General features: G+C 71.0%; 94 protein-coding genes. 50 read left to right on the top strand and 44 right to left on the bottom strand.

The genetic code is table 11. From position 1 onward, the window contains the following. The first annotated feature begins 499 nt into the window (after positions 1-499). A complete protein-coding gene (locus tag ACUKCB_RS10635) occupies positions 500-1,555 on the top strand; it encodes a hypothetical protein (RefSeq protein ID WP_473040353.1) in 1,056 nt (351 codons plus the stop codon). A 97-nt stretch (positions 1,556-1,652) separates the two neighbouring features. On the opposite strand, the gene ACUKCB_RS10630 is transcribed toward ACUKCB_RS10635, so the two are convergent. Next, a complete protein-coding gene (locus tag ACUKCB_RS10630) occupies positions 1,653-2,951 on the bottom strand; it encodes a D-arabinono-1,4-lactone oxidase (RefSeq protein ID WP_473040352.1) in 1,299 nt (432 codons plus the stop codon). A gap of 132 nt (positions 2,952-3,083) precedes the next feature. On the opposite strand from ACUKCB_RS10630, the gene ACUKCB_RS10625 reads away from it, so the two are divergent. From ACUKCB_RS10625 to ACUKCB_RS10615, 3 genes are all read left to right on the top strand, one after another. Then, positions 3,084-4,115: a ferrochelatase gene (locus ACUKCB_RS10625; protein ID WP_473040351.1), complete on the top strand. Its 1,032-nt coding sequence runs from the start codon at positions 3,084-3,086 to the stop codon at positions 4,113-4,115. A 249-nt stretch (positions 4,116-4,364) separates the two neighbouring features. Further along, positions 4,365-6,407 carry a S9 family peptidase gene (locus tag ACUKCB_RS10620; RefSeq protein WP_473040350.1) on the top strand — a complete coding sequence of 681 codons (2,043 nt, stop codon included), beginning with the start codon at positions 4,365-4,367 and terminating at the stop codon, positions 6,405-6,407. 157 nt (positions 6,408-6,564) lie between these two features. Next, on the top strand, positions 6,565-7,377 hold the full coding sequence (locus tag ACUKCB_RS10615; protein ID WP_473040349.1) for an inositol monophosphatase family protein: 813 nt from the start codon (positions 6,565-6,567) through the stop codon (positions 7,375-7,377). A 163-nt stretch (positions 7,378-7,540) separates the two neighbouring features. Here ACUKCB_RS10615 and ACUKCB_RS10610 read toward each other — a convergent pair whose 3' ends face one another. Beyond that, a complete protein-coding gene (locus ACUKCB_RS10610; RefSeq protein WP_191271198.1) occupies positions 7,541-7,705 on the bottom strand; it encodes a hypothetical protein in 165 nt (54 codons plus the stop codon). Positions 7,706-8,407: 702 nt separating this feature from the next. On the opposite strand from ACUKCB_RS10610, the gene ACUKCB_RS10605 reads away from it, so the two are divergent. The 3 genes from ACUKCB_RS10605 (at position 8,408) to ACUKCB_RS10595 (ending at position 11,066) form a co-directional block, all read left to right on the top strand. Further along, a complete protein-coding gene (locus tag ACUKCB_RS10605) occupies positions 8,408-9,061 on the top strand; it encodes a response regulator transcription factor (RefSeq protein ID WP_473040348.1) in 654 nt (217 codons plus the stop codon). Beyond that, a complete protein-coding gene (locus ACUKCB_RS10600; protein WP_473040347.1) occupies positions 9,058-10,317 on the top strand; it encodes a sensor histidine kinase in 1,260 nt (419 codons plus the stop codon). The genes ACUKCB_RS10605 and ACUKCB_RS10600 overlap by 4 nt, the downstream gene beginning before the upstream one ends. 452 nt (positions 10,318-10,769) lie before the next feature. After that, positions 10,770-11,066: a DUF4193 domain-containing protein gene (locus tag ACUKCB_RS10595; RefSeq protein ID WP_013153901.1), complete on the top strand. Its 297-nt coding sequence runs from the start codon at positions 10,770-10,772 to the stop codon at positions 11,064-11,066. A gap of 279 nt (positions 11,067-11,345) precedes the next feature. On the opposite strand, the gene ACUKCB_RS10590 is transcribed toward ACUKCB_RS10595, so the two are convergent. Then, complete coding sequence (locus tag ACUKCB_RS10590) at positions 11,346-11,621, bottom strand: DUF4235 domain-containing protein (protein ID WP_473040346.1); 276 nt, start codon at positions 11,619-11,621, stop codon at positions 11,346-11,348. Between the two features lie 183 nt (positions 11,622-11,804). Between ACUKCB_RS10590 and valS the strand changes: the two genes are divergently transcribed. The 5 genes from valS to ACUKCB_RS10565 all read left to right on the top strand — a co-directional run bounded on the left by valS (position 11,805) and on the right by ACUKCB_RS10565 (position 17,509). Further along, positions 11,805-14,387: a valine--tRNA ligase gene (valS, locus tag ACUKCB_RS10585; RefSeq protein ID WP_473040345.1), complete on the top strand. Its 2,583-nt coding sequence runs from the start codon at positions 11,805-11,807 to the stop codon at positions 14,385-14,387. Between the two features lie 115 nt (positions 14,388-14,502). After that, positions 14,503-14,979 (top strand): dUTP diphosphatase, encoded by a 477-nt coding sequence (dut, locus tag ACUKCB_RS10580; RefSeq protein ID WP_473040344.1) that lies wholly within the window; start codon positions 14,503-14,505, stop codon positions 14,977-14,979. A 60-nt stretch (positions 14,980-15,039) separates the two neighbouring features. After that, complete coding sequence (locus tag ACUKCB_RS10575) at positions 15,040-15,864, top strand: DUF3710 domain-containing protein (protein ID WP_473040343.1); 825 nt, start codon at positions 15,040-15,042, stop codon at positions 15,862-15,864. An 89-nt stretch (positions 15,865-15,953) separates the two neighbouring features. Continuing rightward, on the top strand, positions 15,954-16,694 hold the full coding sequence (locus ACUKCB_RS10570; RefSeq protein ID WP_473040342.1) for a PIG-L deacetylase family protein: 741 nt from the start codon (positions 15,954-15,956) through the stop codon (positions 16,692-16,694). Positions 16,695-16,735: 41 nt separating this feature from the next. Then, positions 16,736-17,509, top strand: coding sequence for an alpha/beta hydrolase (locus ACUKCB_RS10565; protein ID WP_473040341.1), 774 nt, complete (start codon positions 16,736-16,738; stop codon positions 17,507-17,509). Positions 17,510-17,548: 39 nt separating this feature from the next. Here ACUKCB_RS10565 and ACUKCB_RS10560 read toward each other — a convergent pair whose 3' ends face one another. After that, positions 17,549-18,694 carry a serpin family protein gene (locus ACUKCB_RS10560; protein ID WP_473040340.1) on the bottom strand — a complete coding sequence of 382 codons (1,146 nt, stop codon included), beginning with the start codon at positions 18,692-18,694 and terminating at the stop codon, positions 17,549-17,551. A gap of 628 nt (positions 18,695-19,322) precedes the next feature. Here ACUKCB_RS10560 and ACUKCB_RS10555 point away from each other — a divergent pair. The 9 genes from ACUKCB_RS10555 to ACUKCB_RS10515 all read left to right on the top strand — a co-directional run bounded on the left by ACUKCB_RS10555 (position 19,323) and on the right by ACUKCB_RS10515 (position 32,372). Next, positions 19,323-20,126, top strand: a complete 804-nt coding sequence (locus tag ACUKCB_RS10555; protein ID WP_473040339.1) for a helix-turn-helix transcriptional regulator — start codon at positions 19,323-19,325, stop codon at positions 20,124-20,126. Positions 20,127-20,238: 112 nt separating this feature from the next. Then, on the top strand, positions 20,239-21,222 hold the full coding sequence (locus tag ACUKCB_RS10550; protein ID WP_473040338.1) for a DUF1702 family protein: 984 nt from the start codon (positions 20,239-20,241) through the stop codon (positions 21,220-21,222). 272 nt (positions 21,223-21,494) lie between these two features. Next, positions 21,495-23,396 (top strand): hypothetical protein, encoded by a 1,902-nt coding sequence (locus tag ACUKCB_RS10545; protein WP_473040337.1) that lies wholly within the window; start codon positions 21,495-21,497, stop codon positions 23,394-23,396. Then, positions 23,393-24,436: an enediyne biosynthesis protein UnbU gene (locus ACUKCB_RS10540; protein ID WP_473040336.1), complete on the top strand. Its 1,044-nt coding sequence runs from the start codon at positions 23,393-23,395 to the stop codon at positions 24,434-24,436. Before ACUKCB_RS10545 ends, ACUKCB_RS10540 begins: the two co-directional genes overlap by 4 nt. Continuing rightward, entirely contained in the window at positions 24,433-25,029 is a 597-nt protein-coding gene (locus tag ACUKCB_RS10535; protein ID WP_473040335.1) for a hypothetical protein, read from the top strand. The genes ACUKCB_RS10540 and ACUKCB_RS10535 overlap by 4 nt, the downstream gene beginning before the upstream one ends. Further along, a complete protein-coding gene (locus ACUKCB_RS10530; RefSeq protein ID WP_473040334.1) occupies positions 25,026-25,484 on the top strand; it encodes a hypothetical protein in 459 nt (152 codons plus the stop codon). Before ACUKCB_RS10535 ends, ACUKCB_RS10530 begins: the two co-directional genes overlap by 4 nt. 107 nt (positions 25,485-25,591) lie before the next feature. Beyond that, a complete protein-coding gene (locus ACUKCB_RS10525; protein ID WP_473040970.1) occupies positions 25,592-31,417 on the top strand; it encodes a type I polyketide synthase in 5,826 nt (1,941 codons plus the stop codon). Next, positions 31,417-31,869: an acyl-CoA thioesterase gene (locus ACUKCB_RS10520; protein WP_473040333.1), complete on the top strand. Its 453-nt coding sequence runs from the start codon at positions 31,417-31,419 to the stop codon at positions 31,867-31,869. The genes ACUKCB_RS10525 and ACUKCB_RS10520 overlap by 1 nt, the downstream gene beginning before the upstream one ends. Positions 31,870-31,871: 2 nt before the next feature. Then, positions 31,872-32,372 carry a flavin reductase family protein gene (locus tag ACUKCB_RS10515; RefSeq protein ID WP_473040332.1) on the top strand — a complete coding sequence of 167 codons (501 nt, stop codon included), beginning with the start codon at positions 31,872-31,874 and terminating at the stop codon, positions 32,370-32,372. 341 nt (positions 32,373-32,713) lie between these two features. On the opposite strand, the gene ACUKCB_RS10510 is transcribed toward ACUKCB_RS10515, so the two are convergent. From ACUKCB_RS10510 to ACUKCB_RS10500, 3 genes are all read right to left on the bottom strand, one after another. After that, a complete protein-coding gene (locus ACUKCB_RS10510) occupies positions 32,714-33,832 on the bottom strand; it encodes a ScyD/ScyE family protein (RefSeq protein WP_473040331.1) in 1,119 nt (372 codons plus the stop codon). A gap of 77 nt (positions 33,833-33,909) precedes the next feature. Further along, positions 33,910-34,665 carry an SDR family NAD(P)-dependent oxidoreductase gene (locus ACUKCB_RS10505; protein ID WP_473040330.1) on the bottom strand — a complete coding sequence of 252 codons (756 nt, stop codon included), beginning with the start codon at positions 34,663-34,665 and terminating at the stop codon, positions 33,910-33,912. Between the two features lie 70 nt (positions 34,666-34,735). Then, positions 34,736-36,025 (bottom strand): SRPBCC domain-containing protein, encoded by a 1,290-nt coding sequence (locus tag ACUKCB_RS10500; RefSeq protein WP_473040329.1) that lies wholly within the window; start codon positions 36,023-36,025, stop codon positions 34,736-34,738. Between the two features lie 99 nt (positions 36,026-36,124). Between ACUKCB_RS10500 and ACUKCB_RS10495 the strand changes: the two genes are divergently transcribed. Then, a complete protein-coding gene (locus ACUKCB_RS10495; protein WP_473040328.1) occupies positions 36,125-36,577 on the top strand; it encodes a DUF1428 family protein in 453 nt (150 codons plus the stop codon). Further along, the gene (locus tag ACUKCB_RS10490; RefSeq protein WP_473040327.1) at positions 36,561-37,817 is read left to right on the top strand and encodes an MFS transporter; all 1,257 of its coding nucleotides are present in this window, start codon (positions 36,561-36,563) and stop codon (positions 37,815-37,817) included. Before ACUKCB_RS10495 ends, ACUKCB_RS10490 begins: the two co-directional genes overlap by 17 nt. Positions 37,818-37,877: 60 nt before the next feature. Here the strand turns inward: ACUKCB_RS10490 and ACUKCB_RS10485 are convergent, their stop codons facing one another. Together ACUKCB_RS10485 and ACUKCB_RS10480 are read right to left on the bottom strand one after the other, a co-directional pair. After that, positions 37,878-38,645 carry a class I SAM-dependent DNA methyltransferase gene (locus ACUKCB_RS10485; RefSeq protein ID WP_473040326.1) on the bottom strand — a complete coding sequence of 256 codons (768 nt, stop codon included), beginning with the start codon at positions 38,643-38,645 and terminating at the stop codon, positions 37,878-37,880. A 94-nt stretch (positions 38,646-38,739) separates the two neighbouring features. Further along, positions 38,740-39,933, bottom strand: coding sequence for a PBS lyase (locus ACUKCB_RS10480; RefSeq protein ID WP_473040325.1), 1,194 nt, complete (start codon positions 39,931-39,933; stop codon positions 38,740-38,742). 457 nt (positions 39,934-40,390) lie between these two features. On the opposite strand from ACUKCB_RS10480, the gene ACUKCB_RS10475 reads away from it, so the two are divergent. Next, on the top strand, positions 40,391-41,161 hold the full coding sequence (locus tag ACUKCB_RS10475) for a DUF3159 domain-containing protein (RefSeq protein ID WP_473040324.1): 771 nt from the start codon (positions 40,391-40,393) through the stop codon (positions 41,159-41,161). A 4-nt stretch (positions 41,162-41,165) separates the two neighbouring features. On the opposite strand, the gene ACUKCB_RS10470 is transcribed toward ACUKCB_RS10475, so the two are convergent. After that, on the bottom strand, positions 41,166-41,870 hold the full coding sequence (locus ACUKCB_RS10470) for a potassium channel family protein (protein WP_473040323.1): 705 nt from the start codon (positions 41,868-41,870) through the stop codon (positions 41,166-41,168). Beyond that, a complete protein-coding gene (locus tag ACUKCB_RS10465; protein ID WP_473040322.1) occupies positions 41,863-42,549 on the bottom strand; it encodes a potassium channel family protein in 687 nt (228 codons plus the stop codon). The genes ACUKCB_RS10470 and ACUKCB_RS10465 overlap by 8 nt, the downstream gene beginning before the upstream one ends. 228 nt (positions 42,550-42,777) lie before the next feature. On the opposite strand from ACUKCB_RS10465, the gene ACUKCB_RS10460 reads away from it, so the two are divergent. Then, positions 42,778-44,076 carry a class I SAM-dependent RNA methyltransferase gene (locus ACUKCB_RS10460; protein WP_473040321.1) on the top strand — a complete coding sequence of 433 codons (1,299 nt, stop codon included), beginning with the start codon at positions 42,778-42,780 and terminating at the stop codon, positions 44,074-44,076. A 104-nt stretch (positions 44,077-44,180) separates the two neighbouring features. Here the strand turns inward: ACUKCB_RS10460 and ACUKCB_RS10455 are convergent, their stop codons facing one another. The 5 genes from ACUKCB_RS10455 to ACUKCB_RS10435 form a co-directional block, all read right to left on the bottom strand. Continuing rightward, positions 44,181-45,128, bottom strand: a complete 948-nt coding sequence (locus tag ACUKCB_RS10455; RefSeq protein WP_473040320.1) for a DMT family transporter — start codon at positions 45,126-45,128, stop codon at positions 44,181-44,183. Positions 45,129-45,340: 212 nt separating this feature from the next. Continuing rightward, positions 45,341-46,849 (bottom strand): hypothetical protein, encoded by a 1,509-nt coding sequence (locus ACUKCB_RS10450; protein ID WP_473040319.1) that lies wholly within the window; start codon positions 46,847-46,849, stop codon positions 45,341-45,343. Further along, positions 46,846-47,733: an ATP-binding cassette domain-containing protein gene (locus ACUKCB_RS10445; RefSeq protein ID WP_473040318.1), complete on the bottom strand. Its 888-nt coding sequence runs from the start codon at positions 47,731-47,733 to the stop codon at positions 46,846-46,848. Before ACUKCB_RS10445 ends, ACUKCB_RS10450 begins: the two co-directional genes overlap by 4 nt. Then, complete coding sequence (locus ACUKCB_RS10440; protein ID WP_473040317.1) at positions 47,730-48,530, bottom strand: zf-HC2 domain-containing protein; 801 nt, start codon at positions 48,528-48,530, stop codon at positions 47,730-47,732. Before ACUKCB_RS10440 ends, ACUKCB_RS10445 begins: the two co-directional genes overlap by 4 nt. Then, positions 48,527-49,117 (bottom strand): RNA polymerase sigma factor, encoded by a 591-nt coding sequence (locus tag ACUKCB_RS10435; protein ID WP_473040316.1) that lies wholly within the window; start codon positions 49,115-49,117, stop codon positions 48,527-48,529. Before ACUKCB_RS10435 ends, ACUKCB_RS10440 begins: the two co-directional genes overlap by 4 nt. A 138-nt stretch (positions 49,118-49,255) precedes the next feature. Here ACUKCB_RS10435 and ACUKCB_RS10430 point away from each other — a divergent pair, with 138 nt between their 5' ends. The 8 genes from ACUKCB_RS10430 (at position 49,256) to ACUKCB_RS10395 (ending at position 62,743) form a co-directional block, all read left to right on the top strand. Then, positions 49,256-50,191, top strand: a complete 936-nt coding sequence (locus ACUKCB_RS10430) for an LLM class F420-dependent oxidoreductase (protein ID WP_473040315.1) — start codon at positions 49,256-49,258, stop codon at positions 50,189-50,191. 383 nt (positions 50,192-50,574) lie between these two features. After that, positions 50,575-53,301 carry an aconitate hydratase AcnA gene (gene acnA / locus ACUKCB_RS10425; RefSeq protein WP_473040314.1) on the top strand — a complete coding sequence of 909 codons (2,727 nt, stop codon included), beginning with the start codon at positions 50,575-50,577 and terminating at the stop codon, positions 53,299-53,301. Positions 53,302-53,724: 423 nt separating this feature from the next. Then, positions 53,725-54,150: an SRPBCC family protein gene (locus tag ACUKCB_RS10420; protein ID WP_473040313.1), complete on the top strand. Its 426-nt coding sequence runs from the start codon at positions 53,725-53,727 to the stop codon at positions 54,148-54,150. A 338-nt stretch (positions 54,151-54,488) separates the two neighbouring features. Continuing rightward, the gene (locus ACUKCB_RS10415) at positions 54,489-54,755 is read left to right on the top strand and encodes a hypothetical protein (protein ID WP_473040312.1); all 267 of its coding nucleotides are present in this window, start codon (positions 54,489-54,491) and stop codon (positions 54,753-54,755) included. 9 nt (positions 54,756-54,764) lie between these two features. Beyond that, positions 54,765-56,780 carry a hypothetical protein gene (locus tag ACUKCB_RS10410; protein ID WP_473040311.1) on the top strand — a complete coding sequence of 672 codons (2,016 nt, stop codon included), beginning with the start codon at positions 54,765-54,767 and terminating at the stop codon, positions 56,778-56,780. Continuing rightward, positions 56,770-58,086 (top strand): hypothetical protein, encoded by a 1,317-nt coding sequence (locus tag ACUKCB_RS10405; protein ID WP_473040310.1) that lies wholly within the window; start codon positions 56,770-56,772, stop codon positions 58,084-58,086. Before ACUKCB_RS10410 ends, ACUKCB_RS10405 begins: the two co-directional genes overlap by 11 nt. Positions 58,087-58,217: 131 nt before the next feature. Continuing rightward, entirely contained in the window at positions 58,218-60,542 is a 2,325-nt protein-coding gene (locus ACUKCB_RS10400; RefSeq protein ID WP_473040309.1) for a serine/threonine protein kinase, read from the top strand. Positions 60,543-60,595: 53 nt separating this feature from the next. Beyond that, on the top strand, positions 60,596-62,743 hold the full coding sequence (locus ACUKCB_RS10395) for a serine/threonine protein kinase (protein ID WP_473040308.1): 2,148 nt from the start codon (positions 60,596-60,598) through the stop codon (positions 62,741-62,743). 53 nt (positions 62,744-62,796) lie between these two features. Here the strand turns inward: ACUKCB_RS10395 and ACUKCB_RS10390 are convergent, their stop codons facing one another. Continuing rightward, positions 62,797-63,396 (bottom strand): uridine kinase family protein, encoded by a 600-nt coding sequence (locus ACUKCB_RS10390; protein WP_473040307.1) that lies wholly within the window; start codon positions 63,394-63,396, stop codon positions 62,797-62,799. Positions 63,397-63,508: 112 nt separating this feature from the next. On the opposite strand from ACUKCB_RS10390, the gene ACUKCB_RS10385 reads away from it, so the two are divergent. The 8 genes from ACUKCB_RS10385 (at position 63,509) to ACUKCB_RS10350 (ending at position 74,675) form a co-directional block, all read left to right on the top strand. Further along, positions 63,509-64,684 carry an ROK family transcriptional regulator gene (locus tag ACUKCB_RS10385; protein ID WP_473040306.1) on the top strand — a complete coding sequence of 392 codons (1,176 nt, stop codon included), beginning with the start codon at positions 63,509-63,511 and terminating at the stop codon, positions 64,682-64,684. A gap of 368 nt (positions 64,685-65,052) precedes the next feature. Next, positions 65,053-66,198: an ABC transporter substrate-binding protein gene (locus ACUKCB_RS10380; RefSeq protein WP_473040305.1), complete on the top strand. Its 1,146-nt coding sequence runs from the start codon at positions 65,053-65,055 to the stop codon at positions 66,196-66,198. 113 nt (positions 66,199-66,311) lie between these two features. Next, positions 66,312-67,112 (top strand): ATP-binding cassette domain-containing protein, encoded by an 801-nt coding sequence (locus ACUKCB_RS10375; protein WP_191271141.1) that lies wholly within the window; start codon positions 66,312-66,314, stop codon positions 67,110-67,112. Continuing rightward, positions 67,109-68,386, top strand: coding sequence for a sugar ABC transporter permease (locus ACUKCB_RS10370; protein WP_473040304.1), 1,278 nt, complete (start codon positions 67,109-67,111; stop codon positions 68,384-68,386). The genes ACUKCB_RS10375 and ACUKCB_RS10370 overlap by 4 nt, the downstream gene beginning before the upstream one ends. A gap of 518 nt (positions 68,387-68,904) precedes the next feature. Beyond that, the gene (locus tag ACUKCB_RS10365; protein WP_473040303.1) at positions 68,905-70,167 is read left to right on the top strand and encodes a styrene monooxygenase/indole monooxygenase family protein; all 1,263 of its coding nucleotides are present in this window, start codon (positions 68,905-68,907) and stop codon (positions 70,165-70,167) included. Between the two features lie 39 nt (positions 70,168-70,206). Further along, positions 70,207-70,977 carry a sulfite exporter TauE/SafE family protein gene (locus tag ACUKCB_RS10360; protein WP_473040302.1) on the top strand — a complete coding sequence of 257 codons (771 nt, stop codon included), beginning with the start codon at positions 70,207-70,209 and terminating at the stop codon, positions 70,975-70,977. A gap of 286 nt (positions 70,978-71,263) precedes the next feature. Continuing rightward, on the top strand, positions 71,264-73,192 hold the full coding sequence (gene dxs, locus ACUKCB_RS10355) for a 1-deoxy-D-xylulose-5-phosphate synthase (RefSeq protein WP_473040301.1): 1,929 nt from the start codon (positions 71,264-71,266) through the stop codon (positions 73,190-73,192). Between the two features lie 64 nt (positions 73,193-73,256). Next, entirely contained in the window at positions 73,257-74,675 is a 1,419-nt protein-coding gene (locus ACUKCB_RS10350; protein WP_473040299.1) for an FAD-dependent oxidoreductase, read from the top strand. A 42-nt stretch (positions 74,676-74,717) separates the two neighbouring features. Here ACUKCB_RS10350 and ACUKCB_RS10345 read toward each other — a convergent pair whose 3' ends face one another. Then, on the bottom strand, positions 74,718-75,758 hold the full coding sequence (locus tag ACUKCB_RS10345) for a neutral zinc metallopeptidase (RefSeq protein WP_473040298.1): 1,041 nt from the start codon (positions 75,756-75,758) through the stop codon (positions 74,718-74,720). A 490-nt stretch (positions 75,759-76,248) separates the two neighbouring features. Next, positions 76,249-77,034, bottom strand: a complete 786-nt coding sequence (locus tag ACUKCB_RS10340; RefSeq protein ID WP_473040297.1) for a TetR/AcrR family transcriptional regulator — start codon at positions 77,032-77,034, stop codon at positions 76,249-76,251. A 150-nt stretch (positions 77,035-77,184) separates the two neighbouring features. On the opposite strand from ACUKCB_RS10340, the gene ACUKCB_RS10335 reads away from it, so the two are divergent. Continuing rightward, positions 77,185-79,410, top strand: a complete 2,226-nt coding sequence (locus ACUKCB_RS10335) for an MMPL family transporter (protein ID WP_473040296.1) — start codon at positions 77,185-77,187, stop codon at positions 79,408-79,410. A 123-nt stretch (positions 79,411-79,533) separates the two neighbouring features. Here the strand turns inward: ACUKCB_RS10335 and ACUKCB_RS10330 are convergent, their stop codons facing one another. The 9 genes from ACUKCB_RS10330 to ACUKCB_RS10290 form a co-directional block, all read right to left on the bottom strand. Next, the gene (locus ACUKCB_RS10330) at positions 79,534-79,761 is read right to left on the bottom strand and encodes a hypothetical protein (RefSeq protein ID WP_473040295.1); all 228 of its coding nucleotides are present in this window, start codon (positions 79,759-79,761) and stop codon (positions 79,534-79,536) included. 32 nt (positions 79,762-79,793) lie between these two features. Further along, positions 79,794-81,203, bottom strand: a complete 1,410-nt coding sequence (iscB, locus tag ACUKCB_RS10325) for an RNA-guided endonuclease IscB (RefSeq protein ID WP_473040294.1) — start codon at positions 81,201-81,203, stop codon at positions 79,794-79,796. A gap of 270 nt (positions 81,204-81,473) precedes the next feature. After that, positions 81,474-82,136 carry a hypothetical protein gene (locus ACUKCB_RS10320; RefSeq protein ID WP_473040293.1) on the bottom strand — a complete coding sequence of 221 codons (663 nt, stop codon included), beginning with the start codon at positions 82,134-82,136 and terminating at the stop codon, positions 81,474-81,476. Positions 82,137-82,273: 137 nt separating this feature from the next. After that, positions 82,274-84,367: a 3-hydroxyacyl-CoA dehydrogenase NAD-binding domain-containing protein gene (locus tag ACUKCB_RS10315; protein ID WP_473040292.1), complete on the bottom strand. Its 2,094-nt coding sequence runs from the start codon at positions 84,365-84,367 to the stop codon at positions 82,274-82,276. Continuing rightward, positions 84,364-85,539, bottom strand: coding sequence for a thiolase family protein (locus ACUKCB_RS10310; RefSeq protein ID WP_473040969.1), 1,176 nt, complete (start codon positions 85,537-85,539; stop codon positions 84,364-84,366). Before ACUKCB_RS10310 ends, ACUKCB_RS10315 begins: the two co-directional genes overlap by 4 nt. A gap of 211 nt (positions 85,540-85,750) precedes the next feature. Beyond that, entirely contained in the window at positions 85,751-86,335 is a 585-nt protein-coding gene (locus ACUKCB_RS10305) for an FBP domain-containing protein (protein WP_473040291.1), read from the bottom strand. Between the two features lie 91 nt (positions 86,336-86,426). Beyond that, complete coding sequence (locus ACUKCB_RS10300; RefSeq protein ID WP_473040290.1) at positions 86,427-87,410, bottom strand: tetratricopeptide repeat protein; 984 nt, start codon at positions 87,408-87,410, stop codon at positions 86,427-86,429. 213 nt (positions 87,411-87,623) lie between these two features. Then, entirely contained in the window at positions 87,624-88,874 is a 1,251-nt protein-coding gene (locus ACUKCB_RS10295) for an HRDC domain-containing protein (RefSeq protein ID WP_473040968.1), read from the bottom strand. A 127-nt stretch (positions 88,875-89,001) separates the two neighbouring features. After that, entirely contained in the window at positions 89,002-89,577 is a 576-nt protein-coding gene (locus ACUKCB_RS10290; protein WP_473040289.1) for a DUF3000 domain-containing protein, read from the bottom strand. A gap of 335 nt (positions 89,578-89,912) precedes the next feature. Here ACUKCB_RS10290 and hemE point away from each other — a divergent pair, with 335 nt between their 5' ends. Next, positions 89,913-90,881, top strand: coding sequence for a uroporphyrinogen decarboxylase (gene hemE / locus ACUKCB_RS10285; RefSeq protein WP_473040967.1), 969 nt, complete (start codon positions 89,913-89,915; stop codon positions 90,879-90,881). Positions 90,882-90,947: 66 nt separating this feature from the next. On the opposite strand, the gene ACUKCB_RS10280 is transcribed toward hemE, so the two are convergent. Further along, on the bottom strand, positions 90,948-92,060 hold the full coding sequence (locus tag ACUKCB_RS10280) for a DUF4349 domain-containing protein (RefSeq protein WP_473040288.1): 1,113 nt from the start codon (positions 92,058-92,060) through the stop codon (positions 90,948-90,950). A 182-nt stretch (positions 92,061-92,242) separates the two neighbouring features. Here ACUKCB_RS10280 and hemG point away from each other — a divergent pair, with 182 nt between their 5' ends. After that, positions 92,243-93,712 (top strand): protoporphyrinogen oxidase, encoded by a 1,470-nt coding sequence (gene hemG / locus ACUKCB_RS10275; RefSeq protein ID WP_473040287.1) that lies wholly within the window; start codon positions 92,243-92,245, stop codon positions 93,710-93,712. Continuing rightward, positions 93,709-94,419, top strand: coding sequence for a hydrogen peroxide-dependent heme synthase (gene hemQ, locus ACUKCB_RS10270; RefSeq protein ID WP_473040286.1), 711 nt, complete (start codon positions 93,709-93,711; stop codon positions 94,417-94,419). Before hemG ends, hemQ begins: the two co-directional genes overlap by 4 nt. Before the next feature lie 85 nt (positions 94,420-94,504). On the opposite strand, the gene ACUKCB_RS10265 is transcribed toward hemQ, so the two are convergent. From ACUKCB_RS10265 to msrB, 3 genes are all read right to left on the bottom strand, one after another. Continuing rightward, the gene (locus ACUKCB_RS10265) at positions 94,505-95,317 is read right to left on the bottom strand and encodes a CDP-alcohol phosphatidyltransferase family protein (RefSeq protein ID WP_473040285.1); all 813 of its coding nucleotides are present in this window, start codon (positions 95,315-95,317) and stop codon (positions 94,505-94,507) included. Then, positions 95,304-95,972, bottom strand: a complete 669-nt coding sequence (locus ACUKCB_RS10260; RefSeq protein ID WP_473040284.1) for a phosphatidylserine decarboxylase — start codon at positions 95,970-95,972, stop codon at positions 95,304-95,306. The genes ACUKCB_RS10265 and ACUKCB_RS10260 overlap by 14 nt, the downstream gene beginning before the upstream one ends. A 250-nt stretch (positions 95,973-96,222) precedes the next feature. Beyond that, a complete protein-coding gene (gene msrB, locus ACUKCB_RS10255) occupies positions 96,223-96,669 on the bottom strand; it encodes a peptide-methionine (R)-S-oxide reductase MsrB (protein WP_473040283.1) in 447 nt (148 codons plus the stop codon). A gap of 251 nt (positions 96,670-96,920) precedes the next feature. Here msrB and ACUKCB_RS10250 point away from each other — a divergent pair, with 251 nt between their 5' ends. Beyond that, positions 96,921-97,307 (top strand): hypothetical protein, encoded by a 387-nt coding sequence (locus tag ACUKCB_RS10250; protein ID WP_473040282.1) that lies wholly within the window; start codon positions 96,921-96,923, stop codon positions 97,305-97,307. 97 nt (positions 97,308-97,404) lie between these two features. Here the strand turns inward: ACUKCB_RS10250 and ACUKCB_RS10245 are convergent, their stop codons facing one another. The 6 genes from ACUKCB_RS10245 to ACUKCB_RS10220 form a co-directional block, all read right to left on the bottom strand. Next, positions 97,405-98,193 carry a GntR family transcriptional regulator gene (locus ACUKCB_RS10245; protein ID WP_473040281.1) on the bottom strand — a complete coding sequence of 263 codons (789 nt, stop codon included), beginning with the start codon at positions 98,191-98,193 and terminating at the stop codon, positions 97,405-97,407. A gap of 166 nt (positions 98,194-98,359) precedes the next feature. Next, positions 98,360-99,163, bottom strand: coding sequence for a dihydrofolate reductase family protein (locus tag ACUKCB_RS10240; protein ID WP_473040280.1), 804 nt, complete (start codon positions 99,161-99,163; stop codon positions 98,360-98,362). 91 nt (positions 99,164-99,254) lie between these two features. Beyond that, complete coding sequence (gene glgX, locus ACUKCB_RS10235) at positions 99,255-101,399, bottom strand: glycogen debranching protein GlgX (RefSeq protein WP_473040279.1); 2,145 nt, start codon at positions 101,397-101,399, stop codon at positions 99,255-99,257. 194 nt (positions 101,400-101,593) lie between these two features. Then, positions 101,594-103,225: an acyl-CoA dehydrogenase family protein gene (locus ACUKCB_RS10230; RefSeq protein WP_473040278.1), complete on the bottom strand. Its 1,632-nt coding sequence runs from the start codon at positions 103,223-103,225 to the stop codon at positions 101,594-101,596. Positions 103,226-103,367: 142 nt separating this feature from the next. Further along, positions 103,368-103,793: an Hsp20/alpha crystallin family protein gene (locus tag ACUKCB_RS10225; RefSeq protein WP_473040277.1), complete on the bottom strand. Its 426-nt coding sequence runs from the start codon at positions 103,791-103,793 to the stop codon at positions 103,368-103,370. 181 nt (positions 103,794-103,974) lie between these two features. Continuing rightward, positions 103,975-104,643 (bottom strand): pyridoxine/pyridoxamine 5'-phosphate oxidase, encoded by a 669-nt coding sequence (locus ACUKCB_RS10220; RefSeq protein WP_473040276.1) that lies wholly within the window; start codon positions 104,641-104,643, stop codon positions 103,975-103,977. 225 nt (positions 104,644-104,868) lie between these two features. On the opposite strand from ACUKCB_RS10220, the gene ACUKCB_RS10215 reads away from it, so the two are divergent. Then, a complete protein-coding gene (locus ACUKCB_RS10215; RefSeq protein ID WP_473040275.1) occupies positions 104,869-106,050 on the top strand; it encodes an MFS transporter in 1,182 nt (393 codons plus the stop codon). Between the two features lie 78 nt (positions 106,051-106,128). Here the strand turns inward: ACUKCB_RS10215 and ACUKCB_RS10210 are convergent, their stop codons facing one another. The 5 genes from ACUKCB_RS10210 to ACUKCB_RS10190 form a co-directional block, all read right to left on the bottom strand. Next, positions 106,129-106,866: a sirohydrochlorin chelatase gene (locus ACUKCB_RS10210; RefSeq protein ID WP_473040274.1), complete on the bottom strand. Its 738-nt coding sequence runs from the start codon at positions 106,864-106,866 to the stop codon at positions 106,129-106,131. Between the two features lie 136 nt (positions 106,867-107,002). Then, a complete protein-coding gene (locus ACUKCB_RS10205) occupies positions 107,003-107,704 on the bottom strand; it encodes a phosphoadenylyl-sulfate reductase (protein ID WP_473040273.1) in 702 nt (233 codons plus the stop codon). Then, on the bottom strand, positions 107,701-107,907 hold the full coding sequence (locus tag ACUKCB_RS10200) for a hypothetical protein (RefSeq protein WP_473040272.1): 207 nt from the start codon (positions 107,905-107,907) through the stop codon (positions 107,701-107,703). Before ACUKCB_RS10200 ends, ACUKCB_RS10205 begins: the two co-directional genes overlap by 4 nt. Before the next feature lie 80 nt (positions 107,908-107,987). Next, positions 107,988-109,685, bottom strand: a complete 1,698-nt coding sequence (locus ACUKCB_RS10195; RefSeq protein ID WP_473040271.1) for a nitrite/sulfite reductase — start codon at positions 109,683-109,685, stop codon at positions 107,988-107,990. Positions 109,686-109,873: 188 nt separating this feature from the next. Continuing rightward, positions 109,874-109,942 carry a putative leader peptide gene (locus ACUKCB_RS10190; protein WP_363319952.1) on the bottom strand — a complete coding sequence of 23 codons (69 nt, stop codon included), beginning with the start codon at positions 109,940-109,942 and terminating at the stop codon, positions 109,874-109,876. 138 nt (positions 109,943-110,080) lie between these two features. On the opposite strand from ACUKCB_RS10190, the gene ACUKCB_RS10185 reads away from it, so the two are divergent. The 3 genes from ACUKCB_RS10185 to ACUKCB_RS10175 all read left to right on the top strand — a co-directional run bounded on the left by ACUKCB_RS10185 (position 110,081) and on the right by ACUKCB_RS10175 (position 113,823). Then, positions 110,081-111,082 (top strand): YihY/virulence factor BrkB family protein, encoded by a 1,002-nt coding sequence (locus ACUKCB_RS10185; RefSeq protein ID WP_473040966.1) that lies wholly within the window; start codon positions 110,081-110,083, stop codon positions 111,080-111,082. Between the two features lie 488 nt (positions 111,083-111,570). After that, positions 111,571-113,031: a hypothetical protein gene (locus tag ACUKCB_RS10180; protein WP_473040270.1), complete on the top strand. Its 1,461-nt coding sequence runs from the start codon at positions 111,571-111,573 to the stop codon at positions 113,029-113,031. Between the two features lie 30 nt (positions 113,032-113,061). Next, complete coding sequence (locus ACUKCB_RS10175; protein ID WP_473040269.1) at positions 113,062-113,823, top strand: hypothetical protein; 762 nt, start codon at positions 113,062-113,064, stop codon at positions 113,821-113,823. A gap of 153 nt (positions 113,824-113,976) precedes the next feature. Here ACUKCB_RS10175 and ACUKCB_RS10170 read toward each other — a convergent pair whose 3' ends face one another. After that, positions 113,977-115,176, bottom strand: a complete 1,200-nt coding sequence (locus ACUKCB_RS10170) for an MFS transporter (RefSeq protein WP_473040268.1) — start codon at positions 115,174-115,176, stop codon at positions 113,977-113,979. Between the last annotated feature and the right edge of the window lie 167 nt (positions 115,177-115,343).

The following is a 115,343-nucleotide window of genomic DNA, read 5'->3' as shown; positions in this document are numbered from 1 at the left end:
CCGACAACTGTTCGGCCAGTACCGCGCCCGGCATGTCCGAACTGTGCCCGCCTCCCGGCCCGTGGTGGGCACCACGGTGGGAGCTGCCCCGAGGTTCCGGGGCCCTCACGGTCGCTTCCGGTGCCAATCTTGACACGCTGAACCTTCCGCGACCGGGAGCGATCGTGGGGGAATGTCGCGGATCCCGCGCGAAGGCTCCGCGGTGATGGTATCCCGCGCTTCCCGAATCACCCCAGGGCTGTGGAAAACTCTGATCTCGGACCAGTTCCGAACATGAGTCGTCTTGGCGTGCGCAAATCGACACGCCGATGGATGCCAGACAGTGATCCTTCCAATCTCATGGCGTTATCAGCGATGAGTCCCCGTTATGGTGAAGTTTCAACTCATGGGCGGTTTGTGATGTCTGGGGCCTAAGTGGTCATATGCCCCACCACACGCCCATCCCACGACCAAGTGCCCCGCCGCGCCCGAACGCGGCCGATGAAGGGGGGACAACGCTATGCCAAGATCCGAGCACGGGGACGAACCCGAGGCGGGCGAGGAGGGACCGGAGGAGAGCGCGGGCAGAAGGAAGCGCATCGACCTGAGCGTGGCGCAGGTCGCCGGTGCCGGTGTCGCGACCCTGACCGCGGCCACCGCGGCCTCCTACCTCAACGTCTACGGCACCGTCATCGGTACCGCCGTCATGGCCGTACTCAGCACCAGCGCGGCCCCGGTGATCCAGCACTGGATCACCCGCAGCAGCGAGCAGGCGAAGGAGCTGGCGGAGAAGAAGGCCGTCAGGAACACCGGCGCGCGCTCCCTCGTCCGCCCCGGTGTCGTGGACCCGGAGTTCGACACCAACGCGATCCCCGCCGCGGACGCCGGCCTCCACGGGCCGCTCGGGGACCCGGACGCGGCCCGGACGACGGCCATGCCGATCCTGGGACGGGACCTGCCGGGGCAGACCGTCGCGCACGGTTTCGGCAACCCCGAGGCCCCCGCCGTCGTTGGCGGCCCGGCGGCCCCCGACGCCACCGAGCTCATGCCCGCCGCCCACGACAGATACACCGGCGACCCGGAAGGCCCCGGGGAAGGGACCGGCGGGAAGCGCCCCAAGCGCGGTTGGCGTACCGCGGCCATCTCGGCCGCGGCGGTTTTCGTCCTGGTCATGCTGGTGATCCTGGCCTTTGAGCTGTTCACCGGACGCTCACTGACCGCGTGGACCCAGGGGCAGGACGAACCCACCTCGCCCTCCCTGCTCGGCGGCAGCTCCGTCACGGCGCAGGTCGAGGAGGAAACCCCCGGGGGTCCCGGAGACGAACGGACCTCCACGGAGGACGGCGCCGGAACGGGGCAACCGGAGACCGGGGCGCCGACCGACCCCGAACCCACCCCGCCCCCGGCGGAGATCGACCCGGACACCCCCGAGGACACGACCGGACCCGTCGACCCGCCGGTCGACGAGGGCACCCCGGAGGAACCGGGGGACGCGGAGGTTCCCGACCCCGGGACGGGGGAGGCGCCCGAGGGCGGTGCACAGCCAGAACCCGCTCCGGAGGCACCCGCGGAGTGAGTCCGGCGCGGCGGCCCTCCCGCCCGTGGTGCGGTGCCCGGCCAGCCGGGCCCGCACCGCGGGCCGGGCCTTCCCCGAGGGTCCGGCCGAACGCCCCTCAGCCGAACACCCGGTCCAGGTATGCGTTGCCGAAGCGGCGGTGCGGGTCCACCCGGTCCCGCACCGCCAGGGCATCGCCCAGACGCGGGTAGACGCTCTCCAGGTAGGCGCGGTCGCGGGTGTGCATCTTGCCCCAGTGCGGGCGTCCGCCCACGGAGGTGAAGACCGCCTCCAGGTCGGCGAAGTAGGACTCGTAGGGCGTCCCCTTGTACATGTGCACCGCCACGTAGGCGGTCTCCCGCTCGTGGGCGGTGGACAGCCAGGCGTCGTCGGCCGGGGCGAACCGCACCTCCACGGGGAAGCTCACCCGGTGGTCGCCGCGGTTCACGATCTCCCGGGTCTGGCGCAGGACGTCCGCCACGTGCTCGGCCGGGATCGCGTACTCCATCTCCACGAACCGCACGTCGCGCACCGACGCGAACACCTTGTGCGAGACGTCGGTGTAGGACCGGGCGGACAGCGCCCGGGAACTGATCTGGTTCACGGCCGGGACCACCGAGGGGAAACGGCGGCACACCCGATTGATCCGGTCGAAGAGCGTGTTGGACAGGAAGTCGTCGTCCAGCCAGGACCGGAAGTTCGACAGCGGCTCGGCCGGCCCCCGGGAGACGTTGTTGCGCTTGGTGTTGGTGCTCTCGGTGTGCGGGAACCAGAAGAACTCGAAGTGGTCGTTCTCCGCGCGCAGTTCGGGGAGGCGCTCCAGCACCTCGTCCAGGGGCATCGGCTCCTCCCGGGCGTGCAGGAGGAACGCCGGGCGGACCGCCATCGTCAGCGCCGTCACCACGCCGAAGGCACCCAGACCCACCCGGGCCGCGTGGAACAGGTCCGGGTCCCGGTCGGCCGAGCACTCGACCACGGACCCGTCGGCGAGCACCATCTCCATTCCCACCACCTGGCTCGCCAGGCCCCCCGCGTCCCGACCGGTGCCGTGGGTGCCGGTCTGTACCGCGCCGGACACGGTCTGCACCGCGATGTCCCCCATGTTGGCCAGCGCGACGCCGCGCGCGGCCAGCGCGTCGTTGAAGTCGCACAGGGGCAGACCCGCCTCGACCGTGGCGGTTCCCGCACCGGGGTCGATCGAGCGCACACGGGTCAGGGAGGTGGGCGCCAGGAGCAGGCCGTCGGTGACGGCCACGTCCGTGAAGGAGTGGCCCGAGCCGACCATGCGTACGCGCAGGTCCTCGGCGGCGGCTGAGGAGACCGCGGAGGCGACCTCCCCGGTGCTGTTGGGGGTCGCCGTACGGCGGGGGCGGGCCTGGTGGGTGTCGGCCCAGGTGTGCCACAACACATCAGTCATGCGGTGACATTACCGATCAGTCACTTGTGTGACCAGAGGAAGAGTGTCCCTGGTCACGGAAGACGCGAAAGTTCCACGACGAGGGGCGGGGGCGGATCAGGCTGGTCCCGGAGAGCTGGTTTCATGAGTTCCATGAGGCCTTACGACGCGTTTTTGCTGATCTCCTTCGGTGGCCCGGAGGGCGAGGACGAGGTCATCCCGTTCCTGGAGAACGTCACCCGCGGGCGCAACATCCCCCGCGAAAGGTTGGCGGAGGTCGGTGAGCACTACTTCCTCTTCGGTGGAGTGAGCCCGATCAACCAGCAGTGCCGGGACCTGCTCGCCGCGGTCACCGCCGACTTCGACGCCAACGGCGTCGACCTGCCGGTCTACTGGGGCAACCGGTTCTGGGAACCGATGCTCACCGACACCCTCGCGAGGATGAGGGAGGACGGGGTCCGCCGAGTGCTGGCGCTGCCCACCTCGGCCTACTGCAACTGGTCCAGCCGGACCGCCTATCGCGAGGACATCGAGCGCGCCCGTGCCGCGCTGGGCGAGGACGCTCCCGAGGTCGACCTGATCCGCCCCTTCTACGATCACCCCGGGTTCGTCGGACCCCTGGCGGAGCACGCCCAGGCCTGTCTGGACAGGCTCCCCGAGGAGCAGCGCGAGGGCGTGCGCCTGCTGTTCTCCGCGCACTCCATCCCCACCGCCATGGCCGAGGCCAGCGGTGGTCCGGACCAGGACCTGGGGCCCGAGGGCGCCTACGGGGCCCAGCTCGCGGAGGTGGCCCGCCTGGTGGTCGGGCGCCTCGACCGGGAGTACCCCTACGAGCTCGTCTACCAGAGCCGCAGCGGTCCGCCGAGCCAGCCCTGGCTGGAGCCCGACGTCAACGACCGGATGGAGGAGCTCGCCGGGGAGGGCGTCCCCGCCGTGGTGGTCGTTCCGCACGGGTTCGTCTCCGACCACATGGAGGTCAAGTTCGACCTCGACGTGGAGGCCCGTGAGACCGCCGAGAAGCTCGGTATCGGTTACGAGCGCGCACTCAGCCCGGGCACGCACCCCGCGTTCGTGTCCATGGTGACCGAACTGGTGCACGAGTACACCGGCCGCGCCGCGGAGCAGCGGCTCACCTCCCTGCCGCGCTGTGCCGGGGGGAGCGGTCAGTGCTGCAAGCAGCGCTGACCGGGCCGAACCGCACTGGCGGGGCGCCCTCGTGTCCCACCGGTGCGGGCCCCGTGCGCGGTCGCCGGGGCTGACGGCGGCCCGGTCCCCGCTCCCCGGGGGAGGCCGGTCGGGACACGCTCTTGAGTGCAAGACGTTGTCAACGTTGTTGACGCCCTCTGAGGTGCGAGGAATACAGCGGTGACCCGGGTCACCGCGGCCGATAGGGTCGGGTCAGACCACAAGTCGACGGTTTCAGGAGATTTTGTCTTGGTTCGTTCCTGGTATGAACTGCCGGAGTACGTCCGCCTGCGCCGCGTGAACGGGCTGCGCCTGTCCCCGGACGGCACCCGCCTCGTCGCGCCCGTGAGCGACATCGCCCCCGACTCCAAGTCCTTCCGCAGCGCTCTGTGGGAGATCGACACCGCGACCGAATCCGAGGGCGGGCGCGCTCCCCGGCGGTTGACCCGCTCCACCAAGGGCGAGTCCGGCGCCGAGTTCCTCCCCGACGGTTCGGTGCTCTTCAGCACCGGACGCGTCGATCCCGAGGCCAAGGCCGAGGACAAGCCCAAGGCCGCACTGTGGCTGCTGCCCGCGGACGGCGGCGAGGCCCGCCAGGTCGCCTCCCGTCCCGGAGGCATCGGTGCCTTCGCCGTCGCCCGTGACTCCGGACTGGTCGCCTTCACCGGAAGGGTGCACCCCGGCGCCGAGGACGCCGAGGCCGACACGGAGGCCAGAAAGGCCCGTGAGGAAGCAGGGGTCACCGCGATCCTGCACGAGGCCCTGCCCGTGCGCTCCTGGGACAGCGACATCGGCCCGGACCACCCGCGGATCTTCACGGCCGCCCCGCCCGAGGACGAGGACGCCCGCTTCGGCGAGCCCAAGGACCTCACCGGTGACTCGGGCCTGTCCCTTCTCGGTGCCTCCCCGGAACTGACCCCCGACGGGTCCGCCCTGCTCACCACCTGGTCGGTGCCCACCTCCGGCGGCGCCCGCCGGGACGAGGTCGTCGCCGTGGACACGGCCACCGGCGAGCGCCGCACCATCGCCGGCGGAGCCGACGCCAGGTTCGACTTCGGCAACCCCCTGGTCTCCCCGGACGGCACCAGGGCCCTGGTCTTCGCCGATGACGAGGGCAGCTACGACGGAGAGCCCCGCAACGCCACGCTGTGGCTCACCGACCTCGCCACCGGCCAGGGCCGCGACCTGCTGCCCGACCACGAACTCTGGCCCCGCGGTTACGCCTGGTCGGCCGACTCCGGCACGGTCTTCCTCGTCGCCGACGAGAACGGCCGCCGACCGGTCTTCCGCCTGGACGTGGCCACCGGCTCCCTCACCCGGGTCACCGGGGACCACGGCGCCTACAGCGAGCTGAACCCGTCTCCCGACGGCCGCCACGTCTACGCGCTGCGCGACGCCTGGGACGCCCCGCCCGCCCCCGTGCGTCTGGCCGCCGACGCCACCGACGGCCGGCCCGAGTATCTGCGCACCCCCGGCTCCGAGCTGACCATGCCGGGCACCCTCACCGAGATCGAGACCACCGCCGACGACGGCACCCGGATCCGGTCCTGGCTGGTGCTGCCCGAGGAGGCCTCCGCCGCCTCGCCCGCACCGCTCATGCTCTGGGTCCACGGAGGCCCCTACATGAGTTTCAACGGCTGGTCCTGGCGTTGGAACCCGTGGCTGCTGGCCGCCCGCGGCTACGCCGTCCTGCTTCCGGACCCCGCCCTGTCCACCGGCTACGGCCAGGACATGCTCCGCCGCGCCTGGGGCCGTTGGGGCCCGCGCACGCACGCCGACGTCATGGCGATCACCGACGCCGCCGAGGCCCGCCAGGACATCGACGCCGAGCGCACCGCCATGATGGGCGGCTCCTTCGGCGGCTACATGGCCAACTGGATCGCCGGGCACACCGACCGGTTCAAGGCGATCATCTCGCACGCCTCCCTGTGGCAGCTGGACGGGTTCAGCGGCACCACCGACTACCCGCCGGTGTGGGAGAGCGAGTTCGGCACCCCGCTGGCCCGGCCGGAGCGCTACCAGCTGAACTCGCCGCACCTGCACGCCGACAAGATCCGCACTCCGATGCTGGTCATCCACGGCGACAAGGACTACCGGGTGCCGATCGGGGAGGGCCTGCGCCTGTGGCGCGATCTCCTCCTGCACGAGGTCGACGCCAAGTTCCTGTACTTCCCGGACGAGAACCACTGGATCCTGACGCCCGGCAACGCACAGGTCTGGTACGAGACGATCTTCGCCTTCCTGGACCACCACGTCCACGGCAAGGAGTGGACCAGGCCCGAGCTGCTCTAGGGTCCCGCACCGGAGGAGGGGCCCGGCACCGCGCGTGCCGGGCCCCTCCTCCTCGCGTTCGCCCTGCTTCCGTGGGCGACGGTGGGCTCCACGTAGAGTTCGGTGGCGGAAGCATCCGGGCACACCCGTCCGGAGGGCCACGACCAGGAGGGCAACAGTGACCACCATCCAGTCCCCACACGACCCGGAGAAGCTGCGGGACCTCGCCGTCGCCGTGGCGGCGGAGGCCGGTGAACTCGCGGCCAAGGGGCAGGAGGGCATCACCGTCCTGGACACCAAGTCCAGCCCCACCGACGTCGTCACCGAGATGGACCGGGCCACCGAGGACCTGATCCGGGAGCGTCTGCTCGCGGCCCGCCCCCACGACGCGATCCTCGGTGAGGAGGGCGGCGGGGTCGAGGGCACCAGTGGGGTGCGCTGGATCGTCGACCCCATCGACGGCACCGTCAACTACCTGTACGGGAGCCCCGACTGGGGCGTGGCCATCGGTGCGGAGGTCGACGGGGCGGTCGTGGCCGCCGCGGTCCACCTGCCCGCCCACGGGCAGATGTTCGATGCGGTCCTGGGCGGCGGGTCCCGGCTCGACGGTCGGACCCTGCGCGCACCGGACCGGGTTCCGCTGGACCGGGCCCTGGTCGCCACCGGCTTCGGCTACCTGCCCGAACGCCGGCTTCAGCAGGCCAGGGTCCTCACCGGGGTGGTCCAGCACATCCGTGACATCCGCCGGGGAGGCTCGGCCGCGGTCGACATCACCGGCATGGCCACCGGGCGCTACAACGCCTACTACGAGCGCGGACTCCACATCTGGGACTGGGCCGCGCCGGGGCTGGTGGCCAGTGAGGCCGGTGTCCGGTTGGGCGGCCCCCACGGGGGCCCGCCCAGCAACGACCTGGTGATCGCGGCCCGGCCCGGCCTCTACGAGGAGCTCGACGCCCTCCTGGCACCGCTCGGAGCCGACACCGACGGCTGAGCGTGGTTCGCACGCGGCCCCGGATACACGAAACCCCGGGCACACACGGTGCCCGGGGCGGGGGAGAGGCGGGGTCGGACACCCGAAGGTTGTCCGCCCGCCTCGATGCTGTTGCTGTGCGTCCCCGGCCCCTCGGGGGCGGGAACCGCGTCGGCCGCTCCGGTCAGGAGTGGGCGTCGACGCCGTTGCGAGCCGCGATGCGGTAGAGATCCTCGAGCTCCGACGCATGGGTGTCGGCAAGGAAGTCGTCCCCGGCGGCCTGCGCCGACTGGAGTGACCGGTAGGTCTCGTTGATACGGACCTTGATCTCCGCCATGAACTCGCCCATTGCACCTCTTCCAGGGGTAGGCACCGGGACACGGTCAGTGCCCCGGTGTGCATCCTTGTGCGCACGCTTGCGCGTGGGCACGAACCGAAGTCGTCACGACCCTGTGACATGCATGCTCGTCGCGGTCCGGGACGGTACCCCGGCTTCCACGCGTGCGTCTCCTACCTCTACCGCACTGTGATCCGCGTCAAACCTCGGCCCCCCGCGCGTGATCCTTCCGTGACGGTGGGCGGGCACGAGGACCGCTTCCGCAGGATGGAAAAGGGCCCGTCGGCGGGGGTGGCGCCCCACCGGGCGCCGTCGCCACCGGTGTCCGGCGGGGCGGTTTCGGCAAGCGGCGGAAAAAAGTGTCTCAAGACACATTTTCCGAACGGGGCTTCTGCTTACTCGTTCCTTATTCTTGATGTGTCAGATTTGAGATGTGCGGGGTTGAGCCGTCGCCGACGGTTGGGGGATTCGTCGGCGACGGCCGCCCCGCGCTCAGGGGAGCTGTGAAGCTCCCGGCCCAGCGCCCGTGTCACACGGGGCGAGGAGAGCGGGACTCCCCCCGGAGTCCCCGGCGGGTTTACCGTCTCCTTACCTCCACTGTGAAAGAACGGTTGACGCGGCCGGGACCAAGAACGCCGCTGCCGGTGTGTTGGGGGATGCGCCGGCAGCGGCCCCCTTTTTGTTTCCAGACACCGATGCTCTAGAAGGACAACGTTGCGCGTACTCGTGGTCGAAGACGAACGGGTCCTGGCCGACGCGGTGGCGGTCGGACTGCGACGGGAGTCCATGGCGGTGGACGTCGTCTACGACGGGGACACCGCCCTGGAGCACACCGCGGTCAACGATTACGACGTCGTCGTCCTCGACCGCGACCTCCCCGGAGTCCACGGCGACGACGTCGCCCGCTCCCTGGTCAACGAGAGCTACAACGGCCGCATCCTGATGCTCACCGCCTCCGACGGGGTCCAGGACAAGGTCGAGGGACTCACCATCGGAGCCGACGACTACCTGGCCAAACCCTTCGCCTTCGCCGAACTCATCGCCCGTGTGTACGCCCTGGGCCGTCGTTCGGCGCCCCCGCTGCCACCGGTGCTGGAACGGGGCGGCATCACCCTGGACCCGGCCAACCACCTGGTGCACCGCGACGGCCGCGAGATCTCGCTGACCCCCAAGGAGTTCGCCGTCCTCCAGGTGCTCATGCGCGCCCGGGGGACCGTGGTCAGCGCCGAGGGTCTCCTGGAGAAGGCCTGGGACGAGAACGCCGACCCCTTCACCAACGTCGTCAGGGTCACCGTCATGACCCTGCGCAAGAAGCTCGGTGACCCGCCGGTCATCCAGACCGTTCCGGGGGCGGGGTACCGCTTGTGAGACCGGGGGAGCGCCCAGAACCAGGGCAGGTGGAGCCCACGCGCCCCGGAGACACCGGGACCTGGCGCAGCCTGAACTCCGTCGCCCCCGACGGGGACGGGGCCGAACGCTCCTCCGCCCACGCCACGGTCCACCGCCTCACCGACAACCTCAGCCTGCGGGCCCGCCTCACCCTCATCTACGGGATGTTGTTCTTCGCGGCGGGCTCCCTGCTGGTACTGGTCAACTACCTGGTCATCGCGGTCCTGCTCAACGCGCTCCTGGCCGAGGAGAGCCCGGCGGAGCTGATCGAGAACAGCCACCACATCGAGCAGGTCCTCACCCACGTCACCCGGTTCTCCCTGCTCGCCCTGTTCCTCGTGGGCCTGCTCGCCGTGGGCCTGGGGTATGCCGTGGCGGGTCGCGCCCTGTCGCCCCTGCAGAAGATCACCCGGATCGCCAGGAGGCTCTCCGAACGGTCCCTGCACGAACGCATCGCCCTGTCCGGGCCGGACGACGAGATCCGTGAGCTCGCCGACACCTTTGACGGCATGCTCGAACGCCTGGACCGGGCCTTCGACGGGCAGCGGCGCTTCGTCGCCAACGCCTCCCACGAGCTGCGCACGCCGCTGGCGATCAACCGCACCCTCCTGGAGGTGGCCCTGAGCGCCCCGGACGTCTCACCGGACCTCAAGACCGTCGGGCAGACCCTCCTGGAGACCAACGCCCGCCACGAACGCCTCATCGACGGCCTGCTCTTCCTCGCCAAGAGCGACCGGGATCTGGAGGCCAAGGCCCGGGTCGACCTGGGTGAGGTCGCCGGGACCGTGCTCAGCCAGCTCGCCGGGGACATCGAGAAGTCGGGGCTGTCGTTGCGCCAGGACCTGAGGCCCGGGCCGGTGACCGGGGACCCGGTCCTGCTGGAGCGCCTCGTCGCCAACCTCGTCGAGAACGCCCTCAAGTACAACGTCGAGGAAGGCGAGATCACCGTGCGCAGCGGCATGTACGAGGGCATGCCCGCGGTCCAGGTGGAGAACTCGGGCAAGGTCATTCCGGCCTACGAGATCGAGGGGCTCTTCGAGCCGTTCCGCCGCGGTTCCGGAGACCGGGTGGGTTCGGGTCGCAGCTCGGGCCTGGGCCTGTCCATCGTGCGCTCGGTGGTCCGCGCGCACCGGGGCGTGGTGACCGCCTGGCCCCGTGCCGGCGGCGGCCTGGTCGTCACCGTGTGCCTGCCCGTGCCCCCGGGGCAGCGGGGCGGGGACGCCGAACGCCGTTGACGGCCCAAGCTGCGCAAGGCCGCGCTTCGTGGTATCTATACGTGTCCGAAGACACGCCCACCCCTGTCACGAGCGCAGACCCGGGGTGGGTATGCTTCCCCGGGCGTGGACACGGAGGGAATCCCTCCTGACGTGGGCATGTCTTGATTTTCGCCCGTACCCGGGGGAGTTTTCCACGCTTGCCCGGTATGTGGGAGCAAACGTGTTTTCAGGTCTGCGAGGTACCCGGCGTCGGGTAGTACGGCAGGGAACGATCCGCAGCGGCCGCTGAACCTTGGCCGCCTCCGGTCAAAATCCCGTCAAGATACTGCTGACCTGTGAACAGTGACCCGGGAGGGGGCACAGTTCATCGACACCGGGAAACTCGTCGGCCGAACCGGGCACAACGAAGGTCTCTCAAGCGTTACACCCGCGCGACGAGGCACTAAACGAGGGGGATGGAGTTAGCAGAGATGGCGACCGACTACGACAGCCCGCGCAAAACTGACGAGGACATCAACGAGGACAGCCTCCAGGAGCTGCAGGCGCGGCGCGTGGACAAGGGCACCGGCACCATCGACGTCGACCCCGACGAGGTGGCCGAGGGCATGGAACTGCCCGGTGCCGACCTGTCCGGCGAGGAGCTCGCGGTCCGCGTGCTTCCCCGCCAGGCCGACGAGTTCACCTGCTCGCGCTGCTTCCTGGTACACCACCGCAGTCAGCTCGCCGAACAGCGCGCCGGTCAGCTGGTCTGCAAGGAGTGCGCCTAGAACCGGCGACGACGGGTCCCGACACCGCCCTCCCCACCGTCCCGAGGACACCGGGGTGCCGGACAGGACCTGTTGCACCGTCGGTCATGACCGGTGGGCAGCCGAGCCGCGATCCGATGCGTCCCCACGGGGGCGCATCGCGCGCCTTCCCCCAGGCGGGGTACGGCCGGTCGGGCCGGTCAGCGAGAACGCGACGGTGGACGGCCGACCGCACCCGGGGCGGGACCCCTGTGCGGTGAGCCGCCCACCGTCGTCGTGACACGTCCGTCCCGGGCCGGTTCAGGCCTCCAGGTCGCGCCCGCCGGAACCGACCGTCCGCTTGCGGGTGGCACGCACGGCCAGCACACGGGCCACCTCGACACCCACACCGGCGACCACGGCCCAGCTCAGGGCGCGCCCCAGGCTGACGTCGGGGGACTCCAGGTCCGTCGGTGGCTCCTCACCGGTCGCGCGCGTCCAGGCGAAGGTCAGAGCCTTGCGCGTGACGAACTCCGCTGCGAAACCCGCGACGAGTCCGAGGACGACCGGTACGACCTCACCGTCCTTCTTAGCCATGTGAATCGTTCACCGTTCCCTTGTGCGTACGATGGTGCGCGCGAGGGCGCACCGTCTGCGTGAGAATCCTTTCACGCCGGCCGGGCCCGCGCATCGGTGGCCGCGGTCGGGGCGTCTGCCCACCGCCCCGGGGAAGCCGGAAAGCGGGAGCGACCAGGGTCGCGGGAGCACTAGCATTGCCCCATGACCAACCGCTCTCATTCCTTCCGTATGCCCGACAAGCCTTCGCTGGACGGTATCGAGGCGAAGTGGGTCGACGTATGGGATGAGTCCGGCGTCTACCACTTCGACCGGACCCGCGGCCGCGAGGACGTCTACTCGATCGACACCCCGCCGCCCACGGTCTCGGGTTCGCTGCACATCGGCCACGTGTTCTCCTACACGCACACCGACACCGTCGCGCGCTTCCAGCGGATGAACGGCAAGGCCGTCTTCTACCCCATGGGCTGGGACGACAACGGCCTGCCCACCGAGCGCCGCGTCCAGAACTACTACGGTGTCCGCTGCGACCCCTCGGTCCCCTACGACCCGGACTTCCAGCCGCCGGAGAAGCCCAACCCCAAGCGGCAGATCCCCATCTCCCGGCGCAACTTCATCGAGTTGTGCGACATCCTCACGGTCGAGGACGAGAAGGTCTTCGAGTCCATCTGGCGCCGTCTGGGGCTGAGTGTGGACTGGCGGCACACCTACGCCACCATCGACGACAACTCCCGCGCCGCCGCCCAGCGCGCCTTCCTGCGCAACCTGGCCCGGGGCGAGGCCTACATGTCGGAGGCGCCCACCCTGTGGGACGTCACCTTCCGCACCGCCGTCGCGCAGGCCGAACTGGAGGACCGGGAGCGCCCCAGCGCCTACCACAAGGTCGCCTTCCACAAGGGCGACGGCACCCCGGTCCACATCGAGACCACCCGCCCCGAGCTGCTGGCCGCCTGCGTCGCCCTGGTCGCCCACCCCGACGACGAGCGTTACCAGGACCTGTTCGGCACCACCGTGACCACCCCGGTCTTCGGCGTCGAGGTCCCCGTCAGGGCGCACCGCCTCGCCGACCCCGAGAAGGGGTCCGGCATCGCGATGATCTGCACCTTCGGCGACACCACCGACGTCACCTGGTGGCGTGAGCTCCAGCTGGAGACCCGCCCCATCGTCGGCTGGGACGGCCGCATCATCGCCGACCCGCCCAAGGGCGTGGAGTCCGACGCCGCCCGTGAGGCCTACGCCAGGCTGGCCGGGGCCACCGTCCACACCGCGCGTGAGCGCACCGTCGAACTCCTTCGGGAGAGCGGCGACCTCGTCGGCGACCCCAAGCCCATCACCCACCCGGTGAAGTTCTACGAGAAGGGCGACAAGCCCCTCGAGATCGTCACCACCCGCCAGTGGTACATCCGCAACGGCGGTCGGGACGAGGACGTCCGGGCCCAGCTCATCCAGCGCGGCCGTGAGCTCACCTGGTACCCCGAGCACATGCGCCAGCGCTACGAGAACTGGGTCGAGGGCCTCAACGGTGACTGGCTGATCAGCCGTCAGCGCTTCTTCGGCGTTCCGTTCCCGGTCTGGTATCCGCTGGACGCGGACGGTAACCCCGACTACGACCGGCCGCTGCTGCCCACCGAGGACCAGCTGCCCATCGATCCCAGTTCCCAGGCCCCCGCCGGGTACACCGAGGACCAGCGCGGCCAGGCCGGCGGCTTCATGGGCGACCCCGACGTCATGGACACCTGGGCGACCTCCTCGCTGTCCCCCCAGATCGCCTCCGGGTGGGAACGGGACCAGGACCTGTTCGAGCGGGTCTTCCCGATGGACTTCCGACCGCAGGGCCAGGACATCATCCGCACCTGGCTGTTCTCCACCGTGGTCCGCGCCCACTTCGAGAACGATAGCCTGCCCTGGAGCACCACGGGCATCTCCGGCTGGATCCTGGACCCGGATCGCAAGAAGATGTCCAAGTCCAAGGGCAACGTCGTCACCCCGGTCGCGCTGCTGGAGAAGTACAGCTCCGACGCGGTCCGGTATTGGGCGGCCAGCGGCCGTCTGGGCACCGACACCGCCATGGACGAGGGCCAGATGAAGGTCGGCCGACGGCTGTCCATCAAGATCCTCAACGCCAGCAAGTTCGTCATGTCCGTGGCCGGCGAGAACGCCACCACCGACGCCGCCCGGGTCACCGAGCCCCTGGACCGGGCGATGCTGGCCGCGCTGGCCGACGTGGTCGAGGAGGCCACCGCGGCGTTCGTCGCCTACGACCACACCCGGGCACTGGAGCGCACCGAGCGCTTCTTCTGGGACTTCTGCGACGACTACCTGGAGCTCGTCAAGACCCGTGCCTACGACACCGGGTCCGCCGAGGGCGCCTCCGCCCGTACCGCGCTGCTCATCGCCCTGGGGGCCCTGCACAAGCTGTTCGCCCCCTTCGTCCCCTTCGTCACCGACGAGGTCTGGAGCTGGTGGCAGGACGGTTCGGTGCACGCCCAGAGCTGGCCCGACGCCGCCGAGTACCGTGCCGCCGCCTCCGGCGGGGACCCGGCCGTCCTGACCGCGACCGCGGAGGTCCTGCGCGCGGTCCGCAAGGCCAAGTCCGAGGCCAAGCTGTCCATGCGCGCCGAGGTCGACAACGTCAGGGTCCGCGGCAAGCAGGCCGGGTCCGCCCGTGCCGCCGCCACCGACATCGCCGCGGCCGGCCGCGCCGCCGGGATCGATTTCGAGACCACCGACGACAGTGACCTCACCGTCGAGGTGACGCTGCCGGAGCCGACCGAGGCGAGCGAGTAGCGGCACGCGGCGGCGCCTTCCGGCACCGACACCCGCGGGGCGGGTCCGGGTTCCTTCCGGGCCCGCCCCGCCGTCGCACCCGGGCAGCGTCCGGAGAGCGATAGGCTCGGCGGATGTGAGTACCTCATCCCTGGAAGGCGGGCGGGTGCCGATCACGGTCCGTCGCCTGGACCCCGGCCTGCCCCTCCCCGAGTACGCCCACCCCGGTGACGCGGGCGCGGACCTGTACGCCGCCACCGACGTCAACCTCGACCCCGGAGAAAGGGCCACCGTCCCCACCGGCCTGGCCATCGCCCTGCCCGAGGGCTACGCGGCCTTCGTGCACCCCCGGTCCGGGCTCGCCGCCCGGTGCGGGATCACGGTCGTCAACGCCCCGGGGACCGTGGACGCCGGATACCGGGGTGAGATCAGGGTGACCCTGCTCAACACCGACACCGACACCCCGGTCAAGCTCGCGCGGGGCGACCGGATCGCCCAGATGGTGATCCAGCGCGTGGAGCGGGCGGAGTTCGTCGAGGCGGACACCCTCCCCGACTCGGTACGCGGTGCGGGCGGTTTCGGTTCGACCGGGGGCCACGCCGCACAGCGGTGAACGTTCCCCGACTCCCCGGTGTGATCCCGGGACCTACGGAAGAAGCGGAGAGGTGGAGGCGTGTTCGGACGCCGTCGCAAGAAGCGGGACGAAGAGACAGAGAGAACCGGGCAGACGGAGGCCCGGCCGAAGCGGCAGGGCGCCGCCGGCGCGGTCTCGTTCGACAACGAGGTCGAGCCGGAGCGTGCTGCGGGAGAGCCCGTCAAGGGCGCGGACCAGTACCGGCGGACCGGGCCGTGGGACTCCACCGAGGACGCCCCCGAGGCCAACCGGATGGACCTGGGCAGCATGCTGCTGCCGATGGAACAGGGCACCGAGATCCAGGTGAACGTCGCCCAGGACAAACAGAACAAGCAGAAGATCATCGGGGTCACCCTGGTGCGCGGTAAGACCGCGCTGCAGGTGCAGCCCTTCGCGGCCCCCAAGTCCTCCGGGCTGTGGGAGGAGATGCGTGAGGAACTGCGAGAGCAGGTGACCAAACAGGGCGGCAAGGTCGAGGACCACGACGGAACCTTCGGCCCCGAGCTCCAGGCGCTCATCCCCATCAAGGGGAAGAAGACCGAGGACGGCAAACAGCTGGGCCAGCGCGTGCGCTTCATCGGGGTGGACGGCCCCCGATGGGTGCTGCGCGGGGTGATCCGTGGCGAGGGTGCGAGCAAGCCCGAGATGATGTCCGAGGTCGAGCAGCTCTTCGCCAACATCGTCGTGGTGCGCGGTGAGCAGCCGGTGCCGCCCAGCGAACTGCTGCAGATCACGGTGCCGAAGAAGATCCAGGAGCAGATGGCGGCCGCCGCCAAACAGCGCGCCGCCCAGCAGGCGGCCCAGAGCGGAAACGCGGGCAGCTCGCCCAACGGTTCCGCCGGGGGGCCCGCCGACGGTTCCTGAGCAGGCGCCCGGAGGAAACCGGTGGTTTCCGCGGGGCCGGCCTGTGTACAACCGTGTCCGGGGGTGCGCCGTTCCGTAGTGTGTGTTTCATGGCACAGACGACGCAGAACAGCGCACCCCGGCCGCTTCCCGAGGACTGGGACCGGGCCCTGGCCGTGGTGGCCCACCCCGACGACCTGGAGTTCGGCGCCTCCTCGGCGATCCACCGGTGGACGGCCCAGGGCAAGGACGTGGTCGAGCTCCTGGTCACCAAGGGCGAGGCCGGGATCGACACCTTGGACCCCGGGGCCTGCGGGCCCCTGCGGATGGCCGAACAGCGTGCCTCGGCCGCCGCGGTCGGCGCGGCCGAGGTGGAGTTCCTGGACTTCCCCGACGGCACCGTGGAGTACGGTCTGCCGCTGCGCAGGGCGCTGGCCGGGGCGATCCGGCGGCACAGACCCGACGTGATCCTCTCCATCAACTTCCGTGAGTTCTTCGATGGCGGCAGCGGGTTCAACCACGCCGACCACCGGGTCCTGGGCCCCGCCCTGCTGGACTCGGTCCGCGACGCCGCCAACCGGTGGGTGTTCACCGAACAGCTGGTCGAGGGCGCGGAGCCCTGGCCGGGCGTGCGTTTCGTGGCCTTCGCCGCGGCCCCCGACCCCACCCACTTCGTGGAACTGGGGGAGCCGGACCTCGCGGCGGGCATCGCTTCCCTGGACGCGCACGAGGTGTACCTGGCCAATCTGGATGGTTTCGACCAGAAGACCTTTCTGCGGGAGAATGCCCTGCGTTCGGGGGAGTGGGCGGGCGTACCGTTGGCCACCTCCTTCGAGGTCTTCGACACCTGAGCTCCGGCTTCCGGAGCCGAGCTCGCACGGGAGGGAGCGCCATGGGCGCGAGGAGGAGCAGGGCAGGCCGGGTCCTGCTGTGGACACTGGCCGCGGTGACGGCGCTGCTGCTCGTCGCCGGGGCGGCCTTCGCCGTCTGGGCGCTGAACCCGTACCAGGCGGAGCCGGAGCCGCTGGCCCGTGCCGAGGCCGACCCGGCGGTCCTGGTGGAGCACCGGGAGGACGCCCTGCTGATCGCTCCCGCCGAGGACCCGTCGGGGACCGGGGTGGTCTTCTACTCGGGGGCACGGGTGGAGGCCGACGCCTACGCGGCCGTCTGGGCGCCGGTGGTCGCCGAGACGGGGCTCACGGTGGTCCTGCCCGACCTGCGCCTGAACCTGGCCCTGCTCGACTCCGCCCGGGCCGAGAGCGCCGTGGCCGAGGCCCCCGGTGTGGAGACCTGGTACCTGGGCGGGCACTCCATGGGAGGGGCCTTCGCCGCGCAGCACCTGGGCACCGGGGACGGAGCCACCGACTGGGAGGGTCTGGTGCTGTGGGCCTCCTACGCGGTGGCCGCCGCCGACCTCGCCGATCGCGGGGACCTGCGGGTGCTTTCGGTGGCGGGGGGACGTGACGGCGTGCTCACCTCGGAGAAGATCGCCGAACAGAGACCCAACCTGCCCGAGGACGCCGTCATGGAGGTGATCGAGGGCATGAACCACGCCCAGTTCGGCGCCTACGGGCATCAGGCCGGGGACGGAGAACCGGAACTGACCGACGAACAGGCGCACCAGGCCCTGGCCGAGGTCACCGGTGCCTTCCTCGCCCCTTCCTGAACGGTCTCCTGCTGACCGGTCGGGAACGCGCGGGGCGGTTCAGGCGCTGGGGGACCGGGCCGGCCCGGGGTCCACCGGATCGGTGACCCGTCCGGTGAACAGGACGGTCCCTCTGCGGCGCAGCACGAACCGGAAGGGCTGGTCCACCAGGAACTCCTTGGGCCTGGGCGGGACCGCGGCCGACATCACCATGACGGCGGCGGTGGCGGCGGCGCCCTCCGCCCCCTTCTCGTCCACGCGCAGCACGGCCTGGTGCACGATGGCGTCGACCCTGAGCGTTTCGCTGCTGATCCCACCGAAGTCGGCGTTGTCGGTGGCCAGGGTACGCACCCGGGCGGGGGTGGCGGCCAGGGGATCGAGCAGAGCCGCCTCGCTCTGGACGGCGAAGCGCGGCAGCGCCAGGCTCACCTGCTCGTTCCGACCCGCCTGGTACAGCTCCAGCAGGGTCCCGGGGGTCAACGGCGGAGCCTGAGCCCGCTGTTTCCCCGGCGCGGCGGGGATGATCACGTCCAGCGCCAGCCCTTGGGCGCCCTCCAGGGTCACCATGCGCAGGCCCGCGTGTTCGGCCAGGTGCATGCGGCCGGTGCGCCGCATGGTGGGGATCCGGCGGGTGCCCCCCGGAGCGTGGAAGGCGCGTTTGCGGGTCTGGGACACCTCGAAGGGCTCGCTCCACATCAGCTTCACCCACAGGGCGTTGACCAGGAGCATGCGAAGGCCGGGGTGGACGGTGCCGGGTGAGAGCAGTTCGGGGACCAGGCCCCGGGTGACCTCCTCGACCCGGCCGTTGATCCTGCCGCGCACGCCCTCGCTGTCGCCCCGGAAGTCGACCCGGTCCACCTCTGCGTCGGGCCGGGACCGCACCCGGTTCTCGAAGTCCGGGCGCAGCGGCAGGTCCGCGGGCACGTACAGCCCGTTGAGAGAGGCCATCTCCAGCCCGGCGGGCCCTTCGACCGCCTCGTTCAGGGCGGCCAGGTGTTCCCCGGGGTCACCGTGCACCGGTGCGAACAGGTCCACCAGCTCCTGCCGGGTCCGGCCCCCGGCCCCCGCGGCCAGCAGACCGAGCACGGACCCGACGGAGTAGGGCGACCACACGTGCGAGGCCTCCCCGAGAGCCAACTCCCGGTCCAGGGTGAGGGCGAAGCGGGTGTGCTCTTCCTGCGGTTCGTCCCGTGCGGTGGTGTCCAATGGTGGCTCCTGGCGAAAGGGGTCGGAGCCGCCAGCGTACGGAATCGGGCCGGGGCCGCGCCGGCGCCGGGCCGCGCCGCCGCAGCCCGCCGACCCGGTTCTGGTGCAGGTCGAAGTCTTCCTCCTCGCGATGCGACTTCCCATCGAAAGCCGGTTCGAAATGACCGGACGGTTCTTCCGGCGCGTCCGACTTCCCGTATGTTCGGTGCGTATTCTTGTTCCCACCCTGGTGATCCGTTGAAACATGCAATGGGTGGGCGGTTTGTGGAACCTGGGATGAGCCCGTGTTTCACAACGTCTGCGGTCCCGATTGGTCATCAGGCTTTCCGTTGCCCTTTTATTCGGATGTAGCAATCTGGAAGATGAAGCCCAAGGGGGGCGGTGTGAGCATGGAGCGGTGCCCGGAGCGCCTGCCCTGTAAGGGCTTCTGGATCTGGGTGAGGAGAGTGCTGCTGTTGACGCAGAGCGATGACGGGAGATCGTTTGGAACGGAGTTCCCCAGTGTCCCCTCGCTGTCCCGGGGTTTTCGTTTCCCCTTATTGCTCTTGTTGTTTTGTTTCCCGTGCTGTGCTGAAATATCTATTTCTGTATCTCAAGATGGATCCCCGGGTCCGGCGAGGAGACAACAGTGGAAGAATCTGTCCGTAGGGCTGCGGGGATCATCCGGAGTCGTTATTCAGAGCCTATTACCCTGAACGAGATCGCTGCGGAGGTGTTCGTCAGTCCGTTTCACTTCTCTCGGATCTTCTCGCGGGCCATCGGGCTGACCCCGGGGCGCTATCTCACCGCGGTCCGTCTTTTCGCCGCCAAACGTCTGCTTCTCACGACCGACCTGACGGTCTCCGACATCGTGTGCAGCGTCGGATACAACAGCGTGGGCACCTTCACGAGCAGGTTCACCCGGGTGGTGGGCATGTCACCGACCCAGTACCGGGACCCCGTCGTCTCCAGGCTGCTCATCGCGGCGTCCTCCGACTTCTCCCGGATGCCGGAGCCGGAGGAGCTGGCGGCGGAGGCGAGCAGGAGCCCGTGCCTGCCGGACCGGTACGCGACCACCATCCGGGGAACGATCGAGGTCCCCCGTGCGGCGGGCACGGTGGACGCGATGGTCGGAGTGTTCTCCGGGGCGGCCCCGCAGAGACCGCCCGTGGCCTTCCAGGTCCTCCCGGCGCGGGGCAGGACGGAGTTCGAGGTCAGGGGGATCCCCGGCGGCTCCCACCACGTCTTCGCCGTGGCGGCCCCCCAGGTCAGGGGGATGGACACGCCGGTGCTGACCGCGGCCACCCGAAGACACGTCAGTACCGGCCCCGGGCTCAACACCTACGTGGGCCTGTCCCTGCAGCCCCCCGAGGAGTCGGACCCGCCGGTGGCCGTGACCCTCGCCGACGCGTCGAGGCTGGCCGGGGCCAGGGAGCTGCGCCAGACGGTGTGAGAGGGCTCCGGGACCCGGACCCTCTCGGCAATCCCGGAGTAGATCCCCGCTCCGGGCGCGGAGAGCATGGGTGCCAGAACACGGATATCACTCGGGAGAGCGGGAGGACGGCGTGTCCAGTGCGATGGGTTCGCTTCGGCGCCGGATCATGACCCCGAAGGCGACCGAGGTGAAACTCGGTGTCAGGGGCTTCCACGACCAGGGGCCTCGGGTGCGCGAGGTTCTGGAGACGGTGGGCACCTCCTTCCTCACCGGACTCGGGGACGCCGTGGAGACGGCCTCACCGGAGCGCACGGACCACGGTCTGCGGGTGCTCGACCGCCGCTACCGGGGCTTCGCCTACGAGGGCGCCGCGATGGGCTTCGCCCTCCTGGACGGGTTTCTTCCGGGGAAGGGGAGAACGCGGCGCTTCCTCGACGGGGCGGGCTCGGACCACGTCTACATGGCCTACATCGGTATCGGTTGGGCGATGGCCCGACTGCCGCGGCCGCTGTGGCCGGACACTCGATCCCTGGACCCCGTCCTGCGGTGGCTGGTGCACGACGGCTACGGCTTCCACCAGGCCTACTTCCACACCGAGAAGTACGTTCGTCGGGGGCTGCGCGATCACCGTGCGGCCGACAGGACGGCCGATGGCGCCTACGCGCTCCGTGTCTTCGACCAGGGTGTGGGCAGGGCGCTGTGGTTCGTGGCCGGAGCGGATCCCGACACGGCGGTCTCCCTGGTCGAGGCCCTCCCGCCGGGGCGCAGGGCCGACCTCTACGCGGGGATCGGACTCGCCGCCACCTACGCCGGGGGCGTGGACGAGGCCGGGCTGGTGCGGCTCCGAGAGGGCGCCGGGGCGCACCGGTGGGACCTGGCCCAGGGGAGCGCCTTCGCCGCGGAGTCGCGGGTGCGCGCCGACCTGGTCGTTCCGCACAACGAGACCGCGACGGGTGTGCTCTGCGGAACGGACACCGGGGAGGCCGCCCGCCTGTGCCGCGAGCTGCGTCCCGGAGCCGGGGCCCGGGGGACCGGTCCCGACCGGCCGCGGTACGAATTGTGGCGGGTGCTGTTGGCCGGGGAGTTCGCCCGGCGGGACGGAGCGGCGCGGTGACCCCGGAAACGGGTAACCCCTGTTCTTATTGATCGAAGGATGGCGCCCCACCACGAGTCGCTCCGCGCCCGAGTTTCGTTTTCTTTGTTTTTTCGCCTTCGGTGTTGGTCGGCGTACGTGCTGGTCACTGGGGCTTTCGTGTGCTGAGGGAAGCCTCTTTCGAGCTTTTCGACATAGGGCAAGAATGAATATGGAAATGCCGTGCCGGTCTCCTGGACTCTGGACAGCGTTGCGAACCCTGATGGCCTCGCTACCGTTTTCTAGGAGCCTTTATGCGGCTGATGTACCGTTTGGCGACGCTGGCGCTCGCCCTGGCGTTGGTGGGTGCCCTGGGCGCCCTGACCGTTCGCCCCTCCACGAGTGACACCGTCAGACAGGAGCGGGCGGCCCCCTTCGCCTTCGAGTCCCTCGCGCTCAACTCGGCGCCCGAGGACGCGCGGACCGAACGCGCGACCGCGCCGGGGCTGGCACACCACGTGGGCTGGATCTCCGCGGTCGGGGCGGCCGGAAGCCTCCTGGACCTGCGCGGTCTGGACAAATCCGCGGACGTGTGTCTGGTCGACCCCAGGGACGACAGCGTGACCCTGCGCAACGCGCCCGGGAGCGGTGCCGACGACTACCCCGTGGTGACGCTGACACCACGGGGCCTGCCCTACTACCACACGATGGCGCCGATGGGGTGTGTGCCCGCGGACCTGGACCAGGACGGCGACCTGGACCTCCTCGTCTACTACTGGGGACGCTCACCGGTCCTGTTCGTGAACACGGCCGGGCCCGGGGCGGTTCCCGAGGCGGCGAACTTCACCGCGCACGAGATGGTCCAGCCGATGCAGGTGTGGAACACGACCGCGCTCAACGTCGCCGACCTCGACGGTGACGGCGGACTCGACGTCTTCGTCGGCAACTACTTCCCCGACGACGCCCGTGTGCTCGACCCCGAGGCCGAGGCCGACAGCCGGATGGAGATGCAGCAGAGCATGGGGCTGGCCACCAACGCCGGGCGCAACCGCGTCCTGCTGACGGAGCCCACCGGGGAGAGGGACACACCCCCGGTGTTCACAGACGCCGGCACGGCGCTCCCCGAACACGCGACCACCGCCTGGACCCTGGCCATCGGCTTCCAGGACCTCAGCGGGAACGGCGTCCCCGACGTCTACCTCGCCAATGACTTCGGCAACGACAACCTGCTCGTCAACCACTCCACACCCGGGAACCTCCGTCTGGAGCCGGTGAAGGGCGAACGGGACATGACCACCCCGAAGTCCCAGGTCCTGGGGAACGGCTCCTTCAAGGGCATGGGCGTCACGTTCACCTACGACGACGGCGCGGAGCTTCCCACGATCGTGGTCAGCAACATCACCAGCCCCTACGCGCTCCACGAGAGCAACTTCGCCTTCGTGCCGGACGGGGAGGGGGCCGCGCTCCTCGACGGAACGGTCCCCTACACCGAGAGCAGTGAGGAACTGGGGATAGCACGCAGCGGCTGGGCCTGGGACGTCAAGTCGGGGGACTTCGACAACGACGGGACCGACGAGCTCATCCAGGCCACCGGTTTCCTCCAGGGTGAGAGGAACCGCTGGCCGGAGCTCCAGGAGATTGCCATGGGTAACGACCAGCTCCTCAAGTACCCGCAGGCCTGGCCGAACTTCTCCGAGGGGGACGACCTGTCCGGGCACGAGGCCAACCCCTTCTGGACCCGGGGCGAGGACGGCCGCTACACCGACCTCAGTGAGTCCCTGGGCATCGCCGAACACGACGTCACCCGCTCCTTCGCCCTCGGTGACGTCAACGGCGACGGACTGCTGGACGTGGTGGTCGCCAACCAGTGGCAGGACTCCCGGCTCCTGTTGAACCGGGCTCCGGACCCCGCACCCGCCGCCGTCCTGCGCCTGATGCGTCCGGGGGCCGTCGACGGGGCCTGGGCCCCGGCGATCGGCGCGTCGGTCCATGCGGGCGGCTCCGGCCATCCGGAGCAGCGCCACCAGCTCTACCCGGCCAACGGGCACGTGGGGGTCTCCGACTCCATCGTCCACCTGGCGGCCCCCGAGGGACCCCTGCCGGTCACCGTCTCCTGGCGGGACGCCGACGGTACCGCGCACACCGCGGACCTGGAGGTGCGGCCGGGGAACCACACGATCCTGCTCGACGACGACGGAACGGCGGTTGCCCGATGACCGTGACCAGACCCCTCACCGGTGAGGCCGGCGACACCGGCACAGGAACCGACCCCCTCGGCGCCGGCACGGCCGACGGCAACCCGACCGGGGGCACCGGGCGGGTTGCCGGGCCCGCCCGGGACCGCCGGGTCATGGCCCTTCGCATGTTCGCGACCTCGATCACCGTGTTCACCGTCCTGGGGCACCTGCTCCTGGGGTTCGAACAGTCGCCCGTCACCCCGGTGGCGGCCGTCCTGTTCGGATACGCGCTCGACCTGGCACTGGAGACGCTGGACGCCCGGGCCTCCGGCAGGGAGGTCGGGTATGCGGGCGGCCTCGGCAGGATGATCGACCACCTGCTCCCCACACACATCGCCGGCCTGGCCTGTGCCCTGCTCCTGTGGGGGAACTCCTCCCTCTGGCCCTACCTGTTCGCGGTGTCCATCGCGGTGAGCAGCAAGTACCTGTTCCGCATCCCGGTCAAGGGGCGCAGGAAGCACTTCCTCAACCCGTCCAACTTCGGGATCGTGGTGACGCTGCTGCTCTTCCCGTGGGTGGGCATCGCCCCGCCCTACCACTTCACGAACAACACGGCCGGGACCCTGGACTGGCTGATCCCGTTGGGCATCCTCATGGCCGGGACCATGCTCAACGTCAACCTGACCAAGCGCTGGCCGCTGATCCTCGGCTGGGCGGGCGGCTTCGCCCTCCAGGCCGTGCTCAGGTGGCTGTTCCTGGACCACATGCTCGTGGCGGCGTTGCTGCCGATGACCGGTGTCGCCTTCGTCCTCTTCACCAACTACATGATCACCGACCCCGGCACGACGCCCTCCAGGCCCCGCAACCAGGTGGTCTTCGGGCTGACCACGGCGGCGGTGTACGGCCTCCTGGTCATCAACCAGGTCGTGTTCGGCCTGTTCTTCGCCCTCATCATCACCTGCCTCCTGAGGGGGCTCGTCCTGCTCTGTGCCCCCTTGTTCGCCAGGGCACCGGGGGCCGCGGCCCCCGGTACGGAGACAACCCCCGCCCCCACGTCGGAACGGAGCAGTACACAGTGAGCACCGGAACCGGGCCCCGCACCGGGAACACCAGCGCCATCGGGCCCCGCAACCCCGCGTTGCGCGCCCTCAACACCGACGGGCACCGGTGGTGCCTGCGGATCTACCTCTTCATCGTCATCGCGCACTGGGCCGAACACATCGCCCAGGCCGTCCAGATCTACGTTCTCGACTGGCCGGTCTCCGAGGCCCTGGGCGTCCTCGGCATCCCCTTCCCCTGGCTGGTCACCTCCGAGTGGATGCACTACGGCTACGCGTTCGTCATGCTCGTCGGGCTGCTGCTGCTCCTGCCCGGGTTCCACGGCAGGAGCAGGACGTGGTGGGTCGCCGCCCTGCTGGTCCAGGTCTGGCACCACTTCGAGCACCTGCTCCTGCTGGTCCAGGCGCTCAACGGGGTCAACATCGGCGGTGGTGATGCGCCCACCAGCCTCATCCAGCTGCTGATCCCGCGGGTGGAACTGCACCTGCTCTACAACACCGTCGTCTTCGTTCCGATGGTCGTGGCGATGTACCTGCACACGCGGCCGGAAAGCGCCCGGACCGAGGCGCCGGGCTGCTCGTGCGCCGAGGAGCCGAAAGGGGTGGCCGGATGAGTTCCGGTCGGCGCCGCGACCCGGTGTTCACCGTGGTGTTGCTGCTGGTGGCGGCCCTCACCGTCTACCTGGGGGCCGCGAACGCCGACCGGAGCCTGCGCGCGGCGCGCGCGGAGGGGACCCCCGGGACCTTCACGGGCACCCGGTTGGACTGCGTCCAGCATCCGGGGCACGAGTCCTGCACCTGCTACGGCACCTACACGCCCGACGCCGGCGGTCCCGCACGCGGCGACGTCTACCTCTACGGGCAGGACCGCGAGTCCTGCCCGTTGGAGGAGGGAGTCCCCTCCGTGGACGTGGGAGCGGACACCCGGGTCTACGGGCCGGAGGGCTCCAACGAGTGGATCATGACCGCCGGGATGATCCTGGTCGGCCTGGGCATGGGGGGCTACGCGCTCCGCCCGCGCCGCCGGGGCGGCGCCCCGGCGGCCGAGCCGCCCGAACCGTCCGGGTGAGGCGCCCCTTCCGAGGAGCGGCGAACACGCCTGCCGTCCGGCGGTGATGGGACGGCAGGGAAAAAGAAGACGGTTTTATCCCAGTATCCCATGCTTGGTAATGATTGATGGTTTTAGATCAATTAAGTGTGGGGTGGGTCTTGGAAGCCGTTCGTATCGCTGTTGTCGGCATGGGTCTGTGTTATCCGGACGCGAGCACTCCTTCTGATTTGTGGGATAATGTTCTCGCCGGGCGCAGAGCCTTTCGCCAGATCCCCTCGGAAAGGATGGACCTGGCCGACTACTGGTCCGAGGACCCGGCCGCGGAGGACCGTTTCTACGCGCGCAAGGCCGCGGTTCTGCGCGGTTTCTCCTTCGACCGGGTCCGTTACCGTGTGTCAGGGTCCTCGTTCCGCTCGACGGACATGACCCACTGGCTCGCCCTGGAGACGGTGGACCGCGCGCTCCGGGACGCGGGGTACCCCTCCGGGGAGGGGCTGCCGCGCCGCACCACGGGTGTGGTCATCGGCAACAGCCTCACCGGGGAGTTCTCCCGGGCGAACACCCTGCGGCTGCGTTGGCCCTACGTGCGCAGGACCGTGTCGGCGGCCCTGCTCGGCCACGGCTGGGGCGAGGAGGAAGTCGACGGCTTCCTGACCGAGCTCGAGAAGTCCTACAAGGAACCGTTCCCGCGCGTCGACGAGGACACCCTGGCCGGCGGACTCTCCAACACCATCGCCGGAAGGGTGTGCAACCACTTCGACCTCGCGGGCGGCGGCTACACGGTGGACGGCGCCTGCTCCTCCTCGCTGCTGTCGGTCGCCACCGCGGCCACCGCCCTGGCCCAGGGGGACCTGGACGCCGCGATCGCCGGAGGGGTGGACCTGTCCATCGACCCCTTCGAGATGGTCGGCTTCGCCAGGAACGGAGCCCTGGCCACCGGCGAGATGAGGGTCTACGACAAGGGCTCCAACGGGTTCTGGCCAGGGGAGGGCGCGGGAGCGGTGGTCCTGCTCCGCGAGGAGGACGCGATCGCCCAGGGACGGCGCCCCTACGCCCTGATCACCGGCTGGGGGGTCTCCTCCGACGGCCGGGGCGGCATCACCCGGCCGGAGGAGGAGGGGCACCGCCTGGCCCTGGAACGCGCCTACGCGCGAGCCGGATACGGGATCGGCACGGTCGACTACTTCGAGGGGCACGGCACCGGTACGGCGCTGGGTGACGCCACCGAACTCCTCGCCCTCTCCGGGGTCCGCGGCGCCGCAGCCCCCGACGCCCCACCGGCGGCGCTGGGCTCGCTCAAGGCCAACATCGGCCACACGAAGGCGGCTGCCGGAGTGGCCGGCCTGATCAAGGCGGTCCTGTCGGTGCACCACCGGGTCATCCCGCCGGGGACCGGGCACCACGACCCGCACCCGGTACTGGAGGAGTCGTCGGCGCTGCGTGTGCCCGACCGCGCCCTGCCCTGGCCGCAGGGGCGGCCGGTACGCGCCGGGGTCTCGGCCATGGGGTTCGGCGGCATCAACACCCACGTCACCGTCGAGGCCGCCGCGGACCGGCCGGGTACCGGCCTCACCTCCCGCGCACGAGCCCTGGTGGCCGGGCGCCAGGACGTCGAACTGCTCGTCGTGGACGGCGCCGACCTCGACGAGGTCCGCCAGCACCTGGCGGACCTCGTCGAGGTCCTGCCGCTGCTGTCCTACGCCGAACTCACCGACCTGGCGGCCTCACTCGCGGACCGGACCGGAGGCCGTCCGGCACGCGCCGCGGTGGTCGCCGCCTCGCCCGAGGCCGCGCACCGGGGCGCGCGCACCCTGCTGGAGCGCCTGGACGAGGGGGAGACCGAGATCATCGCCCCCGAGGCAGGCCTGTTCCTGGCGCACCGCGGCACCGCGCCGTCCATCCGCTACCTCTTCCCCGGCCAGGGATCGGGAACCGGCGGGGGCGGCGCGTTCCGCAGGCGTTTCACCGCGGCGGACCGGATCCTCGCCGCGGCCGACCTGCCCGAGGAGGGGGACCAGGTGGCCACCGAGGTGGCCCAGCCCCGCATCGTCTCCGGTTCCCTCGCCGCGCTGAGCGTGCTGGCGGACCTCGGAATCCGAGCCGACGGAGCCACCGGCCACAGCCTCGGGGAACTGACGACCCTGCACTGGGCGGGAGCCCTGAGCGCGGACAGGACCCTGGAACTCGCCGCGGCCCGGGGACGGGCCATGGCGCGGTCGGGACGCCCGGACGGGTCCATGGCCGGACTGGCCTGCGCCCCCGAGATGGCCGCGGCCCTGCTGGAGGACGAACCGGAACTGGTCGTCGCCGGCTACAACGGCCCCCGGCAGACGGTGGTCTCCGGCCCCGCCGCCGCCGTGGACAGGGTCGGGGACCGGGCCCGCGCCGCCGGGATCGGCACCACCAGGCTGCCCGTCTCCCACGCCTTCCACTCACCGCTGGTGGCCGACGCGGCCGAGGAACTGGGCCGCGAACTCGACAGGACCGCCTTCGGACCTCCGGCCCCGGGCGCCGTCTCCACGGTGACCGGTCAGGAACTCGGACCCGACACCGACCTGCGTGCGCTGCTCCGGGACCAGGTCGTCCTGCCGGTCCGCTTCCAGGAGGCGCTCTCGCGCCTGTCCGGCGACGCGGACCTGTTGGTGGAGGTGGGTCCCGGGCAGGTGCTGGCGGGACTGGCCGCGGGGACCGCCCCCGCCGTTCCCACGGTCGCCGTCGACACCGACGCCCCCTCCCTGGAACCCTTCCTGCGCACGGTCGCCGCCGCCTACGTCCTGGGAGCACCGGTGGACGTACGGGTGCTCTTCACCGGCCGGCTGCTCCGTCGCCCGCCGCAGGACTTCAGCTTCCTGGCCAGCCCCTGCGAAGCGGCGCCCGAAACCGTTCTGGGGCGCACCGAGCCCGCAGCGAACGTACCCGTGGACGACACCGGCACGGTGGACGGCGCCGGGGCCGACACCCTGGAGCTGCTGCGCGCACGGATGGCCGCGCGGGTCGAACTCCCCCCGTCCACGGTCGGCGCGGACACCCGGCCGCTCGACGACCTCCACCTGAGTTCCATCACCGTCGGCCAACTGGTCAACGAGGTCACCCGCCACCTCGGTCTGCCGCCGCTGGAGGCCGTCAGCGGATACGCCACCTCCACCCTGGGTGAGCTGGCCGAGATGATCGACCGGCTCGCCGGCACCCCCGCGGACGCCACCGAACCCCCCGAGCCGCCGGGCCTCGCCCCCTGGGTGCGCGCCTTCGAGGTCGCCCACGTCGCCGCGGGGCCGCCCCCCGAGCCCTCGCCCCCGGACGACGCGGCGGGGCAGTGGCGGGTCTACGCCCCGCCCGGCCACCCCCTGGCCGAGCCCCTGCGCAGGTCCCTGTCCGCCCTCGGCTCCGGAACCCTGCTCTGCCTCCCCGCCAGGGGCGGTCCCGCGCTCGTCGGGACCTTCCTCGACGCGGCCCGCGCCGCCGTGGCGGCCGGAGGCAGAACACGGTTCGTGGTGGTCCAGGGCCGCCGCGGCGCCGCCGGTGTGGCCCGGACCCTGCATCAGGAGGTCCCCGGCGCGGTCACCACCGTGGTCACACTGAGCGACCCCGAGCCCCACTCCGCGGCCGACCTCGCGGAAACGGTGCGCCTCGTGGTCGCCGAGACCGCCGCCACGACGGCGTTCACCGAGGTGCGGTACGACGCCGACCGCAGGCGCAGCGTGCCCGTCCTGCGCGTGCTCCCGACCGACCCCGTACCGGGGGAGGCGCCTCTGGGCGCCGAGGACGTCGTCCTGGTGACCGGTGGGGGCAAGGGGATCACCGCGGAGTGCGCCCTGTCCCTGGCCGGGGAGTACGGGGCCGCGCTCGCCCTGCTGGGCCGCGCCCCGCAGGAGGACGCCGAACTCGCCGCCAACCTGGAGCGGATGTCCGCGGCCGGGGTCCGGTTCGCCTACGCCCGTGCCGACGTGACCCGGCCGGACGAGGTCCGTGCGGCGGTCGACGGCCTCCAGGAACGGTTGGGCACGATCACCGCCGTGTTCCACGGGGCGGGCCGCAACGAACCGCAGGCCCTGCACGGCCTCTCCGAAACCGTGTTCCGGGACGCCCTGGCCCCCAAATCCGAAGGGCTGGAGACGGTCCTCGGCGCGGTGGACCCCGAGCGGCTCCGCCTGCTGGTCGCCTTCGGCAGCATCATCGGGCGCGCGGGGATGCGGGGCGAGGCCCACTACTCGACGGCCAACGACTGGCTCACGGAGGCGGTCGTGGAGTACGGCGAGGCGCACCCGCACACCCGTGTCCTGGCCCTGGAGTGGTCGGTGTGGTCCGGGGCCGGCATGGGGGAGCGGATGGGCGTCGTCGAGACGCTGATGCGCGACGGTGTCACCCCGATCTCGGTGGAGGAGGGGACCGGGATCCTGCACCGGGTCCTCACCGACCGGAGCGCGGGACCCGTCCTGGTGGTCGGCGGCAGGACCGGAGCCCTGCCCACCCTCTCCGCGGAGCGGACCGAGATCCCCCTCGGGCGGTTCACCGAGAGGGTGCTCGTCCACTATCCCGGGGTGGAGCTCGTCACCGAAGCCGTGCTCTCCCCGTCCGACGACCCCTACCTGGACGACCACCGGCTCGACGGCGACCTGCTCTTCCCCGCCGTCGTCGGGATGGAGGCGATGGCGCAGGTCGCCGCCGCGGTGAGCGGGCACACCGGGACCCCCGTCCTGGAGTCGGTGCGGTTCCCGCGCCCGGTGGCCGTCCGTCCCGGGGGCACGACCACGATTCGGGTGGCCGCACTCGTGCGGGACGCGCAGAGCGTGGAGGTCGTCATCCGTAGCGAGGAGACGGGTTACGGCGCGGACCACTTCAGTGCGCGCCTGTGCTGGCCCGGCGAGGAGGCCCGGTTCGGGCCGTCCGGGGAAGCGGCATCGGAGCCCGCCCTCCTGCCGCGGGTGCCGGTCGAGCCCTCCGAGCTCTACGGGGACCTGCTCTTCCAGGGGAAGAGGTTCCAGCGCCTGCTCTCCTACCACCGGGTCGGCGCCCGTCACGCGGTCGCGGACCTGTCCGCCGAGGCCCGGGACGACTGGTTCGGGACCTTCATGCCCCAGGACCGGTCCCTCGCCGACCCCGGGGCCCGCGACGCCGCCATGCACGCCCTCCAGGTCTGCGTCCCCGACGGGACCCTGCTGCCCGAGAGCGTGGACCGCATCGTCCCGGTCCCGCGCGGGGAGGGCGGCGCCCGCCTGTCGCTCAGTGCCGAGGAACGCTTCCAGGACGGTGACTCCCACGTCTACGACCTGGAACTGCGCGACCTCTCCGGCATGGTCGTCGAACGCTGGGAGGGGCTGCGGCTGCGTGTGGTCCGAGCGACCGGCGGAGCCGGTCCGTGGATCCCCCCGTTGCTCGGGCCGCACCTGGAACGCTGTCTCGAACACGTACTCGGAGGGACCAGAACGGTGGTCGTGGACCCCGATCCCCCGGGGGCGGGAACGGGGGTCCGGGACCGCAGGGACCGCACCGCGCTCGCCGTCGGCCGCGCGCTGAACCGCCCGGTCCGGGTGCACTACCGGCCGGACGGCCGTCCCGAGGTGGACGGCGCGCGGGTCTCGGCCTCGCACGGGGCCGGGGTGACGCTGGCCGTGGTCGGACCGGAGCGCCTGGCCTGTGACGTGGAAGCCGTGGTGCGGCGCTCCGAAACGGCCTGGGCCGACCTGCTCGGAACGGACCTCCTGCCGCTGCGGGACCTGGTGGCGACCGAGATGGGTGAGGCCCCCGATACGGCCGCCACCCGGGTGTGGAGCGCGCTGGAGTGCCTGCGCAAGGCCGGCGAGCCGGGCCGCTCCCTGCTCCTGGGCACGGTCGGCGAGCACGGGTGGACCGTGTTCACCTGTGCGGGCGCCCGGATCGCCACGTGGACGACGACTCTGCACGGGGACCCCTCACCGGTGGTCTTCGCGGTCCTGCACGGAGAGGAGGGGTGATGGCGGACTACTACGAGCTCCGGCACACGGTCGGTTTCGAGGAGACGAACCTCGTGGGCAACGTCTACTACGTCAACTACCTGAGTTGGCAGGGGCGCTGTCGGGAGATGTTCCTGCGGGACCGGGCCCCGGGCGTCCTGGCGCAGGTGCGGGACGACCTCAAGCTCTTCACGCTCCGGGTGGACTGCGAGTTCCTCGCCGAGATCACCGCCTTCGACGAGATCTCCGTCCGGATGCGCCTGGAGGAGCTGACCCGCACCCAGGTGCAGTTCGCCTTCGACTACGTCCGCCTCGGTACGGACGGGGAGGGGCCGCTCGTGGCGCGGGGACGCCAACGCGTCGCCTGCATGCGCGGCCCGAACAACGGGACCGTTCCCGCCACTGTCCCCCGGGAGCTGCGCGAGGCCCTCGCCCCGTACGCGCTCCCCGAGGCACGGGGGGCTGTGGTTTGACCGTGGTGGACCTTCGCCGGGTCATGTCCGCGTTCGCCACCGGGGTCACCGTGCTCACGGTCGGCGGCGACCGCCCCAACGGCATGACGGCCAACGCCTTCTCCTCGGTTTCCCTCGACCCGCCGCTGGTGCTGTGCTGTGTCTCCCGCACTGCCCGCATGCACGGGACGCTCTCCGGCGGGGGCCGCTTCGCGGTGTCGATCCTGGCAGCGGACCAGGAGGAGGCCGCACGCCGGTTCGCCGATCCCCGGCGTCCGCACGGCTGGAACCAGTTCGCCCGCCTGGGATGGCGTCACGGTCCGTGCACGGGCGCGCCGCTGATCACCGGGGCCCTGGCCTGGCTGGAGTGCGAGGTCGTCCGGGAGGTGGCGGCCGGCGACCACTCCGTCTTCCTCGCGGCCGTGCTCGACGCGGACGCGGGCGCGGACCGGTCGGCCCTGCTGTTCCACGACAGCGCCTTCCACGGTTTGCGCCCGGTACCGGCAGCCGACACCGCGGACTGACGCCGGCGCCCGGGTGATCCCGGGCCAATCCGCGTTCCCGCGTCCACCGGACGGTTGGTGGCGCTTTCCCGCCGAAAGCCAGAATCCATGCGAAATTCCGGGAAAACATCGGGGATCACCGGAGGGGCGGATTCCGTTTCCGCCCCTCCGTTTTCCGGAAAACACGCCTGCTTCCCGGAAAACACGTCCGTGCTCGGGCAGGAGGCGTTTCTTCCCGGGCCGCTGTTTTCCGGGCCGCCGTTCTCCGCTTCGGGTGCGTTCCGGGGAGGGAAAGGTGGCGGCATCGTGGAAAAGGGTTCCGCGGGCCGCTCCGATGGGGAGCGGTCCGCGGAACCCGCCCCTCAGGCGTCGGTGCTGATCCGTACGAGCTGTCCGGGCCCTTCGGCGACCAGGTCCCAGGAGCGGGTGGTGACGTAGAAGTCCCCGTCGGGGGCGAGGGCCACACCACCCGGGTGAGCCAGCCCCTCGGAGGCCAGCACCACGTGTGTACCGTCCGGTTCGACGCGGACGAGGCGGCCCGTGGGGTCGGGTGACTCCAGCCCCTGTGCGGCCATCTCCAGGACGACGAGCCGGCCCTGGTGGTCGAACGCGATGTCGTTCACGGCGGTGAAGCCCTCGGCGTACAGTTCGAGTTCCCCGCCCTCGGGCAGCCGCCAGATCCTGGCGGTCCCGGTCTCCTGCTCGGCACTGAACTCGCTCACGTAGTGGGCGCCGTCGGGGCCCTCCACGACAGCACTCGGCACGGCCTCGACCGTGCCGCCGTCCACCTCGTGGTCCGGGATGAGGGCGAGCATCTCCACGTGGCCGTCCTCGGACACGCGCAGGACGGTGTTGCCCCCAGCGTCGACGACGACGGTCCCCGAGGGGCCCACGGCGAGACCGTAGGGGTTGGAGTTGAGTTCCACCTCGTGGGGGTCGTGTTCCTCCTCGAACGCGGCGAGGTCACCGTAGGGGGCCACGCGTCTGCTCGGACCGACCTTGGCGACCTGGCCCAGGGGGAGCGCCCGGTCGCCGATGCCGTCGCGGGTGGACAGGCTTCCGGCCAGGCCGAACGCCACGTGGATCCGGCCCCGGTACACGTCCACACCGTGGGGCCCCATCACCGAGACCTCGTTGTCGACCGAGGGCAGCCCCACCGCGACGCGGGTGGAGGCGCCCGTGGCCGGCGTGTGGGAGAAGATCGCCCCGGTGGGGCCGTAACAGGCCGGGTAGCCCCCCACACCCGGTGCGCACGGCCCCTCCCCGCCGCTGCCGGCCTCCGCGACCAGCAGGCGTTGGTGCCGGGGGTCCCACACGATCTTGCGGGGGTTGTCGAGGCCTTCGTGGACGACTTCCAGTTCGGCCTGGGAACTGAGGTCACGGACTTCCTCGGCGGCCGTGGCCGGGCCGACGGGGAGCAGGGCCGCGGCGAGGACGGCCACCGCGGCCAGACGGGTCGCGGGTCTTGCTGACAAGGGCATGGCAGACTCCGGTCGGGTTCGGGCGTGGGGGAGGGAGAGCGGGGGCTCGGCTTCGGCCCCGCCACATCGGGGGAAGGTCAGCCGACGTGGTTCTGCGCGGTGAAGCGGCGGCCGGTCACCTCGGCCGGGCGCCGGCCCAGGAGCCAGTTCCAGAAGGGGAGGGTGCTCTCGGGGCTGGGGAGCGCGGACAGATCGGCGCCGGGTTCGGCCTCGGCGTACATCCGGGTGCCCATGTCACCGGGGTCCACCGCCACGACCCCGACGCCGGCCTCGGCCAGCTCCAGGGCCAGGATGCGTCCGGCCTGGTCCATGGCGGCCTTGCTGGCCCCGTAGACCCCGCCGCAGGGGAAGGCCTCCACCGCGGCCTCACTGGAGATGTTGACGATCAGCGAACCGGGGCCCAGGTGCGGGGCCGCCTCCCGGATCAGGGCGAGGGGGGCGACCACGTTGGTCTCCAGCACCCGCCGGTAGACGCCGGCGTCCGCCTCGATCAGCGGGGCGATCGGGCTCATGCCCATGAGGGCGGCGTTGTTCACCAGGAGGTCGAAGCCTGGCCAGGCGGAGGCCTCCGCCACCAGACGGGTGCGGTGGTCGGGGTCGAGGACGTCCCCGACCACCGGTACGGCCCGCCCCGGGCCGTCGGCGTTGAGCTTGTCCGCCAGTGCGGTGAGCTCGTCACCGGAACGGGCGGTCGCCACCACGGTCCATCCGCGGGAGCACAGGAACGCGGTGAGGGTGGCGCCGAGCCCGCGTCCGGCGCCGGTCACCAGGGCGGTCCGTTCCGCCCCGTCGGCCTGGGGCGTACGTGATTCGTCGGTCGTGTCGTCGGGCATGCTTGTCTCTCCTCGCCTGGAAGGGGGGTCAGGGGGGTGGGCCGGGCACTGAGGAAGAGGCGGGCCGGGATCAGCCCTGCGCGGCCCTGGTGTACTCGGGAAGCAGCTCCGAGTAGCGCGCGTCGGAGTCGACCAGCGGCGGGCGGCCGGTGAGGTAGGCGTCGAGCGAGTCGCTGTACATGTGCCAGCCGGCGGCGTAGTCGACGGGGTCGGCCAGCCCCCGGTGTTCGAGGGTGAACTCGGTCTGTCCATCGCCCGCCGGAGACAGGTCCAGGCGCACCCTGGAGTCGTTCTCGCCGGTGTAGCGCCAGGTGAGTTCCAGCTGGTGCGGCGGTTTCCAGGAGAGCACCTGGCAGGTGATGGTGTCGCCGTGCCGGCCGCGCCCCTCCAGCACGAAACGGTTGTCGGGGCCGGGTTCGCCGCTCACCGCGGGGCCGAACCACAGTGCGAGCAGTTCGTTGCGGGTCCACGCGTCCCACACCCGCTCCGGAGGCGCGGGCAACCGCCGGACCAGGCGCATCGAGGTCCGGTCCTGGGCGACTGTCGAGTAGAGCTTCTGATCGGTCATCGCTTGCCTCCGGGGCGGCCCCTGTTTCGGGGTGGGATCGTGCCGTGTTCGGTCGTCAGCGAGATCACTATAATCATCTATAGCAATAGTGTTCAACACTGCGTGCTGGCCGCGTGCCGGGCGGTCCGGCTCCCCCTCGATCAGGCCGAGCATCCGGCTGCACCGTTGGACGGCCTCCGCCGGACCCTCCACGCGCATGTCACCCGTGGCCAGGGCCTCGAACGGGGTCAGCATCCCGGTCCCCACGCGCACGAAGGTCTCCGCCGAGCTGTGGATCGTCAGGTCGGACGGGGGTAGGGGGTCGCGGAGGAACTCCGCCCGGCCCCGGCCCACCCGGACCCCGAACACCTCGTCGTCGATCCGGAACTCGTACTGCTCGCTGACCTGCGGAATCATCTCCGGGATGGTCATCGCCTGGATCGCGAGGAAGCCCCAGCCGGCCCGGACCGCACCGAGGCCCGCTTCCTTTTTCTTGCTGATCTGGCCCAACCCCCACCGGGCCAGGGCGAGGACGGGCTCGCGCAGGCCGAGCCCGTCCTCGGTGAGCTGGTAGACCTTCCCGCGCGAGTCCCCGGGTGCGGGGGAGACGCTGACCAGTTCGTGGGCCCTCATCGTCCGCAGCCGCTCCGACAGCAGGTTCGGCGCCAGCCCCGGCAGATCGTGCAGGAGCTCGTTGAAGCGGGCGGGGCCGATCAGGAGCTGGCGCACGATGAGCAGGGTCCAGCGCTCGCCCACGATGTCCAGACCGGTGGCCAGTCCGCAGAACTGGCCGTAGTCGCGTTTGTTGGTCATGGTGATTCTCGCTGAATGGTGAACATGCTTGCAGGATACTATCTATTATTATAGCTTCATTCCGCAAAGAGCTCACGTGCCCCGAGCGGAGGCGGCTCCATGTACATCATCTGGTTCCTGCACCGAGTTCCCACCCGGCGTGAAAACGACTTCGCCGACCTCGTCCACGAGGCGATCGAGGTCTTCGTCCGACACGGAGCGATCGGCGGGACCGTGTTCGAGCTCGCCGACCCCGAAGCGAAGTACGGCTGTGGCGCGATACCGGACGCGGTCGAGGTCCGACCCGACGAGTCGCTCTACGTCGAGCTCAACTACTTCCACGACCGCGCCCACTTCGACAGGGTCATGCCCCTGGTCGACGCCGACCCCGACCTGGAAAGGCTCTATGACTCCCTCGTCTCCATGACCGACATCCGACGCATCGTCCGGGGCGAGTTCGCCTCGCTGTACCACGTGATGAACTCCGAGGAGTTCCGCCACTACCTCGCCGCGCCCCGCCCCGCGTGGAAGCCTCGGAGCCACAAGGAGCCCAACCATGCAGAACACGCCTGAGCGGCCCACCCGGCCGCCCTCCAGCACCCGTGCCCTGACCTGGGTCTCCGGAGGCCAGTTCCTCGCCTTCGGTCTCGCGATCGGGGTCATGACCGTGATGTGGGCGGAGGTGATCATCGCCCTGGACCTGACCGAGGGCGTGTTCGGCACGGTGCACCTCCTGCTGCCGATCACCGCCCTGGTGACCCTTCTGGGCACCAAGTACCTCTACCGCCGTTACGGCAACCGTGACCTCGCGGTCTGGGGCCAGGTGGCGATGATCGCCATGCTCGTGGTCCTGGTGTGGGCGGACGGAGTCCCCGGCCTGCTGTTGGCCTTCGCCCTGGCGGGTGTGGCCAGCGCGCTGATCGACACCTCCACCAACAGCGTCTTCATGGACCTGGAGAACGGCACCGGTCGCAGCGTCATGAACGTGATGTACGCGGTCAACAGCGGCGGGACCGTCATCAGTGCCCTGGGCTGCGGGGCCATGCTCAGCCTGGGTATGGACTACCGCTGGGTGCTGGCGGTCAGCGCCGCGGTGATGGTGCCCTTCCTCGTGGCCACCTTCCTGGTCCGCTACCCGGTGCAGGCGGAGCCCGCCGAGGAGGGGGCGGACGGGGACGGCGCCCCCGACCTCGGCGTGCGCGCGCTGATGGCCGACAGCCGCCTGTTCCGCGTGATCTTCGCGATCACCGCTCTCGGCATCGCGGTGGAGAGCATCGTCCAGGTGTGGGCGGTGATCTACGTCGACCAGTTGATGGACGTCCCGATCGTCGTCGGCGGTGCCGCGTTCGCGATGTTCAGCTTCACCATGCTCCTCGGCCGTCTGGGCAACGCCTGGCTCGTGGCCAGGGCGGGTGTGCGCATGTCCTTCCTGCTCTCCGGAGTGGGCATGGCGCTCTCCGGGGCGGTGCTCATGCTGGGCGCCGGGGTGTGGGCGTCGGTCCTGGCCTTCACCTTGGCGGGGCTGGCCAACGCCGGGGTCCAGCCCACCGGGATCAGCGCTGCCTCGCGCATCGCGCCCGCCCACACCGGGATGGTCGCCGGTGCCATCATGATGCCCGCCTACGGTGCCTTCATCCTCTCACCGACGGTGTACGGCTGGCTGGCCGAGTGGACCTCCCTGGACATCGCCATGGTCCTGGTCCTGGTCTGCGGTGTGCTCACCGTCGTGCTGGCCTTCGACCGTTCGGTCGCCGAGGTCGACAGGGAGCTGCGTTCGGCCACCGCGGCCGACAGCGGAGCCGACCCCCGCTGACCCCGGCGGGTTCCGGCCCGGTCGTGCCCGACACGGGGCACGGCCGGGCCGCGGGCGTGTTCAGCGGGGGCGCCGTACCGTCCACGTCTGGCGCAGGGTGCCGTCACCGAGCTCTCCCGTCCCGTAGTCGTCGTCGGTGAGCACCGGCTCCAGGCCCGCGGCGGTGACCGCCTCCTCCAGTTCGTGCGGTGAGAACCACCGCTGCCGGTGGGTTTCGTCCGTGCGCGTGTAGCGACCGTCCTCCCCCCGGACGAACACGGTGACCAGGTAGTCGAAGCAGGGGGTTCCCTCCACCGCCCGGGTGTCCCACAGGTAGGTGAAGTCGCCGAAGTCCTCACTCGTACGGCCGAGCGCAGCCATCTCCTGGAAGACCCGTCGGGTGCTCAGGTCGAACACGAACACGCCCCCGGGGCGGAGCAGCTCCCGGACCTGGGCGAGCACGAGTTCCAGTTGGCCGGGCGAGGTGAGGTAGTTGATCCCGTCGTAGCAACACGTGGCGCCGTCGAAGGGGCCCGTACCGGCGATCAGGGGAGAGGGCAGGGTGGCCCGGTGGAGCCGGGTGCCCGGGGCCGCTCGTCGGCGCGCGTGCGCGAGCATCTGGGCAGAGCCGTCGACCCCGGTGACCTCGTAGCCCCGCTCCTGGAGCATCGCCAGTGTCACCCCGGTGCCGCAGCACAGGTCCAGTACCCTCCGCACGGGTGCCTCCGCCTCCGCGAAACGGTCGGTGATGTAGGCGGCCCAGGTGCGGTAGGGGACGCGGTCGGCCGCCATCCACCGGTCGTAGACCTCGGCCAGTCCGCTGTAGGGGGCCTCCGCGGTCTCTGTCATCTGTGTTCTCCCGTCCGGGTCCGTATGTCCTTGCGCCAGGGCATGGGAAGGACCCGCGCCGGGCACACGCCCGGCGCGGGTGACTGCGGGAGGGTCAGGCCCGAGCCTGCTCCTCGGTCAGGACGTCGATGCGCCCGTCGGGGGAGCCGTGGCACTTCTCGGTGTTGAGGGTCATCTGCCGGCCGGCGCCGGTGTAGTCACCCGACTTGCCGCGGAAGGTGCCGTAGAGGCGGGCGTTGGTGCGCTCACCCGCGACGGGGTCGGTGGGGTTGCCCAACTGCACGTGGCCCGCCTCGACCCGGCCGGCCTCCATGGTGGCCTCCAGGTTCACCGCGGCCCAGCCGAAGTAACGTCCCCGGACGCTCTCCACGAACGGCATCTCGGCGGCGCGCAGGCGGTCCGCCCGAGCACCGGAGCCCTCGATGTCGAACTCGCCCTGACGGGCGAAGCTGGTCATGGCGACCCGGGACAGGGCGATGGGCACGTCCACCGGCTCGCCCTGGCCCACGATCCCGCTCGGGAAGTACGGGCGCAGGGTCTCGGACAGGTAGGTGTGCTCCAGGTAGCGGTCCCCGTACGGCACGGAGGTGCCGCGGAAGGGGTAGATCTCCAGGTGCGGGGACCCGTCCGCGTTGAAGCCCTCGATGCGCTTCTCGATGGTCAGGTCGGTCCGGATGGTCTGGACGTTGGTCGAGGCCAGGACCCGGCCCAGCAGCGACTCGAACCACTGGGGGGAGAGCACCGCGCGCACGGGACCGGTCTCGGGGAGGTCGACGATGACGCTACCGCTGATCACCAGGGGAACGGTCTGGTCGAAGCCGCCGGTCTCCTCGACCCGCGCCGAGGTGTAGACCCTCGACTCGGCCTGGCCGGTGGCGTCCGTGCGCAGGATGCGTGCCCAGTCGGCGACCTCGGGGTCGTCGTCGTCCCGGTGCGCCTCCAACAGCCCGACCGCCTCGTTGCCCGCGGTCTTCAGGCCGAGCCACAGGGCGCCCTGACGGGCCGCGGAGTCGCTCTCCCGGTCGAGGAACCGTGCGATGGTCGGCAGGGCCTGGACCGAACTCCGGTCGGCCAGCTCCCACAGGGCGCGCTCGCGCTCCAGAGCGGTCTTCTCACCGAAGGCCGCCTCCTCCAGGTCGCCGTTGGAGCGGCTGTCGAAGGGGAGGTAGTTCTCGGCGATCGGCCGGGCGAAGTCGATGTACTCCGCGGGGTCGTTGTAGCGCGCCGGGTTCGGCGGCACGTGGGCGGTGATGCCCGACTTCTCGGTGGGGGTGTGCTGGATCGTCATGCGTTCTCTCCCAAGTTGAGAGGATCAGGACAATCACTATAAGAAAATAAATCTTTATTGCTGTCAAAGGGGCCTGGACGGTCACTCTTCGCAAGGATTCGGAAGAAACGCGACGTCAGGCTGCTTATGGCAGGTGGGGTCGTTGTTCTGCGGGGTGTTGAGTGCGCAGTATTGGAGAAACCGCGGGTCTCGACCTCCGGATCCGGGCGTTCGCATGCCGCAAGAAAGCTATAAAATTTATAGTGAAATCCACTGCTGCGGGTAAGGCGGGGGCCGGTCGGCCGGTCCGTGCGGTCTTCGGGGGTGGCGGTCGCCACCCCGAGGGTCGGAAAAGCGACTCCGTGTCACCGAAGGAAGTCGATGAAACACCGAGCGTGCCCGACCGTGACTCACGTAGGGTGGTGGATCATGGGCGGCGGCCCTCGGGCCCCACAGCGATAACCGGACCGGGAGCGGGATGACTGAGCAGCAGCGGGCCTCCGACGAGGCGGCCCAGGCCGAGGACCGAACGGGCGAGCCCGTCGTCACCGAGGGAACGGTCGAGGCCCTGGTCCGGACCAAGCTCGCCGAGTCCCTGGGTGGCAAGCGCGGCATGGTCGAGGCGGCCGTTCCGACGCTCACCTTCACGCTTTCCTACATCCTCAGCGCCGAACTGCGGACATCGATCCTGCTCGGTGTGGGAGCCGCCCTGCTCCTGGGCGTCATCCGGCTGGTGCAGCGCTCCTCGGTGCAGTACGTGCTCACCAGCCTCTTCGGTATCGGTATCGCCGCCGTCTTCGCGATGCGCAGCGGCAATGCCGAGGACGCCTTCCTGCCCGGCATCATCTACAACGCGGTCTACGCGGTGGTGCTGAGCATCTCGGTGCTGGTGCGTTGGCCCGCCATCGGCCTGATGATCGGCCCGTTCATCGGACACAGGGAGGACTTCACCTCCTGGCGCGGCAACCCCGCAGTGGTCAGGCTGGCCTCCAGGCTGACCTGGCTGCTGGTGTTGCCGTGCATCGTCCGGGTCCTGGTCCAGTATCCGCTCTGGCTCGCCGCCACCAACGACTGGGCCGACACCTTCGCTCTGCTGGGCCTGTCCAAGGTCGCCATGGGATGGCCGCTCCAGGTGGCCGCCTTCGCCGGCATGGTGTGGGTGCTGGCCCGCGGCCGCACCCCACTGGAGCGGGAACAGGACACCGAAGAGCCCCGGACCGGGCCCGCAGAGCAGGCCGAGGACCGCTGAGGGCTCAGTTCCCGGCGTCCGCTCCGGACCCGTCCACCGGCCCCAACAGCTCCTCCAGGGGGCCCAACGCGTCCGGTTCGGCCAGGAACACCACGGTGTTGCCCACCGACAGGGTCCGCCCGGGGTCCGGTGGGCGCACACCGCCCGGGCCGACCACCGCGACCAGCGCCACCCCCTCCGGCAGCGCACCCGTCAGATCGCTCTCCGAGCCACCCACGAACGGGCTCTGCGCGTGCAGGACCGACTCGGCGATCTCCGCGCCCGGCAGCGGGGGCAGAGCGCCCTCCTCCGGGTAGTCCTCCTCCGCGGGGACGCCCTCGACCAGGTCTGCGATCAGCCGGGGTGGGGAGACCGCCAGATCCACTCCCCAGGAGTCGTTGAACAGCCACTCGTTGTCCGGGTCGTTGATCCGGGCGATCACCCGGTCCACCCCGAACTCGGTCTTGGCGAGCAGGGACACGACCAGGTTCACCTTGTCGTCGCTGCTGGCCGCGACGACCACGTCGAAGTCGCCCAACCGGGCGTCCTCCAGGGTGGCCAGTTCACAGGCGTCCGCGAGCAGCCACTCCACCTGGGGCAGGTCGTCGACGCCGATCGCCCGGGTGTCCCGGTCGATCAGCAGGACCTCGTGCCCGCTGCCCGCCAGTTCCGTGGCGATGGAGCGGCCCACGCTCCCGGCACCCGCGATCGCGATCCGCATCTCACCCACGCCCCGTCTCGTCCTCGTGCCGCCCACCCAGCCGTTCGACCAGGCCCTCCATCTCCCGGCTGTGCGCCACCACGTGCAGCACGTCTGCCCGGGCGAGTCTCTCCTGAGGTCGGGCCAGCGTGATGCGGCCCTCCCGGACCAGATACACCACACGCAGCGAGGAGTCCTCCTCCAGGGCGGTGACGGTCTCACCCGCCCAGCGCTCCGGCAGGGTGAGTTCGTTCATGCTCAGGCTGCCCGAGGCGTCCTGCCATTCGGGTGCCGCGGCGAGTCGGTCGTCACCGGGCACGACCCGGCGCAGGATCGCGTCGGCGGTCCAGCGCACGGTTGCCACCGTGGGGATGCCCAGGCGCTGGTAGACCTCCGCGCGGCGGGGGTCGTAGATCCGTGCCACCACGTTCTGGACGCCGAACGCCTCCCGGGCCACCCTGGCCGAGATGATGTTCGAGTTGTCGCCATTGCTGACGGCGGCGAAGGCCGCGGCCCGGTCGATACCGGCGCTGAGCAGCACCTCGCGGTCGTGTCCGACACCGCGTACGGAGTGTTTGGCCACGGCGGTACGGAGCCTGCGGAACGCCTCGGGGTCCTGGTCGATCACCGCCACGGAGTGGCCCAGGTCCACCAACGTGTGCGCCAGGGTGGAACCCACCCGGCCGCACCCCATGATCACGATGTGCACCTCGACCGCACTCCCGTCGACCTCGCCGTCCGACCCGGGGCACGGAGTAGTCGAACATGCCCCGACAGCTACACCTTGGCACACATCACCCGCGCACGTGCGCCCGCCCCGGCTCCGCGGTGTTCGGACCAGCACGTGTGGTGCTCCGGGGCCGGTAGATTGGGGCTGGTTGGTGGCTGTGCGCGCAGGGTCACCCTTCACACGACCCGACCAGCGAAGGACGCCGCCATGAGCCTTGTGGGCAACGAATTCGAACTGACCGTGGACGACGTCGCACACGGGGGGTGGTGTGTGGGCCGCCACGGCGACCAGGTCGTCTTCGTCCGTCACACGCTGCCCGGCGAGCGGGTCCGGGTGCGTGTCACCGAACAGACCACCCGGTTCCTGCGCGGGGAGGCCATCGAGGTCCTCACCGCCTCACCGGACCGGGTCGAGGCGCCCTGCGTGTTCTCCGGCCCCGGGATGTGCGGCGGCTGCGACTGGCAGCACGCCTCCCTGGAGTCGCAGCGCCGGATGAAGGGCAGAGTCGTCACCGACCAGCTCAGCCGCATCGCCGGAATCGACCGGGAGGTCGAGGTGGAGGAGCTGCCCGGCACCCCTGACGGTCTGGGCTGGCGCACCCGGGTGCGTTTCGCCGTGGACGAGGACGGCAACGCCGGTCTGCGCCGCCACCGCTCCCACGACATCGAACCGGTCGACCGCTGCCTGATCGCACACCCCGGCGTCACCGAACTCGGCGTGACCGAGGTCGAGTGGGAGGGCGTCAAGGACGTCGAGGCCGTGGCCTCCGCCACCCGCGCCGACCGCGCCGTCGTGGTCACCCCCACCACCGCCAAGCTCGGGGCCCTGCCCGAACTCAAGGCCTCCAGCGCGGTGCTGCGCCGCTTCAAGGGTGGACGGGTGCAGTCGGTGCGCGGCCGCAAGGGCGTGCGCGAGGACGTGTCCGGCCGCGAGTACCGCGTCGGCGCGGGCGGCTTCTGGCAGGTCCACCCGGCGGCGCCGGAGACCCTGAGCGCGGCCGTCCTGGCGGGCCTGGAGCCCAAGCCCGGCGAGACCGCCCTGGACCTGTACTGCGGAGCGGGCCTGTTCACCGGTGCGCTCGCCGAGGCCGTGGGCGCCGAGGGGCGCGTGATGGGCGTCGAGAACGGCGAGCACGCGGTCCGGGACGCCCAGTACAACCTGAAGGACCTGCCGCAGGTCCGGGTCGAGCGCGCCGACGTGGTCAAGCAGATGCGTGAGTGGGCCGACGTGCGCGCCGACATCGTGGCACTCGACCCGCCGCGTGCGGGCGTCGGCGTCGAGGTCGTCCGCAAGATCGCGGGCATGAAGCCGCGCCGGATCGCCTACGTCTCCTGCGACCCCGCGACCCTGGCCCGCGACCTCGCCGAGTTCGACCGCTCCGGCTACCGGCTGGTGGACCTTCGTGCCTTCGACGCCTTCCCGATGACCCATCACATCGAGTGCCTGGCCGTCCTCGAACCGGTCAAGCTGGCCCGCCGCCACCGCGAGGCCGCCGAGACCGAGTAGGCACTGCGGTCCCAGCACGACGAGAACGCCCGGAAGAGTACGCTCCCGGGCGTTCTCCTCGTCCGTGGCCCGCCACGCGGCCGGGGACCGCGCCCCCCGCGCGGTCAGCCCCTACGGCGGGGGAGCGGGACCCTCAGGACGGCGAGGCCCAGGGCGAGCACGACCAGCCCTGACCAGGAGACCAGCGGTAGCCGTTCGCCGACCAGGGCCACGCCCAGCAGGGCGGCCACGGCCGGTTCGGCCAGGCTGAGGGTGGTCGCCGTCGCGGCCGGTGTGTGCCGCAGGCCGTGACCGAACAGCCAGTAGGCCAGGAACACGGTGAACAGGGCCAGGTGCAGGGCGACCAGTGCCCCGTTGACCGTGGCCAGCCAGGCGGTACCCGCGGCCGGCACGACGGGGAGCACGAGGAGGCCACCACCCGCGAACATGGTGCCCATCACCGCCCCGGAGGTGTGCCCGTGCCGGATCAGCTTCTCGGCGATGACCGCGTACAGGGAGTAGGAGAACCCTGCGGCCAGGGCCAGGAGCACGCCCAGGACGTTCACCGAGCTCTCGGCGCCGGTGAACTCCGGGCCCAGGACGAGTACGGCACAGCCCAGTACGGCCGCGACGGTCGCCACCAGCCACCGCGCGGTGGGCCGGGCCCGGTCCGCGCCCCAGGCCAGCAGGCCGGAGAACACGGGTGCGCTGCCCAGGGTGATGACGGTGCCGACGGCCACCCCGGCGTTGGCGACCGCGGGGTAGAAGGCCAGCGGGTACCCGGCCACCGCCACCGCGCCCAGCAGGAGCATTCGGCGGGTGCCGCGGTCGGAGCCGACCACCAGCGCGGTGGACCCCTTGCCGAACAGGAACAGCAGGACCCCGCCGAGGACGAGTCCCGCCGAGCCGATCGCGGCGGGGTGAGCCTCGGCGGGGGCGAAGGAGCCGGCGGTTCCGGTGGTGCCCCACAGGACGGCGGCGCCGAGGACCGGCAGCGGTCCGGTGCCCAGGCGGGCGATGCGGGAACGGGCGGACGGCCGGTCCGCGGCAGTGGAGGTGGTGTGCTCTGGCACGTGCTTGCTCTCGTCTTCGTGCGTCGGGAACTGGTCCGAGGGCGGGCGCACGAAGGACCCGGCCCAGGCGCGCGCAGGCGGGGCCGCGGGTTCTCCGGTGGTTCAGCCGGTGCGCCCGATCAGGCGCACAGCGGCGGAAGGACCTTGTGCCAGTGGTAGTTCACGTCTCCACGGTAACGCGAGGTGACCGGACGCGGAGCCCGGGGGCGGGCTCAGCCACAGGTGGGGAAGGGGGACTCCGCCCAGCGCAGCACGTCCTCCTCCGCCCAGATGCTCGTCCGCCAGTCCGCTTCGGGGAACTCGGCGGACCCCGGCTCGGGCAGGTTCAGCAGTTCCGTGAGTTCCCTCGGCTCGGTGCCCGGAGCGGTCAGGGTGTCCCAGTGCTCCTCCAGGGCCGTGGCGACGCGCTCCCGGGGCAGGTCGATGAGCGCATGGGCCAGGGCGAAACCGTCCGGGTCGGAGTCGAACCGGGTCAGCAGGCTGTCCGCCACGCTGATCCGCTTCCGCCGGGAGAGCTCCTCGTCCGAGGAGGCCAGCCAGGCACCCACCGCCATCCTGGCCTGACCGGTCGCGGAGCACGGCTCCTCACGGTCCTTGGGCAGGCCGACGAGCAGCACGGCGGCGTCGACGGACACGTCCTCGCGGGAGAACTCCATCTCCGTGTCCCAGTACTCGGTCACGATGATCGAGTGCTCCGGTGGGTCGGAGTGCAGGGAGCTGCGGATGTTGCCCCCGGCCTGCCACACCGTGAGCACGCGGGAGCGTACGCGCTCGGGCGCCGCCGCGACGACGGGCCCCAGGGCGGCGTGCCAGTGTTCCACCCACGACTCGTAGCCGGGCAGAGGGCAGTACGTCACCCCGTCCCGGGCCTGGCACGGGGCGGTCTCCGTGCCGTGCAGCTGGTCGACCGAGAACTCGGCGTCGAAGGGGAAGGCCCGGTTCGCCTGCGCTCCGGTCACCGCGATCACCACCGCCAGCAGCGCGCTCACGGCCGCCGTGACGGGCCGTACGCCCCTGCCGTCGTCCCTACGGGCCATGGCGACCGTCAGGAGGAGCACCGCCAACAGGGCGTTGAGCAACAGGTACAGCACCGCCAGAGCGGTCACTCCGGGGACGGTGACCGACAGGGGCTCCACCACGGAGCGCGCGGCCGTCTCCACCCGGTTGACGATCACGTCCGCCCTCCTGCCCATGGTCGTGGACGTGTACACCAGATAGGCCGGGATCAGCAGAACGAACGTGACCAGGGGCGCGAAGGAGCGCGTCCAGACCACGGCGGCCAGCGCGGCCAGGGGGCCGAACCAGCTCGTCACGATCACACCGGGGACGGCGTACGGGCTCAGCACCCCGGCTATCGGCACCGGGACGCGTACCAGGTACCCGGCTATCTGGAACGCCGTGCACACCGAGGCCAGCGCCACCGCGGCCAGGGCCAACGACAGCAGGCGGGCACGCGGGGACAGAGGCAGCGCCAACCCCGCCGAGTGGCGTACCTCGCGGATCGCGGGGAAGCTCGTGACCACGAACATGACCACGGCCACGCACAACGCCTGGTACACGCAGTACCGGTGGAAGCCGCTCACCGTCGGCAGAGTCATCATCTGCCTCGTCAGTACCGGGGCGAGCAGGGTCAGGGGCATGGTGAGGAGGAAGACGGGGCTCGTCACCAGGTGCCGGAGGTTGAACAGGGTCAACCGCCCGAACGTGGAGCCCGTGCTCAACGGCTCTCCCTTCGCGCGCCGGTGAACAGCAGGTAGGCGTCCTCCAACGACGGCTCCACCGGGACCCCGGCGGTGGAGTACGGGCTCTCGGCGCCCTCCGGTACGAGCACCCGGTAGCGGCCGTCCGCCAACCGCCAGGAGGTCACGCCCTCGGCGGGACGCGAGCCCTGTTCCCAGACCCGCCCCCTGGCCCGGCTGAGCAGCTCGTCCGGGGTGCCGTCGAAGATCACCCGGCCCGCGTCCAGGCACAGGACCCGGCGGCACAGGGCCGCCACGTCCTCGATCTGGTGCGTGGACAGCACCACCGTGCTGCGCGCCGCCAGCTCGGAGACCAGGTCGCGGAACCGGATGCGCTGCTCGGGGTCGAGGCCGATGGTGGGTTCGTCGAGCAGGAGGAGGTCGGGGTCGCCGAGGAGGGCGGAGGCCAGGCCCAGGCGCTGGCGCATCCCCCCGGACAGGCGGCGGACCCTGCTGTGCCTGCGGTCGTACAGGTCGACCCTGCGCATGGCGCGCCGCACCTCGTCGTGGCGCTCCCGGCGCCCGCCCAGCTCCTTGAGGACCGCGACGTAGTCCAGCAGTCCGAACACGGTGAAGTGCGGGTAGAAGGAGGGTGACTGCGGCAGGTAGCCCATGCGGCGGCGGATCTCGGTGCGGTCGGCCGCCTGTTCGGGGTCGCGGCCCAGCACACGCACCTCGCCCCCGGTGGCTTCCAGGTCGGTGGCCAAGCAGCGCAGCAGCGTGGTCTTGCCCGCGCCGTTGCGGCCCAGCAGCCCGGTCACCCCCGGCCCCAGGTCGAGGTCGATCCCGGCCAGGGCCCGGCGGGTCCCGTAGCTGCGGACCAGTCCGCGCACACTCACCCCGGCCGTCGTCGTGTCCGCCGTCATGCGGTCCTCATCCGGAGCAGGATCGCGCCCGCCAGCAGGGTGAGCGCCGCGGCCCAGCCCGACTGGGCGGTGGGGGAGAAGAGCAGCAGCGGGTCGAGTTCCTCGGCGACGCCGAGTGCCCCCACGGTGAGCAGCCATCCGGCCCCGAGGAGACCACCCGCCAGGCTCAGGGGCATCCAGCGGCTCAGTGACAGGCAGCCGGCGACCATGGCCAGCGCGGGGAGCAGCCAGAAGACCGCCTCCCACAGGGTCGAGGTCGAGGGCATCAGGGCCGCCGCGGCGGTGCACAGGGTCAGCGCCGGCACCAGCACGGCACTGGTCCGCAGGAAGAGGAGGCGGTAGCCGGCCAACGGGGTCACCGAGGTCAGGCTGTGGGCCGGATCCACCCACCGGCCGTAGGCGAGGGCCACGCCGAGCAGGGGGACGACCGGTGCGGTGAAGGAGAACAGCAGTGAGCCGCGGGGCAGCTCGTAGGCGACGGTCAGGGCCGTGGCGAGTACGAGCACGGTGGCCGTCAGCCAGGCGCGGTAGAGCTGAGGGGTGGCCGCCAGCAGTTTGGCGGTGTTCTCGCGCAGGCCGAGGACGGACAGCAGGCGTTCGAGGGGGCCGCGGCGGGGCCGGTCGACGATGTCGCGCAGGCTCGCCCAGCTCCGGTCCAGCCAGGCTTCGTCCGCGGGCAGCAGGTCGCGGCAGTGGGCACAGTTCATCAGGTGGGCCTCCGCGGACATGGCGGTGACGTCGTCGGCGGTGTGGGTCGCGTACTGGTGGAGTTGGTCGTGGGTCAGGTGCCAGCTCATGTGGTCAGTGCCTCCCGTAGCCGCGCCTTGGCGCGCATGACCCGTGTCTTCACGGTTCCTTCGGGTATTCGGAGGATCTCCGCCGCCTCCCGCACGGTCAGGCCGTCGAGCACGGTGGCCTGGATCGCCGAGCGCAGTTCGGGGGAGAGCTCGTGCAGGGCGGCGCCCAGCGGCCCGTGCTCGATGTTGAGCAGCACGGTGTCCTCGGCGGACGCGTCGCCGATGGTCTCGTACGGTTCGGGGGCACTGTCGGCGATCCACCGGTTGGCGCGTTTGCGCAGCTGTGAGATGAGCTGGCGGATCGCGATGGTCCACAGCCAGGCCCCGGCGTCGTTGTCGCCCGGGCGCGGGGTGAAGGAACCGGCGTTGCGCCATACCGCCAGGAAGGTCTCCTGGAGGGCGGCGTCGAGTTGGTCGGGGTCGGAACAGCGGTAGCGCAGACGTGTACGCAGCCAGGGGGCGTGCCTCCGGTGCAGGATCTCCAGGGCGTCGGTCTCCCCGGCCGCCACGGCTGACAGCAGCACCGGGTCGGTGCTGTCCGGTCCGTAGGAGGGGGCACGGCGTCGTGCACGGCGGAGAAGCTTCACGTGGGGTGCTATCGCGGCTCGGGGGCGGAACGGTTCAGCCGCGGGGAGACCGGGGGCGCGAGGCCCTGACCACGGCTTTTCCACGCTACCCGCGCGGCGGTTTCTGAATGGTCGGCACCGTGGGAGAAAATGGGGTGTATGCGCCTGAGGATCTTCCTTGAACCCCAGCAGGGGGCCACCTACGAGGACCAGCTCGCTGTTGCCAGGGCCGCCGAGGACCTGGGTTTCGACGCTCTGTTCCGCTCGGACCACTATCTCGCCATGGGGGACCACGTCAGCGGCCTCCCCGGCCCCACCGACGCCTGGATCACCCTCGCCGGTCTGGCCAGGGACACCTCCCGGATCCGCCTCGGCACGCTGATGACGGCGGCGACCTTCCGCCACCCCGGGCCGTTGGCCATCTCCGTCGCCCAGGTCGACCGGATGAGCGGCGGCCGGGTCGAGTTCGGTTTCGGCGCCGGCTGGTTCGAGCAGGAACACGCGGTCTACGGGATCCCCTTCCCGGACTCCGGTCGGGAGCGTTTCGACCGCTACGAGGAACAACTCGACATCATCACGGGATTGTGGGCCACTCCGGCTGGGGAGACCTTCCGTTACGAGGGTAGGCACTACCGGTTGGCGGAGGGCCCGGCCCTGCCCAAACCGCAGCAGGGGCCGCACCCGCCGGTGCTGATCGGCGGTACCGGCCCCAGGCGCACCCCGCGGCTGGCGGCCAGGTTCGCCGACGAGTACAACGTGCCGTTCTCCTCCCTGGAGGAGACCGAAGCGGCCTTCGGCCGCACGGCCGACGCGGTGCGCGCCTCGGGCCGCGGCACGCCGATGGTGTACTCGGCGGCCCAGGTCCTGTGCGCGGGACGGGACGAGGCCGAGGTGGCCAAGCGGGCCGCCCGGATCGGTCGGGAGGTGTCGGAGCTGCGTCAGAACGGTCTCGCCGGGAGCCCCGACGAGATCGTGGACAGGATCGGCCGGTTCGGGGAGGCGGGTGCTGAGAGGATGTACCTGCAGGTCCTGGACATGTCCGACCTGGACCAGCTGGAGCTGGTCGCTTCGCTGGTGGTTCCGCAGCTCGACTGAACCGGGCCCGGACCGGAGGGTGCCCGCAGGCGCCGGGGAGTCACCCGATAACTTGATATCGAGATACAAGTTAGATACCTTGACGTCAAGATAAAAGTGGGGCTTCCCCCCGGCCCGCTCCCGGTTCGGGCGTGTGAGGTCGACCGCTTTTCGACGTCGGACCCAGAACCCGTGGGCGTCCGCGGCCAGTGGGTCGCGCAACCCGTGACGATGTGGCGTCGTCGCAGGTGAAAGCGGCCTTGAAGGTTCACTGAGGCGGCGGGGGCCTGCACGTGTGCCCCCCGCGACCCGGCGAACCGGTTAGGGCGGCCTCAGTAGGTCCCGCATCCACCCCATGGGGCAGGATGCTGGGGACAAAGTGGCGATATCAGGAGGCAGACACCGTGTCCGCGAACAGCTTCGGCGCCCGTGACACGTTGCGCGTTGGCGACGAGTCGTATGAGATCTTCCGGTTGGACGCCGTCAAGGGCTACAACCGTCTTCCCTACAGCCTGAAGGTGCTGCTGGAGAACCTCCTGCGCACCGAGGACGGCAAGAACGTCACCGCCGAGCACATCACGGCCCTGGGCAACTGGGACGCCAAGGCGCAGCCCAGCCAGGAGATCCAGTTCACCCCCGCGCGGGTGATCATGCAGGACTTCACCGGCGTCCCGTGCGTCGTCGACCTCGCCACCATGCGCGAGGCCGTCCGCGACATGGGCGGCGACCCGGACCAGATCAACCCGCTCGCCCCCGCCGAGCTGGTGATCGACCACTCCGTCGTCGTCGACCTCTTCGGGAGCCCCGACGCCTTCGAGCGCAACGTCGAGATCGAGTACGAGCGCAACTACGAGCGCTACAAGTTCCTGCGCTGGGGCCAGACCGCCTTCGACGAGTTCAAGGTCGTCCCGCCCGGCACCGGCATCGTGCACCAGGCCAACATCGAGCACCTCGCGCGGGTCACGATGGACCGCAAGGGCCAGGCCTACCCCGACACCTGCGTCGGTACGGACTCGCACACCACCATGCAGAACGGCCTGGGCATCCTGGGCTGGGGCGTCGGCGGCATCGAGGCCGAGGCGGCCATGCTCGGCCAGCCCATCTCCATGCTCATCCCGCGTGTGGTCGGCTTCAAGCTCACCGGTCAGCTCAAGCCCGGCACCACCGCGACCGACCTCGTGCTCACCATCACCGAGAAGCTGCGCAAGCACGGTGTGGTCGGCAAGTTCGTCGAGTTCTACGGCGAGGGCGTCTCCTCGGTGCCGCTGGCCAACCGCGCCACCATCGGCAACATGAGCCCGGAGTTCGGCTCCACCGCCGCGATCTTCCCGGTCGACGACGAGACCATCCGGTACATGCGTCTGACCGGCCGCTCCGAGCAGCAGGTCGCGCTGACCGAGGCCTACGCCAAGGCCAACGGCTTCTGGCACGACCCGGCCAACGAGCCCGAGTTCTCCGAGTACCTGGAGCTCGACCTCGCCGAGGTCGTCCCGTCCATCGCCGGCCCCAAGCGCCCGCAGGACCGCATCGCGCTGTCCGAGGCCAAGACGACCTGGCGCCACGACGTCAGCAACTACGTCGACGACGAGGTGGACGAGGCGGGCGACGAGTCCTTCCCGGCCTCCGACGCCCCGGCCCAGTCCGCCAACGGCGCGCGCCCGCACAAGTCGGTCAAGGTCACCCTGGCCGACGGCACCGAGACCGAGATCGACCACGGCGCCGTCGTGATCGCCGCGATCACCTCGTGCACCAACACCTCGAACCCCTCGGTCATGCTGGGCGCCGCCCTGCTGGCCAAGAAGGCGGTCGACAAGGGCCTGTCCCGCAAGCCGTGGGTCAAGACCTCCATGGCCCCGGGCTCCAAGGTCGTCACCGACTACTACGAGCGTTCCGGCCTGACCCCGTACCTGGACAAGCTGGGCTTCAACCTGGTCGGCTACGGCTGCACCACCTGCATCGGCAACTCGGGCCCGCTGCCCGAGGAGATCTCGAAGGCGGTCCAGGACAACGACCTCGCGGTCTCCGCGGTCCTGTCCGGCAACCGCAACTTCGAGGGCCGGATCAACCCGGACGTCAAGATGAACTACCTGGCCTCGCCGCCGCTGGTGGTCGCCTACGCGCTGGCCGGGTCGATGGACGTCGACATCACCACCGAGCCCCTGGGCGTCGGCAACGACGGCAAGCCCGTCTACCTGGCCGACATCTGGCCCACCGCCGAGGAGATCCAGGAGGTCATGGACTCCGCGATCGCCTCCGACATGTACGAGTCCGCGTACTCGGACGTGTTCGCCGGTGACGACCGCTGGCGCGAGCTGCCCACGCCGACCGGCAACACCTTCGAGTGGGAGGGCGACTCGACCTACGTCCGCAAGCCCCCGTACTTCGACGGCATGGGCCAGAACCCGGACCCGGTCACCGACATCTCCGGCGCACGCGTCCTGGCCAAGCTGGGCGACTCGGTCACCACCGACCACATCTCCCCGGCCAGCGCCATCAAGCCGGGCACCCCGGCGGCCGACTACCTCAAGGCCAACGGCGTGGAGCGGCGCGACTTCAACTCCTACGGTTCCCGTCGCGGCAACCACGAGGTGATGATCCGCGGTACGTTCGCCAACATCCGCCTGCGCAACCAGATCGCGCCGGGCACCGAGGGCGGCTACACCCGCGACTTCACCCAGCCGGACGCGCCGGTGTCGTTCATCTACGACGCCGCGCAGAACTACGCCGAGCAGGGCACCCCGCTGGTCGTCCTGGGCGGCAAGGAGTACGGCTCCGGTTCCTCGCGTGACTGGGCGGCCAAGGGCACCCGCCTGCTGGGCGTGCGCGCGGTCATCACCGAGTCCTACGAGCGCATCCACCGCTCCAACCTGATCGGCATGGGCGTCCTCCCGCTGCAGTTCCCGGAGGGCCAGTCCGCCGACTCGCTCGGCCTGACCGGCGAGGAGACCTTCTCCATCACCGGTGTGACCGAGCTCAACGAGGGCCGCATCCCCGCCACGGTGAAGGTCACCACCGACACCGGTGTCGAGTTCGACGCCGTGGTGCGGATCGACACCCCGGGTGAGGCCGACTACTACCGCAACGGCGGCATCCTGCAGTTCGTCCTGCGCCAGCTGCTCGCCAAGCAGTAGTCACGAGCTCCGCTCCGCACCCAACAGGTGCGCCGCGCGGTTCACGGGCCGCCACCGTCCACCCGACGGTGGCGGCCCTTTTTCGCGGTGATCTTGCTACCAGGGGCAACTTCGACGTCGAAGTTGCCCCTGGTAGCAAGATCACCGCGGGTGGGATGGTTTCGGAAGGGGCGGGCACCCTGCTGGCGGGGTTTCGGGCGCCGCGGGTTTCGCTGCTGGCCTCAGGAGCCTCCCGTGCCTTGGGCTCGGTGTCCGCTTCCCCATGCCTTCCGAGCAGGGGTTCGGGTGGGTGTCGTGTGAATCCTGGAGCTCGTGTGGGTTGGGAGCCCGGAGGGCACGCCCCGTTCCGGGTCGTTTACGGGCCCGAATCACGGTTAGGGGCCCTGGTGAACGAGACGCGCACGACGACGAAAGGATTCCACGGTGTCCGAAGTCATTGAGGCCGTCGAGGTCGACCTGCCCGTCTCCGCCGTCTACACGCTGTGGACCCGCTTCGAGACCTTCCCGGAGTTCATGGAGGGCGTCACCCGTGTGGATCGCCAGAACGACAAGATCACGCACTGGTACATCGAGATCGGTGGACGCAAGCGTGACTTCGAGGCCGAGATCACCGAGCAGATCCCGGGTGAGCGTGTGGCCTGGCGCAGCACGGACGGTGTCTCGCACGCGGGTGTGGTGACCTTCCACCACATCACCGACACCCGCACCCGCGTCACCCTTCAGCTCGAGGTCGTCCCGGAAGGCGCGGTCGAGCAGCTCGGGGACAAACTCGGTCTGGTGAAGGCCCGGACGAAGGGCGACATGAAGCGTTTCAAGAGTTTCGCCGAGAACCCCAGGACGGCCTCCTAGGCTCTCCGGCCCTCCGGGCGGCGAGGGGCCGCCCCTTCCCCGGCGCACCGAGCCGTGCGCCGGGGAAACGTGTGTGCGCGGCCACCGCCCGAGCGCCGCGCGGCGGAGCGGGCCGAACGGTCCGGGGACCGGACGCGTCAGGGCGCGGGACATCACGTCCGGCCAACCACACGGTTGCGCTTCGGTGAAACCGGGTCATCGTGCGGGTTTGGTATCCCGTGTGGCGCTACGTTCTTTGACGTGCTCCGTTTCCCCCGTACTCCCCTTCTGGTGTTCTTCGCCCTCGTCTGGGCGTTTCTCGCCGTACCGGGAACGGCGCACGACCCCCTCCTGCTGGGGTGCTGACCGGAGCGGCGACCGGATCCGTGGTCGTCCTGGACCTGTGGGGGTACGCGCTTCGGACCCCCAACGCCCCGCCCGGGGCCGCCTGGCGCCCGCGCCGCTCCGCCTGGAGCCTGCTGGCCCCGCCCGGCCTGCTCCTGCCCGCGCCCCTGCTGTATCTGTGGGCCAATCCCGCCACCGGTGACGGAACAGTCCCAGGTGACCTGGCGGAACGTGCCCGGTGCGGGGACCCCGGGGCCGGACGGGTAGCGGTGCCCAGGTAGTTTCATGGAATGTCCGACTCGGTTTCCACGGCGGCGGCCCGCCGTCTCCTGTCCCCCCTGGCAGTGGCGCTGCTGACCGCACTCCTCGTCTTCTCCGCGGCACCCGCGCAGGCCGAACCGGAGGAGACCGGCGAGGAGGACGTGGGCGCCGCGGAACACTTCGCGGGTCTCCTGGCGGAGGAACCCGATGGTGCGGCGGTCGTCGTCCACGACTCCCTCGCCGGGGACTACAGCCTGTCGAAACTGGAACAGAGCCTGCACAACTCCTTCGGCAGGCTGGACGTGCCGTACTACGTCGTGGCCAGCAGCGTCCCGGACTACGCGACCACGAGCGGCGACCTGCTGGCCGGGTTGCAGGACCGGGTGGGCGAACCCGGCCTGTACGTCCACCTGCGGCCGCAGCAGTCCCGGGTCCACGCGGTGACCCGAAAGGTGGACCTGCCGCTGACCGACGCCGACCTGGTGCTCTCCAAGGAGCGGGCATTCACCATCTACACCCCGCTGGACACGATGGCCGACACCTTCGTGGACACCCTGACCGCACCCGACCTCGCCGAACGGGCCGAGCCGAGCTGGACCCAGGCGACACCGTTCACCTGGTGGCTGGACTCCCAATTCGGCACGCTGCGGCTGGACAGCATGAGCGGACCGGCCAAGCTGGGCGAGCTCACCGCGGCCGTCGCCGGAGCGGCGGCGACGCTGTGGCTGCTGCTGGCAGCGGTCCGCGCCGGGAGACGGCAGCGGGCCGCGAAGGCCGGGTACACCGGGGACCTGCCCGGGGACCGGGCCCTGGCGGTGGGCGGCGCCCTCGCCCTGGGCGCCGGCGCGGTCGTGGTGGCCGTCTCCCTGATCCACCTCGCCACCGCGACCCTGCCCTGGGAGGAACAGCAGCGGGGCCCGACCCCGCCGCAGGTCGCCCCCTACGTCGCCTCCACGGTCCGGGTCGCGCGGATCGCCGAGGAGTTGGACGAGGATCCCCTGTACGTGGACCCCCTGGCCCAGGTGGGTGTCCGGGACCTGCCCGGAGCCGCGGACCGCGTGGCCGGGGCCGAAACCGCGGTCTACACCGCCGTGCTGCCGATGAGCCGCACCGACGAGTCGGGCGGAGACCCCGAGGTCCTCGCGCACGCACTCCACCACGTCATGGACGAGGACGGCGTCTTCGTTGTCGTGGACGCCACCGACGAGGACTCCCCCAAGGTAGGGGCGGTCCTGTTCGGAGTCGAGGCCGAGGGCCTCTCGGAGGACCGGTACGGCCTCTGGGACGTGACCGGGTACCGGTTCGACAGCACGGTCGACCAGGCGCTGGTCGACCTGCTGGACTGGCTGGGGGAGACCTCGGCGGCTCCGGGGCAGGAACCGGAGACACCGGACTGGGCCGCGGAGAGGGCCGAACCGCCCTACGAGCCCTCACGGTGGGAGGAGTTCTTCTCCGGCAGTTTCGCCGGGGCGCTGTTCCTGGTCGGCCCGCTCACGGCCGCGGTGCTCCTCGCCCTGGCCGGAGTGGCGCTCAACGCCAGGGGGCGCCTTCGGGCCGTGCCGGGCCGTGCCCTGCGGCCGCGCGCCGACCGGGCGGTGCGCCGAGCGGTCAGGGCGCTGGAGTCGGCACCGCAGGACCGCCCGGACAGGGACAGGGCGATGCGCGAGATCGACACCGCCCTGGCCGTCCTGGCCGGGGAACCGGACGAGCTCGACCTGGTCGGGGTGATCGTGCTGGCGGAGCGGGCGGTGCGCAGGCTGGACCCCGATCCCGCGGTCTCGGCCGGGGCCGACGACCCGCTCTGCGCGGTCAACCCCCTGCACGGCCGGGCCGTACTCCACGGTCCTTCCCGCAGCCGGCCCCTGTGCGGCTCCTGCACGGTGCTGCGCGAGCGCGAACGCGACCGGCGTACACTCCGGGTCGGTGCCCCGGGGGGCGGACGCGTTCCGCACGGGGAACTGGACCGGCGGTGGGTCACCACCGGCTACGGGCACAGGGGCCGACTCAAGGCCGAAGATCTGCTGAGGGAATCCCATGTTCACTGACCACGGAACGGCGCGCGCCCGTTGGGCCGCGACCGTGGTGACGCCCCTGGCCGTCCTCCTCCTGGCCGCCGCCCCGGCGGTGAGCCGAGCCGACACCACGCAGGAGGAGCCGGGGGCGAGCGAGCGCCTGGCGGCCGCCCTGGAGGACTCACCGGTCTACGTCGACCCCTCCTACGCCAGCGCCCTCCCGGAGGACCTCGCCCAGCGGGTGGAGAGCAGGATCACCGACTCCGGTGTGCCGTTGCGGGTGGTGGCGGTCCCGCTGATCGAGGGCGGCGACTGGAACGGCGACTCCGACCTCATGGTCTCCGCCGTGCACGACAGGAGCGGCGCGGAGGAGGCGCACTACCTGGTCCTGGACGGCCGGACCCTGTCCGGGCACGACTTCGAGTCGGGGGACGACCGGGCGATGCGCGCCTTCTACGGCTCCCAGGGGGCCACCGCCGAGCTGGGCCGGGACTCCCCGGCCGCGGAGCGACTGGACCGGGCCGTGGACATCGCGCTCTCCGACGACCCGGAAGGGATCTACGAGACCGCCAGGGAGCAGCAGGACAGCGACCCGTTCGCCTGGATGTACTCGTTCGGCACCGGAACGTACGCGCTGTTCTCGGTGCTCCCCTGGGCCCTGGCCGGACTCGCGCTGCTGGGGCTCGGCTTCGGCTTCCACCGCTGGCGCAGGCCTCGGCCGGTCCCCGTGCTCGCCCAGCACGCCGCGTTCGACAACGCGAACCGGGCCCGCCGGGACGAACTGGCCCGCCGCGCCGGTGACGAGGTGGTCGAACTCGGTGAACGGCTGAGCAAGGCGGCCCCGAACGGCAGCGAGGCCGCGGCGGAGGCCCTCCACCGGGCCCTGGACGCGCACGCCGCGGCCCGCAGGGTCTACGACGGCCTGCCCACCACCGGGGCGCTGGCGGACGTCGTCGGTGTGCTGGTGCTGTTGGACCTCGCCGAGGACCACCTCAACCGCGCCATCCGGCCCGCCCGCCGCCAGCGCTCCACACCGGTGCGCTCGCACTGCTACGCGAACCCGCTGCACGGGACCGTCACCAGGACGACGAAGTGGCGCGAGTTCGGTGGGCGCAACGACATCACGGTGCCGTTGTGCGCCCAGTGCGCCAAGGCGGTCCGGGACCGGCTGCGCCCGACCGTCCTGCCGGCCCGGTACCGGGGACGTGAGGTGCCCTACTTCGAGGTGCCCGCGGCCGAGAGCGTGTGGGCGGCCACCGGATACGGGACCGTCCGGGACGACCTGGTCGAACGGATCCTGCGCGGTGACCACGCCGGGCGCGCGGAGCGGACGAGGTAACGGCCGGGCATCGGATCCCGAAACGGTGGAACCGGTTCCGCGCACCGGGTGTCAGTTCCTTGTGGCACCCTGACATGGCGCCCCGTCCGGGGCGCTCGGGCACTGCGACGGAACTAGAGACAGGGCGGGCTGTGGACGACCCCCAGAAACAGGAGGCGGAACCCCGGACGGTCGGCGGGTACCGGCTGTTGCGATCCCTGGGCCGGGGCGGTTTCGGTGAGGTGTTCCTCGGTGAGGCCGGGGACGGCACCCGGGCCGCGGTGAAGCTGCTGCACGCCAGCTGGGCGGGTGACGAGGACATGCGGCGCAGGTTCGCCGCCGAGGTGGACCAGGCACGCAAGGTGAGCGGGTTCTGCGTCGCGGCGATCCTGGACGCGGACCCGGAGGCGGACGAGCCGTGGATCGCCACCGAGTACATCGACGGCCCCACCCTCCAGTCCTCCGTCGAGGCGGACGGACCGCGCGCCGGGGTGGAACTCCAGCGCCTGGCCGTGGGTACCGCGACCGCGCTGGCGGCCATCCACGCCGCCGGGGTGGTGCACCGGGACCTGAAACCGGACAACATCATGCTGGCCCAGGACGGGCCCCGGGTGATCGACTTCGGGATCGCCCGCGCGGTGGAGACCACCTCGGTGACCGCCAGCGGTGTGGTCGGCACGATCGGGTACATGGCTCCCGAGCAGCTGGAGGGTGCCCGGCTGACCTCGGCCGTGGACGTCTTCTCCTGGGCTTCGGTGATGGTGTTCGCCGCCACCGGCCGGGAGGCCTTCCCCGGACCCACCCAGGCCTCGCGCATCGCCCGCATCCTGGGCGGTACACCCGACCTGGGCGGTCTGGAGGGCCCGTTCGCCGACACCCTCCGCGGCTGCCTGGACAAGGACCCCGGAGAACGGCCCGACGCCGAGTCCCTCATGAGACTGCTGATCGCCGCCCCCTCGGGCGGCGGGTCGGCCCGGGGACCGAACCGGACCGGGGAGCACGCGCCCGCGCCCGACCACGAGGCCACCTCGGTGGAGCCCCGCTCCGACGACCGGACCCGGATCGGTGTCGACCGGACCAGGGTCGCCGAGCACCCGCCCGCCGGTGTCGTGCCCGTCGACCCCACCCGGGTGGCGCCGCCCGCCAAGGCCGACCCCACCCGCGCCTACACCCGGGTCGCTCCGCAGGAGACCCCCGTCGCCCCACCGGTTCAGGCATCGCCCGCGCCCGCGCCGGCGCCGTACGCCTCCGGCCAGCACGGACAGGACACCCCCGGACCGGACCCGTCCGGTTCGGGCCACCACGGTTACGGCCCCTACGCCTCAAGGCCGCACACTTTTGCCCCCGGACACACCGGCGGCGTACCCCCCTACCACTTCGCCGGGGTCCGGTTCGTCGACCCGGGGTCCCTGGCCGAGGCCCTGCAGCAGAACTGGAACGCCGCCGTCCAGCTCTTCAACGATCCCGCCGAACGCGCGGCCCTGGGCGCCTGGATCATGGACGACCTGCGCGACACCACGATCGACCGCTCCCTGTTCCGACGCGAGGTCAGGGACGCCAACCTGGCCGTGGCCTCCTTCGTCGCCCAGGTACGCCCGGACCTGCCGCCGATCTTCCGCGGCCGGGGCGTGTCGGTGGCGGAGCTGAAGGAGCTGTTCGCGGACCCCCGTCCGCTGCTCACCGGTGCACCGATGTCCAACGAGCTCGTGCTGCTGGCCCGCCCCGAGGTGCTGAGCACCATGAACGCCCACCACACCCCCGAGCCCGGCGCCCATCAGCGCCTCGCCGAGGAGCTGTACCGGGCCGAACGCGCCGGGACCGCCCTGCACGAGCTCCTCTCCCGCGAACTCGCCGGATGGCGCTCGACCCGGCCCAACGTCAACCCCGCACTGGTCCTCGCCTTCCTCCTCAACCCCGAACGCGTGACCCCGCCGGGCACCGGAGGCGACCCCGGGGTGGCCGAGTGGGTGGACATCCTCTGGCAGCGCGTCACCGACGCCGCCCACCCGGACAGCGCCGGGTACGCCGCAGCGGTCTACGGGGCCATGAACACCATCCAGGCCCTGGCCCAGCAGCGCCGTTACTGGGAGGAGCGCTACTCCGAGGTGTCCGGGACCCACGAGGCGCTCCAGGAGAAGGTGCGCTTCCAGGAACGCCTGTCGGCCTGGACCCGGCGGTGCAGGTACGGCATCGTCGCGTTGCCCGTCGGGTTCGTCCTGAACGCGGCCGCGAACGCTGGTGACGTGGCCCTCGTCGCGAGCGTCGTCGGCAGCTTCCTGGTCTACGTGGGCCTCTTCGCGCTCCTCGGTACGTTCGGCAGCGCCGTCACGAACGTGGTGATGTGCGGCGACGCCAAACGTAGGAGCCAGCGGGTCATGGCGTTGCGCAACTCCGGTCACCAGCTGCCCCAGCTGACCTCGGGCGTGAACCGTATCCGCAGCGACCTGACCCAGGCACGGCGGATCACCGCGGGCTGACCCGGCGGTTCCTCCCGGACCGGACCGACAAGAGAACAAGGAAAGGTGGGCTCGTGGACGAGACCACGGACCTGGCCGCCCCCGGACGCACGGTCGGCCCCTACCGCCTGTTGCGTTCGCTCGGCCGGGGCGGTTTCGGCGAGGTCTTCCTTGGTGAGGCCGGGGACGGCACCCGGGCCGCGGTGAAGCTGCTGCACGCCAACTGGGCCGGCGACGAGGACATGCGGCGCAGGTTCGCCGCCGAGGTGGACCAGGCACGCAAGGTGAGCGGGTTCTGCATCGCGGCGATCCTGGACGCGGACCCGGAGGCGGACGAGCCGTGGATCGCCACCGAGTACATCGACGGCCCCACCCTCCAGCACGCCGTGGCCGAGGACGGTCCCCGCCGGGGCGACGAACTCCAGCGCCTGGCGGTCGCCACCGCGACCGCGCTGGCGGCCATCCACGCCGCCGGGGTGGTGCACCGGGACCTGAAACCGGACAACATCATGCTGGCCCAGGACGGGCCCCGGGTGATCGACTTCGGGATCGCCCGCGCGGTGGAGACCACCTCGGTGACCGCCAGCGGCATCGTCGGGACAGTCGGGTACATGGCCCCCGAACAGTTGGAGGGGATGCGGCTCTCCTCGGCCGTGGACGTCTTCTCCTGGGCTTCGGTGATGGTGTTCGCCGCCACCGGCCGGGAGGCCTTCCACGGACCCACCCAGGCCTCACGCATCGCCAGGGTGCTCTCCGGGGAGCCCGACACCGGTGATCTGTCCGGTCCGCTGCTGGACGTCGTCCTCGCCTGTCTGGACAAGGATCCGAAACGGCGCCCCGACGCCGTGGCCCTCTTCCACCACCTGGTGGCCGGCATCTCGCCGGAACCCATGGAGACCGCGGCGCCCACCCGGGTGGAAGAGGGGGCGCGCACCCCGCCCACCCTGCACTACACCGAGGTAGCGGGAGGCGCGCGTCCGTCTTCCCGGCCCGAACCGGGACACGCGCCGGGGTACGTGCCGAACCAGCCTCCGGCGCCCGCTCCGCCCGCTCCCGCTCCCGGTGCCCGCACGCCCTCCGCCGCAGGCCCGCCACCCTCGGGGGAGGCGCCGCCGTACCACTTCGCCGGGGTCCGGTGCACCCGGATCGAGGTACTCGCCGCGGCCATGCAGGAGAACTGGTCGGACGCGGTCATGGTCTTCGGGGACCACGCGGAGCGGGCGATGCTCGGGTCCTGGGTCATCAACGACATCAACGACACCCGCGTCGACCGGTCGCTGTTCCGCAGGCAGGTCCGGGACGCGAACATGGCGGTGGCCTCCTTCGTGGCCCAGGCCGCCCCGGAACTGGCGCCCCGTTTCCGGGGGCACGACCTGACGGTCGCGGGGCTGGGCCGGTTGTTCCACGACCCGCGCCCACTCGTCACCGGCGGCCACGAGGCCAACGAGCTGATGCTGCTGGCCCGCCCGGAGCTGTTGCGCCAGATGTCGGAGCACCGGGCCGGGGACAGCGCACAGCTGCGTCAGCTGGCCCGGGACATCGAGACGGCGGAACGGACGGGGGCGGCCTTCCACCGGGAGCTCACCCAGAACCTCGTCGGCTGGCAGAGGTTCGAGGGCAGGACGGACCCCGCCCTGGTGCTGACCTTCCTGCTGCACCCGGAACTCGCGGTGGCGCCGGACCCCGGCGACCTGCCCGGAGTGCAGGTGTGGACCTCGGTCCTGTGGTCACGTGTGGAGTCCGCCTCGGGTGCCCGCCGGGCCGGGTACGCGGCGGCGGTCTACGCGGCTCTTCCGTGCATCGTCACCATCGCCCGGCAGCGCGGGGTCTGGGAGCGGAAGAAGGAGGTGCTGGACCGGGAGCACCAGATGCTCGCCGGGGCGGTGGCTGCCCAGAACGAGCACCGGAGCGTACAGGTGATGCTGGGGCTGGCCGCGATCCCCCTCCTGGGTGCCGCCTTCGTCCTGGCCTCGGCAGTCCCGGGCTCCGGGCTCGGGATGCTGTTCCTCCTGGCCTCCACGGTCTCCTTCCTCGCCTGGGTGGTCCTGGCCGTGCAGCGGTCGCAGCGCCACGGGAGCGACGCCCTGCGGGTGTCCAGGGAGCTCCGTCTGCAGAACATCCCCGGGCAGGACCGCGAACTGGTGGAGGGCCTGCGGGTGATGGACCGCGATCTGGCCAGGGCCCGACAGCTCTGCTCCCAGCCTCCCCGGCACCGCGACTGACCGCTCGGAGCACCTGCCCTCTGCCGCCGGGCCTCCTCGGGCCGTTCCGTCCGTCAGAAGTTGTCCAGGTGCAGGTCGGCGCGGTCCCGGGGGTGGTCGCGGGCGTAGAGGGAGTCCTCCTGCCGGGCCCAGCGCGCACGGTGGGGGGCGTACGCCTCGGCGTCGTCGCGGCTGTCGAGCCGATCCGCCCGCACCCTCCCGGGCGCCTCCACCCACACCAACAGGTCCACCAGGTCGCGCACGGGCGCCGCACCCGAACCGCACCCCTCCACGATCAGGGTGCCCCCGCCCTCGACCAGGTCGGCGGGCAGACCCACCCGCTGCGTCCCGAAACCGCCGCGCTCCCAGTCGTACCGGTGCCAGGACGCCTCGTGTGCCCGGGACAGCGGAAGCAGGACCCGGTCCCGCAGCAGTACCGGCGCCTCGGCCAGGCCGTCCCAGCCGGGGTAGAGGTCCTCCATCGTCAGTACGGCCACCGGTTCGCCCCGGTCGGCCAGGGCCCGGCGCACCTCCTCGGCCACCGTGCTCTTCCCCGAGCCCGAACGGCCCTCCACCGCCACGACCCGCACGAGGGGCCCGTGTCCAGGAGTGCCCAGTACGACCCCGGACAACCGGTCCGCCCACCCGCGCCGGTCGGTTCTGTCCCTTGGCATGCTCCGGATCCTAGCCCCAGTACCGGGTCCGGGGTTCGGTGCTCCGTTCACTGCTTGTAGCATTCCTCGAAACAACGCCAGAGTGCGCGGAACGAGGACGAAGGGGTGTGTGGTGACCGAGACCGGCACGACCCCGGGATCCCAGTCCGCGCTGCGGCAGGCCAACGAGCGCCGCGTCGTGGACGTGCTCCGCCGCGACGGCACCCGGACACAGGCCGAACTGGCCCGCGCCACGGGACTGTCGGCGGCCAGTGTCTCCAACATCGTGCGGGGCCTGCGTGCCGCCGGGACCGTGTCGGTCCGCAACACCTCCTCCAACGGGCGCCGGGCCCGGGCCGTCACCCTCCTGCGCCCGCCGGGAACGGTGGTGGCGATCGACTTCGCCGTCGATCGGATCCGGGTGGCGATCGGTGACAGCGAGGGCAACATGCTCACCCATGAGTCCATCGCCTACGAGGTCACCGCCGATCCCGCCCGCGCGGTCCGCCGGGCCGCATGGTTGACCGAGACCGCGCTGCTGGGGGCCCGGATCGACCTGGGCACGGTCGCCTCGGCGGTGGCCTCGGTGCCGGGACCGATCGCGCCCGGCAGCGGTGCGGTCGGCGCCATCTCCTGTCTGCCCCGCTGGTCGGATTTCCGTCCGGCCGCGGCGCTTCAGGAGAGGCTGGGCCTGCCCGTGCTGGCCGAGAACGACGCCAATCTCGCGGTGGTGGCCGAACGTAAGCTGGGCGCCGCCCAGGGGGCCGACCACGTCATCCAGCTGGTCCTGGGGGAGGGGATCGGTGCGGGCATCGTCATGTCCGGCCAGCTCTTCCGGGGGGCGGGCGGTACCGCCGGCGAAATCGGCCACATCGGGCTCGACTCACGCGGGCAGGTGTGCCGTTGCGGCAACCGCGGCTGTCTGGAGACCTTCGTCGGCACCGGGTACCTGCTGAACATGCTGCCCAGGAACCACGATCTGGGGCCGGGGACGGACCGGGTCCGGCTGAACGAGGTGGTCGCCTCCGCTCTGCGGGGGGACCCCGGGAGCCGTCGGATCATCGCCGAGGCCGGAACCGCCCTGGGCCAGGGCACCGCGATCACGGCCAACCTGTTCAACCCGGACCTGGTGGTGGTGGGCGGAGACCTGGCCGATGCCGGTGACCTGCTGCTGGAACCCATGCGCCGGGCGATGGAGCTGGGGACCCTGGGCGGAGCCCTGGCCCAGCTCGAACTGGTGACCAGCGCCCTGGGCGAGGACGCCTCACTCCGTGGCGCGCTGCTCACGGCCGCTCACAACCTGCGCTGAACACGGCGCCGCGTCCCGGCCCCGGGTAGCTCGCCCCGGTCATCTCCGGGCTCCCTTTTTGGTGCCCGTCAACCGTCCCCGCACCCTCCACCCGAGGTGAGCGCCGGGCGCGGGAGGTCGGACCCACCCACCTCGCGGACGCCTGTCTGCGAATCCGTGGGCTTGCACCACGGGTGGTTGACAGCAGGTCACACCCCCTGGAAATCGCTCTGACCTGCGCTTTTAATGACTTCATGTTATGAAGCTAACACTTGTGATGTTTCGGTTATGTGTTCATGAGTTGACGGCAAGGTGGCCTCGGGGTTCTACTTCACATCATCAATCGCGAGTTCTCACCCGCACCGGTTCCGCAAGAGAGGTCCCCCGCGTTGAGCACAAGACGCCCCCACTCCCGACGTTCAACCGTCTTCGGTATCGCCGCCGCCGGCGCCGCATTGGCCCTGTTCACCAGCGCCTGCGGCTCGCTCACCACGAGCGGCTCGGACGAAGAGGTCGAGACGCACAGCATCGAGGAGGGTTTCCACGTCGGACTCCTCCTCCCCGAACTCCAGACGGCCCGTTACGAGGCCTTCGACCGTCCCTACTTCGAGGAGGCGCTGGAGAACCTCTGCCCCAACTGCGAGCTCTCCTACGCCAACGCCGACCAGGACGTCGACGAGCAGCAGACCCAGGCCCAGGCGATGCTGACCGACGGGGTCGACGTGCTCGTGCTCGGCGCGGTCGACTCCGAGGCCGCCGCCGGCACCGTCAACGAGGCGAGCAGCCAGGGCGTGCCCGTCGTGGCCTACGACCGCCTCGCCCAGGGCGGCGTGGACATGTACGTCTCCTTCGACAACTTCCGGGTCGGCCAGGTCCAGGCCGAGGCGCTCCTGGGCGCCCTCGAAAAGGAGGGCACCGCGGGCGACGGCCAGATCGTCATGATCAACGGTTCCCCGACCGACCCCAACGCCGGTGACTTCAAGGCCGGAGCCCACGAGATCTTCGAGGGCCAGGTCGAGATCGGCCAGGAGTTCGACACCCCCGACTGGTCGCCGGACGAGGCCAACAGCCAGATGGAGGGCGCCATCACCTCCCTCGGCCTGGACGAGATCATCGGCGTGTACTCGGCCAACGACGGCATGGCGGCGGGCATCATCTCCGCCCTGCGCAGCGCCGGTGTCCCGGCGGACGAGCTTCCCCCGGTCACCGGTCAGGACGCCGAGCTCCACGGCATCCAGCGGATCGTCTCCGGCGAGCAGTACATGACCGTCTACAAGGCCATCCGCCCCGAGGCCCAGGTCGCCGCCGCCATGGCCGTCTCCCTCGCCACCGGCGAGGACTTCGAAGCCGGTGAGCACACCCTCACCGAGGTCGAGGACGCCGACGGCGAGTCGGTCAGCGCCGTACTGCTCGACCCCGTCGCGGTCACCGAGGAGAACATCGGCGACACGGTCGTCTCCGACGGTTTCTACACCATCGAGGAGATCTGCACCGAAGACTACGCCGACTTCGAATTCTGCCAGGAAGCCCTCTAACCAGGTCCGGTGCCCGGGCCGCCCCGCACGGTCGGGGCGGCCCGGGTGCGACGCCCCACCTGGGACGGAGCAACCGGACCCGTCCCGCCGGGGCGAGAAAGAGAAACAAGCACATGAGCACACCCGTCCTGGAACTCTCCGGGATCTCCAAGACCTTCGGGGCCGTGAAGGCGCTCAGCGAGGTCGACTTCCACGTCGACCCCGGCGAGGTCGTCGCCCTGCTCGGTGACAACGGCGCGGGCAAGTCGACCCTCGTCAAGGTCATCGCCGGCGCCCACCCCGCGGACAGCGGCGGCGTCATCTCCTGGGACGGTGACCCGGTCACCATCGGAGCGCCGTCCGACGCCCAGCGCCTCGGCATCGCCACCATCTACCAGGACCTCGCCCTGTGCGACAACCTGGACATCGTCGGCAACCTCTTCCTGGGCAACGAGCGCCTCCACTTCCCCGGCACCCTCGACGAGGTCGAGATGGAGCGCCGGGCCGTGGAACTCCTCGACTCGCTGTCGGTGAGCATCCCCAGCCTGCGGGTCCCCGTCGCGTCCCTGTCCGGCGGCCAGCGCCAGATCATCGCCATCGCCCGCTCCCTGCTGGGCCAGCCCCGGGTGGTCATGCTCGACGAGCCGACCGCGGCGCTGGGCGTGGCACAGACCGCACAGGTCCTGGACCTCATCGAACGGCTGCGCGACCAGGGACTGGGCGTCGTCCTGATCAGCCACAACATGGCCGACGTGCGTGCGGTCGCCGACCGGGCGGTCGTGCTCCGCCTGGGCCGCACCGCCGGGGACTTCCCCATCGCGGAGACCAGTTACGAGGAGATCGTGGCCGCCATCACCGGTGCCGCGGACAACCCGGTGACCCGCCGTTCCACCCGTACCGGCTCATCGGCCACGGCCACGAAGGACAAGGAATGAGCCAGCAGACACACGTCCCCAACAGCGTCGACGGGGCCCAGCCGCAGGACGGTAACCGACGCGACCCGCGCCTTTTGACCACCGTCGCCTCGCCCAGCGGATGGCTTCAGGCGCTGCGCCGCAACATCAGGGGCGGCGAACTGGGCCCGTTGCCGGTGATCGTCGGCCTCCTGCTGATCGGCCTCGTCTTCCAGTCCATGAACGACCGGTTCCTGTCACCGCAGAACCTGTCGAACCTGACCGTCCAGATCGCCGCCGTCGGCCTCATGACCACCGGCGTGATCATGGTCCTGCTGCTCGGTGAGATCGACCTGTCCGTCGGATCGGTGTCCGGTCTGGCTGCCGGGGTCGTGGCGGTACTCGCGGTCCGGTACGGGATCTCCGAGTGGGTCGCCATCGCCGCCGCGGTGGGCGTCGGCCTTCTGGTGGGCCTGATCCACGGGTTCATCTTCGCCAAGATGGGCGTACCGGCCTTCGTGGTCACCCTCGCCGGTCTGCTCGGCTGGCAGGGCGTACACCTGAACCTGATGGGCAGCGACGGGAGCATCAACACCAGTTCCACCGGGCCGATCGCGATGCTCACCCAGACCTACTTCGTCCCGGTGGTGGGCTGGGCCCTGGTACTGCTGACCCTGGCCCTCTACCTGGTGTCGGTGCTGACGGTCGAGCGCAAGAGGAGCGGCGCGGGCCTGCCGCACAAGTCGCTGGTCGAGGTCCTCTTCCGGGCCGGTCTGCTGGCCCTGCCGCTGGCCGGCGGTGTGTGGATCCTCAACCAGTACAAGGGCGTGCCGCTCGCCTTCCTGATCTTCGTGGGCTTCGTGGTCGTGCTGGACCTGGTGCTGCGCAAGACCCGCTACGGCCGCATGGTCTACGCCGTGGGCGGCAGCTCCGAGGCCGCCCGCCGGGCCGGTATCAACGTGGACCTGATCCGGATCTCCGTCTTCGGTATCGCCTCCACCCTCGCGGCGCTCGGTGGCGTCATGCTCGTGTCCCGCAACTTCGCGGCGAGCGTCTCCACCGGTGGCGGCGCCGAGCTGATGATGGCCATCGCGGCCGCGGTCATCGGCGGCACCAGCCTGTTCGGCGGACGCGGCAACGCCTACTCCGCCCTGCTGGGCGGCCTGGTGCTGGGCGCCATCACCTCGGGTCTGCTGCTGCTGCAGATGGACACCTCCGTGCGCTTCATGATCACGGCGGCGGTCCTGCTGATCGCGGTCATCCTCGACGCGATCTCCCGTCGCGGCCGCAAGACCCACGCCAGGGGCGGCGCGTAGCCGCCGCCTCCCCGTCCCTCTCCCGGAGGAACACGGCGGTCGACCCCGGACCGCCGTAGGGCCCGGGCCGGTTCCACTCCCACCGGCCCGGGCCCTGGTGTGTGCGGCCCCGGCCCGGGTCGGCGGCGCCCGGGGCCGGGGTCCGGGGGAGGGGACTGTGAGTTGTGTCGCTCTCGTGGCCGCGGCCGGGACCGCCGTTCCCCGGGTGCGCCGCCGGACGGGCCGAGTCCGGGCCGCACCCGGCCGCGACCGTCCCCGCCGGGCAGTCCCGGGCCAGTGTCCGCGTGCTGACCTGCGCGGAGGGCTCCGGGAGCGCGGCGCCGCGAGCGAGGGCCCGAGCGCTCGCCATGAGCCGGCTCACCCTGGGACGGCGGATCCGTTGGTCCCGCCCCGTCGGGGACGAAGGTCCCAAGGTCAGGGGCGGAATCCGTGTCCTTCGGAGCCCTGTTAGCTTCGCCGGGTCAAGCCATACCCAGCGCCCGCGGCCCGCCGTGCCCGGGTGCGCCGCCAGGAGAACCATGCGCAAGATCCTCATCGTCGGTGCCGGACAGTCCGGGCTCCAGCTCGCCCTCGGTCTGCTCGCGGAGGACTACGACGTCACCCTGATCGCGCCCCAGGGACCGGAAGAGATCCGTGCCGGACGTGTGATGTCCACCCAGTGCCTGTTCGGCCCGGCCCTGCGCCGGGAACGCCGCCACGGTCTGGCCTTCTGGGACGGTCGGGCCCCGGAGATCACCGGGGTGGGGGTCCGCGTGGCCGGACGGTCCGGGGGAGCGGACCCGGAGGCGGACTGGGTCGGACACCTGGACGAGCCCGCCCAGTCGGTGGACCAACGCCTGAAGTTGGCCGCCTGGATGGAGCTCTTCGCCCGGAGCGGCGGCCGTTTCGTCCGCCGTCGGGTGAGTGCGCCGGAACTGGAGGATCTGGGCGCGGAGCACGACCTGACCATCGTCGCGGCGGGGCGCGGGGAGCTCGCCGAACTCTTTCCCCGGAACGAGCGCAGATCACCCTTCACGAAGCCTCAGCGCGTTCTGTCGCTGGCCTACGTCACCGGCGCCGAACCGCACCCCGCGGGCGGTGTCCTGGGGCGTACCGCGATCCCCGGGGCGGGGGAGCTGATCACCCTGCCCACCCTCTCCCTCGCCGGCGCCTGCCAGGCCGTGATGGTCGAGGCGGTGCCGGGCGGCCCCCTCGACCGGCCCCTGGGGCGAGAGGAGAGCGCCGAGGACGTCCTGGCGGGGCTGCTCGACGTCCTGCGCGCCCACGCCCCCTGGGACCACGAGCGCTTCGCCCGCGCACGACCGGCCGACCCCATGGCGGCCCTGCGCGGCGGTTACACGCCCACGGTGCGCGAGCCCGTCGCGCGGCCGGCCGGCGGCACCCCGGTCCTGGGCATGGCCGACTCCGTGGTCAGCAACGACCCCATCACCGCCCAGGGCGCCAACATGGCCTCGCTCTGCGCCGACGTGTACCGTCGCGCCATCGTCGACCACGGCGCGCGCCCCTTCGACGAGAACTTCATGCGTTCGGCCTTCTCCGCCTACTGGCGTCACGCCCGCCAGGTCACCGCGTGGAGCAGGGTCATGCTGTCCGGGCCCGGCCACGTGTGGGAGCTGTACCGGTTGGCCGACCGGCACCAGCCCACCGCGGACCGGTTCGCCAACTCCTTCGGCGAGCCCGGCGGACTCATCGACTGGTTCCTGCACCCCGAACGGGCGATGGAGTACGCGGACGCGGTGCGCGGCTCCGCCGCCGAATCATCCCGTGTCCCCATCTCCTAATCCCTACCGGAGACAGGGAGATATAGCGTCGTTCCCCTCATGTTCGCTGATCTCCTCACACCCACGCCCCACGCCCTGTTCGGCCAGATCGACGCGTGGGTCCTCCTCCTCGTCGCGGCGGCCGCGGTCCTCGCCGGGGCCGCCGTCCAGAGCATGGTCGGTCTCGGCCTCGGCCTCGTTTCCGCCCCGGTCATCTCCTTCCTCGACCCCACACTCATGCCCGGGGCGCTCCTGGTCACCGTGATCATCCTCCCGGTGCTCACCCTCCTCCAGGAGTGGCGGCACGTCGACTGGCGCAGCATGGCCTGGGGGCTGCCGGCCCGGGTCCCCGGGACCGTGCTGGGCGTGTGGGTCGTGGCCGTCCTGGAGCCGCGCGCGCTGGCCGCGGTCGTCGGAGCGATGGTGCTCGTGGCCGTCGTCCTGTCCGTGTGGGCCTTCCGGGTGCGGATCACCCCGACCTCCCTGGTCGCGGCGGGCGCCCTCTCCGGCTTCGCGGGCACCTCCACCTCGGTGGGCGGCCCGCCCATGGCCCTGCTCTACCAGTACGAGCCCCCCGAACGGGTGCGGGCCACCCTGGCAGCCTTCTTCCTCTTCGGCGGAGCGTTCTCCCTGCTCGCCCTCACGGTCGGCGGCCAGCTCGACGGCCGTACGGCCGCCACCGGGATCGTCCTGATCCCCTTCGTCGGCCTCGGCTTCCTCCTCGGCAGCCGGGCACGCCGCTGGGTCGATCCGGTCAGACTGCGGGTCGGGCTGCTGTGCGTGGTGACCGCCTCCGCGATCGGCCTTCTCACACAGGCGGTGCTCGGATAACCTCGGCAGCCGGGTGGCCAGCGGTAATCGCGCTCCCAAAAGCGAGTAACCTACGCCGAAACCCCGGTGGCGGAGGACGCCCGCCGCGCCGCCCGACGAAAGAGGGGGCGGACTCCTTCCGCCGGGGCGCGTCGATCCGCGGCCTTCGCGGGGTTCCGAGTAGGTCCCGTGGACGAACGCCCATAAACTCGGTATGTATACCTGCCGGTAGCCAGGACCGTCCCACGTCAGGGGTCGGGCACGGCAAACGTAAGCGGACACGCTGGACGAGGGGACTGACGAGACAGTGGCACTGTTCGAGTCGATACACAATCCGGAAGCGCTCAAGAAGCTCCCGGCCGACCAGCTCCCTGCACTGGCCCAGGAGATCAGGGACTTCCTGGTCGACTCCTGCTCCCAGACCGGAGGACACCTCGGCCCCAGCCTCGGCGTCGTCGAGCTGAGCATCGCGCTGCACCGGGTCTTCGACTCACCCAGGGACCCCATCCTCTTCGACACCGGCCACCAGGCCTACGCGCACAAGATCCTCACCGGCCGCCACGACTTCACCAACCTCAAGTCCGAGGGCGGCCTGTCCGGTTACCCGTCCAGGGCCGAGTCCGAGCACGACTTCATCGAGAACTCCCACGCCTCCACCTCCCTGTCCTACGCCGACGGCATGGCCAAGGCCAACGAGGTGCAGGGCCACACCGACCGGACCGTCGTCGCCGTCATCGGCGACGGCGCACTCACCGGCGGCATGGCCTGGGAGGCCCTCAACAACATCGCGGAGAAGAAGAATCGGCGCCTGGTGGTCGTCGTCAACGACAATGGCCGCTCCTACTCGCCCACCATGGGCGGACTGGCCGACCACCTGGCCTCGCTGCGCATGACCCCGGGCTACGAGCAGGCACTGGACCTGGCCAAGAGCACCCTCAACCGCACCCCGGTGGTCGGCCAGCCCCTCTACGAGGCCCTGCACGGTCTCAAGAAGGGCGTCAAGGACGCCATCCAGCCGCAGATCATGTTCGAGGACCTGGGCCTCAAGTACCTCGGACCCATCGACGGGCACGACGAAGGCGCCGTGGAGAAGGCGCTGCGGCGCGCCCGCGACTTCGGCGGCCCCGCGATCGTCCACGTCCTCACCCAGAAGGGCAAGGGCTACGCCCCGGCCGAGAACCACGACGAGGACCAGTTCCACGCACCCGGCCCCTTCGACATCGACACCGGTAAGGCCAAGCCCGGCCCCAAGGTGGAGAAGTGGACCTCGGTCTTCGCCGAGACCATGGTGGAGCTGGGAGCCGAGCGCGAGGACATCGTCGCCATCACCGCCGCGATGCTGCACCCCACCGGTCTGAACAAGTTCGCCGACGCCTATCCGGAGCGGACCTTCGACGTCGGCATCGCCGAGCAGCACGCCGCCACCTCCGCCACCGGCATGGCGATGAGCGGCCTGCACCCGGTGGTCGCCGTCTACGCGACCTTCCTCAACCGCTGTTTCGACCAGGTGCTCATGGACGCCGCCCTGCACCGCCAGGGCGTCACGTTCTGCCTGGACCGGGCTGGTGTCACCGGGAACGACGGCGCCAGCCACAACGGCATGTGGGACATGTCCATCCTCCAGGTGGTACCCGGCCTGCGCCTGGCCGCCCCGCGTGACGCCGAGCGCCTGCGCACCCTGCTGCGCGAGGCCGTGGCCGTCGAGGACGCCCCCACCGTGGTCCGCTACCCCAAGGGCGCCGTCGCCGAGGAACTGACCGAGATCGGAAAGGTCGGCTCCATGGACCTGCTGCGTGACGCCACCGAGGGCGGACACGCCAAGGACCTGCTCATCGTGGGCGTGGGCTCCATGGCCCAGGTCGCCTGTGAGGTGGCCGACCGGATGGCCGACCAGGGCATCGGCGTCACGGTCGTCGACCCGCGCTGGGTCAAGCCGCTGGACGAGGCGCTGGTCGCCGAGGCCGCCGAGCACTCCGTGGTCGCGGTCGTCGAGGACAACGGCCGCACCGGCGCCGTCGGCGACGCCGTGGCCCGCCTGCTGCGCGACCACGAGGTGGACGTGCCCGTGCGCACCTTCGGCATCCAGCAGGAGTTCCTGGACCACGCCAAGCGCGACCGGATCCTCCAGCAGCAGGGCCTGACCCCGCAGGAGCTGTCCCGCAAACTCACCGAGACGGTCTCCCGCCGCGGTGAGGGGGTCGGGGCCGCCCAGGAACTGGCCGACGAAACGGCCTGACCAGCCCCTCGCCCGATCCCTCTGGCAGCGCCGGAACGACCTCCGGTGCTGCCAGAATGGGTTCATGACCTCTTCCGAACCCGAGCACCAGAGCCCCGAGCAAAGCGGCCCGGAGCCGCTGCCCCCGCTCCGGGTGGCCGTGATCGGCTCCGGCCCAGCCGGGGTCTACACCGCTGACGCCCTCACCCGGCAGAGCCGTGTGCCCGTCCGAGTCGATGTCCTGGACCGGTTGCCCACCCCCTACGGGCTGGTCCGTTACGGGGTCGCCCCCGACCACACCAGGATCAAGGGGGTGGCGCGGGCCCTGCGCAGGGTCCTGGAACATCCCGACGTGAGGTTCGTCGGCGGGGTCGAGTTCGGTACCGACCTGACCCGCGCGGACCTGGCCCGTTCCCACCACGCCGTCGTCTACGCGACCGGCGCCGGCGACGACCGGCGCATGGGCGTGCCCGGGGAGGAGTTGCCGGGCAGCGTCGCCGCGACCGACTTCGTGAACTGGTACTGCGGCCACCCCGACAGCGGCTTGGCGCGGTTCGTGCTGGACTCCGAGGAGGTCGCGGTGGTCGGGGCGGGCAACGTCGCCCTCGACGTCGCCCGGATCCTGGCCAAGACCGCCGACGAGCTTCGGCACACCGACATCCCGCAGGCGGCACTGGAGGTCCTCGCGGCCAGCCGGGTGCGCACCGTCCACGTCCTGGCCCGACGCGGTCCGCTCCAGGCCAGGTTCACCGCACCGGAACTACGCGACCTGCTGGCCCTGCCCGGGGCGGACGTGGTCGTGGACCCGGACCAGGTGGACATCGACCCGACCGCGGTGGGGGCCGGCGGCCCCGAACTGCGCGAGATCTCCCGTGCCGCCCGCATCAACCTCAGGCTGCTGCGGGAACAGGCCGAGCGCCGCCCCGAGGGCCGCCCCCGCCGGATCGAACTCCACTTCTGGACCAGGCCGGAGGAGATCCTCGGTACGGAGCGGGTGAGCGGTCTGCGGGTCGAGCACACCCGCCTGGACGCCGACGGCCGCCTGGAGGGGACCGGGGAGCACAGTGTGCTGGACGTCGGGATGGTGCTGAGGTCGGTCGGGTACGCGGGGGTGCCCCTGGATGGTGTTCCCTTCGACCCGGCGGAGCGCACGGTGCCGCAGCGCGAGGGACGGGTCCTGGACACCGGGGGCCGGGCCGTGCCCGGCGACTACGTGGCCGGGTGGATCAAGCGGGGTGCCACCGGGGTGATCGGCACCAACAAGTCCGACGCCGCCGGGACCGTGCGGTCCCTGCTGGAGGACACCGCGGAGCTGCGTGCGGCGGTACCGGAACCGGTCGACCTGGCGGAGGTCCTGGCCGAGCGGGGGGTGGCGCACAGCGACTACGGGGACTGGCTGCGCATCGATGCCGCCGAGGCCGGCCACGCCGCCGAGCTGGACAGGGGCGAACGGGTCAAACTCCGCGACTGGGACGCCTACCGGAAGGTCGTCGACGAGAGGTGAGTCCGGCCGGGCGCGGCCCTCGCGGAGCGCGCCCGGCGCGGGTCAGGCCACCTCGCCCTCGTCGGCGCCGTAGGTGTTGCACCCGTCCAGGGTCTCCTCGGACCAGCCCGACTCCAGCCACTGGGACCGGTTGGCGGCGCTGCCGTGCGTCTCCAGGTCGCCGCTGCCGCTGTTGAAGTGCAGGTTGACCACGTCCAGGGAGTCCCCTGCGGGGTCGGTCAGACCGCGCAGGGCCACCCCCGCCATGCACTCGGCCTGGAGTTCGGTCCGGCGCAGGGTGTCCAGCTCCGCGGCCTCGCTGCCAGCCGTGCGGCGCAGGTCGTGGGCGACGTTCAGGATGCCGGTGGCGTCCTGGACGTGGTGGGCGTACTCGTGGCCCATCAGCGCGAGCCACACGTCCTCCCGGTGGTTGTCCGGGAGTTGGGCGTCGACCTCGCGCACGTTGGGCAGGACCACGGTGATCAGGCCCCGATCACTCTCGTAGTAGGCGAGGGTGAAGGAGTCCTCGGAATCGGTCTCCAGGGAGTCGGTGGTGACGGTCATCCGGGGCGGTTCGGGGACCAGCCCGAGTTCGTCCATGACCGGCGTCCAGAGTTCGGTCAGGCAGTCCCCTGCCCCGTTGGCGAACGACTCCCAGGAGTCGTCGGAACCCGACTCCAGGGCGGGCAGGTCGCAGTCGACGGCCTCGGGCATGGCGACGCCGTAGAGCGGGTGCTCGACGATGTCCACCTCCGCCGGGTCGGGCCGGGCGTGCAGGCCGTTGTCGTAGAGGGTGGACACGTCCGTGCCGCCGGCGGAGGGGTCCTCTCTCGGGGTGTTCGCCACGACGACCACACTGGCCACCAGAGCCATCAGGGCCACGGAGGCGGCGGTGAACGCCCCGGCCAGCACGGCCCGGCCGCGATCGCGTCTGGGTGGCTGGGGCCAGGGGTGGGGCTGCCCCCAGGGGTGCGGTCCCCACTGCTGGGGCGGCGGCCACTGCTGGAACCGCTGGTGGTTCCAGTACGGGGGAGCCCCCGGCGGTGGCGGCCCCGGCACGGGGTGCCCCTGTCCGGGGCGGCTCTGCCCGGGAGGGTTCGGCATGGGCCGGCCGTGCCCGGGAGGGCCCTGCACGGGCCGGCCCTGCGGGGTGGCGGTCTGCGGCCGGGGTCCCTGCGGGTACGCCCCGCGCTGGGCGGTCCCCGGTCCTGCCGGAGCCTGTCGGGGGTCCCACCGCGGCCCCGCTGGGGGCGCGGGGTACGCCGGAGCGGGACCCCCGGAGTGGGTCGGCGCGGGTCCCCCTGCCCGGCCGGGAGGCCCTGGCGGGGGAACCTGGTGGGCCTGCGGTGCCTGGGGGCTCCCGTCCCCGGGAGACGGGGGCGGGCCCCCGGGCCCGAACGTGCCCGTGTGCTCACCCGGCCGCGGCCGGGTGCCGGTCCCGTCCGGAAGGGGAGCGTTCTCCCCGGGCCGCTCAGCGCCGGTTCGGTTCTCCACGGGGTCGTCCTCGTCGTCGCGCCAACACGGGTAGGGCATGCCGGGTTCGTACCCACGAAACCGGCAACTGCCGCAGACCTCCAGTATGGGGCTTAAACGGTCAGGCTTTGGCTGCCTGTCCCCCTGCTTCCTCCAACGGGGAGTACCGCACACCCAGGTCCGCCGCCATGTTCCGCAGCTCGGACTCGAAGAGCGGTTCCATGTCCCCCACCACGAAGTTCAGGTGTTGGAACACCTCCATGCACACCACCCCGTACAGCCGCACCCAGCAGGTGGTGAGCACCATCACGGCGCCTTCGGGGACGTTGGGCGAGGAGAAGCCGACCGTGTCGGCGAAGGAGCGCAGCTCCCTGCGCAGCGCGAGCGGCAGGTCGTCGTCGTTCGGGAGTGCGAAGCGCTCCTGGGCCACCAGGCGGTCGAAGAGGGTGAAGAAGGTGGACCCGAACCGGCGCCCCGCCTCCAGGGCGGAGGTGATGTCGGCGTCGGGATCCAGGCGGGTGCGCGGCCCGAACATCACCGAGAACTCGGGCTGGTGGCTGATCGCCCAGTTCCGGAAGGCGCGCAGTGAGGTGAGGATGCGACCGTCGGTGTCCTCCTCGGGCATGCTGGCGTCGGCCTCGGCGACCACGTCGGCCAGTTCCTCGTACATGTCCGCGGTGATCGACACGAGCAGGGCGTCGATGCCCGGTACGTAGCGGTACAGGCCAGGGGCGGTCATCCCCATCTCCCGCGCGATGGCGCGGAGCGAGACCCCGGCGACCCCGAACTCCACGAGGTGTCTGCGGGCCGTCTCCTTGATCTCGGCGAGTGTGGCTTCGCGCACACGTTCGCGGCGGCTCAGGGTGCCCCCGGCCCGGTGGTCACTTGTGACCGGCGGTTTCGTCATCTGTTGCGGTACACCCCGTCTCACGCGCCAGGGTCGTGGCGCTCTGTGTCCATTGGCGATATTGACATCGTAACGCCCGCACGCTTAAGTGAACACCGTTAGCAAACGCTGTTCACGAATATGACGACTGTTCGCTTGAAAGGGCGGCCCATGCCGACACACACGGGGTTCTTCGGCCGACTGGGGCTCGGCGCCCACCGGGGAAGATGGTGGGTCCTGGCCCTCACCGGACTCTTCACCGCCTTGTCCGTCGTGTGGGGGCTCGGGGTCTTCTCGGACGTCAGCGAGAGCGGGTTCGAGGACCCGGGCTCGGAGTCCTCCCGGGCGATGGACGTCCTGCAGGAGGAGCTCGGACACGACGACATCGACATCATCGCCGTCTACCGCAGCGACGAGATGCAGGTGGACAACCCGACCTTCGCCAAGGCGATGCAGCGGATCGCCGACGACCTGCCCGAGGACGTCATCGCGGACTACGACCTCTACCTCGACGAGGAACTCGACGACATCGAGCGCGGAATGCTCGTCTCCGAGGACAGGCACGCCACCTACATGCCGATCACCCTCACCGGGCAGACGCACGAGGAACGCCTGCACCAGTTCGAGGAGGCCGCGCGGGTCCTGGAGTCCGGCCCCCTGGAGACGCACCTGGGCGGTTCGATCGCGGTCGAGAACGAACTCTCCGAGACCGCGGAGAGCGACATCATCCTCGCCGAGATCATCACCCTGCCGGTCCTGCTCCTCCTCCTGGTCCTGATCTTCGGCGGCCTGGTCGCCGGCCTGGTCCCCCTCGCCGTCGGCGGTCTGGCCATCCTCGGCTCCCTCACCGTCCTGCGTGCCCTCACCCACTTCACCGAGGTGTCGGTGTTCGCCATCAACGTGGCCACCCTCCTGGGCCTGGGGCTGGCGATCGACTACGGCCTGTTCATGGTCAGCCGCTTCCGCGAGGAACTGAACAAGGGCCGCCCCGTCCCCGACGCCGTCCGCCGCACGGTCGACACCGCCGGGCGCACCGTCGCCTTCTCCGGTATCACCGTCGGCATCGCCTTCGCCGGCCTGCTGTTCTTCCCCCAGCCCATCCTGAAGTCCATCGGCTTCGGCGGCATCGCCGTGGTCACCTTCGATCTCATCGCGGCCCTGGTCTTCCTGCCCGCCCTGATGTCGGTGGTCGGCCGCCGCATCGACCGGCTCAAGCTCCCCCTGCCGCGCCGGACCGTGACCGGGGCGTTCGATGAGAACGCGGGTGCCTGGGCCAGACTGGCCCGCACCGTGATGCGCGGCCCCGCCGTGTCACTGGTCGCGGTGGTGTGTGTCCTGACCGTCTTCAGCTCGGGTCTGGCCGCGACCCAGTTCGGCTCCACCGACCAGCGCTACCTGCCCGCCGACGCCTCCAGCCGGATCGGTACCGAGGCCATGGGGGAGGACTTCCCCGCCGGACAGGTCGGGCGGCTGCACGTGGCGGTACTGGGCCAGAGCACCGAGGAGGCGCTCGACGAGTACGTCGGACGCCTCGACGCCCTGCCCGGCTCGGTGCGGACCCAACTGCTGCGAACCGGAGAGGGTATCGCCCACGTGGAGGTGGCCTACCAGGGGGCAACCGACGACCCCGAGGTGCAGGAGCTGGTCCGTGACGTGCGCGGCGAGCCCGCCCCGGAGGGAGCGAGGGAGGCCCTCGTGGGCGGTGTGGCCGCCATGCAGCTGGACAACCTGGACGCCATCCTCGACGAGGCGCCCAGGACGGTCGGCTTCATCATCGGCTCCACCCTGCTCCTGCTCTTCCTCGCGTTCGGCTCCGTGGTGCTGCCGATCAAGGCGGTCCTGATGGGCGCGCTGTCCCTGGGCGCCTCGCTGGGCGTGGTGATCTGGGGTTTCCAGGAGGGGCACTTCGCCGGGCTGCTCGGGTTCGACCCGGTCGGGACGATCGACCCCACGTACCTGGTGCTCATCATGATCGTCTCCTTCGGCCTGGCGATGGACTACGAGCTGTTCCTGCTCAGCCGGGTGCGGGAGGAGTACCTGCGCAGCGGGGACAACATCCGTTCCGTGGCCCTGGGGCTGCAGCGCACCGGGCAGATCATCACGAGCGCGGCCCTGCTGCTGGGCGTGGTCCTGCTGGCGATGGGTACCTCGGGCCTGCTCTTCCTGAAGATCATCGGGATCGGGCTCGCCCTCGCCGTACTGGTGGACGCCACCCTGGTCCGGGCGATCATGGTGCCCGCCACCATGCGCCTGCTCGGCGACCTCAACTGGTGGCTGCCGCGCCCGCTGCGCTGGCTGCACGAGAGGATCGGTATCTCCGAGGGCGGCGACGAGGAGGAGCCCCTTCCCGCCGCCGGACGGGACAAGGAGCGCGAGCGGGTCACCGCGGGCGTCTGAGAGTCCGACCGCCGACCGCCGTGCCCGTGCCCGGTCCCGTGGAGGGGCCGGGCACGGCGCTGTGGGCTACGCGCCGCCGTCGACTATCGCCCCCACCGGGGGCGGTCGGCCGGACGTAGGGCTTCAGTCCTCGAAGAGTTCGTCCGCGTGATCGATGCTCAGGGCCCTGTCGAACCAGACGTCGAGCTGGTCGAGATCACGGCACTCCTCGATGCGCTCCCGTGCCTCATCCGTGGGGGTCTTGCCTCGTGCGTCCAATATGTGCAGGATGGCCTCGGCCTTGCCTTCGGCCTTTCCCTCTGCCCTGAGACTCTCGGTCCAGGCACTGGTGTACTCGTAGGTCTCCGTCATCATCGGTTTGTTGGGCGTGGAAACCCGGTCCTTCAGGACCGGGAGAAGACGCCCTCCTTCTTCCAGGTGTAGGCGTAGCCGTCGTTTCGTTGGAGCAGACGCACGTGCTTGTGGTTGATGCCCTGGACGGTGCCCTGGGTGGTGGTGATGTTGAAGCTGCCCGAGGCGCGTACCGCGACCCGCCCGGTGTGAGTCCCCTTCTTCGTGCCCTTGGGCACCACGGCGCGGACCAGGTCCCCGGTGGAGAACCCGTAGAACCCTTTGGTGCGGGGCAGGCGCAGCCGCGGGAACCCGTGTTTGTCGGGGCGGGTGCGTGCGTAGGAGCCCCGGCCCGCGCACCCGGCGACCAGTACCCGGGCCACGGTCTGGGTGATGGCCTCGATCTTGCCCACGGCCAGGGCGTCCAGGGTGTGGGTTTTGGGGAGCTGGTTGCGGGTGCGGTTGAACTTGGTGCGCCCACCCGAGGCCACATGGGTGGGTAGGCGCTGGTCCAACGCGTGCCAGAGCGCCCACCGGGTGGACTGCGCAGCGGCCGCGTCCCGTAGCGGGGCTTTTGCCCTGGCCAGAACCCGGGCCAGGGTGTGTTTTCTGGTCACGAATGCTTCGACGGGCCGGTTCGTTTTGGTCTGGTTGCAGGGCACGCACGCCAGCACCAGGTTGGACACCCGGTCCGACCCGCCCCGGGAACGCGGGTGGACATGGTCGAGGTTGAGCGGCACGTTCACAGCCCCGCAGTACACACAGGCCCGGTCGAACTTGGCCAGCAGGTACTCGCGCACCTCGAACCCGGCCAGGGTGCCCTGCTGGTACTCCGCGCCCTCCAAGGGTTTCCCGGCGGACAGGGCGTGGGTGTCGAACGCGACCCGTTCCACGTGTACCGCCTTGACCGGTGCCCACCGACACAGCCGCTCCACCCAACCGAGGGTGGTCTCCACCCGGTGCCGTAGCGAGGGTGCCAACCATCCCCGGGGGCGGGTGCGGTTGGCAAAGCGTGGGGTGCGATGGCGCAGGTTCGCGCTCCGGCGCCGCCGCCGGTACCCCGCACGTTGTTGCATCTTCTTGCGGATCTGGGCGCCTCGGTGGTCGAGCTGGATGCTGTATCGGCCCCGGCGCTCCCCCGCTCGGGCGGTGAAGAGGGCGATACCGGTGTGCCTACTTCCGGGGTCGATCCCGACCTGAACACCGTCCACTTCTGATTCTTCGGCGGTGCGGTTGGTGAGTCGGATGGTGAAGGGGGTGTGCCGGGCCACCACGGCACGCCCCTTAGCAAGGAGCTTGCGGGCCCGGGCGGGCGGGCAGGGTTGCAGGGGTGTTTTGTTCTTGTCCAGGACGAAGACGTAGGGGTCGCTCTTTTTGGTGTGGGCCTCACGGCCCTGCTCCCCAACAGGGTTGGGGGTGACGCCACCGGCATCAGGTGAGGTACTGGTGGTCTCCCCTCGCACATGGTCCGCGCCGGGTACCGCCTGGCGGCGGTGTCGGAGTCCCGTTTCGTGCCCGATCCGGGGCGTTTCTGCTGACTCCGATTCCAGAGCCAGAAGGACTGCGCCGGAGGCGTCTGTTGAGGGTGGTGGCGGGCGACGGGCGGGATGAGGAAGCACAGGTGGGTGGGTCTTTGGTCCTACGCGGAACGTAGCCATCAAGGTCACCTCCTTGGTGATGGCTGGTGGCTGGTAAAGGCGGCCCCCAACCACAAGGGCTGAAAGCCCGGGCCCTCAGACCCGAGATCTCTTTACGAGTGCCTCCAAAGCCCGCTGGCCGTTGCTGTCGGTGAGCAGGTGCAGCGCGTAGCCAATATACTTCGTCGCTATTTCCTGGTCGATGGAATCCAGGCCGCTGTGTAGAGCCTTGAGCACACCCGGGTCGGCCGGCCCGTGGGCGGCCGCGGACAGTACGCCCAGGGTCGGACAGCGGCCGACCTCCTCCGGGTCGGTGATCACCGGGATGCTCTCCGGCCCCAGGACGACGGGGGTGAGGACGAAACCGGGGTGCCCCAGGGGGATGGGTTTGCTGTACCAGTCGGCCACGTGCTGCCGGGGGCAGATGACCAGCAGTGATACCGGGCACTCGTGTTTGGTGCGGAGCGCGGCCACGTACTCGGGCCAGGTGAAGCGCTTACGCTGCTTTTCGTCTCTCTGGACCTCCACGACGATGCCCATCAGCTTGCCGAGGGGGCCCTTGCCGACCTTGCCGCGCAGCAGGACTGCCACGTCGGAACGGCGTTCGACCGGGTCGACGTGGCCGAGATCGCAGGAGGTCAGCTCGCTCCGTTCGTACTTCGGTACCTCCACCCCGAGATCCTGCAGAAATGCCACCGCCATGTCGGGGGAGTCGGAGAACAACTCCGCGTATATCTGGTGTTCAGGGGAGATCACCACGGGAAGAACATTACACAGGGCTACCGATAAGTATGTTCGAGTAGTTGAAATGCGTGCAGAAGTCGTTTTCCTGGGGAAACGCGAAAAGGGCCCGGCCTCCCTCGCGGGGAGACCGGGCCCTCAGGGGTCACTCAGACCTAGAAGGCCTTCGGGTCGCCCTCGTGGAACGGCTTGCCGTTCACCGCGGTGGACACGCCGACCTTGTCCAGGTACGGGGTGATGCCACCGGTGTGGAAGGGCCAGCCCGCGCCGGTGATCAGGCACAGGTCGATGTCGGCGGCCTCGGCCACGACACCCTCGTCCAGCATCAGCTGGACCTCCCTGGCCAGGGCACGCAGGGCGCGGTCCAGGATCGCGCTCTCCTCGGACGGGTTGTCCCCGCCCTTGAGGAGCTCCTTCACCTCGGGGTCGATGGTCAGGTCCGGGGCGAAGATCTCCGCCTTGCCCGCCTTGACCACGGCCTCCAGCTGCGGCGAGACCGCGAAGCGCTCGGGGAACGCCTCGTGCAGGGTCTCGGCCACGTGCAGACCGACGGCCGGGCCGACCAGCTGCAGCAGCATGAGCGGCGACATCGGCAGGCCCAGGGGCGCGACCGCGCGGTCGGCGACCTCGGGCTCGGTGCCCTCGCCCACGGCGGCCAGGACCTCGCCCATGAACAGGGTGAGCAGGCGGTTGACGACGAACGCCGGGGCGTCCTTGCACAGCACCGACGTCTTCTTCAGCTTCTTGGCCGTGGCGAAGGCTGTGGCCAGCGAGGCGTCGTCGGTCCTGTCGCCGCGGACGATCTCCAGCAGCGGCAGGACGGCGACCGGGTTGAAGAAGTGGAAGCCCACGACCCGCTCGGGGTGCTTCAGCTTCGACGCCATCTCGGTGATGGACAGCGAGGAGGTGTTGGTGGCGAGGATCGCCTCCGGGGAGACCACGGCCTCCACCTCGGCGAACACCTGCTGCTTGATCTCCATCTTCTCGAAGACGGCCTCGATGACGAAGTCGGCGTCGGAGAAGGCGTCCTTGCTCAGCGAACCGGTGACCAGGGCCTTGAGGTGGTTGGCCTTGTCCTGGTTGACGCGCCCCTTCTTCAGGAGCTTGTCGACCTCGCCGTGGACGTAGTCCACACCCTTGTCCAGGCGGCCCTGGTCGAGGTCGGTCATCACGACCGGCACGTCCAGGCGGCGCGCGAACAGCAGGGCCAGCTGGCCGGCCATCAGACCGGCGCCGACGACGCCGACCTTGGTGACCTTGCGGGCCAGCGACTTGTCCGGGGCGCCGGCAGGACGCTTGGCACGCTTCTGCACCAGGTCGAAGGCGTACAGGCCGGCCTTGAGCTCGTCGCTCATGATCAGGTCGGCCAGCGCCTGGTCCTCGGCGTCGAAGCCCTCGTCACGGGTCGCGGTCTTGGCCGCTGCTACCAGCTCGACGGCGCGGGCCGGGGCCGGGGCGGCGCCGTGCAGCTTGCCCTCGACGGTGAAACGGGCCATGTTGACCGCGTTGTCCCAGGCCTCGCCCTTGTCGACCTCGGGGCGCTCGACCTCGATGTCGCCCTTGACGACCTTGGCGGCCCAGCGCAGGGACTCCTCGACGAAGTCGGCGGGCTCGAAGATCGCGTCGGCGATCCCCATCTCGAAGACCTGCTTGCCCTTGATCATCTTGTTCTGGGCGAGCGGGTTGTCGACGATGAGCTTGAGGGCCTTCTCGGCGCCGATCAGGTTCGGCAGCAGGTAGGTGCCGCCCCAACCGGGGACGAGGCCCAGGAAGGCCTCGGGGAGCGCGAAGGCCGGGACGCTGGAGGAGACGGTGCGGTAGGCGCAGTGCAGCGCCACCTCGACACCGCCGCCCATGGCCGCGCCGTTGATCAGCGCGAAGGTCGGTACGTCCAGCTCGCCGAGCTTGCGGAACACGTCGTGGCCCAGCTTGCCGATGGCCTCGGCCTGCTCGCGGTTCTGGAGCGCCGGGACGCCGGTCAGGTCCGCGCCGACCGCGAAGATGAACGGCTTGCCGGTGACGGCCACGGCCACGATGTCGGTGCGCGCCCTGGCGGCCTCGATCTCGGCGTCCAGGCTGAGGAGGCCGCCGGGGCCGAAGGTGTTCGGCTTGGTGTGGTCGTGCCCGTTGTCCAGGGTGATCAGGACAGCGGTGCCCGCGCCGTAGGGGAGCTCGACATCGCGGGAGATCGCCTTGGTGACGACCTCGTCCTTGAAAAGCTCGCGGGCTTCTTCGATGGCGGTGCTCACTTGCCCCCCTCGTAGTTGGTGTTCTCCCACAGGATGGTTCCGCCCATGCCCAGGCCCACGCACATGGTGGTGATGCCGTAGCGGACGTCGGGGCGCTCGGCGAACTGGCGCGCGAGCTGCATCATCAGGCGACCGCCGGAGGAGGCCAGCGGGTGGCCGACGGCGATCGCGCCGCCCCACGGGTTGACGCGGGCGTCGTCGTCGGCGATGCCGAAGTGCTCCAGGAAGGCGAGCACCTGGACGGCGAAGGCCTCGTTGATCTCGATCAGGCCGACGTCGTCGATCGTCATGCCCTGGCGGGCGAAGAGCTTCTCGGTGGCCGGGACCGGTCCCACACCCATGACCTCGGGCTCGACGCCGGTGAAGGAGAAGTCGACCAGGCGCATCCTGGCGTCCAGGCCCAGCTCCTCGGCGACCTCCTCGGCCATCAGCAGGGTGCCGGTGGCGCCGTCGTTGAGACCGGCGGCGTTGCCGGGCGTCACGTTGCCGTGCGCGCGGAACGGGGTCTTCAGACTGGCGAGCGACTCCATGGTGGTGCCGGGGCGCGGCGGCTCGTCCTGGGTGGCCAGACCGAAGCCCTTCTCCGCGGAGCGGACCAGGGTCTCGACCAGGTCGGGCTGGATCTTGCCGTCGGCGTAGGCCTTGGCGACCTTCTCCTGGCTGCGCACCGAGTAGGCGTCGGCGCGCTCCTTGGTGATGGTCGGGAACCGGTCGTGCAGGTTCTCGGCGGTGTTGCCCATGACCAGGGCGGACGGGTCGACCAGCTTCTCGGAGATGATCCGGGGGTTGGGGTCGACGCCCTCGCCCATGGGGTGGCGGCCCATGTGCTCGACGCCACCGGCGATCACGACGTCGTAGGCACCGAAGGAGATGCCCGCGCCCGCGGTGGTCGCCGCGGTGAGCGCGCCGGCGCACATGCGGTCGATGGAGTAACCGGGGACACTCTTGGGCAGCCCGGCGAGGATCGCGGCGGTGCGCCCGAGGGTCAGTCCCTGGTCGCCGATCTGGGTGGTGGCGGCGATGGCGACCTCGTCGACGCGCTCCGGGGGCAGGCCCGGGTTACGGCGCATCAGTTCGCGGATGACGCGGACGATCAGGTCGTCGGCGCGCGTCTCGGCGTAGAGGCCCTTGCCTGACTTGCCGAACGGGGTGCGGACCCCATCGACAAACACGACATCGCGGGCAGTTCGCGACACGATGGCCCCTCCTTCTCCAAGCGGTGGGTGGACTGTATGGGCCCATGCTACTCGCCAGTAACAAATAGTGCGAGCGGCGGGGCCGACCACTTCCGAGGAAGAGGACAGCCCCTACTTTCGGCGCTTGTGGCCACAGGGACCAACGCGGTCGCCTGTAGGGAGATTCCGGACGAACGAGGGAGCGGCGTCAGTCCCCGTGCCTGAGCAGGGAGCCTACGAAACGGTCGACGTTGAGGCGCAGGCGTTGGACGCGTTCCTCCCGGGTGAGCGCCTCCGACGGCTGGATCAGCGGGGACTCCCGCTTGCCGCGCGTGTAGAGCGGGCAGGCGAGGTCGGCGCACACGTACAGGCCCACCGTGTCGCCCCGCTTGCCGGCCTTGCCGGGTTTGGGTGCGCTGAACAGGCGCACGCCCCCGGCGGGGTGCGCGGTCAAGCAGAACGAGCACGCCATCGTCTTGAAGAAGTCGGTCCTGCGGTTCGCGGTCGGCAGTCGCAGGGCGATCCCCACCGGATGGTCCCCGGCGTCGACCACCATGTAGGCGCGGCCGGGTGCCTTGGGATCGATCCAACCGATGAAGTCCATGTCCTCCCAGTCCAGGAGCGGCATGGTCGGTGGGAAGTGCATCCGCTTGGCCTCGCCCTTGGGGCAGTTGACGAACGAGGAGCGGATCTCCTCGGTGCTCAGTTCGCGCATGGTCTCTTCCGGTGGGTCGACGTTGTCACCGGACGGATCCTGCCAACCTCCGGCGGCTCGCGCGAATGGTTTTCGCACGTGGAGGGCACCTTCCCCGCGGGTGCCCCGCACACACCGGAGGCCGGGGACCCCTCATGGAGTCCCCGGCCCCGTGCGTGCCCCGGGTGTGTCAGAGCAGCGCGTCGGCCTCGCGGTGGCGGCCCGCCGCGTTGTAGGCGCCTGCCAGGTCCCTGCGCAGCCGCATGGTGAGTCGGCGGACCTCCGGGTCGCCGGAGGAGTTCAGCGCCACCCGGTACGCCTCGCGCAGCACCTCCACGGCCTCGTCCGCGCGACCGGCCTGGGTGTAGGAGCGGCCCAGCCGGTGGTGCACCGTGAGGGTGTCCAGGTGGCCCTTGCCCAGCCGGCGTCGGCGCCCGGCCAGCACCATGCGCAGTTGGGAGATGGCCTCCTCGTACCGCCCGGCCATGCTCTGCGCGGCGCTCATGCCCAGACGCAGCTCCTCACGGCGCTCGGTCGAGGTGACGTCCTCGATCGCCCGCGCGTAGTGGGCCACCGCGGCGTCCACCCGGCCGCTGCGCCGGTAGCACACGGCCAGGCGCATGCGCGCCTCCACGGTGTCCTCGTCGGCCGGACCGAACTGGTTCTCCCGCTGGCTGAGCAGGGTCTCCCACTGCCCGGCGGCGTCGGCCGGACGGCCCGCGTCCTCCAGGGCCCAGGCCAGGTTCTCCCGGATGATCTCGGTGCGGGGGTGGTCGTCCCCGTAGACCGCCACGGCCTCGCCCAGGGCCAGCTCGAACTGCTGCACGGCCGCCTGGCGCCGCCCCATCTGCGCGTACTTGGTCGCCAGGTTGTTGCGGGCGGTGATGGTGTCCGGGTGCTCGGTCCCCAACCGCTCCACCAGTGACCGCAGGCTCTGCTCCAGTGAGGCCGCGCGCATCCCGGGGGTCGGGGGCGCGGCGGCGGGCCGCTGGGGCAGGGATCGCTGGGGCGCCCCGGTGGACACCCGGACAGCGGGCTCCGGCACCCGCTCGGGCACGGGCGCGGTGCGTTCCTCGAGGTGCTCCTCGGCAGTGGGTGCGGCGGCCTCAGCCGACTCGACCTTGGCAGAACGCGTCAACCCCGTCTCGCGCAGAAGCGCACGCCAGAACGACAAGCAGACTCACCACATTTCCCTGATCACGCAGACCGGGGCCTTTTGGGCCCACGGTCCGGTACACACCCGTACAAGAAGCTGAACGCCCCTGAGGTCTCAGGGCACGTTTCTATAACTTAATCGGACAACGGGCTACGGAACAGGCGTGAACCGCCCTTGAGGGGTGGTGACTTCAATCACGTTTTGGTTCAAAGTGACGGAAGGGGGTAATGATCACGCTTTTGCCGCCTCCCGAAGGGCTGTCGCCAGCGGTTCCGCGGTCAGCCCGATCTGCCAGTTCCGGGCGCCTCGCGTGCGCAGGAACTCACCCACGGAGCCCGGGTCCACGGTCTCCGGAGGCGCCCACGCCAACCTCCGGACGGTGTCCGGCAGCAGCAGGTTCTCGGTCGGCATCACGACGTCCTCGGCGATCCCCGTCACGGTCGCCCGCGCGGCCTCCAGACGGCGCGCCGCCTCGGGGGCGCGGTCGGCCCAGCGGTTCACCGGGGGCGGGCCGTCGCCGGGCGCGTTGGGCCGGGGCAGTTCGGCCTGGTCCATCTCACGGGCGCGGTCGACCGCCTTGATCCACGTGTGCACGTAGCGGCGGGCCAGCTTGATCCCGAACTGCCGGATCCTGGTGAGGTCGGCGGTGGTGCGCGGCATCGCCGTGGCCGCCTCCACGATCGCCGCGTCCGGCAGTACCCGGCCGGGGGAGATGTCCCGCTCCTGGGCGATGCGGTCGCGCTCGTACCAGAGTTCCCGCACGGCGGCCAGGGCGCGCTGGTTGCGGACCTTGTGGATCCCGGAGGTGCGCCGCCAGGGGTCGGGGCGGGGCTCCTTGGGCGGGGCGGCCAGCACGGACGCGAACTCCTCCCGGGCCCACTCCAGCTTTCCGGTCTCGGCCAGTTCCGCCTCCAGGGCGTTGCGGAGCTCGATGAGGATCTCCACGTCCAGCGCCGCGTACCTCAGCCAGTCCTCGGGCAGGGGGCGCTGTGACCAGTCCACCGCCGAGTGCTCCTTGGCCAGGCGTACGTCCAGCAGCCGCTCCACCATGAACCCGAGCCCGACCCGCTGGTAGCCCAGCAGTCGTCCGGCCAGTTCGGTGTCGAACAGCAGGGTCGGCCGGAGATTGATCTCCGACAGGCACGGAAGGTCCTGGTGCGCGGCGTGCAGGACCACCTCGGCGTCCCCGATCGCCGCGTTCAGCTCACTCAGGTCGGGGCAGGCGATCGGATCGATCAGGGCCGAACCGGAACCCTCCCGGCGCACCTGCACCAGGTACGCGCGCTGCCCGTACCGGTAACCCGAGGCGCGCTCCGCGTCCACGGCCACGGGGCCGGAGCCGGCGCCGAGGGCCGCGATGACGCCGGACAGGGCGTCGGCGTCGGCGGTGACCGCAGGCAGGCCCTCGCGTGGTTCCCGAAGTAGGGGCGCCCTCTCCGCGTCTTCGTTGTCTGGTTCGCGGGGTTCTGTCTTGGAGTTCAACGCGTTCGCCACACCACTACGGTATGCGCTGTCGCCACCGGACGCAGATACGGGCCGTTCCGGGAGCGCCCGCCGGCGTTGCCCGGCGAGGTTCCGGAACGGCCCGTGGGCCGGTGCCTCGGACGCCTCAGGGACGCGACCGCTGGCGTGCGATGTCGGTGACGTCCAGGGGCGGGAGCCCCGACGCCGAGGCCAGCAGCGCCAGCCAGGCACTCATGTGTCCGGACAGGTCCTCCGACTCGGGCGTCCACGAGGCACGCATCTCGAGTTCGGTGGTGGCGCCCTCGTGGGCCTTGGTGCCGAACCCCTCGGTGGTGGCCCGGGTGACCGTTCCGCTCAGCGAGTGGTGGGCGGCGCCGTGGGCCTCCAGGGCGTCGGTGAGCCAGCTCCACGCGACCGGGCCGAGCAGGGGGTCGGTCGCGATCTCCGATTCCAGTTCGGAGTTGGCCTGGCAGACCACCCGGAAGGGGCCGGGCCAGTCGCGAGTGCCCTCGGGGTCGTACAGGACGATCAGCCGGCCCCAGGCGATCTCCTCGCCGTGGACCGACACTTCGGCGGACACGGCGGCGGAGTGGGGAGCCAGCCGTTGGGGTGAGGGGATCTCCCGGACGGTGATCTCGGGCCGGATGAGGGGAGAGTGCAGGGCCTCGACCGCCCGCCGGAACGTCTCTTGTGCGTTCTCGGCGCTACCGACATCGGGCATGGTGGAAACGTCAGCCTTCGTTTTGTGGTGATCACGTCCTGGCGGGGGTCGCCGGGACGGTCCCGCCGATGGTGTGATGGTGGGCACGGATTCGACCGTGGCACGAGTCACCGGCGGGCGGCCGCAGTTCCTCCGGCGTGTCGGTGTTTTGTGATGATCTTGGGACCGCACGGCCTGTGGCGGCCACGGTTCGGCCCCGTCCGCGCCCGCCGCGGGAAGCCTCTCGGGTGATCCGAGTGGGACCACCGGAGAGGGCATGGCACGATTCAAGGGTGACGCTTCAAGAATCTCCATTCCTCCGCGCCTGCCGGCGCCTTCCGGTGTCCCACACTCCGGTGTGGTTCATGCGCCAGGCCGGGCGCTCACTGCCCGAGTACCGAAGGGTTCGCGCCGACGTGCCGATGCTCGAGGCGTGTGCGCGACCCGACATGATCGCCGAGATCACGATGCAGCCGGTCCGCCGGTACGACACCGACGCCGCGATCTTCTTCAGCGACATCGTCGTGCCGCTCAAGGCCATCGGGATCGACCTGGACATCAAGCCGGGTGTGGGCCCCGTGGTCGACGAGCCGATCCGGGACGCCGGCGGGATCAAACGCCTGCGCGACCTCGAACCCGGCGACGTCCCCTATGTCACCGAGGCGGTCGGCCGGCTCGTGGGAGAGCTCGGCGACAAGCCGCTCATCGGTTTCGCGGGCGCTCCGTTCACGCTGGCCTCGTACCTCATCGAGGGCGGGCCGTCGAAGAACCATGAGCACACCAAGGCCCTGATGTACGGCGAGCCCGAGCTGTGGGACGAGCTCATGCGCCGCCTGGCCAACATCACGCTGGGCTTCCTGCGCACCCAGATCGAGGCCGGGGCCAGCGCGGTCCAACTCTTCGACTCCTGGGTCGGCGCGCTGAGCGCCGAGGACTACCGCGCCTCGGTGCTGCCCTACACCTCGTGGATCTTCGGTCAGCTGGCCGACTACGAGGTGCCCCGTATCCACTTCGGTGTGGGCACCGGCGAGCTCCTGAGCCTGCTCAGCGAGGCCGGGGCCGACGTGGTGGGCGTGGACTGGCGCGTTCCCCTGGACAAGGCCGCGCAGCGGGTCCAGCCGGGCACGGCGCTCCAGGGCAACCTGGACCCCGCGACCCTGTTCGCCCCCTGGGAGGTCGTCGCCGACCGCACGCGCGACATCCTCGCGCGGGGGCGGGCCGCCGACGGCCACATCTTCAACCTCGGCCACGGCGTGCTGCCCAGCACCGACCCGGCCATGCTCGAACGGCTCACCGCCTTCGTCCACGAGGAGACCGCCGGCTAGGGCGGTCCCGCGGACACCCGTCGGCGCCCGGCCCCCTCTCGGGGAGCCGGGCGCCGACGCGTCGGGTCATCTCTCGTCGTTTCCGGGGTCCCCGTCCGTTTCCGGGCCCTCGTCCGTCTCCGGATTCCGGACCGTGCCCTCGGGCCCCTCCTGGCGGGGCGGCGCGCCCCTGGCGCCGGTACGGTCCTGGTCGGTGTCGGTGTCGGTGTCGGTGTCGGCCGGGTCAGCGGGCGCGGCGACCGGGGAGGCAGCCAGGGCCCGTGCCCCGCGGCGTCGGCGCCACAGCCACAGCGGCCCGGCCCCGAGCACCACGAGCACCGCGGCGAAGGGCAGCAGCCACCCCACAACCACGGCCATCCCCTGGCCCAGACCGACCAGGGCCCGCCAGCCGCGCTCCAGACCGCCGAGGAAACCGACGGACTCCTCCGTGGTCTCCTCCAGGTAGGTGGCCGGGGGGACGAGGGTCAGGTGCACGGTGGAGTAGGCGGTCCGGTTCCGCAGCGACTCCAACCGGGCCTGGAACGCCTCCAACTCCTCCTGGCGCTGCTGGATCTCGCTCTCCACGCGCAGCAGGTCGTCGACGTCCTCCGCCTCCTCCAGGTAGCCCCGCAGGGTCTCCAGGGCCGTCTCCGAGGACTCGATCCGGCTCTCGACGTCGGCGACCTCCTCGGTGACGTCTTCCACCGACCGCTCCAGTTCGGAGCGGTCGCCCAGATCGGCCAGCCCGTCCAGCGCGCCCTCGTAGTCCTCGTTGGGGATGCGCAGGACCAGGTTGCCCTCGGGAGAGCCGCCGGCGGGCGTGGACAGGCTCTCGTTCGCCACGTAGCCGTCCGCGCCCAGGGTCATCTCCTTGGCCAGTTCGGCGGCCTCGGCCACGTCGTCGACCCGTACGGTCATGTTCGCGGTGTGGATCAGTTGCCGGTCACCGACCTCCACGTCCGAACCGACACCGCCCTCACCTGTGCCCTCCTCGGCGGTGGCGGCCTCCTCGGCGGCATCGGCTTCGGTCTGGGCGCCGGGGGCGGCCCGGTCGGCGGACTCGGCGGCGGAACCGCCGCCGTCGGCCGCACCGATGTTCTCGGTGGTGGCACCGCAGGCGGTGAACAACAGAGCAGCGAGGCCGGTGGCGACGGTCATCCCGGCGACACGGCCCGCCTGGGGGAGCGATGGAGTGTCCATACCGCTTCGACGCGTCCCGCGGCGCCGCCGTTGCGCCCCGGCGGTAACGAGACCGCAACGTCCGGCCCGGGGGGTGCCGACCGTCCCCCGGCCCCGGGCCCCACGGTCCCAATACCCGGACCGACGTCCCGCTTCGGGGGCGGCGGATCACTGTGACCCGCGGCATCTGGGAGGCTGGTGGTATGCCTGAAGCACCGCATGTCGTCGTGATCGGGGGCGGGGTCTCCGGACTCACCGCCGCGCACCGCTTCAACCGCCGGGGCGTCACCACCACGGTGGTCGAGGCCGCCGACACCCCGGGGGGCAAGCTTCGCGCCTCGCCCGTGGCGGGCGTGTCCGTCGACGCCGGCGCCGAGGCGGTGCTCGCCCGCCGGCCCGAGGCACTGGAGTTGTTCACCGAACTCGGCCTGGACGAGCGGGTGGTGCACCCCGGCCCCGGGGCCGCGGCCGTCTACAGCCGGGGCCGCGTCCGCTCCCTCCCCAAGGGGCAGCTCATGGGCGTCCCCGGCGACCTGCGCGCCCTGGCCCGCAGCGGTGTGCTCTCCCCCGCCGGGACCCTGCGGGCCGCACTCGACCTGGTCTGGCCGAGCACCCCGGTGCGCTCCGACGTGCCCGTGGCCGCCTACGTCGGCACCCGCATGGGCCGTCAGGTGGTGGAACGGCTCGTGGAACCCCTCCTGGGCGGCGTCTACGCCGGCCGGGCCGACGAGCTCTCCCTCGACTCCGCCCTTCCGCAGATCGCCCCGATGGCCCGCAGCAGCCGCTCCCTGATGGGGGCCGTGCGCACCAGCCTCCGGGAGAGGGGTTCCGCCCCCACCGGCTCCGGTCCCGTCTTCGCCTCCCTGCGCGGCGGGGTCGCCTCGGTGGTGGACGCGCTGGCGGAGCGGCAGCCGGACCTGCGCACCGGGACCCGGGCGCGGGCACTGGAGCGCACCCCCCAGGGCTGGAGCGTGCGACTGGACGGCGGGGAGCGGGTCGCCTGCGACGCGGTCCTGCTCGCCTGCCCCGCCCCCGAGGCGGCACGCCTGCTCGCCGACACCGAACCCGACGCCGCACGGGAGCTGGGCGGTATCGAGTACGCGAGCATGGCGCTGGTGACCTTCGCCCTGCCCGCCGCGGCCTTCCCCGAGCCCCTCACCGGGACCGGTTTCCTGGTCCCGGCGGGGGAGGGGCTGACCATCAAGGCCGCCACCTTCTCCAGCAACAAGTGGCCCTGGCTGGCCCGTGAGCTGGATAGGGTCAACCCGGGTGAGGACCTGGTCGTCCTGCGCTGCTCCATCGGCCGGTCCGGCGACGACGCGGCTCTGCGCCGCTCCGACGAGGACCTGGCCCGGGTCGCCCTCGCCGACCTCGCCCGGGTCACCGGCCTGACCGGTTCCCCGGTCCAGACCCGCGTCACCCGGTGGACCGACGGACTGCCCCAGTACGCGGTCGGTCACGCCGCCCGGGTGGAGCGGATCCGTTCGGGTGTGCGGCGCCACCCCGGCCTCGGGGTGTGCGGCGCCGCCTACGGGGGAGTGGGCATCCCCGCCTGTGTCGCCGACGCCGACCGCGAGGCCGGACGCCTGGCCGACACCCTCACCGACCACAGTCACACCGACCGCGGCGACCAGAGCGCCGACGGACCGAACCAGCAAGGAGTCAACCCGTGACGGGGCAGCAGAACGAGGCCATCACCCAGGACGGCACCGACCTCAACAAACTCATCCGGTACACCATGTGGTCGGTCTTCAGGGTCGACAGCCTGGAGGAGGTCGACCGCGGTGCGGCGGCCCAGGAGCTCCAGGGCCTGTTCGACAAGGCCGCCGAGCAGGGCGTGACCACCCGCGGCAGCTACGACGTCCAGGGCTTCCGCGCCGACGCCGACATCATGTTCTGGTGGGTGGCCGACACCCCCGAGCAGGTGCAGAACATCTACGCCGACTTCCGCCGCACCCGGATCGGCCGTGCCGGCACCCCGGTGTGGTCGGTCGTGGGCCTGCACCGCCCCGCCGAGTTCAACCGCGGCCACGTCCCCGCCTTCCTGGCCGGGGAGGAGCCGCGCGAGCACATCTGCGTGTATCCGTTCGTGCGCTCCTACGAGTGGTACCTGCTGCCCGACGAGGAGCGCCGCGCCATGCTCGCCGAGCACGGCCGGATGGCCGCCCCGTACCCGGACGTGCGCGCGAACACGGTCTCCTCGTTCGGCCTCAACGACTACGAGTGGCTGCTCGCCTTCGAGGCCGACGAACTGCACCGCATCGTGGACCTGATGCGCCACCTGCGCGGAGCCAAGGCCCGTCTGCACACCCGTGAGGAACTGCCCTTCTACACCGGGCGGCGCAAGAGCGTGGCCGAGCTGGTGCACGCTCTGCCGTAACCGCGGCCCCGCCCCGCCGGACGGCGAACGGCCCCCGCGCTCCGGCGGAGCGCGGGGGCCGTCGTGCGGGTGGCCGACGCCGGGCCTACTCGGCCCACTCGGGGCGCGCGCTCTGCCTGCGGGTGGCGAGCACGTAGAACGGGATCGTCACCACGCACAGCAGCACCACGGCGCTCATCAGGTAGATGAGCACGTCGCCCGCGGGAAGTCCGAGGCCCCACGCGGCCATCAGCGCCACGCCGGTGGCGAGCAGGCCCAGCACCAGGTAGGCCTTGCGCCCCCGGGGCTTGGGGTACTCCATCCGGCTGACCATCAGCCAGGCCACCAACAGCACGGCGGCCACACCCACCAGGACCGGCGGGTCCAGGAGCACGATGGTCACCACCGCGATCGCCCCGGAGGGGCAGGGCAGGCCGGTGAAGTAGTCCGAGCCCGGGGCCTGGCAGGAGAACCGGGCCAGCCGGACGATCACCGCGAGCAGCACGGCACCGCCTGCCACCACCGGCAGTACGCCTGCGCCGCCCGCGATGGTGCCCCACACGACGAAGAAGAACGCCGGGGCGACCCCGAAGCTGATCACGTCGGCGAGATTGTCCAGTTCGGCCCCCATGCCGCTGCCGCCCAGTCTGCGGGCGACCCGGCCGTCGAGCACGTCGAGGGCGGCCGCGACCATCATCAGGCCCACGGCCGTGGCCATCGCGGTCCTGGGCAGCGGGCCGGCGATTCCGGAGGCCAGGTGCGCGCTCTGGGCCGTGGCCAGTGCCCAGACCGCGAGGAAACCGCACAGGGCGTTGCCCAGGGTCATGTAGTCGGCCACGCCCAGACGTAGCCTGGGCGCCTCCTCGGGGGTGGAGGAGGCGGCCCGGCCAGCGGCGGAGACGGCCTCAGTCGGCGTCAAGACGGGTTTCTCCGGCGCGGACCGTCTGGCCGATCTCCACCGCCGGGGCGACCCCGGACGGAAGGTAGACGTCGACCCGTGACCCGAACCGGATGAGCCCGATCCTCTCGCCTTGCTCGACCTTCTGCCCCGCAGCGAGATACGGGACGATACGCCTGACCATCGCGCCGGCGATTTGAACGACCGTGATCTCACCGATCTCGGTTTCAAGGGTCCAGATGACGCGCTCATTACGCTCGCTGTCCTTGTCGAAGGCGGGTTTGAAACCCCCTGGACGATGTTCGACGCCGGTCACGATACCGGCGATGGGGGCACGGTTGACGTGCACGTTGAGGGGGTTCATGAACACCGCGACCCGGATGCGCCCGTCGGGCTGGGGGTCGAGGCTCTGCACGACGCCGTCGGCCGCGGACAGCACCCGTCCCGTGGCCGGGCCCCGTTCGGGGTCCCGGAAGAACCAGGCCATCCCCGCGGCGAGGGCGATCACGGGTGCTGCGGCCGTGGCCCCGGTCCGGGAGCGCCGGGCGAGGAGGGTCGCGGCCCCGGCGGCGCCGAGAGCGGGGAGCAGCCACGGGGCCGATCCCTGGGCCATGCCGAACCGCGGCCTGGCCGCGGGACGCGGGGAGGCGGAGGAGATGGGTGAGTCGTCGGTCATCGAGCGCTTTCGTTGCGGGTCGGTCTGGTCGCCCGCACATCGGTTACCGCTGTGAGGGGCCCGGACCCTGACGGGGGCCGGGTGTGCGCGGTCACCGGGTGGGGTGCCCCGCCGCGCGCGCCCTCCGCCCGGCCGGGGCCGGACTTCGGTGCGCTGGTGAGATTATCCCTGATCCCGCGGGGGCGGGAAGCAGGATGCTCCGGTGGCGGACCCGATCTCGGTGGGGTCCGGCACCAGGATGGTATGCGACCTACTCCGCGGGCTCCAGGGTCAGGGCGACGGAGTTGATGCAGTACCGCGCGTCGGTGGGGGTGTCGTACCCCTCGCCGTAGAAAACGTGGCCCAGGTGGGACCGGCAGGTGGCGCACCGCACCTCGGTACGCACCATTCCCATCGAGGCGTCCTCGTGCAGGGTGACCGCGTCGGATCCGGCCGGGTCGAAGAAGCTCGGCCACCCGCAGTGGGAGTCGAACTTCTCGTCCGAACGGAACAGTTCGGTTCCGCATCCCCGGCAACGGTAGACGCCCGTGGCCCTGGTGTCGACGTAGGCTCCGGACCAGGGGCGTTCGGTGCCCGCCTGGCGGAGCACCGCGTACTCCTGCTCGTTGAGGCGCTCGCGCCACTCCTGTTCGGTCCGGGGGAGTTCCTTCGGGGCCCCGCCGTTGTTCTCCGGGGCCTGGTCCGCTGCGTCAGCCATGGTGAAGACGCTACCCGGAATCGGGCTCGAATGCTGACAGGGGCCTCCGAGCCAGAAAAGGGTCATTCATCACCGAGCTATGTAAATCACTCTTAGGGGTCACATACACCTAACTTCACCCTTGATGACGTTCGGTGGCCATGTGGGCGGGTACGAGCTCAGGCAGGGGTCAGTGGTCGAGGTGCACTGAGGCAGGTGGCATGGCTGTTACAGCTCAACAGGCACTCGGAGTAAGCAGACGACCTCTGCGCGTGGGCAGGATCCGTTACGGACTGTGGTGGCTCGATCAGGCCACCATGGGGCCGCGGTCACGGGTACGCGCCGTCGGGGACGGTGCGGCCACCGTGGGCCGGGAGCTGCGCTGGGCCACGGAGCTCAGTGTCCGCTCCACCGTGGCGGGGATCGACCACGTGCGACCGGAGCCCTGGGGTGATCGCAAACTGCTGGTGCTGGTCACGGTCATTGCCGTCGGCGCGCTGGCGGTGGCGCTCGTCCTGGGAGCGGGGATGGCGCGTTGGGCGATGACCTCGTCCAACGCCATGCCCTTCGCGGCGGTGGGTGCCCTGGCGGTGGGACTCGCCTTCCTGCCGCTGGCGTATCTGGTCTTCGCCTCCAAACGGAGGGGTCGTCGAGGTTAGTACGGGTTCGACACGAGAGAAGGGGCGTCCCCTCGGGGCGCCCCTTCGGCTGCGCCGGAGCGCTCCGGCGCAGCCGAAGGGGCGGGCCCGGCCGGGTTCAGGCGTCGAAGTCGTACTGCAGCACGTACGCCGAACCGTCCATGGTGATCTCGTTGAACTCGACGGGCCGGTGGTCGCTGGTCAGGGCGGTGCGGGCCACCTCCAGAACGGGCGTCCCGGGGGAGAGCGCCAACTCCTCCGCCTCCTCGGGGGTGGGCATGCGCACGCGGATCTCCTCGGTGAAGTGGGCGGGGGCGTGTCCGAGCTCGGCCAGGCGCGCGTAGATGCCCCCGGGGCCGCTGTCGGGGGCTCGGATGCGCTGGGCTGCGGGGGAGTCCTCCCGTCCCGCCCACAGCAGCGGGGACAGGTAGGAGACCGCGCTCTGCACCGGCCTGCCGTCCACGAGGTAGCGCCGGGAACGGCGCACCGCCGGGTCCCCGGGGTTCAGTCCCAGAGAGCGCAGGACGTGCTCGGCGGGAACGACCTCGTCCACGACGAGCCCCTCCACCTCGTAGCCGCGGGTGTCGCTGTCGGTCTGCCAGATGGCCCGCCCGTTGCCCCACAGGTCCTTGGACAGGCGTCTGGCTCCGTGTCTTCGCAGCGGCCGGAACCGCCGCACGTATATGCCCGAACCGCGCACTGCCACGGCCAGGCCCTCGTTGATGAGTACGGACAGCGCCTGCCGGGCCGTCGCCCGGGCGACACCGTGGTGCTCCATGAGGGTGTTCTCCCCGGGAAGGCGGTCGCCGTCGGCGTACCGTCCGGAGCGGATCTGTCCTCGTAGTTCCTCGGCTATCTCCCGGTAGACCGGAGGGGACCCGTTTTCGGACGTCGGCACTACGTTCATCCTCTCGCCCAGGGGACCAGACCGGTGAGCCCCGTCGATGCGGTGTGTCCAGTCAAAGCGTTTCCAGTGGATGGCACACAACGGGTATGTCCGGTTGAAGGATGATTCATGCGTCATTGTGGGGCGGCCGAAACCGACCGTTCACGGGCGCCGACCCCGCGGATCCCTATTCCCTCAGGTAACGCGTGAACAGGTTCCCCTCGGCCTCCAGGAGGTGCGCCATCCGCACGGGTGTGCTCCTGGCCGGGGTGTGCTCCGGAGCGCCGGGCGTCCCCGGCCCGCCGGTGACGATCCGGGGCGATCCGGCGCCCAGCAGGTGCGGGCTCACCGTCAGGCACAGCTCGTCCAACAGACCGGCCGCCACGAACTCGGCCAGCAGATGCGGTCCCCCCTCGGTCAGTACCCGGTACAGACCCCTCTCGGCCAGGGCGTTGACGATGTGCTCGGGGCCGACCGAGACCCCATCGACCACCACGAGGTCGGCGTGCTCGGCAACGGACCTCCGACGTTCCGCGGGAGCGCCCCCGACGGTGAACACGATGGTCCGGGCGTCCTCCGGCGCGGTGGTGAGCAGCTCCTCGTGGATGTCCAGCGAACGCGAGACCACCGCGATCCGCGGGGTCGCCGGCCGGTCCGCACGTAGGTCCGACCACACCTCGCGCGGCCGGACCGGCCGGTAGCCCTCCTTGCGGGCGGTGGCCGCGCCCACCAGGACCACGTCGCACAGACCGCGCAGCACCCCCATCACCCGGCGGTCGGGGGCCGAGGACAGGTCACGGCTGCGGCCCGAGGGGCCGATCGCGCCCCCGTCGGCGCTGGCGACCATGTTGGCGCGGATCCAGGGGCGGTCCAGGGTCGGCGGGTAGGCGTAGGCCCGGGGCAGGTCCACGCCCGTGCGGCCGGGGGCGGGGAGGAGTTCGCGGAAGCCGGCGGGCTCCGGGGCGTCGCCCGGACGATGTGTACTCGACATGGTCACCCAGGCTAGGGGGCCGGACGGCGCGGGACCGGTGGACCCGCGGGTCCACCGGTCCCTCCGGCGTGGCCGGCTCCTCCGTCTCCGGTCAGTCGTGCCGGTGCGAGACGCGCCGCAGCAGCACCAGGGCGCGGTCGATCACCCGCACGGGGCCGCCGGCGGTCACGAACGGCCGCCCGCCCACGTCGGGCTCGGCGGTGTCCAGCACGGTCTCCCAAGCCATGCCGTACTCGGTGCCGGGGAGTTTGAACTCCACCGGCTGCGGGCCGCTGTTGAGCAGCAGCACGAACGAACTGTCACGGATCCTGCGTCCGCGCGAGTCGGGCTCGGTGATGGCGTCCCCGTTGAGGAACACGCCCAGCACCTGTTCGTCCGTGCTCCAGTCCTCACCCTCCATCGTCGACCCGTCCGGGCGCAGCCACGAGATGTCGGGCAACACGCCCGAGCCGGTCTTCCCGCTCTCCACGGGGCTGCCCCGGAAGAAACGGCGGCGCCGGAAGACCGGGTGCTCGCGCCGCAGTCGGGCCAGCTCGCGTACGTAGTCCAGGAGGTCGTTGCCGGGGTACTCACCGGTGAGCCCCGCGCCCTCCCAGTCGATCCAGGCGATCTCGTTGTCCTGGCAGTAGGCGTTGTTGTTCCCGCCCTGGGTGCGCCCGATCTCGTCGCCGTGCGAGAGCATCACCACCCCCTGCGACAGGTACAGGGTGGCGAGGTAGTTGCGGACCTGCCTCCGGCGCAGGGTGAGGATCGCGGGGTCCTCGGTGGGGCCCTCCACCCCGTGGTTCCAGGAGCGGTTGTCGTCGGTGCCGTCCCGGTTCTCCTCGCCGTTGGCCTCGTTGTGCTTGTCGTTGTAGGACACCAGGTCGGCCATGGTGAAGCCGTCATGGCAGGTGATGAAGTTGATCGAGGCCACCGGGCGGCGCCCGTCGTCCTGGTACAGGTCGCTGGACCCGGCCAGCCGCGAGGCCAGCTCGCCCTTGACCTGCTCGCCGCGCCAGAAGTCGCGCACGGTGTCCCGGTACTTGCCGTTCCACTCGGTCCACAGCGGCGGGAAGTTCCCCACCTGGTAGCCGCCCGGTCCCACGTCCCAGGGTTCGGCGATGAGCTTGACCTGGGAGATCACCGGGTCCTGCTGGACGATGTCGAAGAACGTGCTCAGCCGGTCCACGTCGTGGAACTCCCGGGCCAGCGCCGACGCCAGGTCGAAGCGGAACCCGTCCACGTGCATCTCCAGGACCCAGTACCGCAGCGAGTCCATGATGAGCTGCAACGAGTGCGGGTGGCGCACGTTCAGACTGTTGCCGCAGCCCGTGTAGTCGAGGTAGTAGCGCTGGTCCTCGTCGCTGACCCGGTAGTAGCCCAGGTTGTCGATGCCCCGCCAGGACAGGGTGGGGCCCATGTGGTCGCCCTCGGCGGTGTGGTTGTAGACCACGTCCAGGAGCACCTCGATGCCCGCTTCGTGCAGCGACTTCACCATCGACTTGAACTCCTGGACCTGCTGGCCACGGGATCCGAGTGCGGCGTACCCGCTGTGCGGGGCCAGGAAGGCCAGGGTGTTGTACCCCCAGTAGTTGGTCAACCCCCGCGCCACCATTGCGTGCTCGGGCACGAAGTGGTGCACCGGCATCAGTTCGACGGCGGTCACCCCCAGCGAGGTGAGGTACTCGATGACCTCGGGGTGGGCCAGCCCCGCGTAGGTGCCTCTCTGATGTTCGGGGATGGCCGGGTGGCGCATCGTCAGGCCGCGCACGTGCGCCTCGTAGATCACCGTCTGGTGGTACGGGGTGCGCGGTCGGGACTCGTTGCCCCAGTCGAAGAACGGGCTCACCACCACGCACTTGGGTACGTACTTCGCGCTGTCGGCCGTGTTCTTGCGCTCCGGGGAGGCGAAGTGATAGCTGAAGAGCGATTCGTGCCAGGTGAGGTTGCCGTTCAGCGCCTTCGCGTAGGGATCGGTGAGTAGTTTGTTCGGATTGCAGCGCAGTCCGTGCTCGGGCGCGTAGGGACCGTGCACGCGGTACCCGTACTGCTGCCCCGGACCGACGCCGGGCAGGTAACCGTGCCAGACGAAACCGTCGTATTCGGTCAGGGGTATGCGTGTCTCCTCGCCGTCGTCGTCGAACAGGCACAGCTCCACCTGTTCGGCCGCTTCCGAGAAGAGGGAGAAATTGGTGCCGGAACCGTCGTAGGTCGCACCGAGCGGATAGGAACTACCTGGCCAGACTTCCACCATAGGCGTCGTCAGTCTCTTGGTGTCGGGGCCCTGGAGGGCGTTTTTTGTTGGTGACGACTTCTTTCTTCCGCTTCGGTCCCAGAAATATGCAGAACACGGCCGATGATCATTCATCGGCCGTGTTCAGCGGGGGTCTGGTGTGGTTATCGGAAGGAAAGAGGGGTTCCTTGGCTCATGTCATGAAAAGGGTGGTTTCAGTTGCCGGGGCGGGCCCGCTCCAGGATCAGCCCGGTGTCCACGCCCCTGGGCAGGGTCCCGAACACGTGCCCCCATCCGCCGCCCAGCCGGGACGCGGTGAAGGCCTCGGCCACCGGTGTCGGCGCGTGCCGCAGCAGCACGGACGCCTGGAGGAGCAGAGCCATCAGCTCCACCACCGACCGGGCCCGGTACTGGATCTCGTCCGGGTCGCCGAGCGCCTGCCCCAACCGCTTCAGCGCCGCGTCGTAGTGGTCGTCCGAACCCGCCGCCGTGTTCAGCTCCGCCAGGAAGGCCTCCACCGACTCCGGCGACTTCGACATCGCGCGCAGCACGTCCAGCGCCGCCACGTTGCCCGAACCCTCCCAGATGGAGTTGAGCGGGGAGTCCCGGAACAGGCGGGGCATCCCCGACTCCTCGACGTACCCGTTGCCGCCCAGGCACTCCAGGGCCTCGGCCGCGTGCACCGGCTGGCGCTTGGTGACCCAGAACTTGCCCACGGCCACGCCCAGGCGGCGGAAGGCGGCCTCGCCCTCGTCACCGCGCACCGAGCGGTCCACGGCCCCCGCCAGGCGCGTCATGAGCGCGGTGGCGGCCTCCGACTCCAGGGCCAGGTCCGCGAGCACGTTGCGCATCAGCGGCTGCTCCACCAGGGGTTTGCCGAACGCGCTCCGGGAACCGGCGTGGTTGAGCGCGTGCACCACGGCGGCGCGCATACCCGACGAGGAACCGATCACGCAGTCCAACCGGGTGCTGTTGACCATCTCGATGATGGTGGGCACGCCCCGGCCCGGCTCACCGACCAGGTATGCGACGGCGCCCTCGTACTCCAGCTCGGCGGAGGCGTTGGACCTGTTGCCGAGCTTGTCCTTCAACCGCTGGATGAACAGACCGTTCCGGCTGCCGTCGGGCAGGACGCGCGGCACCAGGAAACAGGTGAGCCCCTCGGGAGCCTGCGCCAGGGTCAGGAAGACGTCGCTCATCGGGGCGGAGGTGAACCACTTGTGCCCGGTGAGCAGGTAGTGGCCCTCGGCGGTGGGAACGGCGCGTGTGGTGTTGGCGCGCACGTCCGAGCCGCCCTGTTTCTCGGTCATCGACATACCCGCGATGAGTCCGCGCTTGGTCAGGGGCGCGCGCAGCCCGAAGTCGTAGGTACGGGCGGTCAGCAGCGGCTCGTACTGCTCGGCCAGCCCGGGGGAGTGGCGCAGCGCGGGGACGGCGGCGTAGGTCATCGAGACGGGACAGCCGTGACCGCTCTCCGCCTGTGACCAGAGGAAGAACTTGGCCGCGCGGGCCACGTGGGCGCCCTCGCGGCCGTCGGCCCAGGGGGCGGCGTGCAGGCCGTGCTCCACGGCCTGATCCATCAGCACGTGGTAGGCGGGCTGGAAGTCGACCTCGTCCACGCGGTGGCCGTAGCGGTCGTGGGTGCGCAGGACCGGCGGGTAGGCGTTCGCGGACTCGCCCCAGGCGCGAACCCGCTCCGAGCCCGCGGCCTCACCGACCTCGCGCACGTCGGCCTCGGCCCAGTCGGCGCCCTCGCGGCGCAGACCCTCCAGGAGGGCGGGGTCGTCGGCGGCGTTGTGGTCGCCGAGCGGAGTGGCCTGGTTGAACACCTCGTGTGTGGCGGGCATACCGGTTCCGTTCCTGGTTCTGGGCGGCGGACGGGTGGCCGGAATCCTATCCGCTCGACGCACACGGAACCGAATCAGGTTCGGTTGTGTTCACCCACAGGAGAGGAGGGCGCGCCCGTGGGGGGCGCACCCTCCCGGCGCCTCAGGAGCGAATGGCGGTCTGCTCCCCGGCGTCGTGTCCGACCGCGATCTTGCGGGCCTTGGACTGCTCGGCCACCGGGATCCGCAGGGTGAGCACGCCGTCCGCGTAGTTGGCGGTGATCCTCTCGGTGTCGAGGGTGTCACCGAGGAACACCTGGCGGGAGAAGGTCCCCGAAGGGCGCTCGCCCACGATGAACTCACGCCCCTCCTCGTTCAGGCCGGGGCGTTCGGCCTTCACGGTGAGCACGTTGCGCTCGACCTCCAGGTCGATGCTCTCGCTCCGCACGCCGGGCAGGTCCAGCAGGACCACGAAGTCGTCCCCGTCCCGGTAGGCGTCCATGGGCATGACCGCTGGGCGGCCGTTCTCCATCAGACGCTGGGTGATGCGGTCGAACTCGCGGAAGGGGTCGGTGCGCATCAACATCATCCGTCACCTCCTGAGTGTGTCTCCATCCAATGACTTGATGCGACTACGCTCAATTTTATTGACCGCCTCAGAAGCCGTCAAGTCAGCGGCGGGGCCCCGGGGCAGGAAAGGAAAAGCCCGGACCTCCCCCAGGCCGGAGCCTGGGCAGATCCGGGCACGACGCCGACCGACCGGGCCGCTGTCAGGGCCAGAGGAGTTCGCTCCGCCAGGGGGAGCCGGCGTGCGCACGCCGGTACCGCAGACGGGTGTGCCGCCGGTCGGGATCGGCCTGCCAGAACTCGACCTCGGTGGCGGACAGGCAGTACAGCCCCCAGTTGTCGGGCACCAGGTCGGGGTCGGCCTCCAGGCGGGCGCGGCTCTCCTCCGCGGTCGTGTGGATGTCCGCGAGGTCGGCCAGGGGCCGGCTCTGCCTGCCGTGCAGACCGGCCACCCGGCCCTCCAGTGGGCGGGCGGTGAAGTCGGCGGCGCGGGCCCGGGGCCCGGCCAGCTCCACGGAGCCCCTGATCCGCACCTGGCGGCCCTGGGAGCCCCAGAAGAAGAGGAGGGCGGCCTGCGGGTTCCCCGCGAGTTCACGGCCCTTGGCGGAGGTCGTGGTCCCCGCGAACCACCAGCCCTCGGAGGTGAAGTCCTTGAGGATGAGGATCCGCGCCGAAGGCGCACCGTCGGCGTCCGCCGTCGCGACGGTCATGGCGTGCGGCTCGTGCACCCCGGCCTCGATCGCCTCGCCCAACCAGTCCACGAACAACTCCTCCGGCTCCGCGGGCGCGGCCTTCGGGTCGAACTCCGCGAGCGGCCCCGCGAACACCGGGAGCCCCCGCAACATGTCCCGAATCCCGTCGTCCTTGGTCATCCCGTGCTCCGTTCGGTTGGTGCCATTACGCCGAACCTACCGAGGACGCCGACCACGAGGAGCTCCTCGGCACCCGTGATCGGCGACCCCGCCGTACCCGGCGCACGCCCGTGACCTGCCTCCTCGGTAGGATGCCCAGCGCCGCAGGACACCCCGAGCACCGAGTGGTCCCGTCACGGGACGACTCACGGCGTGTCCCGGCCGAGCACGGCGCGAGGGAGAAGCATGACGGACACGGAACCGGTCGAACGCGCCCGGTGGCTCTGGGCCCTTCTGGGCAGCGTGGTCCTGACCCACACGGCCCTCAACCTCATCCGTCCCCTCATCTCGTACCGAACCATCGCCGTGGGCGGCGACGCCGTCGAGGTCGGTCTGGTCACCGCGGCCTACGCGCTGCTGCCCCTGGCCATCGCGGTCCCCCTGGGCCGCTTCACCGACCGCGCGCCGCGCATCGCCTGGATCGTGGGCCTGGGGTCGGCCGTCCTGGCCGTCGGCAGCCTGCTCCTGGCCGGATCCGGAGGCCTGTCCGCCCTGGCCCTGGCCAGTACCGTCGTGGGCGTGGGCCACCTGTTGTGCATGGTCGCCGGGCAGGGCCTCATCGCCCGGTACTCGCGCTCCGAACACCTGGACCGTGACTTCGGCTGGTTCACCGCCGCCGCCTCGCTGGGCCAGCTCGCCGGGCCGCTGATCTCCGGTGCCCTCCTCGCCGACGCTTCCGGCCCGGCCCTGCTCCCGGCCACCTCCACCGCACTGGTCGTCGCCGGGCTCGTCGCCGCCCTGGGCGCCCTGCCCCTGTTGCCGCTGGTACGGCTGCGTCCGCTGCGGCGCACCGCGGCGCAGCGGGCCGCGCCGCCGGTGCCCACCCGGGACCTGCTGCGGCAGCGCCGCATGCCCTCCGCCCTGCTCTCCAGCCTCGCGCTGTTGACCGCGGTGGACATCCTCACCGCCTACCTGCCGCTCATCGCCGAGAACCGGGGCATCTCCCCGATGCTCGTCGGAGTCCTGCTGAGCCTGCGCGCCGGCTCCTCCCTGCTCTCCCGGCTGACACTGCCGTGGATGCTGCGCCGGTGGTCGCGCAAGGCCCTCATCGTCACCAGCACCTCCGTGGCCGCCGTCGCGCTCACCCTGGTGGCCCTGCCCCTGGGCGGGTTCGCCGCCCTGGCGGCGGTGCTGGTCGTGGGCGGGTTCCTCCTGGGCCTGGGACAACCCCTGACCATGGCCCAGGTCACCACCCTGGCCCCCGAAGGGGCCCGCGGTGCCGCCCTGGCCCTGCGGATCTGGGCCAACCGGCTGGGCCAGGTGGCGATCCCGGCCGCCGCGGCAGGCGTCGCCGGCGCGGTGGGCGCACCGGGGGCGCTGCTGTTCTCCGCGGCGGTCCTGCTCACCGCCGCCGTCACCGCGGGCTGACCCCGGCCCCGAACACGCGGAGGCGGGCGGCCCCGGGGAAGGGACCGCCCGCCTCCGCCGGCGAGCCCTGCCGAACCCTCACACGGCGGCGTGCCGGGCCGCGACCGCCGCGTCGTAGCGGTCCAGCACCACGCGGGCGAGTTCGGGTACGTCTCCGAGCGCGGCGGCGACCATCGAGGCGCCCGCCGCCAGTGACTGGTCGCGGACCCGGTCGGAGAAGAAACCGGGGGCCAGCAGGTAACCGCTGACCGCCACCCTGGGGTGGCCGCGGTCGAGGAGGGACCGTACCGCCTCGCCGGGGGTCGGCCCGGCGGCCGAGGCGTAGGCCGCCACGACCTCGCCCCACGGGCCCCGCTCGGACAGCTCCCGGGCCATCGACTCGACGACCGCGTTGGCCTCCGTGTCACTCGACCCCGCCGACGCCAGTACCAGGGCCGTCCCGGGCTCCGGGCGCGCCCCGGCCTCGGCCAGCCTGCGTTCCACCGCCTCCAACAGCAGCGGGTGCGGGCCGAGGGTGTCGGCGTAGTGCACCCGCAGCCAGGGGCCGCGCTTGCGTGCCCGGGCCAGCACCCCGGGCAGGTCCACCTTGCTGTGGAAGGCGGCCGTCAGCAGCGTCGGCAGTACCACGACCTCACCGGCACCGCCCGAGGCCAGCTCGTCCAGGGCCTCCTCGGCGCCGGGCGCCACGTGGTCCAGGTAGGACAGCCGCACGTCCAGCTCCGGGCGCAGCGCGCGCACCCGCTCGAAGACCGCCGAGACCGCCTCGGCCGACCTCGGGTCCCGGCTTCCGTGGGCCACCGCGAGCAGAGGGATCATCTGAAGTTCGGGGCGCGCCCCGGTCTGTCGGACCGGGGAGGAAAACCCCTGCCTCCTTCTCTGGGTCTTGGGTGCGGCGGGACGGGGGTGAGCCGTCCCGCCGAGGCGGCCTCGCGGCCGTGGACGGAGGAATCCGTTACACGTGGATTCCGCACTCGGTCTTGCCGGTCCCCGCCCAGCGGCCGCTGCGGGGGTCCTCGCCCGGGGCGACCCGGCGGGTGCACGGTTCGCAGCCGATGGAGGGGTAACCGTCGTACTGGAGGGGGTTCACGAGCACACCGTGTTCGGCCATGTACGTGTCCACCTCCTCCTGGGTCCACCGCGCGATCGGGTTGACCTTGGTCATCCGCCTGCGCCGGTCCCACTGCACGACCGGGGTGTCGCGGCGGGTCACCGAGTCCTCGCGGCGCAGCCCGGTCAGCCACGCCGAGTACGGCTCCAGGGCGCGCTGGAGGGGTTCCACCTTGCGCAGGTGGCAGCAGATGCCGGGGTCGCGCCCGTGCAGCCGCGGTCCCAGGGCCAGGTCCTGCTCGGCCACGGTCCGCTTCGGCTCCACGGTGATCAGGTTGATGTCGTAGACGGAGGCCACCGCGTCGCGGGTGCCGATGGTCTCGGGGAAGTGGTAACCGGTGTCCAGGAAGATCACGTCGATCCCGGGGGCGGTCTTGGCGGCGAGGTCCACCATGAGGGCGTCCGCCATGGAGGAGGTCATGCACAGTTCGGAGCCGAAGGTCTCGGACGCCCAGGCGATGATCTCCTGGGCCGAGGCCTCCTCCAGCTCCAGGGCGGCCCGCTCGGCCAGCTCGGGGCCGCCCGTCTGGGTGATGGTGGCGTTCATTCGTTCCCTTCCGTCGGTCTGGAGGGGGCGCCGCCCGCCGAGAACGAGGCGGCGCGCAGGCCCACGTACTTGACCCGGAACACCCGGGCACAGGACAGACAGGCCCAGGGATAGCCCTCGCCCTTGACGGCGGCGCCCTCCTCGGGCACCAGGTCCTCGTCGCCGCAGTAGGGGCAGTAGTGGGGCGCGGCCCTTTCGGACATGGCGCACCTCCTCCTTCTGTTGGGGGCCCGGCCCCCGCGTGTCGGGGGCCGGGCGGGCCCTGAGGCCTCGAATCAGGTCGTCACTTGAGGTCGGCGTCGTCGGCGCGGCCCACCCAGGCCGCGAAGTTCTCGCCGTCCTTCTTCTGTTCCTGGAAGCGCCGGAGCACCCGTTCGACGTAGTCGGGCAGTTCGTCGGCGGTGGTCTTCAGCCCGCGGATCTTCTTGCCGAAGGCCTGGGTCAGGCCCATACCGCCGCCCAGGTGGATCTGGTAGCCCTCCACCTGTTCGCCCTGCTCGTTGAGCATCAGCTGGCCCTTGAGACCGATGTCGGCGACCTGGATGCGCGCGCAGGAGTTCGGGCAGCCGTTGACGTTGATGGTCACCGGCTCACCGAAGTCCGGGAGGCGCTTCTCCAGCTCGTCGATCAGCGTCGCGGCGCGGTCCTTGGTCTCCACGATCGCGAGCTTGCAGAACTCGATGCCGGTGCAGGCCATGGTCTGGCGGCGGAAGACGCTCGGGTTGACCTCGAAACCCTCGGACTCCAGGGCCGCGGTGATCGACGGAACTCGGTCCTCGGTGATGTCGAGGATGACCAGCTTCTGGTCGGCGGTGGTGCGGATGCGGTCAGAACCGTGCTCCTCGGCGATGTCGGCGACCCGCAGCAGCCTGCTGCCGGAGACCCTGCCCACCTTCGGGGCGAACCCCACGTAGAACTTCCCGTCGCGCTGGCGGTGCACGCCCACGTGGTCGCGGCGCACCCCCGGGTCCAGCACGGGCTCGGGCCCGTCGGGCAGCTCGTAGCCCAGGTACTCCTTTTCCAGGACCTCGCGGAACCTCTCCGCGCCCCACTCCTTGATGAGGAACTTGATCCGGGCGCGGGTGCGCAGGCGGCGGAAGCCGTAGTCGCGGAAGATCCCGCAGACGCCGGCCCAGACCTCGCTGACCTGGTCCGGGCGCACGAACGTGCCCAGCCGCTTGGCGAACATCGGGTTCGTGGACAGGCCGCCGCCGACGAACAGGTCGTATCCGGCCTCACCGGACCCGTCGCGCACACCCACGAAGGCCACGTCGTTGATCTCGTGGTTGACGCAGTGCGAGGTACACCCGGACAGCGAGGACTTGAACTTGCGCGGCAGGTTCGAGTACAGCGGGCTGCCGATGTGGTCCTCGTAGATCTGCTCGATCTGCGCGGTGGGGTCGATGACCTCGTCCTCGGCCACTCCGGCCAGCGGGCAGCCGAGGATGACGCGCGGTGTGTCACCGCAGGCCTCGGTGGTGGACAGGCCCACCGACTCCAGCTTCTCCCAGATCGCGGGGACGTCCTCGACCCGGATCCAGTGGTACTGGACGTTCTGCCGGTCGGTGATGTCGGCGGTGTCGCGCCCGTGGTCGCGTGAGATCTCCGCGACGGCGCGCAGCTGGGCGGCGCTCAGCTGGCCGCCGTCGATGCGCACGCGCAGCATGAAGTAGCGGTCGTCGAGTTCCTCGGGTTCCAGTACAGCGGTCTTGCCGCCGTCGATGCCCGGGGCGCGCTGGGTGTAGAGGCCGAACCAGCGGAAGCGCCCACGGAGGTCGGCCGGGTCGATCGAGTCGAACCCGGCCTTCGAGTAGACGTTGATGATCCGATCGCGGACGTTGAGTCCGTCGTCGTTCTTCTTGTTCTCCTCGTTCTTGTTCAGCGGCTCGCGGTAGCCGAGGGCCCACTGGCCCTCGCCACGGCGGCGCCGTGGCTTGGCTGCCGTCGCGGCCTTGTCGGGCTGCGCGGAAGAGGGAGGCATCGCGGGTGTCTCCGATGGGGTCACGGGGTGCTCGCGATCCCGGCGCCCGCACCGCAGGCCCGTATCCACCGCACGTCATCGTGGCTGGTGATACGGGTGAAGTCCGCGTGTGGGAGTTTCGAAGAGGGGAGAGCGCCGGAGCCGCGCGCACCCCTGAATCACGGGTGCGTCAAAAAGGCGGCGAGGAGTTATCCGACGCTGCAACAGATGGCGCTGCTGACCCGAAGAAAGTCCACGTGGCGGCGCACGCGGAGCATGGGGTCAAGAACAGCGGTCATGCTTCGAGAATGGCACGCGGACGCGGCCCTTGTCCAGGTGTGCCCGCGCGAGGGAGACGTGAGTCACGTCATGTCCGGCGTGTGACCGCTGTTCCGATGAGCGCTAACGTTCTCCCTGTGGTGGGTTTCTGGGAGGGCCTGTGGCGCGCGGCCGACGCCTGGCTCCGACGTCATCCCTTTTTCCACAACGGGGCGCTTCTCGTGCTGCGTACCGTCAGGGCCTTCGCCCGGGACCGGGTGGTCGGTCTGGCCGCCGAGTCGGCCTTCTTCGCGTTGATCTCCCTGCCCGCGCTGCTGCTCTGCCTCTTGGGGGCCCTGGGGCCGCTGACGGCCGTGTTCGGGGAGGACCTCGCGGTGGAGATCCGCGAGTGGATGCTGGACCTGGCGGCGCGCATCCTCACCCCCGCCACCGTCGACAGTGTCGTGGCGCCTCTGGTGGACGACTTCCTCGGCGGCGTCCAGGGCGGGATCCTCTCGGTGACCTTCCTGGTGTCCCTGTGGTCGGGCTCCCGGGCGATGAACGTCTTCATCCGGTCGATCACCATCTCCTACGGCCTGGATGAGCTGCGCGGCTGGCTCGGCCAGCGCCTCCTGGCCTTCTTCGCCTACCTGGGGGGCCTGCTGTTCGCGGTCCTGGTCCTGCCGGTCATGGTGGCCGGTCCGGACGTCGTCCACGAGCTGCTGCCGGTCACCGTGGGCCGCCTCAACCTCTTCTACTGGCCGATCGTGGGCCTGCTCGTCATCACCGCCGTCACCCTCCTCTACGCGCTCAGCGTCCCCGTGCGCACCCCGCTGTGGCGCCACCTGCCCGGCGCCGTCCTGGCCACCCTGGTGCTCCTCGCCGGTTCGGCGGGCCTGCGCGCCTACCTGGACGCCTCCTTCGGACAGGTGAGCATCTACGGTTCCCTGGGGGCGCCGATCGCGATCCTGGCCTGGTTGTACGTCATGGCGATCGCCGTTCTGGTGGGCTCCACGCTCAACACCGAGATCGATGCCCTGTGGCCGACCGTGCGTACCGCCGCGGCCCGGGCCGAGCTCGCCAACCGCCACTTCGAGCGCGCCGACCGGATGGCCCAGCGCAGGGAGAAGGCGGTCATCGAGACCCTCAATGGACGCTGACCGCAAAGGCTCAGGACCCCGGCCGCGGGCGGTTCGTCCTCGGCAGGAGATCGGCGGGAGAACCGTGAACGCTCCCTGTCCCCAACCCCCGCACGGCCGCGCGGCAGGCGGACCGGGGTTTCGGGAGCCCCCTGTGTGGCCGGATCCGGCCATTTCCGGCGTGAACCTCATCGCCTTCTGGAGTGTCCACTAAGGGGTCAGCTGATCGGGCCCGACCCGGTCTCCTGCGAGCGGAGGGCGGTTGTCGCAGGTCAGTGAAAGGGCGGTGAGGGGGCGGGTGGAGATTCCGCGAGCCGTGTCCGTTTTCCTCCCCGCCGACTGCGTCGGTTGTCTCCCGTGACCCTCAGTATGATCACGTTCAGCACCGGCCACCCGTGTGCAGTTCCCTCCGCTCGGTCACCCCGTCGAGCCGCGGCCGGCGTCACCGCTGACCTTCCCCTGCTCCCGTACACGAACAGGTTCACCTTTCCCATGCCTTCGGAGGCACCATGAGCCGGGCGTCCCGTCCGGGGTACCCCCGGCCCACCGCCGTCATCGTCATCGCACCCGACGAACACAGCGCCGAGATCGTCATCGAGGGGCACCGCCAGGTCGTGACCGGCCCCGCCCCCAAGGAGACCAGGCGTGCGGCGTTGGACATCGCCACCGGGTACGCCGCCCGGATCGGCCAGCCGGTGCTCGTCGACGCCCGGGACGCCAACGGGTACTGGCGCCTGGTCGCCACCCCCGACGGGGTCGTGCAGGCTGCGGACCAGGTCGCCCCGGCCCGCCCCCAGGGGCCGGTGCAGGGCCCGGTGCAGGGGCCGGTTCCGGCAGCGGGGAACGGGAACGGCCGCGGTAGGAAGCTCTTGGTGGGGGGAGCCGCCGTACTCGCCCTGCTGCTCGTCGTCGGAGCCGGAGCGGTCCTCACCCGGTTCCTTCCGGGACCCTCCGAGCCCGGGGCGTCCGAGGGCACCGAGGACAACATCGTGGCCCTGGAGTACTCGGCCCCGCCGGGGTTCGCGCCGGTCGTCGACATCACCGAGGAACTCGCCCCCGACACCGAGCCCGGTATCAGCCGCGACGGCGGGGCCCTCGCCTACGTCGACCCCGAGGAGCGGCTCAACCTGATCGGTGCCGACGGTTCGCGGCAGTGGTCCGTGGACCTTCCCTTCGAGGTGGCCGAAGGACTGGGTTCTCCCCGCTTCGTGCAGTACGGCGGCCAGAGCAGCATCGTGCTGGAGAGCGCCGACGCCCTGTGGTTCTGGCCGGCCGAGGGCGGCACGGCCACCAGCGTCGACCTGCCCGAGTCGGCCTCGGCCCGCTACGCCGGTGACTCGGTCATGGTCCGTGACGAGGACGCCGCCTACCTGGTCGTCGACGGCGAACTGGAGGAGGTCGAGGCACCCGGGAGCTCGGTTCCGATGCTCGCAGCCGCCGACGACCGTGTCCTGACCGCCGTCGTCAGCGGTCCCTGGAACTGGGTGCAGCCCGGCGGCGACCCCGAAAGGGTCCACGCAGAGCGCCCCGGTGAGGCCGGTGAGATGGAGGGCGTGCTGACCGCCCTGCGGGAGTACGTCATCGTCCGCTGGCAGCCACTCCAGGGTGAGGGGTCGATCCTGGCCTTCCACGATCGCGAGGACGGTTCCGTGCTCGGATCGGCCGAAATCGAGCAGGACGCCCTCGAGGGCGTCGCCCACCGCTCCGGGCCGATCGGGCTCGACCTGGTCGCCTACGGTCCGGTGCTGTTCACCCCGGACACCGGCGAGACCACCGTGGTTCCGGGCTTCGTTCCCGAGGTCTCGGTCGGAAACCAGGTCTTCGGGGAACTCGATGGGACCCGGGTGGCGCTGGACGCCTCCGGGGAGCCCTCCGAGGTCCCCGAGGACGCAGAGACTCCGCGCGGCCTGCTCGGTGACCGCGCGGTGGTGGTCCATGACGGCCACCTGTATGCCATCCCCCCTGAATAGATCAGTACCCAAGAGAAAGAAAGGAGTGGGATGACCCCTAAGAAGCGGGTATTCACCGTGACCGCGGCCAGCCTGTTCATGGCCGGTTTCTCGGCCGGACCGGTGTTCGCTGCCGAGACCCTGGACAAGACCGCGCCTGAGGCCGCCCCCGTGGCGACCCAGGAGGCGGCCGAGACCGTCCCGGACATCGGCCTGCAAACGGTCGAGACCTTCGACCTGGTTGCCCCGGGTCCCGGTGACGGCGAGGACCCTGGACCGGTGGACCCTGACCCGGTCGACCCTGACCCGGTGGATCCGGACCCGGTTGACCCGGACCCCACGGACCCCGGTGACGGCGAGGACCCTGGACCGGTGGACCCTGACCCGGTGGATCCGGACCCGGTTGACCCGGATCCCACGGACCCGGTTGACCCGGATCCCACGGACCCGGTCGACCCCGACCCGACGGACCCGGTCGACCCGGATCCCACGGACCCGGTCGACCCCGACCCGACGGACCCGGTCGACCCGGATCCCACGGACCCGACAGACCCGACGGACCCGGACGGTGGCACCGACCCGGGTGACGACGGTAAGTCGCCCGAGGGCAGCGCACCCGGGACCATCGCTCCCGGTGGCAACGCCCCCGAGGGCCAGGCTCCCGTTCGGAGCGGTGCGGCGGGCAACAGCAGCCCCGACCTCGCCGAGACCGGCGTCGACCTGTCGGGCTTCGTGCTCGGCGGCGCCGTCGTGACCGGTATCGGTGCTCTGGCCCTGTGGGTCGGCAACCGCCGTCCGGGCATGGCCGAGTAACACCGCGTTCGTTCCCGCGCCCCCGCGGGACCGGCGTGTGACAGGGCCCCGCCCGCCGGAATCCTCCCGGGTTCCGGCGGACGGGGCCCTTCCCTGTTCCGAGTCCCCGTCCCGGGCCCCTGCCCCGGAACCCTCCTGCCGCTGCGCGGCCGCTCAGGAACGGGGGCGCAGGGCCGAGGCGAGCAGGAAGGCGACCACCCCCGCCGCGGAGATCGCCCACAGGGCGCTGCCGAGGGTCACGGAGTCGGCGAGGAAACCCACCAGGGGAGGGAAGGCCAGGAACCCGGCCCGGCCGAGCCAGCCCACCACGGTCACCCCGTCCCCGGTGCGCACCCCGGGCACGTTTCCCGCCGCGGCCAGGGTCAGGGGGAACAGCGTGGACACGCCCAGCCCCATCACCCCGAAGCCGACCACCGTGGTCACCGGGTGCGGGAACAGGAGCGCGAACGCCAGGCCGCCCGCGGCCAGGAGCCCGCAGGCGTGGCCCACCACCGCGGCGCCGAAGCGGTCGGTCACCCGGTCGCCCGCGAGACGGCCGACCGTCATCATCGCCTGGCAGGCCACGAAAGGCATGGCGGCCAGGAAGAGCGGTGCGCCCAGTTCCCCGGTCATGTACACCGCGCCCCACGAGGCGGCGGAGTCCTCGATGCCACCGGCCATCATCAGGAGAGCGCCCAGCATCAGCAGCAGGAGGACCCCCTTCCCGGGGATGCGCGCGCGGCTGCCGTCGTGCCCGTTGACGCCGTCCTCGCGTTCGCTGTTCTCCGGGCCGGGCAGCAGCATCCGGCTCACCGTGAGGTTCACCACCACCAACAGGACCGCGACCCCGCCCAGGTGCCACAGGATCGGTACCCCGGCGCCGGCCATGGCCGCACCGAGCAGCCCTCCGGCGACCGCGGCCAGGCTCCACACCGCGTGGAAGGTGTTGATGATGCTGCGCCGGTAGCGGCGCTGGACGCGTAGGCCGTGAGAGTTCTGCGCGGAGTCGGTCCAGGCGTCGGCGCTGCCGAGGACGAACAGCGCGGCGGCGAGCATCCACCAGTTCTGGGCGAGCGCGATGAAGGGAAGCGCTCCCACCGAGATCAGACTCGTCCCCACCGCGGTCCGCCCGCTGCCGAACCAGTGGATCAGCGGCCCGGCGAGCATTCCGGTGAGGATCGCCCCGAAGGGCATCGCCGCGATCGCCAGCCCCAGTTCGGTGTTGCTCAGACCCAGGCTGTTCTTGATCACCGGCAGCCACGGAACCGCGTTCGTGTAGGTGAACCCGTTGACGAAGAACAGAGTGGACACCGCGGCCCGCGCGCGTCTCGCCTCCGGCGGCGGTGCGGTGTGCGTCTCGGTCTTCGCGTTCACGGGCTACTCCCAGGGTCGTTTCGGTGCCTGCGGATGGTATCGGTCCCATCAACGGACGACCAGGGATTTGCCCGGGAGTACCGCCCCCGGGGTCTCATCTGTTCGTGTGTGAGGTCACATGAGCGCACACGAACGTACACGAGTGAACACATTGAACAGCTCCGCTG

Source organism: Nocardiopsis moroccensis (genome assembly GCF_055763695.1).
This window is presented reverse-complemented; position numbering and strand designations above follow the sequence as displayed.

What these genes read in the sequence shown, in the direction of transcription:
- ACUKCB_RS10635 (WP_473040353.1), top strand. Translation starts at nt 500, where the DNA reads ATGCCAAGATCCGAGCACGGGGACGAACCCGAGGCGGGCGAGGAGGGA.
- ACUKCB_RS10630 (WP_473040352.1), bottom strand. Translation starts at nt 2,951, where the DNA reads ATGACTGATGTGTTGTGGCACACCTGGGCCGACACCCACCAGGCCCGC.
- ACUKCB_RS10625 (WP_473040351.1), top strand. Translation starts at nt 3,084, where the DNA reads ATGAGGCCTTACGACGCGTTTTTGCTGATCTCCTTCGGTGGCCCGGAG.
- ACUKCB_RS10610 (WP_191271198.1), bottom strand. Translation starts at nt 7,705, where the DNA reads ATGGGCGAGTTCATGGCGGAGATCAAGGTCCGTATCAACGAGACCTAC.
- ACUKCB_RS10595 (WP_013153901.1), top strand. Translation starts at nt 10,770, where the DNA reads ATGGCGACCGACTACGACAGCCCGCGCAAAACTGACGAGGACATCAAC.
- ACUKCB_RS10590 (WP_473040346.1), bottom strand. Translation starts at nt 11,621, where the DNA reads ATGGCTAAGAAGGACGGTGAGGTCGTACCGGTCGTCCTCGGACTCGTC.
- valS (WP_473040345.1), top strand. Translation starts at nt 11,805, where the DNA reads ATGACCAACCGCTCTCATTCCTTCCGTATGCCCGACAAGCCTTCGCTG.
- ACUKCB_RS10570 (WP_473040342.1), top strand. Translation starts at nt 15,954, where the DNA reads ATGGCACAGACGACGCAGAACAGCGCACCCCGGCCGCTTCCCGAGGAC.
- ACUKCB_RS10565 (WP_473040341.1), top strand. Translation starts at nt 16,736, where the DNA reads ATGGGCGCGAGGAGGAGCAGGGCAGGCCGGGTCCTGCTGTGGACACTG.
- ACUKCB_RS10545 (WP_473040337.1), top strand. Translation starts at nt 21,495, where the DNA reads ATGCGGCTGATGTACCGTTTGGCGACGCTGGCGCTCGCCCTGGCGTTG.
- ACUKCB_RS10540 (WP_473040336.1), top strand. Translation starts at nt 23,393, where the DNA reads ATGACCGTGACCAGACCCCTCACCGGTGAGGCCGGCGACACCGGCACA.
- ACUKCB_RS10530 (WP_473040334.1), top strand. Translation starts at nt 25,026, where the DNA reads ATGAGTTCCGGTCGGCGCCGCGACCCGGTGTTCACCGTGGTGTTGCTG.
- ACUKCB_RS10525 (WP_473040970.1), top strand. Translation starts at nt 25,592, where the DNA reads ATGGTTTTAGATCAATTAAGTGTGGGGTGGGTCTTGGAAGCCGTTCGT.
- ACUKCB_RS10520 (WP_473040333.1), top strand. Translation starts at nt 31,417, where the DNA reads ATGGCGGACTACTACGAGCTCCGGCACACGGTCGGTTTCGAGGAGACG.
- ACUKCB_RS10510 (WP_473040331.1), bottom strand. Translation starts at nt 33,832, where the DNA reads ATGCCCTTGTCAGCAAGACCCGCGACCCGTCTGGCCGCGGTGGCCGTC.
- ACUKCB_RS10505 (WP_473040330.1), bottom strand. Translation starts at nt 34,665, where the DNA reads ATGCCCGACGACACGACCGACGAATCACGTACGCCCCAGGCCGACGGG.
- ACUKCB_RS10500 (WP_473040329.1), bottom strand. Translation starts at nt 36,025, where the DNA reads ATGACCAACAAACGCGACTACGGCCAGTTCTGCGGACTGGCCACCGGT.
- ACUKCB_RS10495 (WP_473040328.1), top strand. Translation starts at nt 36,125, where the DNA reads ATGTACATCATCTGGTTCCTGCACCGAGTTCCCACCCGGCGTGAAAAC.
- ACUKCB_RS10490 (WP_473040327.1), top strand. Translation starts at nt 36,561, where the DNA reads ATGCAGAACACGCCTGAGCGGCCCACCCGGCCGCCCTCCAGCACCCGT.
- ACUKCB_RS10485 (WP_473040326.1), bottom strand. Translation starts at nt 38,645, where the DNA reads ATGACAGAGACCGCGGAGGCCCCCTACAGCGGACTGGCCGAGGTCTAC.
- ACUKCB_RS10480 (WP_473040325.1), bottom strand. Translation starts at nt 39,933, where the DNA reads ATGACGATCCAGCACACCCCCACCGAGAAGTCGGGCATCACCGCCCAC.
- ACUKCB_RS10475 (WP_473040324.1), top strand. Translation starts at nt 40,391, where the DNA reads ATGACTGAGCAGCAGCGGGCCTCCGACGAGGCGGCCCAGGCCGAGGAC.
- ACUKCB_RS10460 (WP_473040321.1), top strand. Translation starts at nt 42,778, where the DNA reads ATGAGCCTTGTGGGCAACGAATTCGAACTGACCGTGGACGACGTCGCA.
- ACUKCB_RS10445 (WP_473040318.1), bottom strand. Translation starts at nt 47,733, where the DNA reads ATGACGGCGGACACGACGACGGCCGGGGTGAGTGTGCGCGGACTGGTC.
- ACUKCB_RS10440 (WP_473040317.1), bottom strand. Translation starts at nt 48,530, where the DNA reads ATGAGCTGGCACCTGACCCACGACCAACTCCACCAGTACGCGACCCAC.
- ACUKCB_RS10430 (WP_473040315.1), top strand. Translation starts at nt 49,256, where the DNA reads ATGCGCCTGAGGATCTTCCTTGAACCCCAGCAGGGGGCCACCTACGAG.
- ACUKCB_RS10410 (WP_473040311.1), top strand. Translation starts at nt 54,765, where the DNA reads ATGTCCGACTCGGTTTCCACGGCGGCGGCCCGCCGTCTCCTGTCCCCC.
- ACUKCB_RS10405 (WP_473040310.1), top strand. Translation starts at nt 56,770, where the DNA reads ATGTTCACTGACCACGGAACGGCGCGCGCCCGTTGGGCCGCGACCGTG.
- ACUKCB_RS10390 (WP_473040307.1), bottom strand. Translation starts at nt 63,396, where the DNA reads ATGCCAAGGGACAGAACCGACCGGCGCGGGTGGGCGGACCGGTTGTCC.
- ACUKCB_RS10375 (WP_191271141.1), top strand. Translation starts at nt 66,312, where the DNA reads ATGAGCACACCCGTCCTGGAACTCTCCGGGATCTCCAAGACCTTCGGG.
- ACUKCB_RS10370 (WP_473040304.1), top strand. Translation starts at nt 67,109, where the DNA reads ATGAGCCAGCAGACACACGTCCCCAACAGCGTCGACGGGGCCCAGCCG.
- ACUKCB_RS10365 (WP_473040303.1), top strand. Translation starts at nt 68,905, where the DNA reads ATGCGCAAGATCCTCATCGTCGGTGCCGGACAGTCCGGGCTCCAGCTC.
- ACUKCB_RS10360 (WP_473040302.1), top strand. Translation starts at nt 70,207, where the DNA reads ATGTTCGCTGATCTCCTCACACCCACGCCCCACGCCCTGTTCGGCCAG.
- ACUKCB_RS10350 (WP_473040299.1), top strand. Translation starts at nt 73,257, where the DNA reads ATGACCTCTTCCGAACCCGAGCACCAGAGCCCCGAGCAAAGCGGCCCG.
- ACUKCB_RS10345 (WP_473040298.1), bottom strand. Translation starts at nt 75,758, where the DNA reads ATGCCGAACCCTCCCGGGCAGAGCCGCCCCGGACAGGGGCACCCCGTG.
- ACUKCB_RS10340 (WP_473040297.1), bottom strand. Translation starts at nt 77,034, where the DNA reads ATGACGAAACCGCCGGTCACAAGTGACCACCGGGCCGGGGGCACCCTG.
- ACUKCB_RS10335 (WP_473040296.1), top strand. Translation starts at nt 77,185, where the DNA reads ATGCCGACACACACGGGGTTCTTCGGCCGACTGGGGCTCGGCGCCCAC.
- ACUKCB_RS10330 (WP_473040295.1), bottom strand. Translation starts at nt 79,761, where the DNA reads ATGACGGAGACCTACGAGTACACCAGTGCCTGGACCGAGAGTCTCAGG.
- ACUKCB_RS10290 (WP_473040289.1), bottom strand. Translation starts at nt 89,577, where the DNA reads ATGCCCGATGTCGGTAGCGCCGAGAACGCACAAGAGACGTTCCGGCGG.
- ACUKCB_RS10280 (WP_473040288.1), bottom strand. Translation starts at nt 92,060, where the DNA reads ATGGACACTCCATCGCTCCCCCAGGCGGGCCGTGTCGCCGGGATGACC.
- hemG (WP_473040287.1), top strand. Translation starts at nt 92,243, where the DNA reads ATGCCTGAAGCACCGCATGTCGTCGTGATCGGGGGCGGGGTCTCCGGA.
- ACUKCB_RS10260 (WP_473040284.1), bottom strand. Translation starts at nt 95,972, where the DNA reads ATGACCGACGACTCACCCATCTCCTCCGCCTCCCCGCGTCCCGCGGCC.
- msrB (WP_473040283.1), bottom strand. Translation starts at nt 96,669, where the DNA reads ATGGCTGACGCAGCGGACCAGGCCCCGGAGAACAACGGCGGGGCCCCG.
- ACUKCB_RS10245 (WP_473040281.1), bottom strand. Translation starts at nt 98,193, where the DNA reads ATGAACGTAGTGCCGACGTCCGAAAACGGGTCCCCTCCGGTCTACCGG.
- ACUKCB_RS10240 (WP_473040280.1), bottom strand. Translation starts at nt 99,163, where the DNA reads ATGTCGAGTACACATCGTCCGGGCGACGCCCCGGAGCCCGCCGGCTTC.
- glgX (WP_473040279.1), bottom strand. Translation starts at nt 101,399, where the DNA reads ATGGTGGAAGTCTGGCCAGGTAGTTCCTATCCGCTCGGTGCGACCTAC.
- ACUKCB_RS10230 (WP_473040278.1), bottom strand. Translation starts at nt 103,225, where the DNA reads ATGCCCGCCACACACGAGGTGTTCAACCAGGCCACTCCGCTCGGCGAC.
- ACUKCB_RS10225 (WP_473040277.1), bottom strand. Translation starts at nt 103,793, where the DNA reads ATGATGTTGATGCGCACCGACCCCTTCCGCGAGTTCGACCGCATCACC.
- ACUKCB_RS10220 (WP_473040276.1), bottom strand. Translation starts at nt 104,643, where the DNA reads ATGACCAAGGACGACGGGATTCGGGACATGTTGCGGGGGCTCCCGGTG.
- ACUKCB_RS10215 (WP_473040275.1), top strand. Translation starts at nt 104,869, where the DNA reads ATGACGGACACGGAACCGGTCGAACGCGCCCGGTGGCTCTGGGCCCTT.
- ACUKCB_RS10210 (WP_473040274.1), bottom strand. Translation starts at nt 106,866, where the DNA reads ATGATCCCTCTGCTCGCGGTGGCCCACGGAAGCCGGGACCCGAGGTCG.
- ACUKCB_RS10205 (WP_473040273.1), bottom strand. Translation starts at nt 107,704, where the DNA reads ATGAACGCCACCATCACCCAGACGGGCGGCCCCGAGCTGGCCGAGCGG.
- ACUKCB_RS10200 (WP_473040272.1), bottom strand. Translation starts at nt 107,907, where the DNA reads ATGTCCGAAAGGGCCGCGCCCCACTACTGCCCCTACTGCGGCGACGAG.
- ACUKCB_RS10195 (WP_473040271.1), bottom strand. Translation starts at nt 109,685, where the DNA reads ATGCCTCCCTCTTCCGCGCAGCCCGACAAGGCCGCGACGGCAGCCAAG.
- ACUKCB_RS10180 (WP_473040270.1), top strand. Translation starts at nt 111,571, where the DNA reads ATGAGCCGGGCGTCCCGTCCGGGGTACCCCCGGCCCACCGCCGTCATC.
- ACUKCB_RS10175 (WP_473040269.1), top strand. Translation starts at nt 113,062, where the DNA reads ATGACCCCTAAGAAGCGGGTATTCACCGTGACCGCGGCCAGCCTGTTC.